Here is a 112,806-nt window from a genome sequence, read left to right on the forward strand (position 1 = left end):
CGGTGACGAAATAGCCGAGCGGCAGCGTGATGGTGTAGGCGAGCAGCGGGCCGATCACCGGCGTTGCGATGAGCTCGTTGTAGCGCCCGACGCCGCCGCGCCAGGGATGGGTGACGGGCGCCAGCATCACGAGGCCGGCGACGCGGGCCGGATGATCGAGCGCGATCCGCGCGCCGAGCGCGCCGCTCCAGGAATGCACGACGAAGACCGCACGCGCGATGCCGAGCTTTTGAAGCGCCTCGTCGATCATCCGCGCCTGGACCTCGGGCGTCGAATCCTGCCGCCGTGCGCGCGTGCTCCAGCCGTGGCCGGGACGGTCGATCAGGATGACGCGGTGGTCCCGGGCGAGGAGGTCGCCGAGCGGACGCCGCATCGCTTCGAGATTGGAGCTCGCGCCGTGCAGCATCACGATCGGCAGGCCGGCTTCGCGCGGACCGATGTCGACGACGTGAAGCACGGCGCCATCGACCTCGATCATGCGGCCCTGCGGCGGAAAGGCGCGCTGCACGGCGAGGACACCCGCCTGCGTGACCAGCGCCAGCAGAACCAGCGCCGTCACGACTGACATCACGATCATGGAGCGAATCCGGGCGATCCAGGGCACTTCACAATTACGAGCGTGGCGCGTGGCAGTTTCGCCCCGGGCCTTTCGGCACTTCCACAGAAATTAAGGGGCTGTGGATATGTCCACAATTGCCAAACAGGAAAAACAAATGGAATCAATGATATTGCCCTGCGACACGCAAGCTTCGGACCAGCTTCATGCGACCGTCATCGCGGCTTCCATATAATCGCCACGGTCGGTTCCGCCATTTAGGCGCGGGTGGGCGCCGATCCTCCTTGCAGCCTTCGGGGGATGCGGGACAGGCCGGCGGGAATTGTCCTGGTTTGAACCGGAGAATGTCGATGAACTTCAGATCGAATGACACTGCGATCGACGAAATCGTCGCGAGCTGCAACGGTGACCTGCGCGGTGCCGTGCGGGCGCTGCTCCTGATCAACGAGCATCTCGAGGCGGAGCTTGCCAAGGCCTACGCCGCGGCTGCGGATCGCGACCTCGCCGAGCGCGGCAGCAGCGTCCTGCACTAGTCCTGGCTCGTGCTGTCGTCGGCCTTTTCCTCGTCGGAGGCGGGCGCCGGACAGGCGCGAATCGTAGATTGGGCAAGCTTGGCATCGGCCCTGGACTTGTAGGGACCGTCGCCGAACCAGATATCGCCGATGATGATCGGATTGCTGGTCACGATGTCGCATTTGCCGGTGGCGCGATTGCCGACCACCCAGAACAGTCCGTCGGCAAAACTCATCGTTCCCGACGCGAGCAGCAAGCTACCCGCAAAGATCAAGCGCTTCATGGCTGTGCTCCTGCGATGCAGGTAAGCCAGTGGCGACGCCGGCAATAGACCTCGAAACGCCGCGCCTGCGATCTTGGTTAATCCGAAGACGCTGCGTTCCTTCAACAACTGATCGAGTTCGAGGCTAGATGTCGCGGCCTTCGACCTTTTCGGTCAGCGCCTTGACCTGATCGGGAATCTTCTCGAGGTGAGGATTGACGGCGAGTGCCTTGCGGTAGGCCTCGAGCGCACGCTTCTCGTCCCCGACCTCCTGCATGATCATACCGAGGCCGGCGAGCGCGCCGAAATGGCGGGGCTCGCGGATCAGCACCTCGCGGATGTCGGCGAGCGAGCGGCCGTAATCGTTCTGCATGTAATAGAGCGTGGCACGCCGGTTCCAGGCCTCGATGTAATCGGGCCTGAGCTTGATCACCGAATCCAGCAGCTTGATCGCGACGTCGATCTTTTGCGCGTCGACCGCGGTCTTGGCCCGCGACATCAAGAGCGAAGCGGTGTCGCTCGGGGTCTGCAGCCAGATCGCCCAGATTCGCGCCTCGACATGCTTGGCGCTGGCCTCGTCGGGCGCCGCCTTCAGCGCGCCGAACAGGAAATCGAGATTCTTGCTGCGGTCGACCTTGGGCAGCTTGGACGGGGCCTCCGGCAGTTTCTTCTGCTTGCCGGGCGGCTCAATCTGCTGCGCCAGGGCTGGAGCCAGCCCGGCGGTTCCCAGCGCGAGGGTCAGACACAGGGTATGCGCGAAACGGAATCTCACTGCCATGGCGAAAGTGTAAACGCGCAAAGCCGCCCTTGCAAAGCAAAGGCGGCGTCAAACTCGTGTGAGACCGTGGTCTTGCGGGGCGCGCGACAGGCGAGCGCGAGGGCAAGCTTAGCCCTGGCGAGCCTTGAAGCGGCGCTGCACCTTGTTGATCACATAGACCCGGCCCTTGCGGCGGACCAGGCGGTTGGCGCGATGGCGACCGCGCAGCGATTTCAGCGAGTTACGGACCTTCATGGCAGAATCCTGAACGTTCGAAAGGCCGTGTTCGGCACTACCGTTTCGGCACGCGCGAATGTGGCAAAATGAGAGCTTGCCCGCCGGCGGACCGACCGCCCGGGACGGGGCGGTTCTTAAGGCATGGCGGGAGGTCATGTCAATGTTAACCGCCCGGTTCCGAACCGGCAATTTCGCGAAAACAACCCCATGCACAGTAGAAGCGGCCGGATCGGCCCGATCTTCCTCATCAGAGGCCAGGCGCAGCAACGACTCTTGCGGCCTGCGGTTTTGCTTCCAGCAACGCCTTGCCAAATTCGTTATATCATATAATCAATTCGGCAACCCGTCGGGAGGAAACCAATGCCGAAGCTCAAGCTGCCCAATATCGACGATGTCGTCGCCATCGACATCCACACCCATGCCGAGGAGCCCTGCGGCTGCCATCCCGACGACGGCTATGACGACTTCCAGGCGCAGATGGCGGAATACTTCAAGTCGCCGAACAAGCATCCGCCGACCGTGCCGGAGACCGCGGCCTATTACCGCTCCAAGAACATCGCCGCGGTGATCTTCCCTGTCGATGCCGAGCGCGAGACCGGCTTCCGCCGCTACAACAATTACGAGATGCTGGAGGTCGCCTCCGAGCATCTCGACGTCCTCATTCCGTTCGTCTCGATCGATCCGCACAAAGGCAAGCTCGGGGCACGCGAGGCGCGCAAGCTGATCGAGGAATACGGCGTGCGCGGCTTCAAATTCCATCCGACCATGCAGGGCTTCTACGCCAACGACCGCATGGCCTATCCGCTCTATGAAGAGATCAACAATGGCGGCGCGATCGCGCTGTTCCACACCGGCCAGACCGGCGTCGGCTCGGGCATGCCCGGCGGCATGGGCATGCGGCTGAAATATTCCAACCCGATGTACATGGACGACGTCGCGGCCGATTTCCCCGACCTCAAGATCATCCTCGCCCACCCCTCCTTCCCCTGGCAGGAGGAGGCGCTGTCGGTCGCGACCCACAAGCCGAACGTCTACATCGATCTCTCCGGCTGGTCGCCGAAATATTTCCCGCCGATCCTGGTGCGCTACATCAACTCGATCCTGCAGGACAAGATGCTGTTCGGCTCGGACTGGCCGGTGATCACGCCGGACCGCTGGCTGTCGGATTTCGCCAAGATCGACATCCGCGACGAGATCCGGCCGAAGGTGCTGAAAGCGAACGCGCGGAAGCTGCTGGGGATCTAGGCTAAAGCGTAATGAGATCAGGTTGCCAACGGAGTCCCACCCCTCTCCCGCTTGCGGGAGCGGGTCGGGGAGAGCGTGTTTCAACACCGGGACAATCCCCTAGAGGAGGAAGCCCTCACCCGTCGCGCGAAACGATGCTTCGCATCGCCCGGGACGCGCCCCTCTCCCGCGAGCGGGAGAGGTGAACGAGACCCCAGACCTGCGCCGGGCCCCATCGACGAACACCTAAATCAGGCGTCAGAGAGGTGGCTGCCAACCGACCCCGCACCTGCAATGTCGTGATCTCGCCAATGTCGACGCGCTTCGTTCTCATAGGCGTTCCCTAATCGCAGCGTTGAAATTATCGTTGTTGCTGTCTGGATTTGATGTCGAGCAAGTTCAGCAGCGTTGCAGTCGCGATCATCGCCACGATGCCACCGAGACTAAGGGCTAACTGCATCGCAAGCCCGTCCGAGATGTCGTGCCTCGCCACATCGGCAGCGAACGACAGCAGGACGCCGAGACAATAGATTGGTAGCGAGTTCTGGCCACAGAGGATCGCACCGCGCATCACCGGCGTCATCGGCCCTGGCCATTTGCGAGGCATGAACCATGCCGCCAAGACCGCCATGGCCAAAAAATGCAGCAGTCTAAATGGATCGAGATTCGATTTGTCCAAGGGGTGCAGCTTCGGCAGCTGCGGAATTACTGCTTCCAGGGGCCTGATGTGCCAGCTCAAGACGACGATCAAGCTGAGCAGCAGATACAAGACTGAAACTGTAAGAGCTGTGCGTGACATCAAAAACGGCAGCACTCTCTCGCCCGCGATCGTCCACCAGGCGCCAAGTACAACCAGCAGCTGCCAGGCCAGCGGATTGAAGGCCCAGTGGCCGTTGGGCCATGCAGTGACGGTCCAGCCGAAGATATGCACCAGCGCATAGAGCGCCAGCGAGGCGCCAAGCGTCACGTTCGGCAGACGCAGCAGCAGCCACAGCAAGGGCGCGAACGAGAGATGAAAAAGCACGAAGATCGGCAACACGTCGGTATTGACCGGACGGTATTGCAGGATCGCCGTGCGCGCGAGCGTCGCGCCCGGATCGTCCAGTAGAATGCGCGTATTGCTCTCGTCAGCAAGGCGGCCTCCGCCTGCAACGTGAACCAGGATGGCGCAAGCGAGCGTGAGCAACAGAAATGCGACATAGATGTCCCAGCTTCGCCGCACCGTCCGGATGATCACTCCGGTCCAGCCCTCGCGGCGCCATGCCTTGCCGTAGGCCATCGCGCAGGTTACGCCGGAAATGAACATGAATGCTTCGGCGGCATCGCTGAAGCCGTAGTTCCGTAGCGTCAGCCAACTTCCGATGTTGTTGGGAACATGGTCAAGAAAGATGCACCACAGCGCGACGCCCCGACAGGCATCTATTCGCAGGTCGCGGCCCTGGCCTTTCAGCTCCGACAGTTCGCCGACAGCCAACCTCGGGATGGTAATTTGGTTGCGCATCCGGCTTTTCCCCCAAGCAGGCAAAATGGACCTGCCGCTGGAGGTACTGAGGTGAGTTGGTCACCTTCAAAGGCTGATTTTTTTTGCTGTCACCGGAGATGAATTTGCGCACCAGCATTGAGCTTTGCCGGCTTCGCACAATCAGTTGAGTCAAGCGATCCGCTATTGGACATTCGAGCGCTGCGGTCAATCCGGCAAAGTGTCCAAAACGGTCAATTCCTCGGCAGCCTTGTCGAGCAGCCCCCTGATGCGCTGATAGCTTCGCATGCCCAGGAGAGAATTGAGCGCCTTTTCGTCGACGTAATAGCGACGGTCCTGTCGATGAACGAGACCCCAACTTCGCAGGCGTTCCAGTCTGTGCAGGACTGTCGTGCGGGGCACACGCATGTACGCCGCAATCTTAGCGACGGAAAATGGCCTGTCTTCAAACTGACCAAGAGCTACGCACAACCCAATGAAGAAGATTTCCAAGCGGCTACCAAAAGGCTCACTTGCAGGAGCATAGGCTCCGTGCACGGTTCTCATGATGTCGATCATCAGGCGACAGAGCACCAACCGTTGTCGCGCGGCTCTGATCCCCTTCGAAGCAACTTCGCCAATCAGTCTTCCCATCGCCGCGGGCTTTCCGAGCTACGCCCGGGCTGCCTGCGCCGACCCCGGACGTCGGTTTCTCACTTTAAGGCCAAACTCATCGTATCGAAAAACTGTATCGGTCTGAAAGAGGTGCAAATTGCTTGCGAGCCGCCCATCGAAGCCGTCGTCTTCGATGCCTACGGTTCGCTCACCGAGAGGATGCGTTTCCGGGCGATGGCGAGATCACCACGCAGGTCTGGCGCATCAAGCAGCTCGAATACACCTGGCTGCGCTCGCTGATGCGGCGCTGGCGGCTTTTCGTCTCTGAGGCGGCAAGCCGGCCCGAAAACTGCAGCCCTAAAACTCCAGCTTGTCGCGTATCGCCTCGATCCCGGCCCTGGCGCAGGCTTCGTCAGCATCACCGCCAGGCGCCCCGGACACACCGACGGCCCCGACCAGCGAACCGCCCGCTTCGACAATCAATCCGCCACCTATGATCACCGTGCCGGGGAGATTGCGGATACCGGCCTGCATCATGCCAGGTTGGCTGACGGCATTCAGTTCGGTGGTGCTGGTCCTGAATGTTGCTGCGGTCCACGCCTTGCCCGAAGCCGTCGAAACGGTGTGAGCGCCTGCGAAACTGTCGCGAGGGATCACCTGTGTTCCCCCGAAACGATCGACGACCGCGACGGCGACCTGGTACCCGCGCGATCGGCAATCGCCAAGCGATGCCCGGGCCAGGTCAAGCGCCAGCTCGGGACTCAGGGATTTGTAGGTCGCGAGCGGCTCCTGCGCCATTGCCGGGTACGCGAGCATCAACGGGACGGTGGCCGCAAGCAGGGTTCGAGCGAGCATGGCTTCTCCGACGTGAGCAGGTCCGGCGCCGACTTTTGGCCTAGTTCAGCGCACCGTATGTCAGGTCGTCGAACAAGGTGACACTGTCGGCCTTGGTCCACAAGCCGATCATGCCGGCGTCCTTGATCGATTGGTCCTCGACCTCGAACATCGGCTTGCCGTCATACGTTACCTTGAACAACTTTCCCGCGAATTCGCACCGCAGGGAATGCCATTGGCCCGACGGCACCGATACCTTGACGCCATAGCCGCCTTTCCGGCCGACGATATCGAGCGCGCTGCGAACACCCTTGCTCGTCTTGTAGAGCACGACATTGTCTTCAAGCGCATTGGCCCGCACCACATAGTAATTGTCGGCATCCTTTGCACGCCAGACAATACCGGCCGCACGATCCTCGGAGCCTGCGATCGCCTTGAACTTGACCTCGACGAACCCGTCCACGATGCTGATGCCGTTCCTGAGCGCAACTGGAAACGTCGCCTGACCGGATTGTTTGAGGACGTTCGGCTTGCTGGGCGCCGTCAACTCCACTTCGACCGTCCATTTGGGCTGGCCACGGCCCGTCATCGTCAGAGTCCAGCCTTCGGGCGCTGCGCCGGCCGCTGCGTTGTCAAAGTTCACAGTTTCTGCCATCGCGTTTCCTCCCACCAACAACAGGAACAACGCCGCCCCCGAGAGCGCTGTGCTCATTTTTTGCATCTAAGCTTCCCGCCTGTATTGATCGTACAGTGTTGCAGCGTTGTCCCATTTGATCGCTTCCATGTAGATGTCGACATACTTCGCGGCAGCGGCGCCATAATCCATGTGATAGGCGTGCTCATACATATCGAGCACCAGCACGGGGCGTCCGGCGGCCAGCGTGGTCGTGTGGTCGGCGGCCCATTGATTGACCAGCCGCTTGTCGCGTGGCGAGTAGGAAAGTATCACCCAGCCGGAGCCGCCGCCTTCGGCCTTGCCCATGGCGGAGAACTCCGCGCGCCACCGCTCCATGCTGCCGAAATCGCGCGCGATGGCGTCGGCAAGTGCCGTGCTCGGCTTGCCGGCACCACCGAGCCCGTCGAAATAGATTTCGTGGAGGATCATCGAGTTTGACGCGACGAGTTCCTCGCGCTTCAGGCCATTGATGACGAAGTTCGGAGCTTTCGCGAAGTCGAGCTCGGCAAGCTGCGTTCCGATCGCGTTGAGTCGTTTTACGGCGCCGACATAGTTGTTCTCGTAGTGGCTCACGAGCACCTTCTCCGAGATGCCGGCAATGGATTTCGGGTCGAACGGCATCGGCTTGGCCTGGTGTGTCATTGGCAGGGCTCCTGTTGGCTGATTGACGTGCGCAAGGGCTTGCGTCCCCGTGAGTATTGCGGTCGATGCCGCAGCAGGCCCCACGCCCCTGACGAAGTCCCGGCGGTCGGGTATTCGTGGTCACGGAATCCTCCACGTCATCATCGTCCCCGACGTGCCCCGCGTGCTCGCCAGCTGCTGGTGCTCGCTGTCCTGTCGCGCGCGCAAATGGAGCGCGCGGCCCTCGTCGATACGGACATCGACGATGGGTCGGCGCGCTGGCGGCACCAATTGACGGGACAATTTCGCTGATGAGTTCGAGATGAAAGGAGACATGCAGCGTCCTTGGTGACCAGGACGCGATGCTTGGGCATGTCGCCTCGCGGGGAGATCGCAAATCCCCGTGCCGTGAATTAAGCGCTCTGCCGCCTGGCGTGTCAATCTGCCAGGCGAGGTCAACGGGGTGACGATTTCTTGAAGAGAGGTCCGACCTTGTCGCGCGCCGGGCCGCTTCGGTATTGTCGGTGCGCGCTGCAAATATCACGGAGGAGCGAGCCAATGAGCATCAAAGCCGTCGTCTTCGACGCCTACGGAACGCTCTACGACATCCAGTCGGTCGCAGACGTCACCGAGGATGCGTTTCCGGGCTATGGCGAGATCATCACTCAGGTCTGGCGCATCAAGCAGCTCGAATACACCTGGCTGCGCTCGCTGATGCGGCGCTACCGGGATTTTGACGCGGTCACCCGCGACTCGCTCGCCTATACGCTGCGCATGCTAGGGCTTGCCTACGAGAGCGAGGGCTTCGAGCGCGTGATCGAAAAATATCTACATCTCGATCTCTATCCGGATGCAACAGGCGCGCTTGCAGCCTTGAGGCCGCGAAAACTCGCCATCCTCTCCAACGGCAGTCCGGACATGCTGGACGGGCTGGTGCGCAACTCAGGGCTCGACGGCCTGCTCGATGCCACCATCAGCGTCGATGCGAAGAAGATCTTCAAGCCGAGCCCGGCGGCCTATGAGCTGATCGGGGAGGTGTTCGGCACCAAGACGGACGAAGTCCTGTTCGTGTCCTCCAATCCCTGGGACGTGGCGGGCGCGAAGTCGTTTGGGCTGAACGTCGCCTGGCTCGAACGGGTGACGCCCGAGGCGATGGCGCTGGCTTGCGTCGAGACCGAACTCGTGGCACCGCTGACAATGTTCAAGGCGATCCGCACCCAGATGGACGAGCTCGGCTTTGCGCCGGACCACCGCGTCCGCTCGCTCTCCGAGCTGCCAGCTATCATCTAGGGCAGGTACCGCCGCCCGCCCGAGAGACTGGAATGAGCCTGGAATCTGTTCGCGCCTTCTTCGCCGAGAAAGCCCCCGACGTCACCGTCATCGAATCCCCGATCAGCTCCGCGACGGTGGCGCTGGCGGCCGAAGCCTATGGGGTCGAGCCTGGACGGATCGCCAAGACGCTGTCGTTGCGGATCGGCGAGCGCGTGATCCTGATCGTCGCCGCGGGCACCTCGCGCATGGACAACAAGAAGGTGAAGGCGCAGTTCGGCGGCAAGCCGAAGATGCTGGGGCCGGAAGAAGTCGCCGACATCACCGGCCACGAGGTCGGCGGCGTCTGCCCGTTCGGGCTGAAGGCGCCGCTGCCGGTCTATTGCGACCTGTCGCTGAAAGCGTTCGACGTGGTGGTGCCGGCCGCAGGCTCGACCCACAGCGCGGTGCGCATCACGCCCGAGCGCATGGCGGAGTTGACCGCGGCCGAATGGGTCGATGTCTGCGAGCACAAATCCTAGAGCCGCCTAGTCGTCGTCATCGTAATAAGGCGGAGGCGGAGGCGCATTGTTATAGCGCGGGGGCGGGGCGACGCGGTTGCGCGGCACCGGCTGCTGCGCCTGGTTGCTCGACTGAAACACGGCGCGGCAACCGCTCGAAAGGCGGGGCGTGTTCTGCTGCAAGCAAGCCACAATACGGTTCCTGTCCGGAATCTGGTCGCTGCACAGGCGCCACACATCCGGTGTGCAGGCCATCTGCTGTTCCATGGTTCCGCGATATTCCTGGGCGGAGGCAGCGCTGTGGACGACGATGCCGCCGATCGCAAGCGCCACACTCAGCGCAATCCGCTCTGCTCGCATAGTTCCATCCCTTCCCGAGTCTCTCGAATTCTCATCAAACAATGAGACGCGGGCAGGTTCTGAACCAACAACAAAATGTGAAGGCAATGCGGAACCTACTCCACCTTGCCGATCTTCTTCACCGCCGCGATCAGCCGCGCGCTGTCGGCCGCCACGAATTCGGAGAAGGCCGGCGCGTCCTGATAGGCGACGAGACTGCCTGATGTCTCGAATGCCTTGAGCACGTCGGGGCTCGTCATCACCTGCGCCATCGCCTCGCGCAGCCGGCTGACGATCGGCGCGGGAAGAGAGCTCTGCGCAAAGAGGCCGGCCCAGATGTACATCTCGACGTCCTTGTAACCGAGCTCCTGGAAGGTCGGCACGTCCGGGAAACTCGCAACGCGCTGCGCGCCGCAATTACCGAGCACGCGCAGCTTGCCGTCGTCGACCTGCGGCTTCAGCGTGCCGGGCGCGGCCGCGATCGCCTGCACGGTGCCGCCGAGCAACGCGGTGAGCGCAGGACCGGCGCCGCGGAACGGCACGTGCAGCAGCTTGATGCCAGCGCTGTTTGCGAACATTTCCATCGCCACATGCAGCGTACCGTAGGGGCCGGACGAGCCGTAGGTGATCTGGCCCGGCCGCTTCTTCGCATCCTCGATGAAATCCTGCGCTGTCTTCCACGGTGCCGAGGCCGGCACCGCGAGTAGCGTCGGATCGGCCAGCACGCGCGCGATCGGCATGAACTGCGAGACCTCGTAGGCAACGGGACGATCGAACAGCCGGTCGGCCTCCGGCAGCACCGCGAGCGAGGACAGCGTCATCAGCAGCGTGTAGCCGTCGGGCTCGGCGCGTGCCGCGGCGGCATTGCCGACCGATCCGCCGCCGCCGCCGGCGCGATTGTCGACGATGACGGGCTTGCCGAGGATCCGCTCCAGCGCCATCGCTACGGGGCGCGCCGCGAGATCGGCCTGGCCGCCGGCCGGAAACGGCACGATCATGGTGATGTTGCGCACCGGATAGGCTTGCGCGAGGGCCCTGTCCGGTACAGCAGCCCGCAACAGCGGCATTGCCGCAACGGCGCGCAAAAGATCGCGTCGATCCATGTGCCTCCCCAGATTTTCTTTGTTTCTCCGGCCAGCCTAGCGTGGCGACCGGCAATAACAAGCCGTTAACCAGGCATTAACCATGTCCGACCGGGTGCGGAACGCATCGGCGGACCTGCGGGTTGCCCTTGCCGGGAGGGAGTGATGTGCAATCTTGGGACTATCGACGTCGCCCTGGACGAGATGCTGGTCAATCTCGCCGCGATCGTCTTGCGGCTTTCGGAACCGGACGCGACGCGAACACCGGAAGCGCGGCAGGCCCTGGCGAAGTCCGTCCATCAATACGCGGTTTGCGCGGCCCACTCGACCGACCCGCGTGTCCACGAGTTGAAGACGCGATTGGAGGGAACGCTGAAGCCGAATCTCCGCATCGTCGCGATCAACGGCGTGAAGGTGTCGTAGCCACACGCCGTCGTTGCGAGGATCCCTTGCGACCAAGCCATCCAGAATTCCCTCGGCGGTGACACTCTGGATTTGCTTCGCCGCGCTCGCAATGACGAGATAGTCGGGACCGCTCTCCCTACGCTCCCTTCACCTTCCCGCGCGGCCGCCGCTTGCAGGTGCCGGGCAGGTTGGCTGCGAGGAAATCGCCGAGCGCTTCGACGCGTGCGGGACGCGGGCCGCCGGGTGGCGTCACCAGGTGCACGGCGCCTTCGGCCTGCTTCCAGTCCTTCAGGATCACTTCGACGGCGCCGGAAGAGATGGCCTCGCCGACGATGAATTCGGGCAGCTCGGCGATGCCGAGGCCGGCGATCAATGACGGCATCACGGCTTCGCCGTTGTTGACGCGGAGCGGGCCGCCCGGACGCACGCTGGCCTGCTCGCCGGCCGAATTGGTGTAATGCCAGATGTTGGGCGTCGACATGTAGGCGTAGCTGAAGCATCTGTGCTCGGCGAGATGCATCGGATGCGTCGGCCGGCCGTGACGCTTCAGATAGGACGGCGCCGCCACCGTGAAGCGCGGCATGGTGAAGAGCCGGCGCGCGATCAGCGAGGAGTCCGGCAGCCGCGCGATCCGCACCGCCATGTCGAACCCTTCGCCGATCAGATCCACGGTCGCATCGCTTAAGTGCAGATCGACCGAGACTTCCGGATAGGCCTTGAAGAACTCCGGCAGCAGCGGCGCCACCGCCTTGATGCCGAACGTCATGGGCACGGCGAGCCGCACCAGGCCTCGCGGTGCGACCGATTGCGCGAGCGCCTCGTTCTCGGCCGCCTCGCCATCGGCAAGCAGGCGCGTCGCCCGGTCGGCGAGCTTGTGGCCGGCATCGGTCAACGCGAGCCGGCGCGAGGTGCGGTTGAACAGGCGGGCGCCGAGCCGCTCCTCCAGCCGGGTCACGGCTTTCGACACCGTCGCCTTGGACATCGTCAGCTCGCTCGCGGCCCCCGCAAACGACCGTAACTCCACGACTTTTGCGAAGATTGCGAGCGCCTCGAAATCGGGGAGTTTTGCCATCGATCAACCCGTCTCGGTGAATTTCAGGAAACAATGCGTTTCAACAGTTTCTATTTCTATACCACAGGCCGAGGCTTATCCAAGGCCAATCGCAAATCCACGGAATGGAGAAATCCAATGACCAAGAAGCTCTCAGGCAAGGTTGCCCTCGTCACCGGCGGCTCGCGCGGCATCGGCGCGGCATCCGCACGCGCTCTCGCCGATCAGGGCGCGGATGTCGCCATCAGCTATGTCGCTTCGCCGGACAAGGCGGAAGCCGTCGTCGCGGAATTGAAGGCCCGCGGTGTCAAGGCCCGTGCCTACAAGGCCGATCAAGCCTCGGCCAAGGAGGTCGATCAACTGGTCAGGAGCGTCGGCAACGATTTCGGCCGGTTGGACATCCTCGTCAACAATGCCGGCGTCGCCGTCGGTGGACTGATCGACGATCCTTCGACCGACACCGCCGCACTTGCACGCCAGGAAGACATCAACGTGCACGGCGTGGTCGCCGCGATCCGCGCGGCCTCGAAGCTGATGGGTGAAGGCGGCCGCATCGTTACGATCGGCTCCGGTATTGCCACGCGCGCCTCGTTCCCCGGCCTCGCCGACTACGCGGCAACCAAGGCTGCGATCGTCGGCTACACCAAGGGCGCTTCCCGCGACCTCGGACCGCGCGGCATCACGGTCAACGTGCTGCAGCCGGGTTCGATCAATACGGACATGAACCCGGACGACGACCGCGAATTCGCCGACGCACAGCGCAAGCAGCACGCTCTGCAACGCTTCGGCACTGCGGAAGAGATCGCGGCCGGCGTGGTCTTCCTCGCAAGCCCGGAAGCCTCCTTCGTCACCGGCACCGTGCTCAACATCGACGGCGGGTTTGGCGCCTGAACAAGGCGTCACGCGTCCAACCCAAGGAAGTACGCAAATGATCGAACTCAGACCTTTCGCAAAGCTCGGCGGCGCCGACCATGGCTGGCTCAAGGCCAAGCATCACTTCTCATTCGCAAGCCATTACGACCCGAACAACATGGGTCATGGCGCCTTGCGGGTGTGGAACGATGACGAGATCGCGCCGAACACCGGCTTTCCCGCCCACCCCCACGCCAACATGGAGATCATCACCTATGTGCGCGAGGGCGCGATCACGCACCAGGACAGCCTCGGCAACGAGGGCCGCACTGAAGCGGGCGACGTCCAGGTGATGAGCGCCGGCAGCGGCATCCGCCACTCCGAGTACAATCTCGAGCCGACCCAGACGCGGATCTTCCAGATCTGGATCGAGCCGACGCAACGCGGCGGACAGCCGACCTGGGGCTCGAAGCCTTTCCCCAAGGCCGACCGCTCCGGCAAGCTCGTCACCATCGCGAGCGGCTTCGAGAATGACACGGACGCATTGCCGATCCGCGCCGATGCGCGGGTGCTCGCCACCACGCTGAAGGCGGGCGAGAGCGCCGAGTACGCGCCGCAGAAGTCGCGGCATCTCTACCTCGTGCCCGCGGCGGGTGCCGTCGAGATCAACGGCGTGCGCGTCAACGCCCGCGACGGCGCGGCGATCCGCGACGAGGACCGGCTGAAGATCACGGCGCTCGAAGACTCCGAGCTCGTGCTCGTCGACGCGGCTTGACGATTCAAACGACCGATCATCTCACCAATCCCAACGGAGACCACCATGACCAAAGTTCTCGTCCTCTATTATTCCGCCTATGGCCACATCGAGGCGATGGCCAATGCCGTCGCCGAAGGCGCGCGCGAGGCGGGCGCCACCGTCGACATCAAGCGCGTGCCGGAGCTGGTGCCGGCCGAGGTCGCGAAAGCCTCCCACTACAAGCTCGACCAGGCCGCGCCCGTTGCCAAGATCGAGGATATCGCCAATTACGACGCGATCATCGTCGGTACCGGCACCCGCTTCGGCCGGATGGCCTCGCAGATGGCGAACTTCTTGGACCAGGCCGGCGGGCTATGGGCGAAGGGCGCGCTGCACGGCAAGGTCGGCGGCGCCTTCACCTCCAGCGCGACCCAGCATGGGGGCCAAGAGACGACGCTGTTCTCGATCATCACCAACTTGCTGCATTTCGGCATGGTCGTGGTGGGCATGAACTACGGCTTTGCCGGCCAGATGAAGCTCGACGAGGTCACGGGCGGCGCGCCCTACGGCGCCACCACGATCACCGGCGGCGACGGCAGCCGCCAGCCCAGCGCCAACGAGCTCGCCGGCGCGCGCTATCAGGGCCGGCAGATCGCGGAGACGGCCAAAAAGCTGCATGGCTGATGCGACACGGGCGGCATTCTCCTTCGGGACTGCCGCCCCACATGCATGAGCAGGATATTTGACCCGAAGCGAGACGAATGGCTTTCGAACTCTTGTTGATCGCGCAGATGATCCGCAAGCCCGCACAGGCGTTGGCACGGCGATGGTATTGCCGCAGCCTGTTCCGCGCTTCGCGCGGCCGGTTTCACTGCGCCGGGTGCACGGGATCGTGAGACGGCAATCGCCGTTACACTTGCGTGATGCCGGCGTGAGGCTGGACTAGCTCTGTCCTCATGGGGGGCGGCGCCGTCGACAGCCACCAGCCCTCGCCGGCAAACCAGCAGGTCTCGTCGGGAGCGCCCTCTCGCCGCAGCGACTGCACGCCCTCCCATCCTGTCGCGAACTCATCTGCCAATCGACGGGCGGCATCCGCATTCTGCAATCCCGCACAGCCGATGAACTGGGCGCGGCTGAGGAATTTCGCCGGCCAGATCGCGCCGTCATCCGGGCGGGTAATCATCAACATGCCGCCGGGCGTGCCTTCGGGCGCCAGCGGAAACACCAGCCGCCCGCCGGGTCGCAGCGCCTCGAGCCATTCCGCGGCCGGCTGCGCCGCGCCCGCGCAGACATAGATCACGTCGGCAGCCGGCAGATCGGAGGCGATACCCGAACGGTCGCGCACATCCGCATGGGCGACATCCTCTAGATTTTCGCGCGCAAGTCCCGCCAGGCGCTCGTCGATCTCATAGGCGTGGACGCGGCCGCGGGGTCCGACGAGATGCGCGAGGATCGCGGTGTAATAGCCGCTGCCCGCGCCGATCTGGATCACGGTCTCGCCCTCCCTGACGGCGCAGCCGGTGAGCCAATAAGCGTGTGCACTGGGCATGCCGATATTGAGGCCACGGACCGGATCCAGCGCGAGCAGCGCGTTCTGATAGAGAAAGGCCGGATCATCATCGGGCGTTACCACGTAAGGATGACCGCCGAAACAGATCGACCACGGCCCGGGCCCAACGAAAGGCTCGCGCCTGACGGTCCGAAAGGCCTCCTCGAGACGCGGATCCGTGGCTTTCGCCGCCGCACAGATCAACCGCGCGTAGAACGCGCGATATTTGGCCGAACGATCTTCCATGTCGCCTCCGGGAAATGAGGGCGAGGATAACACAACGTCTGCGACAATCCAATGGTCATGCAACCCGGAGTTATTGTCCGGTTTCAGCGTCCGCCCTTGTCCATCGCCCGCGCCGCAAGAGCGGCGAGCCTGGGGTGACGACGCAGGCCCTGGGCGGCGTGGTCGCGCCAGGCAAGAGGCAGCCCGCGCCAGGACAGCGCGACGCTGGCATCGGTCAGCGGCACCTGCTCGGCGCCAAGCCGGCGCTTGTAATCCTGATTGCCGATGCTGAGATCGAAGCGGCGCACGCCCTGAGCATGCAGCGCCGACATGGTGCGTTCGGCCACCAGCAGTCCGGGCGAGCAGCTCGACCAGGAATCGCCTGCGTGGCTGATGCGCAGCAGGAAATAGGTCGCTCCGTATCTCACGCCGAGCGTGGTGGCGACGATGGCTGCGTCGCATACCAGTGCCGAGATGACGGCATAGCCTTCTGCGACACCCTGGCGAGCAACCTCGCGATAGAAGCGGGCATGGGTGTCGTCGTTGAGAACGAAGCGCGAGCCGAGCTTGCGCATCCGTGCCTGCTGCTGGACGTCCATCACATCCAGCAGCTCGCGCGTCCGCGCGGGGTCCGTGGCAATCTCGAACCGCGCACCGGCGTGACGGCTGAAGACGCGCCAGCAGCGCGGCATCTGCATGCGCTTGATCGAGGCCCGATAGTCCTCATAGTCGTCGCCCATGAGCACGAGATTGCCGTTGACCGAGCACGATCCGGCGCGGCCGAGCGACACCAGCGGGTTCGGCTTGCCGCCGACCTGCGCCGGCATCTTCTTCAGGCGCAGCAGGTCGAAGCGGTCGGGCAAGGCGCGCAACGATTCGACCAGGGCCTTGCCGATCGCATCCATCGCTGCCGGATCCAGCGCCGCATCAAGCGCCAGGATGGGCGCGTTGTTGTCGGAGACGCCAAGGTCGGCGAACTCGACGATGCGGATACCGCGCCTGACATGACTGATCATCGGCACGAGCGCGATGTCCTTCCCCGTCGCGGCATCGGAGATCACGGCGATCAGCGGCTCGGCCTTGGCAAACGCTTCGTACCAGGCGCCGAGCCAGTAATCATGCTGGAAAGCCGTGCGATGGCCGGCATTCAGGCGCGATGCAGCCTGCCGCCACTCACGCAGGAAATCGACCGCGATTCCGACGTGCTGGACACGAGACCATCTGGCTGCTCGACGCTGAGAAACGTCATCCCCGGGACATATGATTACTGAGTGTTTCGAGATAGATTATGTTTTGTCGCAGGCTACAAGCGACGTTGCGGCTTATCGTTAAGCCGGTGCCACCACAGTTCCGCGACTGCGACAAGCTGTCAGTGTTGGGGTTCCGTCTGGTCGACGCACTGGAACCTGGCGAGAAAGTGCAGGCCCGCCACCGCCAAGGCGAACATGAACCAGATCGGATTCTGCCGTTCGAGCAGGAAGGTCTCGGTGGCGCCGTAGTAAAGGCCGAACAGCCAGACAGTCAGGAACAGCCTTGCCAGTGCACCGCTGCGATTGTGAGCCTGGGCCGTCTGGAAATTGTGGAGCGGCGCGAGCACGAAGACCAGGATCACCAGCGCCAGCCCCGGCAGGCCGATCGTGACCGCGAGGTCGAGATAGGAGTTGTGGCTGTGTGCCGCTGAGGTCGCCCACTCGGCGCCCTCGGCGGTCTGCCGCGCGGTGACGTCTTCCCAGAAGGCCGCGTAGCCGTGGCCAATGACCGGCTTTTCGGCGGCCGCCGCGAGCGCGAACTCCCAGATGGCGGAACGGCCGGTGAAGGTGGGATCGAGCGGAAGCAGCCGCGTCATCGCCCCGAGCGACGGGCTGAGCACGCTGCCCACCGTCAGCAGGTTCATCGCGATCAGCGGCACGAAGCAGATGAGCCGCTTGAGCCACAGGCTGCGCGTGACATAGACCAGCGCGGCCAGCGCGTAGATCGCAAGGCACAACACCGAGGAGGTCTTGCCGCCGGTGAAGATCAGGAAGATGCCGGCGAGCGCGGCGATCGCCGGCCCCATCACGAACGACCCGACGGCGGACAGGTAGATGCCGACATAAACCAGCACGGTCATCACCGGCGAAGCGACGTTCTTGTGGCCGAAGCTGCCGCGCCAGTCGCCGGCGAGCTGCGGCTCGGTGACGTCGAGCGCGGTGTGGATCGAATATTGCGGGGCGAGAACGACGCCGAGGTAGCACAGTGCAAGCAGCGCGAGTGCGACGGTGCCGAGGCACACATTGAAGCTGCGCTGCGTCGGCGGCAAGAGCGGCAGCAGAACGGCGAGCGCCGTCACGCTGGCCGCGAGCACGAAACGCTGCATCGAGACGCCGCGGCTCTCGGAGAAGACGATGTTGATCATCAGCCAGGCGACGAGACACACATGCAGCGGCCTCACCAGGCTCCTCAGCGCGGGCGCATCCGTGACCGCGACGAGCAGCACCGCAACCGCAGCCAGAAGCCCCCAGGCAACGTAGGTGAGTGCCATGCGTCCGCCGACGGCGGTGGCCGCGTCCTCGCTGCGCAGGTCGGGAAACGGATCGAGCGTCACCAGGATGAGAAGCAGGGCCGCAATCGCGACGAGACAGCGCGCCGCCCGCGCGGCATTCAGCCCGGCAAGGCCGTCGCGCAGGAGGCTGGCGAGCGATGGAGCCTCGACGTCAGTGGTGTCAGCGGCGCTGCGATCCATGGCTCAAGGCAGGGGGTGAAGCCGGCGGAAGCCTCACGTCGTACCTCATCCCCATTAACCAACCGTCAACCAGCACGCAGCTCTGCGGCCGAGCAGCTCTGTCGCGCCCCGTCGACATTTCTGCAGGCTCGATGCCGTCGGCTTAACGTTACTCGAGGAAACCGGCGCCGTGCAGGCCTTGTCCGCAACGATTTCCCGGCAATGCGAGTATCATCCGCCGCGAGGTTTCGATCGCTGGTTCCACCAGCTCGCCAGAATGCGACCCGGTTAACAGTTCATTAAAGACGAGCCGCCGCTTGATCACCGCCGAAGACATTCTCGAATTGCCGACCTCCTCTCGCGCCGCGACGCCGGCGCGTCTGCCGCTGCAGGTCGGCTCGACAACGGCGGTGTCCGTGGTCATTCCCGCCAAGAACGTTGCGGCCTATATCGGCGAAACGCTGGCCAGCGCGCTCGCACAGGACGAGGTGGGCGAGGTGATCGTCGTGGACGACGGCTCGACCGACGAGACCGTCGCGATCGTTCGCGCCATCCGTGACCCGCGGCTGCACCTGATGCGCAACGACGCCGCCGGGGTGTCGGCCGCGCGCAATCTCGGGGCGCGGCATGCGAGCGGCGAGTGGCTGCTTTTCCTCGACGCCGACGACCGCCTGCGCCCCGGCGCGGTGGCGGCCCTGCTCGCGGCAGCCCGCGGCGCGCCGCGCGCGGTCCTCGTCTATGGCGACTACAACACGATCGACAACGAGGGACGGCAGATCGGCCGGCGCGACCTGCTGAAAGGACGCCGCAAGCCCTCGGGCGACGTGCTGGCGCGACTCGCAGCCGGCAATTTCATCGTGAATGGCGGCATCGCGCTCGCACGCGCCGAGGCCTTCCGCGCCGTCGGCGGCTTCGATACCTCGCTGAGATATTGCGAGGACTGGCATTGCTGGTGCCGCCTTGCCGCAATCGGCGAGTTCGAGTTCGCACCGAAGCTGCTGCTCGACTACCGCCTGCACACCGCCAACACCATGAACGCGGCGGTGCGGACGCCGACGGATTTCTTTCCCGCGATCGCGCGTGTCTTCGACGACGGCCTGATCCTGGCGAGACTGCCCGCAGGCACGGCAGCCGGGCTGCGCCTTGCCGCGGAGATTCACCTCGTCACCTATTCGGCGATGCAAGCGGTCCGCTTCGGCCGGTATCGTGACGCCCTCGGCTATCTCGCGATGGTGGGCCGGCGCTCACTCAAGGCGCTGCCGGGCGCCGCGGCCAGGACAGCTCTCGCCCGCTTCGGCATCTAGCCCTTCTCTGCAGCGTCAGGATACGATCTTCGAGGCTTCATAGGGCTTCGGCTCGATGCCGAATGCCGCCAGCATGGAGCCGAACGCGACCAGCGCAGGATGCATGGCGACCACCGCCTTCGACGTCGCCAGCAGACGCGCCGCACGCAGCAGCGACAGCGGCAGCCGACCGAGCATCTGCGCGAACACCCGCGCCCGCGCCGCCACGCCCTGCGCGGCCTTGTACTGCACCCGATAATTGATCGCGCCGATTCGCAAGGCCCGTTTGGCGATCCAACTGAGTCTGGTGCGGTTCTGCGGCACGCTCTCGGTGATCACCGCCTCCGCCGTCCAATGAAACAGCATGCCGGCGTCGCGGCACCGCACGAAGAAATCGCAATCGCCGCCGCCGAGGAAGTTGAAGCGCAGATCGAACGCGGGCTTCTCGAATCGCTCGAACGCGGCGCGGGTGATCAGGCAATTGCCGCAGCCATAGATCAGCGGCACCGCGCCGCTGTAATCATAGGCCGGGCAGAAGGCGGGATGACGCGCGAGCCACGGCTTGCTGTCGTCGGCGAAGACCGGCAGCACCGGGCCGCCGACGATGTCGGCGCCGGTCGCCTCCGCGGTGCGGACCATCAGCTCGAGCCAGTCGCTCGACGCGATCTCGTCGTCGTCGATCATCAGGAAGCGGGTCGCGGCGGGAAACAGCGCCTGCGCCGTTTCGAACGCGGCGTTGATCGCCTGGCAATTGCCCTGCCGCTGCTCGACGAGGCAGATGCCCTGGAGCCTGCCGTCGGCAAGATACTCCGCAGCGACCGGCGCGCTCTCGCGCTTTGCAGCGTCGTTCTCGACCATGACGACGGCAAAGGAACGCGGGGTGCGCTGGCTCACGAGCGAGTCCAGCGTCAGCCGCAGATGCTGCGGGCGGCGGAAGCAGGGGATGCAGACGACGATGCCGACCGACAGGTCGATGACGCGGGAGCTCGCGACGATTTCCCGGTTGGGATCGCGCACGGCATCCGATATCCGGCTGGCGGACAGGTCTGTCGGGATCAGCGTCATGACGTTCTAGATGTCCGAGATTTATTGAAAAAGCCCTGCGTCAACCGCGGTCCGCGTTGTTCTGTCACGGCACATCACCGCGGGACAGATGCGTCCCAAATGAGCGGCCGGCCTGGAAGCATTAGGACGGCAGCAGTTGCAGATCAGCTCGCATACATGCACTTAACCGCTTTCGCGCGTTTCTTCCGCAAATCCTCGCGAGCATGATAGTGCAATTCGCAGTCCACTACGCCGCGAGCGGGCCAACTTGGAGGATGCTGTAGTTAACGACGATGCGCATTAACCCGTCCGTAAGCACCGCGACCGGTGAACCGGGGCGGCATCGGATTTGCTCTTCGGGCATGCGAGCGTTTTCCTGTAAATTTGAATAGAAACAAGCGCGGTCAGAAAATATGAACAAGCCTGCCACGATCGATTTCGCGACAGCCACGGCGATCGACGCGCCCGCGACCACCGCACACGCCCAGGCGCTGCATGATCTGGTCGCCGGCGAAGCCCGCGACAGCCTGTTCGCCGTTCACGACGTGCTGCGTCGCGAGCTGCCACAGGGCCGGCTCGCCGTCTATGAAGCCGGCGGCGGCTCGTGCAGCGTTCTGCCGCCGGAATTGCTGAGCCGCAGCAAGGTCACCGTCGTCGACATCGACGCGGACCAGGTCCGCAACAACACATACGCGGACGAGGCCATCCTCGGCGACGTGCAGACCTACAGCTTTGCAAGCCAAACCTTCGATCTCGTGATCTGCTACAACGTGATAGAGCATCTGCCCCATGTCGACGCCGCACTCCTGAACTTCCGCGATTCGCTCAAGCGCGGCGGGATGATCCTGGTCGGCGCGCCCAATCCGCGCTCGCTGTCCGGCGTCGTCACCAAATATTCGCCGCACTGGTTCCACGTCTGGTTCTACCGGCACATCCGCGGCATCAAGGACGCCGGCCTGCCGGCGAGCCGCCGTTCCCCACCTTCTTCCATCCGCTGGTGACGCTGCCGCGACTGGAAGCGTTCGCAGCCGCCAATGGGCTCGAGATGATCTACCGCCGAGAGGTCGAGAGTCCGCGTTATCCCGAGATGCGCCGGCGCAAGCCGCTGTTCGCGGCGCTCGTCGATGCCAGCGCCGCCGTGCTCAACGCCGTGCTCCCGCGCGGGACCGACGTCCGCCGCGGTGATTATCACGTCATCCTGCGGAAAACCTGACGACCATGCGCGCGCAGTCCGTTGCGGCAAGAGCGGAGCCTCGCGGCCTCGTTGCGCGCGGTAACGAACCGTTAATCTCTGAGGGACCTCGGCGTCACTGCGACTCGCCAGGTGGCGGCATGCGCTTAAACGCTTTGTTTGCCATTTCGGTGAATAGTCCCTCAATGAGTATGGTTAATTTTCCCTGTTGCGTTGATTGGGCACCTATATCCCGGGTGCGTGGCGTAAAGCGAAGAGTAGCCCCTCAGCCCGCGGCCGTTGGAATGAAAGCTGGGGACCATGCTGGACTATAACCAGCCGATCGATCGGGCCCGACCGGAGGCTCCGCAACAGAGGCCTCAGGCCGGCTACAGTGCGCTGGAGCTGGTCGACCTGCTTTGGCGGCGGAAGATCGCAATTGCGGCCGCTGCCCTGCTCGGCGCGATGCTCGCGGTCACGGTCGGCAAAAGCCTGACGCCACGCTACACCGCCACCGCCCAGCTCTATGTCGACCCGCGCGAGCTCCAGCTCGTCGATCGCGAGCTCACGCCTCGCGCGCAGGACGTCACCGGCATGTCCATGGTGGTGGAGAGCCAGGCGCGCCTGATCACCTCCAACAGCGTGCTGCTCCAGGTGATCCAGCAGGCGGGTCTCGACAAGGATCCCGAATTCGGCGGCGGCGACGGCAGGAGCCTGACGTCGTCGCTGCTCGGCCTGATCGGCCTTCAGCCCCGCGCGCCCTCCGCCGCCGAGACGAAGGAAGTTCAGCTCGCGGCGCTCGAGGCGCTGAATCGGCACATCACCATCCGCAAGACCGAGAAGAGCTTCATCGTCGACATCGAGGTCTGGTCGACCGATCCGGCAAAGGCGGCGATGCTCGCCAACACGCTGACCAACGCCTACCTCGCGGAGTCCCGCAACTCGCAGGCCTCGGCCGCACGCCGCGCGACCAGCGACCTCTCCAGCCGGCTAAAGGAGCTGCGCGAGCGGCTGCGCAATGCCGAGACCGCGCTTGCGACCTACAAGGCGCAGAACAATTTCGTCGGCACCCAGGACGCATTGATCAGCGACCAGCAGCTCTCCGCGAGCAACCAGCGGCTGTCCGCCGCGCGCGCCGCGACGATGGATGCGCAGGCCCGGCTCGACCAGATCGAGGCGAGCCGGCGCACGGCGGCGGATGCCGGCGCAATCCCCGAAGCGCTGCAATCGCCGACCATCGCCAACCTGCGCGCCCAATATGCCGAGGCCCGCAAGAAATATGCGGAGCAGGCCGGCGAGCTCGGCCCGCGCCATCCGGCGCTGCGCCAGACCGAGAAGCAGGTCGAGGATCTCAAGCGCACCATCGGCGAGGAGATCGACCGCTTCGCCCAGTCGGCCAAGAATGATTTGACGCGGGCGCGGGATTACGAGGCCTCGCTGAACCGGGCGCTGGAAGCGCAGAAGCGGCAGAGTGTGCAGCTCAGCCAGGCCGCCGTGCGCCTGCGCGAGCTCGAGCGCGAGGCCGATGCCAGTCGCGATGTCTATCAATCCTTCCTCAAGCGCTCGCGCGAAACCGAGGAGCAGGAGAGCCTGAACACCTCGGCCGCCCGCGTCATCGGTGAGGCCACGGTGCCGCAGCGGCGTTCGTTCCCGCCCGCCATGAGCCTGTTCGCCATCATCGGCTTCGTCTTCGGCGCCATCGCTGCATCGGGCTGGTTCGCCGCGGCCGAGCTGCAGTTCGCCGGCGCGCCAGCACCTGCACCCGCTCGCCGTGAGCGTACACCGGCGCCGCAAGCTCCAGAGCCGCCGCGGGCCAGCGAGATTGCGCAGCCGCAGCAGGCTGCGCGAGCTCCGGAGGTCGCGCAGGCTCCGCCGGAAGTTGCCGCACCACCGCTGCAACCTTCAATGATCGAAAGACCCCTGATCGAAAAGCCGCTGATCGCGCGCCTCCAGGAAGCCGACGTCATCCATACGCTCGGTGCCATTCTCGCCACCGGCGGCGGCGTCGACCTGACGCGGCTGGGCTGGCCGACGCTGCGTCCCGGCTTCCCCCTGACGAGCCTGCTCAACGCCTGGCGCGACATGCGCGCGGCGGTGGCCCGGCGCTCCGGCGGCAAGGCGCTGCCGGTGATCGCGTTGCTCGGTCCCGGCGAGACCACCGGACGCAGCGTGACCGCGCTGAATTTCGCGCTCGCAGCCGCGCGCGACGGCACCCGCGTGCTGATGATCGACGCCGACCATCTGGCGCATTCGCTCTCGAACAAGGTCAACCGTAACGGCAAAAGCGAGCCGAGCAGGCTCGGCTGGCTCTCGAACGGCAGCAAGACCGCGCGCGAGATCAAGACGGTGAACGGCATCTCGGTACTGCCCGCCGCCGAAGCCGATGCCGGCAAGGCAGCCGAAGCCATCCGCAAGGCGATCGCGCAGGCGCGCTCCGCCGGCGGCTACGACCTCGTGGTGCTCGACGGTCCCGTGACGCCGCTCGCGGCCGGCGGCCGCAAGCTGCTGGACGAGGTCGATGGGCTGGTGGCGGTGCTGCCGACCAGCATGGACATCAACGATGGCCTGGAAGAGATCCTGAGCACGCTCGGCCGCGCCGAGAGCAAGCTCGTCGGCGTCGTGCTCGACGAGCTCACCCCCGCAACCCAAGCGCGCCAGCGAGGCAGACAATATGCTTGAGCGCCGCGTCAATCCGGAGGGACGGGCCGCAACCGCCGACGTGCCGCGGATCACCGTCGGCGGCCTTCGCATGGCCGCGCTCGACCTGGAAGCCACCGCCGATTTCATGATCGAGGCGACCGATCCGCAGCGTCGTATCGGGCGTCCGCTGTACCTGACCTCGGCCAACGGCGAGGTGCTGGCGCGCTGCTCGACCGAGCCGCAGACCGAACGCCTGTTCCGCATCGCCGATCTGATCAACGCCGATGGCCAGCCGCTGGTGGCGGCCTCGAAACTGCAATCCTGGTTCCCGCTGCCCGAGCGTGTCGCGACCACCGACCTCTTCCATGTCGTCGCGCACAAGGCCGAAGCGGTCGGCCGCACCTTCTACATGTTCGGCGCCAGCGAGGCGGAGAACGCCGCCGCGGTCGCGAACGTCCGCAATCTGTATCCCAACTTGAAGATCATCGGGCGCAGCCACGGCTATTTGCGCGGGGAAGCTCTGCGCGCGAAGGTCGAGGAGATCAACGCACTCGCACCCGATTATCTCTGGGTCGCGCTAGGCGTGCCCAGCGAGCAGGCATTCGTCGAGGAGTTCACGCCGCTGCTCACCAATGTTGGCGTTATCAAGACATCCGGCGGGCTATTCAACTTTTTGTCGGGAAGCCGGTCCCGCGCGCCGCAATGGATGCAGAAATTCGGACTCGAATGGGCTTGGCGCACATGGCTCGAGCCACGCCGCCTGTTCTGGCGCTATTTGACCACCAACCCCCGCGCGCTCTATCTTCTCTTCAGCCGCAAACGGCCCTTCAATCGCTGAGAGAAGAGTAGCATACGACATGACCGATCGACCGACTGTCCTCGTCACAGGAGGCGCAGGCTATATTGGCTCGCATGCCTGCCGCGCACTGATCGCCGCCGGCTATCAGCCCGTCGTTTATGACAATCTCTCGACAGGTCACCGCAACTTCGTCGCCGGCCCGCTCGTGACCGGCGATCTGCTCGATGGCGCGGCGCTGGCGCGCGCCTTCGCCGAACACAAGGTCACCGCCGTGATGCACTTCGCGGCCGCCAGCCTCGTCGGCGAATCCATGACCGACCCGCAGAAATATTACGTCAACAACGTGCAGGGCACCTTGTCGCTGTTGCAGGCGATGCGCAACGCCGGCTGCCATCGCATCGTGTTCTCCTCGACCGGCGCCGTCTACGGCAATGCCGATTCCAAGGAGCTGCCGGAAGATTTCCCCTGCGCGCCGATCAACCCCTACGGCGCATCGAAGTGGATGATCGAGCGCATGCTCGCCGATTATCGCGCAGCCTACGACTTCGGTGCCTTCTGCCTGCGCTATTTCAATGCCAGCGGCGCCGATCCCGCCGGCGGCATCGGCGAGTTGCGCGACAACGAGACCCATCTCATTCCGCGCGCCATGATGGCGCTGCAGGGCCATGCCGAGTTCGCCGTGTTCGGCGACGATTACGACACGCCCGACGGCACCGCGATCCGCGACTACATCCATGTCACGGACCTTGCCGCCGCGCATGTCGCGGCGCTGAAGCTGCTGGAAACGGGACATGCCGGCGGCAGCTTCAACCTCGGCACCGGCGCGGGCTTCTCGGTGCGCCAGATCCTCGAGGCCATCAGGCAGGAGACCGGGAGCGAGGTGCCGCACACGGTCAAGCCGCGCCGGGCCGGCGACCCCACCTACCTGGTCGCCGATCCCTCCGCTGCGCGAAAGGTTCTGAACTTCGTGCCGCGTCACTCCGATCTGCCGACGGTGATCCGCACCGCCTGGGCGTGGCACCAGAAGGCCCATCCGCTCAGGGCTCGTTAAGCAACCGTGACATCCGTACCTTGCCTGCCGTGCCTCCAAGCGGCTAAAATGCACATTCGCTGCCGCCGTTGGCGTATCGCGACGGCCGCATTTTTGGGCATCACCGACGACGAGGTCGGGATGCATGGCTCCCGCCGGTTGCGCGAGCCGATTTTTCCTGATGTCAGGACCACAGTTGAATCTGCGTCACGGCCCGCCATCAGGCGCGGATTCGAAGGAGTTTCGATTCAATGCATCAGGCTGCACGCCTGGAGTTCGAGCGGGTGATGGATGAGTTCGTTCGCTGGCACGTCGTGCCCGAGGACGAGCGCTCGCCCGCGCCTGCCTGGTGGTGGGGGCCCGCCATGGCGGTGGTCGACGATCAGGAGCCGATGAGCAGCGCATGGTGTGCCGAGCTCGGGCTGAACGAGGGCACGAGCTTCGCCGACGGCGCGCGCACGATTCTGGCGCTGTTCGTCGAGCAGACGTCGCTGACAGGACCCCAGGATTTCCCGAGCATCGCCGAGGGCGCGGATCACGACGTCCGTGAGCTGCACCCGCAGCCGTCAGACGACAGCGCCTTTCAGCCGTAGCGCCGCAGCCGCGGTGGCGACCGGATCCGGCTCGGGCTGGAGCGGCGGCGCAACAGGCAGGGCCATCGGCCGCAGCAGCTCGGCCATCTGCTTCGCCGGCAGCGGCTTGGAGATCAGAAAGCCCTGCATCTCGTCGCAGCCGTGGCTGCGCAGGAACGCCTCCTGCTCGGCGTTCTCGACGCCTTCGGCGACGACCGTCATGCCGAGCGCCTTGCCCATGCTGATGATCGCCTGCGCGATCGCCTGGTCCTCCGAATCCTGCGGCAGGTCGCGCACGAAGGAACGATCGATCTTGATGGTGTCGATCGGGAAGTGCTTCATCAGCGACATCGACGAATAGCCGGTGCCGAAATCGTCGATGGCAAGGCGGATGCCGCGGCTCTGGATCGCGTCGAGCACCTTGAGCGCGCGTCCGACATTGCGCATCATCATGCTTTCGGTGACCTCGAGCTGGAGCAGAACCGGCGACATGCCGGAGGCCGCCAGGGCCTCGTCGACGTCCTGCAGCAAATGCTCGTCGGCGAACTGCCGGGGCGACAGGTTGACCGCCATCGACAGCGGCAACAGGCCACGGCGCTGCCAGGCCATCGCCTGCGCGCAGGCCTCCCTCAGGACCCAGCGGCCGATCGGCACGATCAGACCGGTTTCCTCGGCGAGCGGGATGAACTGAGCCGGGGAGATGTTGCCGAGATCAGGATGTGTCCAGCGCAGCAGCGCTTCCACGCCGGTGATCTGGCCGGTCTCCATGTCCACCTTGGGCTGGTAGTTCAGCGAGAACTGCTCCCGCTCCAGCGCCCGGCGCAGCGCGCTCTCCAGCGACAGCCGCTCGATCGACTGCGTCGTCACTTCCTTGGAGAAGAAGCGGTAGCCGTTCTTGCCGTCTTCCTTGGCGAGATACATCGCCATGTCGGCGTTCTTGGTCAGAGTCTGCGCGTCGGAGCCGTTGGCCGGGTACATCGCGATGCCGATCGACGCCGTGGTATGGCACTCGTGACCGGCGAGCTCCATGGGTTCGGCCAGAGCCGTGAGCAGCCCGGTTGCGATGCGCTGGACGTCGCCGATCTCGCCGCACTGGTCGAGGATGACCACGAATTCGTCGCCGCCGAGCCGCGCCACCACGTCGCTGGCCCGCAACGCGCTGCGCAAGCGGTTCGCCACTTCGAGCAGCAGCAGGTCGCCGGCCTCGTGGCCGAGTGAATCGTTGATGACCTTGAAGCGGTCGAGATCGATGAACAGCACCGCAAAGCGGTGATCGTGACGCTGCGCGGTGTCGATCGCCGCGCGCAGCAGCTCGTTGAAGGTCTCGCGGTTCGGCAGGTCGGTCAGGCTGTCGTGCGAGGCGAGATACTCGATCCGCTCGTCCGCCTGGTTCTTCTCGTCGGCCCGATCGAAATTCTCCATCGCGAAGGAGACGTTGTCGGCCAGGCGCTGCAACAGCTCGACGAACTCTTCCGTGAAGGCGCCGGGCTCGGTCGACATGTAGAGCATGACGCCGACGGCACGGTCATGCACGATGAGCGGGAACGCCGCGCCCGACCGCGCGCCGTCACCGCGCACGATGGGATGGAAGACACGGACGCGATCGTCGTTGAGGTAGTCGTTGCTGATGCAGGGCTGGCGCGTGCGGAACGCCGTGCCGCTCATGCCGCGCCCCTCGGGACGCTCGGGATCGATGGAAAGACGGAGGTTGCGCGTGGTGTTCGCGGACGGTCCGGCCGCCGCCACGATGTCGAGCTGGTCGCTGCCTTCAACCGCCAGCGCGATCGTCGTCGAGGTGAATTTCGCGCCGTTCGAGGCGGCGAGGCAGACGAGGTCGAACAGCTCGGCGCGCGACTTGGCCCGCATGATCGCCTCGTTGGTGGCGCTCAACGCGGCGAACATGCGCGTCAGGCGTTCCTTCTGCGCCTCGGTGCGGGCCTTCTCCTCGGCACGGTCGAAATTGTCGAGCGCGAACGAGACGTTCTCGGCAAGCCGCCCCAGCAGTTGAATGAGATCCTGCGTGAACGCGCCCTCGTCCGGCGAGAGGAACAGCAACACGCCGACAGCCTCGCCACCGTTGCTGAGCAAGGGGAAGCAGGCGCCTGATTTCGTGCCCTGCATGCGCGCGATCTGGTGCCAGTGCGCGGTGCGGATGTCGTTGAGAAACTCGTTGGCGACGCAGGGCGCCCGCGTACGGAAGGACGTGCCGGTGAGCCCCCGTCCTTCCGGATCATCGGCCGAGGTCGAGTAGCGCCATTCCTTCATCTGGTAGCAGCTCTCGCCCTTGCTCATGGCGATGTCGAGATAGTGCCCCGTCGCATCCACCATGGCGATGGTCGCCGAGGAGAAGGTGCCACCGAGCACCGCGGCCTCGCAGACCACCTCGAACAATTCGGCGCGGGTCTTCACCCGCATGATCGCCTCGTTGGTCGCGCTCAGCGCCTCGAGCATGCCCCTGAGACGATTACGCTGCATTTCGGCCTTGGCCTTCGCCTCGGCACGGTCGAAATTCTGCAGCGCAAAAGAGACGTTGGCCTGGAGCTTGCGGAGCAGCTCGACGAGTTCGGGCGTGAAGGCGGCACGCTCAGGGGAGTTGAACAGGAATACGCCCTCGACCCGGTCGCCGTTGAACAGCGGCAGCGCCGCGGAGGACGCGATCCCCTTGCGGCGGGCGCTGTCCTGCCAAGGCGCGATCCGGTCGTCGGCGAGCAGGTCGTTGCTGACGGCGGGCTGGCGCGTGCGGAACGCGGTGCCGGTCAGCCCGCGTCCTTCCGCCACCTGCTCCGAGGTCGAGAACTTGAAGGTACGAACCAGGTCGGCATTCGGTCCGTAGCTGGCGATCACGCGCAGCAGCTCGGCGCGCTGGTCGACCAGCGCGATGCTGGCCGAGGTGAACTTGGCGCCTTTGGCCGTCGCCTCGCAGACGAGGTCGAACAGCTCGGATCGCGACCGCGCGTGCAGGATCGCCTCGTTGGTGGCGCTGAGCGCCGCATACATGCGCGCCAGGCGCTCTTCTTCCGCCGCGATCCTGGCCTTCTCGGCCTCGCGGTCGAAATTCTCGATTGCGAACGAGACGTTCTCGGCCATGCGCAGCAGCAGCGCGACGATCTCCTCGTCCTTGGCCCAGGAGCGGCTGATGAAGAACAGGAGCACGCCAACGCTTTGGCCATGCTTGATCAGCGGCGCGACCACGCAGGCGGCCGCGCCGGTGTTGACGTTGGCCTGCTCCCACGGCGAGCCCCTGGTCCGGCTGGCGAGATCGTCCTCGACGATGGCTTTCTGCGTCCGGAACACCTCGCCGGAGATGCCCTTGCCGTAGGGATTGTCCGGGTCGACCGAATAGCGCGCCTGGGTGACGAGCTCGAGGTTCTGCCCGGTGGCCGCGACCGGCTTCATCCAGTGCGAGTCCGGCTCGCGCAGCAGCACGATGGTCGCCAGCGACTTGCCGCTATGCACGGAAGCGTCGCAGACGAGCTGGTAGAGCTCCAGCTCGTTCTTGGCCCGCAGGATCGCTTCATTGGTGGCGCTGATGGCGCCGAACATGCGGTTGAGCCGTCGTGTCGCCCGTTCGCTGGCCTGACGCGCGGTCTCGCGCGCGAAATTCTCCAGCGCGTAGGAGATGTTGGCCGACATGCGCTCGAACAGCGACACCATCTGCTCGTTCAGCGAGTTGGGCTCGCTCCGCGTCACGTAAAGCACGCCGACGCTGTTGCCGTTGCAAAGCAGCGGCAACGCCGCCGCCGCACCGATATGCGCCTTGGTGGCCCCCTCGCGCCATGCCAGCGAGCGCGGATCGTTCAGATAGTCGTTGCTGATGCACAGCTTCCGATCGCGAAATGCCTCGCCGCCGACCCCCGATCCTTCCGGCGTGCCGGCCTCGGTCGTGATAACGAGCGAGCGCAGCCGCTGGGTATCGTCGCCGCAGCCGGCCGCAAAGTGCAGCCGCCGGCCATCGGGGCCCACCAGGAAGACGGCCACGGCCAAAAAGTCCCCGCTCGAAAAGCCGGCGTCGCAGACCTTCTGGTACAGCTCGTCCGGCGATCTCGCATAGAGGATCGCTTCATTGATGGCGCTCAGCGCCGCAAAGGTGCGCGCGAGTGTCGTCGACACGTCTCAGCTCCCGGGCATTCCTGCCCATTTCTCTCGGTGCCTGTATGAGCTGCGATCGCCTAAGCGGTGGTTATTCCGCCGCGCGAACCGCCGATCAAAGTGAACGAGCTGCGAACGAGCGGCGCCAAACTCCCGAAAATACCGCAGCGCGGTGCGAATCTTCGACCAAGGCGTGTTCCGTTTACGAATTTGCAGCCCTGTGTTGGTTTACGGGACGTTGATATCGCTCCCGCGCTTTGAGACGATGGCGCCCAACAAGCAGCCTGCTAAGGGCATCAAGCCGGGGAAACGCCATGCCGCTCGTCAAGGCCGACCGCCTCACGCGCATCAGCGCCGCCCTGCTCCAGGCGGCCGGAGCTTCCGAGGAAGAGGCCGACGCCGTCGCGACCGGCTGCGTCAACGCCAATCTCGCCGGCCATGACTCCCACGGCGTGATCGCGATTCCCACCTATATCGACCGCATCAAGGCCGGCCACATCGTGCCAGGCGCGAAATGGACCATCGTTCAGGAATCCCCGACCACGACCGTGATCGACGGCCATTGGGGCTTTGGCTTCCACGTCAATGCCAAAGCGATGGCGCTGACGATCGAGAAGGCGAGGACCGCCAACGTCGCCGCCTGCACCGTGTTCCGGCAGAGCCATGTCGGCCGCCTGGCCGCCTATCCCCTGATGGCGATGCGCGAAGGCATGATCGGGATCGCGACGGCCGACTCCGGCCGCTCGCCGAAACACGTGGCCCCGTTCGGCGGCAAGGAGGCGCGGCTCGGCACCAACCCGGTCTCGATCGCGGTGCCGTCCGACCTCGAGGCCCCGTTCTACCTGGACATGGCGACCTCGGCGGTCGCGGCCGGCAAGATCCAGCTCGCGGTCGCGCGAGGCGAGGAAATTCCCACCGGCTGGATCATCGATGCCGAGGGACGGCACACCACCGATCCCACCCAATATCGCAAGGGCGGCGCGCTGCTGCCGCTCGGCGGCACCGAGGGCTACAAGGGCAGCGGCCTCGCCGCCATGGTCGAGGTGCTGTGCGGCCTGCTCACCGGCCTCGGCTTCGGTGTCGAACCGACGGGGCGGCACAATGACGGCTGCTTCATGGCCGTGTTCAACGTCGCCGCGTTCCGTCCGCTGCAGGAGTTCAAGCGCGAGGTCGCCGACTTCGCCCGCTATCTGAAATCGACCCCACCGTCGGAGGGCAGCGCGGGCGTCTACTATCCCGGCGAGATCGAGGGCGTGCGCGAGCAGCAGCGCCTGCGCAACGGCATCGAGATCGAGGATGCGACCTGGGACAAGCTGCGCACGCTGGCGCGCGAGTACCGGCTCGATACGGTCCTTGGCCTCGCCTGACGCTATCAGGAGAACAGCAGCATGAATCGGCAGATGGTACTGGTCGGCTTCCTCCAGGCGCAAAACTGCACCAACCTGCCGAGCTCGTGGCGGCATCCGGATTCGCGCTCGGACTCGATGTCGGCGGATTACTATCAGGAGATCGCAAAAATCCTCGAAGCCGGCAAATTCCACATGGCGTTCTTCGACGATCGCCTGGCTATGCCGGACCGCTACGGCAACGACCACGCCCATACCGTCGAATACGGCATCCGCTGCGTGAAGATGGACCCGCTGATCGTGCTGACCACGATGGGCATGGTCACCGAGAGGCTCGGCCTGGGCGCAACCTGCTCGACCACCTATTACGAGCCGTTCGACGTCGCCCGCCGTTTCGCGACGCTCGACTTGATGTCGGGCGGGCGCGCGGGGTGGAACGTCGTGACGTCGCTGAACGACGGCGAGGCGCTCAACATGGGGCGCGATTCTCATCCCGAACATGATTCCCGCTACGACCGCGCCGATGAGTTCATGGAGGTCGTGCTCGGCCATTGGGACACCTGGGAGGACGGCGCGCTGATCATGGACAAGAAAAGCGGCCGCTTTGCCGATCCCACCAAGGTGAAGCGGCTCGATCACACGGGGCCGGCCTTCAAGTCCCGCGGGCCGTTCACCGTGCCGCGCTCGCAACAGGGCCATCCCGTGATCATCCAGGCCGGTGCCTCCGGCCGCGGCCAGCGCTTTGCCGGGCGCTGGGGCGAGGTGATCTTCACCGCCGCGCGCAACCTCGCCGCGGCCAAGGAAGGTTATGCGGCCGTGCGCAACGAGGCTGCGAAAGCCGGCCGCGATCCCGACCAGATGTCTCTCTGCAACCTGACGACGCCGGTCTGCGCCGCGACCAGGGCTGAAGCCGAAGACAAGATGGCGCTGATCGACAAGCTGCCGCTCGAGATCGACGCGCTGTCGCTGCTCGCCGAGGCCCTCAATTACGACTTCGCATCCAAGGATCTGGACGAGCCGCTGACGACGGAAGAATTGATGAGCATGCAGGGTATCCTGGGCATCCGCGACGGCGTGCTGAAGAATTCGGGCAAAAGCAATCCGAGCGCGCGCGACTTCGTCACCTTCTCCGGCCGCGGCCAGGTGCATGACGCCATGGTCGGCGGTCCCAGGGAGATCGCCGACAAACTCGAAGAAATGTTCGTCGAGCGCGGCTGTGACGGCTTCGTCATCGCCGCGACCTACGTGCCCGGCTCCTACGCCGATTTCGTCCAGCACGTCGTGCCGGAATTGCAGCGGCGCGGACTGTTCCAGAAGGACTATCGCGGCAAGACGCTGCGGGAAAATCTCGGGCTCAAGCGACCGGCAGCCGGCGCCTGGAAGCTGCAGCCGCGCGATGCCGCGGAATAACGGGAGGATCCAACATGCGCTGGCTGAAATTCACCACCGCGGGTGAGACCTCCTGGGGGATCATCGAGGGCGATCAGGTCATCGCGGTCGATGGCGATCCGCTCGGTGAATGGCAGCGCAGCTCGCGCACGCATCCGCTTGGCGAGGTCAAGATCGAGCTGCCGCTGATCCCGCGCACCTTCTATTGCGTCGGCCTGAATTATCTGAAGCACCTGAAGGAAGCCGCCGACAAGCGCGGCGAGGTGCCGGCCGTGCCCGACCGCCCAGAGATCGGCTATCGCGCGCAGAACGCGCTGATCGCGCATGACGAGGACGTCGTGATCCCGTCCTTTGCGACGGACAAGATCCACTACGAAGGCGAGCTCGTCGTCGTCATCGGCAAGAAGGTGAAGCATCTCACCAAAGACAACGCGATGGATTGCGTGTTCGGCTACACCATCGGCAACGACGTCAGCGAACGCAGCTGGCAGAAGGCCGACCGGAGCCTGTGGCGTTCGAAGAACGCCGACACCTTCAAGCCGATGGGCCCGTGGATCGAGACCGAGGCCAATCTTGCCAGGATGGAGACCGTCGTTCGGGTCAACGGCAAGGAGACCAACCGCTTCTACACCAACGACATGATCTTCGGCGTGGTGCCGTTCCTGGTTGAGCTGACCAAGTATTTCACGCTATGGCCCGGCGACGTGATCTGGATGGGCACCGACGGCGCCTCGCCCGACATCAAGCATGGTGATATCGTGGAGATCGAGATCACGGGCGTTGGCACATTGCGCAACAGGTTTGTGCGGGAGGCGCGGTGATCCTCCTCCTGAGGAGCGCGTTTTCGCGCGTCTCGAAGGATGAAGGCCCGGCTGGTGGCCTCGCCCTTCGGCACGCCGCGCAAGCACGGCTCCTCAGAATGAGGGGATGGAGTTGCGCACGCCGCGATACGAAGGTGCCGTAGGGCGGGCAAAGCGATTTGTCTGCCGTAGCTCGAAGAGCGAAGGCGGAAAGTGTGTCCACCACCACATGCGCCCCGTATGAATGCGGTGCGCCCACAACGTCATTGCGAGCGCAGCGAAGCAATCCAGACTGCCTCTGCGGAAAGACTCTGGATTGCTTCGCTGCGCTCGCAATGACGGGGGAGCGTCACCCTATTCACAAGTTCTATCTCGGTTGCGGAAAGATCGCAGGCACGGCGCTGCGCGCCTCTGCCTCTAAGGCACTTCCCGTGTCTCAAAACGGCAGCGCCACGCTCGTTTTGATCTCCTTCAGCACCACGTTGCTGCGGACATAGCGGATTCCTGGAATGCGGAACATGAACTCGTCGAGGAAGCGGTTGTAGGCTGCCATGTCGTGCACGACGACGCGCAAATGGTAATCGGCATCGCCCGTGGTCGCAAAGCACTCCAGCACCTCGCGGCGCTTGGTCACCCGCGTAACGAACTCGTCCACGAACTTCGCATCGTGCCGCTCCAGCGAGACGTGGAGGATCGCCGACATCGTAAATCCCGCCTGCTCACGCGCGACCAGCGCCGCATAGCCCTGGATGACGCCGCTCTCCTCCAGCGCCCGCACCCGGCGCCAGCAGGCCGAGGTGGACATGCCGACCTCGTCGGCAAGTTGCTGGTTGGTGGCGCGACCATCCTTCTGAAGATGAGCGAGTATTCGCGTGTCCTGCTCTTCGATCATTGAAGCCTCCCGAACCGGATATCTCTACCAAATTTGGCGGCACTGCGCAAAATTCTACCGATCTTGTGATCCTGACGGGATAAACAGGTAAGACCTACCAGCCTCCCAGGCATAACCTTCCATCACAGGGGGATGCCGCGCGAGGCCGCCATGGACGCCATTCCATCACTCGACAGTTACGATCTCTCCGACCGCTACGATCGCGAGGAGGGCCGCGTCTTCCTCACGGGCACGCAGGCCATTGTCCGCATCGCGCTCGACCAGGCGAAGCGCGACCGGGCGAACGGGCTCAACACCGCCGGCTTCATCTCCGGCTATCGCGGCTCGCCCCTCGGCGGCGTCGATCTCGAGCTGTGGCGAATCCAGGAGCGGCTGAAGCGGGACCGCATCGAATTCCTTCCCGCCGTGAACGAGGACCTCGCTGCCACGGCGGTGCTCGGCTCGCAGCAGGTCGAAACGCAAGCCGACCGCGAGGTCGATGGCGTGTTCGGTCTCTGGTACGGCAAGGGCCCGGGCGTCGATCGCTCCGGCGATGCGCTCAAGCACGGCAATGCCTACGGCTCCTCGCCGCACGGCGGCGTGCTGGTGGTTGCCGGCGACGACCACGGCTGCGTGTCGTCCTCGATGCCGCACCAGTCCGACGTCGCCTTCATGAGCTGGTTCATGCCGACGCTGCACCCGGCTGACGTCGGCGAATATCTGGCGTTTGGCGAATATGGTTACGCGCTGAGCCGCTTCTCCGGCATGTGGGTCGGCTTCAAGGCGATCTCGGAAATCGTGGAATCTGGCGCATCCGTCGCGCTGCGGCCGCCGCGCGCCTTCCGTACGCCCGACTTCACGCCACCGCCGGGCGGCCTGCATTATCGCTGGCCCGATTTGCCGGGCGCGCAGATCGAGGAGCGCCTGGAGGCGAAGAAGCACGCGGTCTACGCCTTCGCCAAAGCCAACCCGATCGACCGTCACATCTACGACATCCCCGGCGCCACCTACGGCATCGTCACGACCGGCAAGGCGCATCTCGACTTGATGGAAGCGCTGCGGCTGATGGGCCTCGATGAAGCCGCCTGCCGCAGCATCGGCATCGACGTCTACAAGGTCGGCATGGTCTGGCCGCTGGCGCTGCACGACGCCATGGACTTCGTGAAAGGCAAGCGCGAGATCCTCGTCGTCGAGGAGAAGCGCGGCATCATCGAAAGCCAGTTCAAGGAATATTTTTACGACTATCCCGGCAGCAAGCCGGAGCGCATGGTGGGCAAGCACGACGAGCGAGGGGCACGGCTGATCTCCTGGATCGGCGAATTGTCGCCGCGGGCGCTCGCGAGCGTGCTGGCGCGGCGGCTCGATCCGATGTTTCCGGGCCTCAATCTCGCCGCCCGCGCTGCCGCCTTGATGCCGGAGGCTGCGCGCACGATCAACGTCCCGGGCGCGACGCGCACGCCCTATTTCTGCTCGGGATGCCCGCACAACACGTCGACGAAGGTGCCCGAGGGATCGAAGGCGCTGGCCGGCATCGGCTGCCATTTCATGGCGAGCTGGATGGACCGGGAGACCTCGTCGCTGATCCAGATGGGCGGCGAGGGCGTGAACTGGGCTGCTTCATCGCGTTTTACCGGCAAGCAGCACGTCTTTCAGAACCTTGGCGAGGGCACCTATTATCATTCGGGCTCGATGGCGATCCGGCAGGCGATCGCCGCCAAAGCCAACATCACCTACAAAATCCTGTTCAACGACGCCGTCGCGATGACCGGCGGCCAGCCGGTCGACGGTCCGGTCAGCGTCCTCGCCATCGCACACAGCGTTCGCGCCGAAGGCGTTGAGCGCATCGCGCTGGTGTCGGACGATGCCGCGCACTTCAGCCCGGCGGACCTGCCCAGCGGCGTGACCATTCACCCCCGCGAGGACATGGATGCCGTGCAACGCGAGCTGCGTGACGTCTGCGGCGTGTCCGTGCTGATCTACCAGCAGACCTGCGCCACCGAGAAGCGGCGCCGGCGAAAGCGCGGGCAGATGGCCGATCCAAAACGCTTCGCCTATATCAACGACCTCGTCTGCGAGGGCTGCGGCGACTGCTCGGTCGAATCCAACTGCCTCAGCGTCGAGCCGAAGGAGACGCCGTTCGGCCGCAAGCGGCAGATCAACCTGTCGGCCTGCAACAAGGATTTTTCCTGCCTCAACGGCTTCTGCCCCAGCTTTGTCACCGTCGAAGGCGCGACGCGGCGGAAGAAGAGCGCCAGCCAGATCGATGCGGCCGGCCAGGCCGCCACGCTTGCCCTGCCCGCGCCCGCCACACTTGATCGACCCTACGACCTGCTGGTGACGGGCGTTGGCGGCACCGGCGTGATCACGGTCGGCGCGCTGATCGGCATGGCCGCGCATCTGGAACGTCGCGGCGTCTCGGTGCTCGACTTTACCGGCTTCGCGCAGAAATTCGGCCCGGTGCTGAGCTATATCCGCCTGGCCGCGAGTCCTGAAGCGCTGCATCAGGTCCGCATCGACCAGGGCGCGGCCGATGCGCTGATCGGCTGCGACCTCGTCGTCAGCTCTTCGCCAAAAGCGTCCGGCACCTATCGCCGCGGCACGCGCGCCGCCGTCAACACCGCGGAGATGCCGACCGGCGACGTCGTCCGTTTCCGCGACGCCGATCTCGCCTCGCCAGCCCGCCTGCGCGCAATCCAGCAGGTCGTGGGCGACGGCAATCTCGACACGATCAACGCCAACGCGCTGGCCGAAGGGCTGCTCGGCGATGCCGTCTACGCCAACATCATCATGTTGGGCTTTGCCTGGCAGCACGGCCTCATCCCTGTTTCGCTGCCGGCCCTGCTTCGCGCGATCGAACTCAACGGCGTCGCGGTCGATCGGAACAAGCAGGCCTTTGCCTGGGGCCGGATCGCCGCTGCCGATCCGGAGTTCTTGCCGCAGTCGGACGAAGCGCCAAAGGCCGAGACACTCGACCAGCTGATCACAGGGCGTGCCGAGTTCCTCGCGGCCTATCAGAACGAAGCCTATGCCGCGCGCTATCGGACGATCGTCGCAAAGGTCCGCAATGTCGAAGCCGACCTGAACAGCGAGACACTGACCGAGGCCGTCGCCCGCGCGCTGTTCAAGCTGATGGCCTACAAGGACGAGTACGAGGTGGCGCGGCTGCACATGCAAAGCGGCTTTCTCGACGCCTTGGAGCGCGAGTTCGAGGATGGGTTCAGCGTCAAATATCATCTTGCCCCGCCGTTCCTCTCGTCAGGACTCGACGCCCGCGGCCGGCCGCGCAAGCGTGCCTTCGGCCAGTGGATCCAGATACCGCTCGCCATGCTGGCGCGGTTGAAGGTTTTGCGCGCGACGCCGTTCGATCCGTTCGGCTACACCGCCGAACGGCGCGCAGAGCGGGAGCTGATCGCCTGGTATGAAAGCCTGATCGAACGCATGCTCGGCAAGCTCGACGCGGCGCATCTGTCCGATCTCGTCGCGATCGCCAAGGGCCCGATGGAGATCCGCGGCTATGGCCCGGTGAAGGACGCCGCGATCGTGAAGGCGAAGGCCGAGATCGAGCGACTGCTCACCGAACTCGACACGCCATCCCCGGCGAGGATGCGGGCTCGCGGTTAAGGCCGCGCCGCCGGGACGGTGGCCAACGGGACGCCCTCTCGTCATGCGAGGAGCGCTTGCGACGATGCAATCCAGAATCTTTCCGCGGAGGGGATTCCGGATTGCTTCGCTTCGCTCGCAATGACGTAGAGTTGCCGGCGTCGCTCACGAATAGGGATTGATCAGCTTCTGCTGCTCGGCACTGTGATGCACGAGCATGTCGATGAAGGTCCTGACTTTCGCCGACAGATGGTGGCGGTGCGGATAGACCGCGTTCATGGACAGCTCGACCGTCCGATATTCCGGCAACAGGCGCACGAGGCGGCCGGCTTCGAGGTCGTCCTGGATGAGAAACCCCGCCATCAGGCAGACGGCAGCGCCCCCCAGCGCGACCTTCCGCAGTGCTTCTCCGCTGTTGGTGATGAAGCTGCCGGAAACGCGCACGGACGCCGCCGTACCCTTGCGATCGAGGAAGCGCCATTCATCGCCAAACGGGTAGTTCAGGTGACGACCGCAATTATGCGTGGTGAGTTCGTCGAGTTTCTGCACCCGGCCGTGCTTCTCGATGTAATCGTGGGAACAGCACAGCACGTGACGCCAGGTGGCGAGGCTCCGCACGATCAGGCTCGAATCCGGCGGCGGTGTCATGCGCAGGGCAACGTCATACCCTTCCTCGATGAGATCGACGTCGGCCTCGCCCATGCGCAGATCGATCTTGAGCTCCGGATAGGCCGACAGGAGCTTTGCGACCACCGGCGTCACGAACGGCACCATATGGGTCGCGACGTGAATGCGCAGCGTGCCGCGGGGCACCAACTGCAATTCGCCCGCGATGTCGTCGGCCTGTTCGATGTCGGCGAGGATCTGGACGCAGCGATCGTAATAGGCCTTGCCAATCTCGGTGAGGTTGACCTTGCGCGTGGTGCGGTGAAGCAGCCTCACCCCAAGCCGGTCTTCCAGCGCCTGGACGTGATTGCTCACCATGGTGGTCGACATGTTGAGCTTGCGGGCTGCTGCGGAGAAGCCACCGGTCTCGACCACCCGACTGAACACCTCGAGGCTGGTCAATCGATCCATGGCTTCCCCTGCATGAAGAGTACGCCTCAGCAGCAATCGCGCGACAGGGGCGGCAATCGCGCTGGGACAGTCGCGGCCCTGGCCCGGTAGACATGACGAAGCAGGCGACGACTCAGATTATCCACCTCTAATGGATAATCCTTCCAGAATTTAGCCAATTATCACCGGGGCCTGCAAGACCGATAGTCTCAGCGAGACGACAGGAGACCGCGATGTCCGAGATGCCCCGCACCCAGACCTTCCAGCAAGCAACTGAAATTGCTCGCGATTATACCAAGGCGCCGCCGACTGTCCCGGCTCGCAACAAGGTCCGGCGCGCGGCCCTGGTGCTCGCACTCCTCGCGGGCACGGCAACCATGGTCTACTACGGACACGACTACTGGACCTACGGCCGCTACCTCGAGACAACGGACGACGCCTATGTGAAGGCGGACTCCACGATCATCGCGCCAAAGGTCTCCGGCTACATCGCCAAGGTGCTGGTCGGCGACAACGAGAAGGTCAAGGCTGGCCAGCTCCTCGCCAGGATCGACGACCGCGACTTCAATGCGGCGCTCGACCAGGCGAGAGCCGACGTCGCCGCCGGGGAAGCCTCGGTGCGCAACATCGATGCCCAGCTCGAGCTGCAGCAGCCGGTGATCGAGCAAAGCACCGCCGACGTCGCCGCCACGGACGCCAATCTCAAATTCGCGCAAGAGGAGCGCGCCCGCTACGACGACCTCATGAAGTCGGGCTCCGGCACGATCCAGCGCGCACAGCAGACCGATGCGGCCCTGCGCGCCAGCAACGCGCAATTGCAGCACGCGAAATCGGGCCTCGTGGCCGCGCAGCGCAAGGTCGACGTGCTCACCACCCAGCGCGCCCAGGCCACGGCCCAGCTCGAGCGCGCCCGCGCAGTCGCGCAGCAGGCGGCGCTGAACCTGTCCTATACCGACATCACCGCGCCGGTGGACGGGACGGTCGGCGCCCGCAGCTTGCGCGTCGGCCAATACGTGCAGGCCGGCACGCAATTGATGGCGGTGGTGCCGCTCGATGCGGTCTATGTCGTCGCGAACTTCAAGGAGACGCAGCTGACACATGTGCGGCCGGGCCAGCCGGTCGAGCTGCACGTCGACAGTTTTCGTGATCGCACGCTGCACGGCCACGTCGACAGTCTGTCGCCGGCCAGCGGACTTGAATTCGCACTGCTGCCGCCCGACAATGCCACGGGCAATTTCACCAAGATCGTACAGCGCGTGCCGGTGAAGATCGTGCTCGACGATCACAGCCTCACCGGCCTGCTGCGGCCCGGCATGTCCGCGGTGCCGACCGTCGACACCAAGGCGACGGTGCTGGCCGAGCGCGAGACGGCCAAGCGCCTCGCCGACAACACGACGCGGCCGAACGGCAGCTGAAGGCAGGAAGGCTCCGGCGGGATTGTCAAATCCTGCCGGATGATCCTTCCAAGACTTCCTCGATTATCGATTTCGTCCGCCCAATACATCCTGTCTCCGCAATTGAGACGAGGCTTCCATGAGCACGCTCCAACCCACCCTCAATGCTGCATCCGCCGCCCACATCGCCGCCCCCGTCGCCCCCGCGGCACCGGCCGTTTCGGCAAAAACCTGGATCGCGGTGATCGGTGCAACGCTCGGCGCCTTCATGGCGGTGCTGAACATCCAGATCGTCAACGCCTCGCTCGCCGACATTCAGGGCGCGATCGGCGCCGGCATCGACGACGGCGGCTGGATCTCGACCTCCTATCTGATCGCCGAGATCGTGGTGATCCCGCTGTCCGGCTGGCTGGCGCAGGTGTTCTCGATCCGCATCTATCTGCTCACCAATGCGGTCCTGTTCCTGCTTCTGTCGGCGGCCTGCGCGCTGGCGCAGGATCTGCCCCAGATGATCGTGCTGCGCGCGGTGCAGGGTTTTACCGGCGGCGTGCTGATCCCGATGGCCTTCACGCTGATCATCACGCTGCTGCCGCGCGGCAAGCAGCCGGTCGGCCTTGCGCTGTTCGCGCTGTCGGCGACGTTCGCGCCGGCGATCGGGCCGACCATCGGCGGCTATCTCACCGAGAATTTCGGCTGGCAGTACATCTTCTACGTCAATCTCGTGCCCGGCGCGATCATGGTCGGCATGCTCTGGTACGCGCTCGAGGCCAGGCCGATGAAGCTTTCCCTGCTGCGCGAGGGCGACTGGGCCGGCATCATCACCATGGCGATCGGGCTCTCCGCGCTGCAGACCGTGCTGGAGGAAGGCAACAAGGACGACTGGCTCGGCTCGCCCTTCATCGTCAAGCTCAGCGTGATCGCGGCCGTGGCGCTGACCGCGTTCCTGATCGTCGAGCTCACCGTGAAGAAGCCGCTGCTCAATCTGCGGCTGCTGGTCCGTCGCAATTTCGGCTTCGGCATGCTGGCGAATTTCCTGCTCGGCATCGCGCTGTACGGCTCGGTGTTCATTTTGCCGCAATATCTCGCCCGCATCCAGGGCTACAATGCCGAGCAGATCGGCATGGTGCTGGCCTGGACCGGACTGCCACAACTGGTGCTGATCCCGCTGGTGCCGCGCCTGATGCAGAAGTTCGACGCGCGGATCATCATCGGCATCGGCTTCGTGCTGTTCGCGGCCTCGAACTTCATGAACATCTACATGACCAACGACTACGCCGCCGACCAGCTGCTGTGGCCCAACGTCGTTCGCGCCATCGGCCAGGCGCTGGTGATGGCGCCGTTGTCGGCGCTGGCAACTGCCGGCATCGAGGCGGAGAATGCAGGTTCCGCCTCCGGCCTGTTCAACATGATGCGCAATCTCGGCGGCGCCGTCGGCATCGCGCTGCTGCAGACCGTGCTGACCAAGCGCGAGCAATATCACTCCAACGTGCTGATGCAGTCGGTCTCGGTTTTCGAGGAGGCGACGCGGACGCGGCTGGAACAGCTGACGCAATATTTCGTCAATCACGGCATCCTCGACCGTGCTGACGCCTCGCATCGCGCCTATGTTGCGATCGGCCATATCGTGCAGAAGCAGGCCTATATCTTCGCCTTCAGCGATACCTTCTATCTGCTCGGCATGGCGCTGATCGTCGCCCTCATCGCCGTATTCTTCCTGAAGAAGCCCGGCCAGACTTCAGCTGGCGGAGCTCATTGATCCCAACCGAAGAAGCAAGGAGAACGACCATGAAGCCCCGCACAGGCCTCGGTGGCGTAGGCTGGCCATATTCGCCAGTCCCTTCGGCAGCAGCCCCTCACGCCGCGATCCGGGTGAGGGGCCAGGCAAAGTGCAGCCGCAACCCAAGTCCGACCGACTGGTAGAGCAGCCTAAACCGCCGTCGCCTTGGCGAACTCCACGTAGATCTCGCGCAGGCGCGTGGCCATCGGGCCCGGCTTGCCGTCGCCGATCTTCTTGCCGTCGACGGCGACCACCGGCTGCACGAAGGACGAGGCTGACGTGATGAACGCCTCCTTGGCGGCAAGCGCCTCGGCGACCGTGAAGGATCGCTCCTCGACGCGGAGCTGGCGCTCTTCGGCCAGTGCGATCACAGCCTTGCGGGTGCAGCCCGGCAGAATCGCGTTGGAGTTCTTGCGGGTGACGATGACGTCGTCCTTGGTGAGGATGAACGCCGAGGACGAGCCGCCTTCGGTGATGTAGCCATCCTGCAGCATCCAGGCTTCGCCGGCACCGGCTTCGGCCGCGGCCTGCTTCGCCAGCACCTGCGCCAGCAGCGCGACGCTCTTGATGTCGCGGCGCTCCCAGCGGATGTCAGGCACCGTGATCACGTTGATGCCGGTCTTTGCGACGGGGGCGTTGATGATGTCCTTCTCCGAGGTGAACATCACCAGGCTCGACTTGACGTCACCCTTGGGAAACGGGAAGTCGCGGCCCTTGTCGGCGCCGCGTGTGACCTGGAGGTAGACGAGGCCGTTCTCGACCTCGTTGCGCGCGATCAGCTCCTTCTGCAGCTCGGTGATGCGCTCGATCGTCTCGGGGAGCTTCAGCTTGATCTCGCCGACCGAGCGCTCCAGCCGGGCGAGGTGCGAGGCATTGTCGACCAGCTTGCCGTCCAGCACCGCCGAGACCTCGTAGATGCCGTCGGCGAACAGGAAGCCGCGATCAAGGACCGAGATCTTGGCTTCCGAGAGCGGGACGAATGAGCCGTTGACATAGGCGAGCGGGTCCAAGGCAGGTCTCCTGGGAGGGGAAGGGGAATTTGGGGACCGGTATAGGAGATTTGGCGGGCCCGATAAACCCTCGATCGGTCATTCCGGGGCATTCGCAAAGCGAATGAACCCGGAATCCATCTCACTCGCATACTGCCGCCCGATGGATTCCGGGCCCGCGCCAGGAGGCGCGTCCCGGAATGACAGAGGAGTTAATGCGACAAAATCTTCGACAAGAACTTCTGCGCGCGGTCGCTGCGCGGCTTGCCGAAGAAATCGTCCTTCGGGGCGTCCTCGACGATCTCGCCGCGGTCCATGAAGATGACACGGTTGGCGACCTTGCGGGCGAAGCCCATCTCGTGCGTGACGACCATCATGGTCATGCCTTCACGGGCGAGGTCGACCATGACGTCCAGCACCTCGCTGACCATCTCGGGGTCGAGCGCCGAGGTCGGCTCGTCGAACAGCATGACGATCGGATCCATCGCGAGCGCGCGCGCAATCGCAACGCGCTGCTGCTGGCCGCCGGAGAGCTGCGCCGGAAACTTCTGCGCCTGCTCCTTCAGGCCGACGCGCTCCAGGAGCTGCATGCCCTTGGTGACCGATTTGTCGTGCCCACGGCCCAGCACCTTCTCCTGCGCGAGGCAGAGATTGTCGATGATCTTGAGGTGCGGGAACAGCTCGAAGTGCTGGAACACCATGCCGACGCGCGAGCGCAGCTTCGGCAGATCGGTCTTGGGATCGTTGACCTTGGTGCCGTCGACCAGGATGTCGCCGCTCTGGAACGGCTCCAGCGCGTTGACGCATTTGATCAGCGTCGACTTGCCCGAGCCCGAGGGGCCGCAGACGACGACGACCTCGCCCTTGGTGACGCTGGTGGTACAGTCGGTCAGCACCTGGAAGGTCGGGCTGTACCATTTGTTGACGTGGCTGATTTCGATCATGACCGACATGCTCTAGCGAATGATGGCGATGCGCGCCTGCAGGCGGCGGACGCCGAAGGACGCGATACAGGAAATGGTGAAGTAGACGAGGGCTGCGAACAGATACATTTCGACCAGACGACCGTCGCGCTGCGCGACCTTGCTCGCCGCGCCGAGGAAGTCCGTGATCGACAGGACGTAGACCAGCGAGGTGTCCTGGAACAGCACGATGGTCTGCGTGATCAGGACCGGCAGCATGTTGCGGAACGCCTGCGGCAGCACGACGTAGCGCATGGTCTGGGCGTAGGTCAGCCCCAGCGCGCTGGCCGCGGCCGGCTGGCCGCGCGAAATCGACTGGATGCCGGCGCGCATGATCTCGGAGAAATACGCCGCCTCGAACATGATGAAGGTGACGAGCGAGGAGGCGAACGCGCCGACGCTGATCGGACGCGAGGCGCCGGTCAGCCACTGCCCGATATAGGGCACCAGGAAGTAGAACCAGAAGATCACCAGCACCAACGGCAGCGAGCGCATGAAGTCGACATAGAGGCCGGCGATGCGCCCGAGGGTCTTGAGACCGGACAGCCGCATCAGAGCGAGCGCCGTGCCGAAGACCAGGCCGCCAAGCGCTGCAAGCCCCGTCAGCGTCAGCGTGAAGGTCATGCCCTCGTAGAACAGATAGGGCAGCGCGCGGCGGATGACGTCGAAATCGAAATTCCCGAGCATGGCGCTATTTCCCCGTGATGTAGCCCGGGATCGCGACCCAGCGCTCGAGGAAGCGCATCGCGGTCACGACGACGGCATTGACGAGGAGATAGAGGATGGTCGCGGCCGTGAAGGCCTCGAACACCTGGAAAGAGAATTCCTGCATCGAGCGCGCTTGTCCCGTCAGCTCGATCAGGCCGATCGTGATGGCCACCGCCGTGTTCTTGATGGTATTGAGGAACTCGGAGGTCAGCGGCGGCAGGATGATGCGGAACGCCATCGGCAGCAGCACGTAGCGGTAACCCTGCACGGTGGTGAGCCCGAGCGCGGTCGCCGCCATCTTCTGCCCGCGCGGCAGCGAGGAGATGCCCGCCTGCAATTGCACCGCGACACGCGCCGACATGAACAGGCCGACGCCGATCGCCGCCGTCCAGAACGGGGCGTTCGGCAACTGCTTGAGCCACAGGCCAGCGGCCCTCGGCAGCAATTCCGGCAGCACGAAGAACCACAGGAAGAGCTGCACCAGCAGCGGCATGTTGCGGAAGAACTCGACCCAGCAGAAGCCGAACCAGTAGGCGCCCCGCGACGGCAGCGTGCGCATGACGCCGACGATCGAGCCGAAGATCAGCGCGATGATCCAGGCGAGCAGCGCCGTCTTGATGGTCAGCGCCAGTCCCGACAGCAGCATGTCGAGATAGGTGCCGGTCCCCATCGGGTTCGGCTCGAAGAAAATTCCCCAGTTCCAGTGGTAGTTCACGTGTCCCCCGCGCGAACGCGCCGCTCATACAGATTGTCCCGGCGCCTATGCAAATGTCCGGCCACTCTCCCTCAAGAGTGGCTGGAATTTCTTCCCTCTCCCCGCGTGCGGGGAATGGGTCAGGGTGAGGGGGGGCTCTCCACGAGGGAGGTGATAGTCGGACTCGTGGAGAGTCCCCCTCACCCGGAATTCAAGCTGCGCTGGAATTCCGGCCTCTCCCCGCGCGCGGGGAGAGGCAAGTAACATCTTACTTGTAATCGTCCGGGTTCGGCGAATCCGTCGGCTTGGCGAACTCGTTCTTCAGCTCGGCCGAGATCGGCGTGTTCAGGTTCAGACCCTTCGGCGGGATCTTCTGAGTGAACCACTTGGCGTAGATCTTCTCGCCCTCGCCGGAGGTGTAGAGCGCAGCGGTCGCAGCATCGACCACCTTCTTGAACGGTGCGTCGTCCTTGCGCAGCATGATGCCGTAGGGCTCGGGCTTGGAGAACGCGTCCTTGGAGATCGCGTAGTCATCCGGCGACTTCGAGCCGGCAACGAGGCTGGCGAGCAGGATGTCGTCCATGACGAAGGCGACCGCACGGTCGGTCTCGACCATCAGGAAGGCTTCGGCGTGGTCCTTGGCCGGGATGATGTTGGCGCCGAGGCCCTTCGCGACGTTGGCTTCGGTGAGCTGCTTGATGTTGGTGGTACCGGCGGTCGAGACCACCGTCTTGCCCTTGAGATCGTCGATCGACTTGATGCCACTCGACTTCTTGAAGACGTAGCGGCTCGCGGTCAGGAAGTGCGTGTTGGTGAAGGCGACCTGCTTCTGGCGCTCGGCATTGTTGGTGGTCGAGCCGCATTCGAGGTCGATGGTGCCGTTGGCCATCAGCGGGATACGAGTCGCGGAGGTCACCGGGTTGAGCTTGACCTCGAGCTTGTCGAGCTTGAGTTCCTTCTTCACGGCGTCGACGATCTTGTAACAGATGTCCATCGCGAACCCGATCGGCTTCTGGTTGTCGTCCAGATAGGAGAACGGGATCGAGGAGTCGCGGAAGCCCAGCGTGATGGCGCCGGTGTCCTTGATGTTCTTCAGCGTGCCGGTCAGCTCCTGGGCCCCGGCCTGGCTGACGGCGATGGTCGCGGCGAGCGCGAGCCCGATGTGACGGAAATCTTTCACTTTTTTCTTCCCCTTTCAGGATGATGCGGCCGGATGCAAGCACAAATCGGCCCGGATTAGAATGTGACTTTTGGCTGGATGGCGGCTCAGGTTAACGGCTCAGGCTGGCGGTTTTGGCAATTCCCCCAGATCCCAGAACAGCCCGGCCATCACCGTCAAGGCCTCTTCGGTCAAAGGCAGCAGGATGTGCTCATTGGGCGCATGCTGGGAGCAGCCGGGATAGGAATGCGGGACCCAGATCGTCGGCAGGCCCAGGATCTCGGAAAAGACGTCGTTGGGCAGCGAGCCGCCGAAATTCGGCAAAACCGCCGGCGGCTTGCCGGTGGTCGCCAGCACCGAATCCGCGGCCCATTTGATCCAGGGACTGTCGAAATCGGTGCGCGATGCAGCAAAGCTCTGGGCCGCCCGCACCTCGACCATCGGAAAGCCCTTGGCGACGAGATGCGCACGGATGGTGTCGATCAAGCCGTCGATCTTGGTGCCGACCACGAAACGCAGTTGCAGCACGGCATTGGCATGGCCGGGAATGGCGTTCGCCGGCTGCTCGATGTTGCCCGAGGACATCGCCAGCACCTCGAGCGTGTTCCAGGCGTAGAGCCGCTCGGCCGCCGACAGCCCTTCCTCGCCCCAGTTCTCGGCGAGCGCCGGCTCGTCAGCGGTCGGCACCACCTCGACGTCGGCAAGATAGCTGCGGATCTGGTTCGTGAGGCGCGGCGGCTTCAGCGCGTCGAGCTGGAGGCGGCCATGGCCGTCGACCAGCGTCGAGATCGCGTTGACCAGGATGGTCGCGGGGTTGGCGAGCACACCGCCCCAATTGCCGGAATGGTGGCCGCCATCGCGCAAATTCACGTCGAGATGAATGCGGATGCCGCCGCGACAGCCGAGAAACAGTGTCGGGCGATCTGCGGACAGGCGCGGCCCGTCTGAGGCCATGAACAAATCGGCCTGGAGCGCGTCGCGATTGAGGTCGCAGACCTTGCCGAGATCGGGCGAGCCGATCTCCTCGCCCATCTCGACGATGAATTTGGCGTTGAAGCCGAGCTTGCCGCCGCGAGCGGCGCGCACCGCACGGAGCGCCGCCATGTTGATGCTGTGCTGGCCCTTGTTGTCGGCCGTGCCGCGGCCATAGAGGCGCGTGCCCGAAAGCGTCGTGCGCCAGGGATCGCGGCCCTCGCGCCACTCGCCTTCCATGCCGTCGACGACGTCGCCATGGCCGTAGACCAGCACGGTCGGGGCGGACGCGCTCTCGTGATGCTCCGCGAACAGGAACGGCGCCTTTCCGCTAGGGGATTCGACGATGCGGCTGGTGAAGTCGAGCGCAGCGAAAGCCGGCTGCATCTCCTGTTCCAGATAGGCGCGCAGCTCCGCGCCGCGCGACGGATTCTGGCTCTCGGTCTTGTAGGCGACGCGACGGTCGAGCTCAGTGAGGAACGCACCGGATTTGAAGTCGTCGCGGGCTCGGGCGATGGCGTCGGCTCTGGTCATTGCTTTCATTTTCAAGGTTTCGACGCGGGCGAACGTAGCGGGCTACATAGGCCGTCGAAAGTGGCGGGGAGTTGGATAGTTCTTGTAGTTCTCTTGCGATTTCTTTCTTGCTCTCTCGAGATTGGCTTGCCAAGAGCGGGAGCGCCGCTGGTTTCGGCCTTGCCAAGCGCACGCGATATGCAAGAACTTCGCCAAATTGGGGCGCACATCTATCATTCGAAGAGCGCGCAGTACAGGGCGCCGAGGGACCAGCATGGCCAAAGAGATCAGGCTCAACGCCTTTGCGATGAATTGCGTCGCACACCAGTCACCGGGCCTGTGGACCCATCCGCGCGACCGCACCGCCGACTATCATCGCCTGCCCTACTGGATCGATCTGGCCAGGACCCTGGAACGTGGCCGCTTCGACGGATTGTTCCTGGCGGACGTGCTCGGCGTCTATGACGTCTATGGCAACAGCCCTGACGCAGCCTTGCGCAATGCAGCGCAGACGCCGTCGAACGAGCCGCTGCTGCTGCTGTCGGCAATGGCGGCGGTGACGAAAGACCTGGGGTTCGGCGTCACCAGCAATCTGTCATTCGAGCCGCCCTACCCGTTCGCGCGGCGGATGTCGACACTGGATCATCTCACCGAAGGGCGAATCGGCTGGAACGTCGTCACCGGCTATCTCGACAGCGCCGCGCGCGGCGCCGGCAAGGACAAGCAGACCGGGCACGATGACCGCTACGACATCGCCGACGAATATATGGAGGTCGTCTACAAGCTCTGGGAAGGCAGCTGGGAAGACGACGCCGTGCTGCGCGACCGGGCGCGAGGCATCTTCACCGATCCCGCAAAAGTCCATCGCGTCAATCATGAGGGTGCGAACTACCGCATCAACAACACCATTCACCTCAGCGAGCCGTCGCCGCAGCGCACGCCCGTGCTGTATCAGGCCGGCACCTCGCCACGCGGCCGGCAGTTCGCCGCCAAGCACGCCGAATGCGTGTTCATGTCCGGACCGTCGGCCAAGGTGATCGCGCCGCGGGTCTCCGCGATCCGGCAAGAAGCCGCCGCGCTCGGCCGCAACCCGGCCGAAATCCTGATGTTCTCGATGATGACGATCATCCTTGGAAGGACGGAAGCCGAGGCGAAGGAGAAACACGCCGACTATCGCCGCCATATCAGTCCCGAAGGGGCGCTGGCGCTGATGTCGGGTTGGACTGGCGTCGACTTCTCCGGCTACGACCTCGACCAGCAGGTGCGCCACGTCCAGAACGATGCCGGCCGCAGCGCGATGGACAACGTCACCCGCGCCGATCCTGATCGGGTCTGGACCGTGCGCGACGTCATCGAGCATGTCGGCATCGGCGGCGCCGGTCCCGTCGTGGTCGGCACGCCGGAGATGGTCGCGGACAAGATCGAGGACTGGTTCGAGAAGACCGACGTCGACGGTCTCAATGTGGCCTTCGCGGTCTCGCCCGGCGATTTCGAGGACATCGCCGACATGCTGGTGCCGGAACTGACCCGGCGCGGGCGGTACAAGAGCGAGTATGCCAAGGGCACGTTGCGGGAAAAACTGTTCGGCACCGGCCGCCCGCGGTTGGGTGCGCCACACCCGGCGGCGGGGTACCGGGTGGGGAAGAAGGGTTAGAAGCCCGGTGTCGTGCTGGCCAAGGCCAGGACGACGTTGGAGAGGGAGCGTGCTTCCTCCTCGTCATTGCGAGCGCAGCGAAGCAACCAGGCCGTCATCGCGGAGAGATTCTGGATTGCTTCGCTACGCTCCCAATGACGGTGGAGGCCGCCTACCTACACCTTCCCGTCCACCATAACCTCGATCAGCTTCGTCCCCGGCCGGCCAAACGCGGACGCCAGCGTCGCCTTCAGCTCGCGGGGATCGCCAATCTTGATCGCCTCGCAGCCGAGCGCCTTGGCTACGCCGGCAAAATCCACGGGCGGATCGACAAAATCCATGCCGACGTAATTGTCGTCGCCATGGAAGGCGAGCAGGCGTTGCTTGATGATGCGGTAGCCGCCATTGTTGGCGATGACGACGTTGAGCGGCAGCTTGTGATGCGCCGCAGTCCACAGCGACTGGATCGAATACATCGCGCTGCCGTCGCCTGAGAAGCAGACGACTGGACGATCCGGATTGGCAATGCTGACGCCGACCGAGGCCGGCAGGCCCCAGCCGATGCCGCCGGAGGCAAGACCGTGATAGCCGTAGCGGTCGCGATGCGGCCGCAGCGCCGTTACATGACGGCTGGAGGTGAGCCCTTCATCGACGAGGATCGCATGGTCGGGCATGGCCTCGACCATCTGCAGCACCAGGAAGTCCGGATCGATGGGGTTGCGGCCGGCGCTCTTGCCGATCTGCTCGACCAACGCGGCGCGCCGCGCGCTCCAGTTCTTCGGCCCGAGCTCGGCAAGGCGCTGTTTCGCGCGGCTCGCCAGCCTTGCGCCGCCCATCTCCTTCAGCACCGGGATCAACGCGCGCAGCGTTTCCTTCAGATCCGCCTTCAGCGCGATCTCCGCGCCATAGTTCTTGGCGATCTCCCAATCGACGAGGCCGATCTGCACGACGCCGAGACCGTCAGGCAGCGCGTCGATCTCGCTATAAACCGACATCCGCAAGGGATCGCCGCCCAGCGCGATCAGGAGATCGTAAGGCGCGAGCGTATCGCGCGCCGCCTTCTGCACGCGCGCCAGCGTGCCGAGGAAGCTCGGGCTCTCCGAGAGGAAGTGCGCACCATAAGGCGTCGAGGACTGATATGCCGCAGCGCCGAGCAGCTCGGCGAGCTCGGCCGCCTCCTTCAGCGCATCGCTCTTGACCACCTCGTCCATGGTGACGATCACGGGGCGCTCGGCCTTGAGCAGCCGCGCGGCAAACGCCTGCAGCGCTTCGTCCGATGGCTTTGTCCGCGCATCGATACGGGTGGAGCGGCCGAGATCGATCCCGGCCTCGCTGTTCAGGATATCGCCGGGAAGCGAGATGAACACCGGCCCGGTCGGCGGCGTCATCGCAACCTTGGCGGCACGGCGCACGATGCGCGGCAGATCCTCCAGCCGCGTCACCTCGACCGCCCATTTCACCAGCGGCTCGGCCATGCGCACCAGCGGGCCGTAGAGCACCGGCTCCATCAGGCCATGGCCCTGCTCCTGCTGGCCCGCGGTCAAGATCATCGGCGTGCCCGTGAACTGGGCGTTGTAGAGCGAGCCCATCGCGTTGCCGAGGCCGGGTGCGACATGGACGTTGCAGGCGACGAGCTTGCCGGAAGCGCGGCTGTAGCCGTCGGCGATCGCGACCACCAGGCTCTCCTGCATCGCCATCACATAGGTCAAGTCAGGATGGTCCTTCAGCGCGTGCATGATCGGCAATTCGGTGGTGCCGGGATTGCCGAACAGGTGCGTGATGCCCTCGTCCTTGAGCAGCGCGAGAAAGGCGGAGCGGCCGGTGATCTTGTTCTTCATGCTTCCTCCAGGAGCGGACGTTGCCGCAAGGACGGAAAGCATGATGGCCGAAGTCGCAGGAGGCGCGCAAGGAAGCGCGGTCATGGCTGCGTTGCGTGGTCGCGGAGCTACATCTCCTCCCGCCCCAGCTCGAAAGGATCCTCGCCGCTAGCGCGCTTCTTCTTTTTCGCGCGCTGCCACACCACGCCCGGAAAACCCTTCAGCGGCACCAGGGGCTCGCCGGTATAGGCCCATTCCTGCAGCTCCTCGATCGCAATGTGATACAGCGGCCGGCGGCCGGTGCGTTCCGTGAACAGCGCGCGAGGAATGTTGACCATGTGCGGCCCGCGCGGGCGCTCATACGCGATCGGCGTGCCGCAATGCGAGCAGAAGCTGCGCGCGGTCTTGGTGGCCTTGTCCTCGTAGCGGGTCAGCGCAGTCTTGCCCGAGGTGATGCGAAAGCGCTTCTTCCAGCTTCCGACATAGGTGGCGTAGGCCGCGCCATGGGCGCGCCGGCTACTGGCAGAGTGATCATGCCAGGCCCAGCGCGCCGGGACGTCGATCTCGAAGGTGACCTTGCCGCAGAGGCATTGGCCGGTGGCGGTTCCTGCGGCACCTGCGGCTTTGGCCATGATTGCTTTCTCCGTCGTCATTGCGAGCGCAGCGAAGCAATCCAGGCTGTCTCCGCGAAAAGATTCTGGATTGCTTCGCTGCGCTCGCAATGACGGAATTTGTGGTGCCGTCGGAGCCTGAACAATAGGCTCGTAGCCCGGATGAGCGAAGCGACATCCGGGAAAAGACTTGCTCTGGCAAAAGTCCCGGATATCGCTTCGCTCATCCGGGCTACGGCAGAGTCACGCCGGCGTCAGCTCGTCGTACACCGGGTAATCCGTATACCCCTTCTCCTCGCCGCCATAGAACGTTGCGCGGTTGTAGGGCGTGATCGGGTAATCGTGCTCCAGGCGCCGCGGCAGGTCCGGGTTGGAGATGAAGATGCGGCCGAAGGCGATGATGTCGGCGTGTCCCTCGGCGATCGCCGCGTTCGCGCTCTCGCCGGTAAAGCCGCCGGCGGTCATCAGCACGCCGCTGTAGAGCGGCCGGAACAGCACCATGGCGGAGGGCACGTTGTCCCAGTGGACATCGGCGCGGCCGGCGCCGCTGGAGCGCGGTTCGATCAAATGCAGATAGGCCAGACCCAGCTTGTCCAGCGCCTTCACGACGTACGTATAGAGCGGCATCGGATCGGGCTCGCCGGAATCGTTGGCGATACCGTGCGGTGACAGCCGCACGGCAACGCGGTTCGCCCCCCACACGTCGATCGCAGCCTGCGTGACCTCGAGCAGAAGCCGCGCCCGGTTCTCGATCGATCCGCCATATTGATCGCTGCGCTGGTTGCTGCGCGTTTGCAGGAACTGCTCGAGCAGATAGCCATTGGCACCGTGGATCTCGACACCGTCGAAGCCGGCGGCCAGCGCGTTCTTCGCGCCCTGCCGGAAGGCCTCGACGATGCCCTTGACCTCCTCCGTCTCCAGCGCGCGCGGCGTCTCGTAATCGGCGATCTTGCCGTCGGCAGTCATCGCCTTCATGCCTTCGGCCTTGATCGCAATCGCCGAGGCCGAGACCGGCAGCTCACCGCCATGGAAAGAGGAATGCGAGACGCGGCCGACATGCCAGAGCTGGAGGAAGATGATGCCGCCCTTGGCGTGCACGGCATCCGTCACCTTACGCCAGCCGGCGATCTGCGCGTCCGTATAGATGCCCGGCGTCGCCGGGTTGCCGCGGCCGTGGGAGAGCACCGGCGAGGCCTCGGCGATGATCAGGCCGCCCTTGGTCGCGCGCTGGCCGTAATATTCGGCGTTGAGCGGCCGCGGCGAAAAGCTCTCGCGCTCGGCCCGCATACGCGTCAACGGCGCCATCGCGACGCGATGGGCGAGCTTGTACGGACCGACCTGCAACGGTTGAAACAACGCCTCGAATTTCATGCGAACCCCGGATGCTATGAAAGGATGCGGATCATATAGCGACGGGCGGCCCCTCGAAAAGGTGCCGCCCGTGCAATAGCAGATATTCCCTGCCGCGGAACGCGGAAGGGAACAGATGTTACGCCGTCTTGATCCAGACCGCCTTCACGTTGAGATATTCCTCGACATGCTGCTTGCCGGACTCGCGGCCATAGCCGCTCATCTTGTAACCGCCGAACGGCACGGCCGGATCCATCGCCTGGTAACAATTCACCCACACCGAGCCGGCGCGCAGGCGCTTCGCCACCGCATGCGCCTTGGTGACGTCGCGCGTCCACAGGCCGGAGCCGAGGCCGAATGTGGTGTTGTTGGCGCGCTTGACCAGCTCGTCCATGTCCTTGAACGCGATCGCGGAGATGACGGGACCGAAGATCTCCTCCTGCGCGATCCGCATGTTGTCCTGGACACCGGCGAACACCGTCGGCGAGACGAAGAAGCCCTTCGACAATGCGCCTTCAGTGACGCGGCCGCCGCCGGCAAGCGCCTGCGCGCCTTCCTTCTGGCCGATGTCGAGATAGCCGGTGACGCGTTCGAGCTGCTGCTCGGAAACCAGCGGGCCGATCTGCACGTTGGGATCGAGGCCGTTGCCGACCTGCAGCTTCTTGCCGAACTCGGCGACGCGGCCGACGAACTCGTCGTAGATCGCCTGCTCGACGAACAGGCGCGTGCCGGCGCTGCAGATCTGCCCCGAATTGGCGAACACCGCCATCGCCGCGCCAGGCACGGCGGCATCGAGATCGGCATCGGCAAACACGATGTCCGGCGACTTGCCGCCGAGCTCGAGCGAGACGCGCTTGAGGTTGCCGGCCGAAGCGCGGATGATCGACTGGCCGGTGACATGCGAGCCGGTGAAGGCGACCTTGTCGACGTCGTGATGCGAGGCGAGCGCGGCGCCGGCGGTCTCGCCATAGCCGGGCACGACATTGACGACGCCGGGCGGAATGCCGGCTTCCATCGCGAGCTCGGCGATGCGCAGCGAGGTCAGCGGCGCCTCCTCGGCGGGCTTGAGCACCACGGTGCAGCCGGTCGCGACCGCAGGCCCGATCTTCCAGATCGTCGCGGAGAGCGGACCGTTCCAGGGAATGATGGCGCCGACGACGCCGACCGGCTCCTTCAGCGTGTAGGAGAAGATTTCGCCCGGCAGCGAGTTCTCGATGGTCTCGCCATGGATCGCCGTGGTCTGGCCGGCGTAGTAGCGCAGCATGCCTATGGCACGCAGGCGATAGGCGCGCGTGCGGCTGAGCGGCGCGCCCATGTCGAGCGTGTCGAGCTGCGACAATTCGTCGAAGTTCTTTTCGACGAGGTCGGCGAGCCTGAGCAGCAGGTTCTGCCGCTCGAACGGCTTGACCTTGCTCCAAGGCCCCTCGAAGGCGCGGCGGGCCGCGGCGACCGCACGGTCGATGTCTTCCTTGTCGCCCTCGGCGACCGTCGCGAGCAGTTCGCCGGTGGCTGGATTGCGGGTCTCGAAGCGCTTGCCGGAGGCCGCGTCGACCCACTTGCCGTCGATCAGCATCTGCTTGTAGGACCCGTTTGCGAACGGGTGGCGCGTGATCGGAATAGCCTGCGACACAGCCATGGCGGCACTCCCTGTCAGATCATTGATTGGGTTCGATCTCGCTGGGATCGTTAGGTCGAGCAGAATACAGCGGTGCCGGAAGGGCGTAAAGGCGGCGAGGAACGAACATCGTGTGCCCGGACAATGACGTGCCGCGCGCCGTGGACGAAAAGCGCATGCTGTGGGCGGCGGGCGATACCGTCGAGAACCGCCCGCCGCTGTCGCGCTGGCACCCGGATTATGCGGATGCGTTCGAGAGATTCGTGAAGGGGGAGTAGGCTTGCACGGTTCTCTCACTCCCTCGCCCCGTTCTTACGTGGAGAGGTGAAGCGCCCTACAGCGTCTCTTGCTTGTGCCCGCAATTCTTGCAGGCGAACTTGACGCGGGTCTGGCCTTTTTCCGCCTGCACCCGGTTCGGCGCGCCGCACCTGCCGCAGACGGCCTCGATGCGGGTCGCGCCCTGCTTGACGACGATGGTCTTCTTTTCCATCGATTCGCGGATCAGGCGCTCGGCCTCCTCACGCATGGATTGTTTCGACAAAGCTCGTCTCCGCCTCTGAAAGCGCGAGAGCCATATCGCACCTGTATTCAAATCACAATGCGCAAAGCCCGATCAGACCTCAACGATCACATAACTGTCCTCGACATGCACCGGAAACGTCTCGGCAACATAGGGGCCCTTCTGCAATTCCTCGCCGCGCTCCACCGCGACCGGATATGACCGGATCCTGACGCGCTTGGGATCGAACCAGGACTGGCCGTTGCGCATGTCGAACTCCCAGCCGTGCCAGGGACAGCGCAGCATCTCGCCGACGCGCGAGCGCTCGTAAACGCCCGGCTCGGGCGAGGTCAGCCGCGCCACGCAGGCCGCCTTCTCCAGCGGCGCTCCTTCATGCGGGCAGCGGTTCAGAAGCGCGAAGAACTCGCCGTTGACGTGGAACACCACGATGTCGCGGCCGGCGACAGCGACGACCTTGTTGCCGCCGGGCGGGATCTCCGAGGTGGTAGCGACGATGTGACGGGCCATACTGTCTCAGAATTTATAGACCGCACGCGCATTGGTGCTGAAGATCTTCCTTCGCTCCGCCTCGGTCAGCGGCGTCTTGAAGGCGAAGCGTGGGTCGTCGAAATCCCAGTGCGGATAGTCCGACGAGAACAGCAAGCGGTCGACGCCGACCCATTCGATCAGCGCGCGCAGGTGCCGCGCCGCGTCAGGCTCGTCGATCGGCTGGGTCGTGAACCAGAAATGCTCGCGGACATATTCGGACGGCTTGCGCTTGAGATGCGGCACCTCGCTGCGGAAGCGCTCGAAATGCTGGTCCATGCGCCACACCGCCGAGGGAATCCAGCCGAACCCGCCTTCGATGAAGACGATCTTCAGTCTTGGGAAGCGCTCGGGCACGCCTTCGATGACGAGGCTCGCAAGCTGCGCCGCGATGGTATGCGCGTTCGACTGATGCTCCTCGACATAATAAGACGGCCAGCCGCCACCGGTCGGCGCATGTCCGCCATAGCCGCCGACATGGATACCGAGCGGCAGGTCAAGCTCCTGGGCACGCTCGTAGATCGGCCAGTAACGTCGGCGGCCGAGCGGCTCGTTGGCGCGCGGCGAGACATTGATCTGGATGTACTCGCCGGTTTTCGCGCAGCGCTCGATCTCGGCAATCGCGAGATCCACCCCGTCCTGCCCGACCAGGATCGAGGCCTTCAGGCGCGGATCGCGATGCGACCAGAACGCCAGCTGCCAGTCGTTGATGGCGCACTGGATCGCAGCGCCGAATTCGAGGTTCTGCTGCGAGAAGATGAAGAGATCGAGCACCTGCAAAATGCCGAACTCGACGTCGAGGGGATCGAGATGCTGCTTCTGCATGAAGGCGAGATCGGAGCCGGGCGGCCCGCCGGTCGGCGGCCAGGCATCCCGCCGCGCGATCAGCGGCGAGGAGCGCGGATAGGGTGTGGTGAACAGGTACGGCGTGCGCAGATGGCTGCCATATTCCTTCAGATGCTGCTGCCACCGTTGCGGCAGGAATTCTTTGAGGTCGTCGACCGAGTGCAGGCTCGGATGCACGTCGCAGTCGACGATGCGCAGCTTTGATGCGGCAGGTTTCTCGTCGTCACGCAGCGGCCGGTCGATGACCTCACTCATGCGAACCTCCAAACTCTTTGTTTGCGCATGATCTGATCGGAAAGCCGGTGCCCACGTTTCCGGATCATGCGCTAGTTCAGTTTCAAACGCGGAAACGTCTCCAGCGGATTGTCGACGCACATCTTCGCGATCAAGCTCTTCGGCAGGTTCGGCGGGATCGGATCGTCTCCGTCGAACTGCCAGTGCGGATAGTCGGACGCGAACAGGAACATCTTTTCCGAGCCGATCTGGTCGATGATCTCCTCGACGCTTCTTGCATCGCCCGGCGCGTCGAACGGCTGCATGGTGACACGGAAATTTTCGCGGACGATCGACGCCGGCTCGCGCTCGACCCAGGGTACCTCGACGCGGACGCCGCGCCAGGTCTTGTTGGCGCGCCACATGAAGGCGGGCAGCCAGCTGACGCCCGACTCCATCAGCACGACCTTCAGATCAGGAAATTTGCCGAACACGCCCTCGTAGATCAGGCTGAGGATCTGCGCCTGAAATGCCTGCGCCTCGACGAAGTAATATTCGTAACGGTGCGACGGCCAGCCGGCCGAGCTCGGCGCCTGCCGATATTGCGTACCGGCGTGGATCGCGAGCGGCAGCTTGTACTTCTCCGCGAGCTGGTAGACCGGCCAGAAATGCCGCCGTCCCAGCAGCGTCTCGCCCTGCGCCAGCACCAGAATGGAGACGAAGCGGTGATCGCCGGCGCGGCGCTCGATCTCCTCGATCGCCAGATCCGGCGCCTGCATCGGCAGCACGATGGAGGCGCGCAGGCGCGGATCGCGCGACAGCCACTCGGCGGCGATCCAGTCGTTGATGGCCTTGCAGAAGTCCGCCGCCATGTAGGCGTCGAACACCGCCTGTGCGCCGTAGAGCACGTTCAGGATCGCGTGGCTGGAACCCAGCTGGTCAAACGCGCCCTTCTGCACCATGGCGAGATCGGAGCCCGGCTTGGTACCGTTGACCGGCCGCCAGTCGGCGCGACCCGAGAGCGGCATGCTCGGCGGATAGGAGGTGAGATCGAGCCCGTCGATGGCGCGGCTCACCACCTGCTCTTTCCAGTGGTCGCTGAGATAGGGAAGCAGCGTCGTGCGCGTGCCACCAACCGCCGGATGGATGTCGCAGTCGATCCGCGTCACGGCCATGCAGGGTTCCTCGGAGTTTCCTCGCACCGTCTTTATTGGCGGCGCTCTTCGCGCCGCCCGGACAGAGTGCGGCGGCCGCCGCCGCTGCGCAAGCCCGCACGCCCGCGCGATCCGTCATGGCTCGGTTGCGCAGACGCGATGCTGATCAGGCATGCGGTGGATGCTCGGCCGCCCACCGCGTCTCGCTGCAAGCCGCGGCGCAGTTCCAGGCGCCCTCGCCTCAAGCCGCCTTGGAAACCTCCATCAGCAGCCGCTCGGCCCTGGCATCCTCGATGCGGTTCACCAGCCGGCTGCTCTCGTGATTGTCGCGCACGGTCTTGGTCAGCGTGATGCAGGTCTGGATCAGCATCACGATGCCCATGGCGAGATAGCCCTTCATCCAGAGGTCGATCGGCAGGAAGAAGACGCCGACGGCGACGAGGAAGGCGGAGGCCGCGAAGGACACGTAGGTGAAGGTGACCCAGGCGCTGCTATGGGGCTGGCCGTTCTGGTTCATGACTGTCTCCTGTTGTTTCGAATGAAAAGGGGTGTCAGTTCAAGCCATAGGCGTGCGCTTGGACTTCAGCCGCGCAAGGACGTCGTCTGCGGTCGTCTTGAGCCGGGGGCCGAAGCCCTGCTCCGCGAGACGCTCGGCAGTAGCGAGGGGACCCGTGGCCGCGTCGAGCTCGACCAGTGCGTCGTCGCTGGCCTGGGCTTCCATCTGCCGCTCGCGCAGCCGCCTCAAGGTGCTCTCGGCTTCCGGCAGCGTGGCTTCGTAGGGACGCGCCACCTCGATGCCGCTGCGACGGAGCGAGCGCACCGCTTCCGAGGCACGGGCGAGGCGCCGGCCGCGATCGAGCTCGGTGATGCGGGCCTGCGCGTTGGTCACGTGCCGCTTCAACCGCGCGATCTCGGTCGCGAACAGCGCGCGTGCTGTCATCGCCGCATCGCGGTCGGCTTCGAGACCCGCGATGGCCTCTGCCGCTTCCTTGGCGAGATCCTCGCGGCCGCCATCGAGCGCGGCAACTGCGCGGGTCTCGAGGTCAGCGATGCGCGCGAGGGTCGCCTCGAGCTTGCGGCCCTCCTGCTGGTCCTGTGCAATCGCAAGCGCCAGCGTCCGTTTGCTGCGCTCCACCGCGGCGGCGGCATCGCGCATCTGCTGATCCAGGATCAGCAGGGCCGTTCGGTCCTCCCGCTCCTCGCCCGCGGCGGCCACGCTGCCGCGGAATAGTGTCACGACGGTCTTGAACATCTGCAGCTCCCTATTTATGAGCGTTGCTCACAGAGGATTTGTAGCAGAAAACTTGAACATCGTTCAACGAATGTTTGAGCGACGCTCAGGAATTTGATTAATAATGTCTAAAGCACTGGAACGTCGAGAGAAGTTGCGGGTCGACCTGATCCAGGCGGCCGAGCGGATGATCGCTAAGCGGGGATTGGCGGGCCTGAAAACCCGCGATTTGGCCCGCGAGATCGGCTGCGCCAATGGCGCGGTCTACAATCTCGTCACCGACGTGGACGAGTTGGTCCTGCGCGTCGGCTCGCGCACGCTGCGCCGGCTGGACGAGGCGCTCAGCGCGGCGGTACGCACGAACGATCCGTCGCCGCATGAGACGCTGGTCCGCATCGCCCTTGCCTATTGCGACTTCGCCGCCGAAAACCTCGAGCTCTGGCGCGCGCTGTTCGAGCACCGCATGGAGGCCGACAAGGCGCTTCCTGACTGGTCGATCGACGACCAGTTGCAGCCGTTCCGCCACATCTACCAGCCGCTGGGGGCGCTGCTTCCAAAGCGCAGTCCGGATGAGCTGAGCGTCACCGCGCGCAGCCTGTTCTCGGCCGTGCATGGCATGGTGGCGCTCGGGCTGGAGCAGAAGCTGGTCGCCGTTCCCCTGCCGGCGCTGCGCAAGGAGATCGCGGGCCTCGTCCGCGCGATGATCGACGGGCTGGTCGCGCGCGCAGAGTGAAAAGGATGGCGGCGGCTGACTAAAATTTCGCCTGTCGCATCGCAGGTGGCGCGCTTAGCCTTCGGCCGTCCCTCACCTCTCCCGGAGCCTCTCATGCCCCTCCTCATCCGCGGCGGCACCGTCATCAATCACGATCATTCGCGCCGCGCGGACGTGCTGATCGACGGCGAGATCATTGTCGCGGTAGGCCCGTCGATCGAGGCGCCCGCTGGCACCGAGATCGTCGATGCCGGCGGCGCCTACGTCATCCCGGGCGGGATCGATCCGCATACCCATCTCGAAATGCCGTTCATGGGCACGGTGACCGCCGACGATTTCGAATCGGGAACCAAGGCGGCACTGAGCGGCGGCACCACCATGGTGGTGGATTTCTGCCTGCCCGATCCGGGCCAGTCGATGCTCGCGGCCTATCAGGAGTGGCGGCACAAATCCGAGAAGGCCGCCAGCGACTACGGCTTCCACATGGCGGTGACGTCGTGGTCGAGGCAGATCCACGACGAGATGGAGACCGTGGTCAAAACCTACGGCATCAACACCTTCAAGCATTTCATGGCCTACAAGGGCGCGCTGATGGTGAACGACGACGAGCTCTACAACTCGTTCGCGCGCTGCGCCCATCTCGGCGCGATGCCCGTCGTCCATGCCGAGAACGGCGACGTCGTCGCCTTGATGCAGGAGGCGCTGATCGCGCGCGGCGTCACCGGTCCGGAGGGACACGCCTATTCGCGGCCGCCCGAGGTCGAGGGCGAAGCCACCAACCGCGCCATCATGATCGCCGACATGACGGGCACGCCGGTCTATATCGTGCACACCAGCTGCCGCGAGGCGCATGAGGCGATCGCGCGGGCACGCGCCGCCGGCAAGCGCGTCTACGGCGAGCCGTTGATCCAGCATCTGCTGCTCGACGAGCGCGAGTATCAGAACAAGGATTGGGATCATTCCGCGCAGCGCGTGATGTCGCCGCCGTTCCGCGACAAGCAGCATCAGGACAGCCTCTGGGCCGGCCTGCAGTCCGGCTCGCTGCAGGTGGTCGCGACCGATCACTGCGCCTTCACCACCGAACAGAAGCGGTTCGGGCTCGGCGATTTCAGGAAGATCCCCAACGGCACCGGCGGCCTCGAAGATCGCCTTGCGTTGCTCTGGACCACGGGCGTCGTCACGGGGCGGCTCACCAAGGAAGAATTCGTCGCGGTGACCTCCGCAAACATCGCCCGCATCCTCAACATCTATCCACGCAAGGGCGCGGTCACCGTCGGCTCGGATGCCGATGTCGTCGTGTGGGACCCCAAGGCGACGAAGACCATCACTGCCAGGCGGCAAATGAGCAAGATCGATTACAATGTTTTCGAAGGCTTTGCCTGCACCGGCGGGCCGGCCGTGACACTGTCGCGCGGCCGCGTCGTCTGGAAGGACGGCGATTTGCGAGCCGAAGCCGGGGACGGCCATTACGTCGCGCGGCCGGCATTTTCGCCGGTGCATGTTGCCAATTCCACCTGGAAGGAGCTGACCGCCCCGCGCGCGGTCGCACGCGGTGCGGTGACGCCCTAGCGCGTTCGGGCGCAAGGCATGTGACACCTCGAAGGGCGCCGATGGCACACGCCTTGCCTCTCGATGTCGGACAATTCTCTGACGGAGGCGGCGATGAGTGATGCACCCCACAATATGACCCGGCGCGACGCGGTGCTAGGCGGCCTCGCCGCTGGTATGGCAGCATTTGCTCCACGTCTCGCCTGGGCGCAGGGGCGAGCTGAGACACTGCTGGTGGTGCAGGAGCTCGGGCCGAACTCTCTGGACATGCAGGGCGTGGGCTCCAACCAGACGGTCAACGGCCTGTCCTGGAATTGCTACGACCGCCTGCTGACCTACGCCTCCAAGACGCTGCCCGACGGCACGGTCTCGTACGATCGCGAGAAGCTCGCGCCCGAGCTGGCCGAGAGCTGGGAGGTCGCCGCCGACGGCATGTCCTGCACCTTCAAGCTGCGCAAGGACGCAAAATTCCACGACGGCACGCCTGTTACCGCCAAGGACGTCAAATGGTCGTTCGACCGCGCCGTGAAGGTCGGCGGCTTCCCGACCTTCCAGATGTCGGCCGGCTCCCTGGAAAAGCCCGAGCAGTTCGCGGTGGTCGACGATCACACCTTCCGCATCGACTATGTCCGCAAGGACAAGATGCTGCTGTTCAACGTCGCCGTCGTCGTGCCCTTCATCATCAATTCCGAGCTGGCGAAGAAGAATGCGACGGCGGAAGATCCCTGGGCGCTCGCATGGCTGAAGAACAACGAGGCCGGCGGCGGCGCCTACAAGATCGAGAGCTGGAAGCCCGGCAGCGAGACCGTGCTGACGCGCTTCGATGACTGGAGGAGCGGACCGCTGCCGAAGGTCAAGCGCGTGATCGCGCGCGACGTCCCCTCCGCCGGCACCCGCCGCGCCATGCTGGAGCGGGGCGATGCGGATATCTCCAGCGGCTTTGCGCCGCGTGATTTCGAGCAGATCATCAAAGAGGGCAAGGTCAAGGTCTCGGGCGTGCCGATCCCGAACGCGCTTTGGTATGTCGCGCTCAACACGGCAAAGCCGCCGTTCGACAATGCCAAGCTGCGCCAGGCCATCGCCTGGGCGATGCCCTATGAGCAGATCCAGACCAGCGCCTTCTTCGGCCGCGCCGTTCCGATGTACGGCGGCTCGGCGGAGGTCTCAAATCCGGTCTGGCCGCAGCCGTTTCCCTATGTCACCGATCTCGACAAGGCGAAGGCTTTGCTGAAGGAAGCAGGATTCGAAGCCGGCCTGGAGACCACGCTGTCGCTGGACACGGGCACGGCCACCGTCGGCGAGCCGACCGCGATCCTGATCCAGGAGAGCCTCGCCAAGATCGGCATCAAGGCGGGAATCGAAAAAATCCCCGGCGCGAACTGGCGGACGACGCTGAACAAGAAGGAGCTGCCGCTCGCGCTCAACCGCTTCAGCGGCTGGCTCGACTATCCCGAATACTATTTCTACTGGAATTTCCACGGCAACAACTCGATCTTCAACATCTCCTCCTACCAGAACAAGGCGATGGACGCGCTGATCGACAAGGCGCGCTTCACCACGGATGCCGCGGAATACGACAGATGCGTGAAGGATTTCATCGCACTCTGCATGCGCGACGTTCCCGTCATTCCGCTCAATCAGCCGATCCACGACGTCGCCATGCAGAAGAACGTCAGCGGTTACGAATTCTGGTTTCACCGCGAACCGGACTATCGTCAATTTGCCAAGGGCTAGTTGCGACGGGCGATGCTGATTGCCGAAGAGGCGCGTGCCTGCGCGATCGGAAAACCGCGCTCCAGCCGCGCCGCACTCGCATGCAGCATCGCCGCATCGAGGCTGCCCTGCCGTGATCCCTCCAGAGCGCAGGCAAAGACCCGGTAGAACTGCGCGCCGTCGTAGGCGACCAGCAGCAGATCGACGCCGGCATTGATCGCCTCGACCACGGCCTTGCAGACGTCGTTCTGGTAGATCGCGCCCATCACGAGGTCGTCGGTCATCACCATGCCCTGGTAGCCCAACTTGCCGCGGATGATTCCTTGCACGACCTGCCTGGAATGCGACGCGGCGCGATCGGGATCGACGGCCGTGAGGGTCGATGCCGCGCCATCGCCCCCTGCGCAGCAGGACGATGACGATCAGGATGCTTGCGGCGACAAGTGCGATGTTTCCGCCGCCACGCAGCGGGAGCAGATAAGGATCGTTCTTGTTCGCGGCCGCGAATGCGGCAAGTGGCGCGGCAAGCCAGAGCAGGATGAGACCGAGGCGATTGAGGAATTGCATGATGCGTCACGCGGAGGGAGTGCCGAATGCTTCGCACCTATCAAAGCGATTTGCGATGTACGAGAGGCAAAAGCGCGCCTGCACGAAAACTGCAAAAAACTCCTGAAACCATGCAGACGAAGGCCCCGGCCTCTGCGCAAGCGCCGTGCAGAGTGCACGATGTCGATATTCACGAAAGGTCATTTGCGCATGACGAGCCTGGCTACGACGCCGACGACGGACATCGAACCGATCGGGCCCTCGACCATATCGGTCAAGCTCGCGATGGCGCTGGTGCTCGCCGCGCTCGCCGACTGGCTGTTCTATGGACAGCGGGCCGGGCTATCGCTGGTGATCTTTGCGGTCGCGATCGTCAGCGCCTCGGTCCTCGCCAACCACGCATCCCTGGACATCCGCCGCGCCGCGATCGGGGGCGCCGTCATCGTCCTTGGTCTCGTGCCTGTCAGCGAAGAGCTCAACACGCTTTCGTTCCTGATCCTCATTGCAGCAATGGTGATCGCCCTGCTGCTGGCAACCAATCCCGAAACGACTGGCCTTGCCGACCGAGCCCGCGCGCTGCGCAACTTCGTCCTGTTCGGCCCCTTCCGAGTCTTCCCCGAAGCGCTTCAGGTCTTCAACATGTCGGCGTTCACCCGCAGCATAGCGCTGTGGCTGATGCCGGTGGTGCTGGGCACCGTGTTCGTCGCGCTGTTCGCTGCCGCCAATCCCGTGATCGAGCAATGGGTCGCGCTGCTCAACCCGAAGATCATCCTCGACTATGTCAGCGTTCCGCGGGTGCTGTTCTGGATCATGATGCTGGCGCTGGTGTGGCCGTTCATCCATGTGCGCTGGCGGCGCAGGAAGATTGCCGTCGCCACCGAGGCCAATGCCGTGGAGCCACCCCCGCTTCCGCCCTTCGTGTCGCCGGAGTTTCTGGGGCCCTCCACCATCCTGCGCTCTCTGATCCTGTTCAACCTGCTGTTCGCAGCGCAGTCCATTCTCGACGGCCTCTATCTCTGGGGTCAGGTCGCGCTGCCCGACAACATGACTTATGCGGCCTACGCCCATCGCGGCGCCTATCCGCTGATCGCGACCGCCCTGCTCGCGGCCGCTTTCGTGCTGGTCGCGATGCGCCCCGGTGGCCCCGCCGAAAAATCCCGGGTGATCCGGCCGCTGGTCTATCTCTGGGTCGGGCAGAACGTGCTGCTTGTCGCTTCCTCCATCCTTCGCCTGGATCTCTATGTCGGCATCTACATGCTGACCTATTGGCGCATTGCGGCCTTCATCTGGATGGGACTGGTGGCGCTGGGACTGATCCTGATCGTCGCCCGCATCGCGCTCGACCGGTCCAACGGGTGGCTCGTCTGCGCCAACCTGATCGCATTAACGATCGTGCTGTACAGTGCCTCGCTGGTGAACTTCGATGCGTTCATTGCTGACTACAACCTGAAGCACAGCAGTGAAATGGGAGGGAACGGCGTGAAGATCGATGCCAATTACCTCCTCACGTTGGGCCCACAGGCGCTGCCTGCGATCGACAAGGTCATCGCGCTTCGCGGGGGTGATTACTGTCTTGCGGGCCGTCGAGATCGGCTAGTAGAAAGTCAGCGGCAGGACCTGGCGTGGCGTGCCTGGGGCTTTCGGAGCTGGAGGCTGCAGCGCCGGCTCGACGCGCAGGCCAAGGGCCAGCCCGGCAATCAGCCGGCGGGGTGAGCGGAGAATCTCTTGGCACATCGCATCCTCATCGTCGACGACGAGGGCCACATCCGCGAGGTCATCCGCGTCGCCCTGAAGAAGGCCGGCATGGACGTGATCGAGGCGCGCGACGGCAAGGAGGCGCTCGCCCGCTTTGCCGCCGACAGGCCCGATCTGATCGTGCTCGACATCGGCATGCCCGAATTCGACGGCCTCGACGTCTGCCGCGAGATCCGCAAAGGCTCGGACGTACCGATCCTGTTCCTGTCGGCGCGCGACGAGGAGATCGACCGCATCCTCGGCCTCGAGATCGGCGGCGACGACTACGTGACCAAGCCGTTCAGCCCGCGCGAGCTGGTGGCACGGGTCAACGTCATCCTGCGCCGCCTCAGCCCGCGCAATGGCGAGGCCAAGGCCGGGCCGGCCGCCCTGGTGCAAGGCGGCCTGCTGATCGATCCCGAGCAGCATGTCGCGATCTTCGCCGGCACGCCGCTGAAGCTCACCGCGATCGAGTTCGGCATCCTGCGCGCGTTCCTGACCCGGCCGACCTCGGTGTTCAACCGCGAGCAGCTGATGCGGGCGGCCTATCAGCTCAACATCCAGGTCTCCGACCGGACCATCGACAGCCACATCCGCAATATCCGCGCCAAGCTGGCGGCGCTCGCCTGCGACAACGTGATCGAGACCATCCACGGCGTCGGCTTCAAGCTCGGCCGCTGCGAGAAAGAGGCATGAGCGCGGCGCCCGACAAATGGCGGCCGTCGCTGGGGCTGGTGATCTTCGCGGTGCTGGCGACCGTCGCGGTGCTGCCGCTGGTCGGCCTGTTCTTCTTCCGCCTCTACGACAACCAGCTGATCCGCCAGACACAGGCCGAGCTGATCGCACAGAGCCGCGTGCTCGCGACGATCTATGCACAGGAGGTCACGGCACGGCTCGACGGTGGCCTCACACTCGGCGCCGAGGTGCCGCCGGGCGTGCTGCCCGACCCCGGCGACCAGGTCACGCCGATCCGCCCCGCGCTCGACCTCACGGCCGACGACCTGCTGCGGCGGCGGCCTGATGCGCTGCCCGCGTCCCGGCCGGCGCAAGCAGCCTATGTCGACATCGGCGCCAGGCTGACGCCGATCATCCGCGAGACCCAGAAGGTGACGCTGGCGGGCTTTCGCATCCTCGATCCGCAAGGCGTGGTGATCGCCGGGCGGCAGGAGGTCGGGCAGTCGCTCGCCCATGTCGAGGAAGTCGCGGACGCGCTCCGCGGGCAGTACCGGGCCACCTTGCGCAACCGCGTGCCGGACAAGCCGCCGCCGCCGATCTATTCCTTCAGCCGCGGCCTCGGCGTCCACGTGTTCTCGGCGATGCCGGTCATCGTCAACAACCGCGTTGCCGGAGTGATCTACACGACGCGGACGCCGAGCAACATCTTCGACCATCTCTACCAGGAGCGGGCCAAGTTCGTGCTGGCCGGGCTTGCCGTGATCCTCGGCACGATCCTGATCGGCCTGGTGTTCTCGCGCACCATCACGCTGCCGATGCGCGAATTGATCGACCGCGCCGCCAGAATCGGCCGCGGCGACCGCGACGCGTTCCACCCGCTCAAGCATTACGGCACGCGGGAGTTCGCCCAGCTGTCGCACAGCTTCCTCGGCATGGCCGAGCAGCTCGCAAGGCGCTCCGACTATATCGCGACGTTCTCAGCCCATCTCACCCACGAGCTTAAATCGCCGCTGACCTCGATCAAGGGCGCGGCCGAGCTGCTGCAGGATTCGGTTCAGGGCAAAGCCGGCAGCCTGACCCCGGCGGAGCAGAACACCTTCATCGCCAACATCCTGTCCGACACGCAGCGGCTAGAGGCGATGGTACAGCGGCTACGCGAGCTCGCCCGCGCCGAGAGCCTGCCGCAGAACGAGCGCACCGAGCTCGCGCCCGTGGTCGCCGATCTCAAAAGCCGCTTTCCGGCAAGCTCCATCGACGCCAGCGGCAGCCTGGACCGGGCGATCGGCATGTCCTCGGAGAAGGCGCTGATCGTGCTGTCACACCTCGCCGATAACGCGGTGCGGCACAAAGCCGGGACAATCAGGCTGGAGGCGGTCGACGCGCGGACGACCCTGCTTGTGACGGTGAGCAATGACGGCGAGCCAATCTCGGCGCCCAACCGCGACAGGATCTTCGATGCGTTCTTCACCACCCGCCGCGACCAGGGCGGGACCGGGATGGGGCTGGCAATCGCACGTGCGGTGATGGCGAGCCATGGCGGCTCGATCCGACTCAAGCCCACCGACCAAGGGGCCGCCTTCGAGCTTCAATTTCCTGTCGCCTAGATCGCGAACACCCATGCGACGACGATGGTGCCGATGGTGACGAGACCCGCGATGGTCCAGCCGGCGGCATATTCCAGCTCGGGATGACCAGTGGCCCGCATGATCTCTGCCGGATCGGCGGTATGCTTTTCTGCCATGACAGCCTCGCACGTGTTTCCCCGTGTCATTAGATAAGTCGCACCAGCCGCGATTAGGTTCCATCACGGAAATGCGAGGAATGACACAACAGCAGCTAGGCTTGTTCGCCGATCCTGATGGAGGCCCGACCGGCCTTCGCTATGCGGACGATTTCATCGATGGCGCCGCCGAGCAGGAGCTGATCGGCCGCATCGCAGCATTGCCGCTGCAGCGCTTCCAGTTCGGCGCGTTCGAGGGCAACCGGCGCGTGGCCTCCTTCGGCTACCGCTATGACTACGCGCTGCAACGGCTCACCGAGGCCGATCCGATCCCGGATTGGGTCGCGCCCACCGCGCGGCTGGTCGAGGCATGGGCGGGCCTTTCCGCGGGCAGCGTGCAGCAGGTACTGTGCACAGAATACGACGTCGGCGTCGGCATCGGCTGGCATCGCGACAAGCCGCATTTCGACAAGGTGCTCGGCCTGTCGCTCGGCTCGCCATGCAAATTTCGCTTCCGCCGCCGTAGCGGCAACAAGTGGGAGCGCCACACGCCGGCACAGCGCTACTCCATCACCTTCCGGACAATGAAGCGGCGGTAGGCGAGCCTTCCAAAACAAAAACTGCGAAAACAACCCCATGCACAGTAGAAACCGCTTTCCCGCTTGGGCCGGGATGGCGCAGCGCAACCGTTCGACACACCGGTGCAAAACCGCCGTTCCGCGCGGCCGGGCGCGAGGCTCGCGCCTTGCCTTCCGAATCCGGTTGCATGCTAGACTGGATGCCATCCACGGCAGGAGGGAAGCATGGCCGACAACAAGGCAAAGCGGGGCGGCGCCGATCGCGCCCTGATCGCGCTCACCGAGAAATACGAACTCGCCTACTGGTCGAAGAAGTTCAAGGTGACCCCGGCCAAGCTGAGATACGCCGTCAAGAAGGTCGGCCACTCCGCCAGGAAGGTCGAGGCGTACATCAAGCTCCAGAAGCACCGCGCGTCCGACAAGAGCCGGATCGCGCTCGGCGAGCCCTACGAGGTCCGCTACTGGTCGAAGAAATTCAAGATCACCCCGGCCAAGCTGAGGCTCGTGGTCGGGGCGGCCGGACATTCCTCCAGGAAGGTCGAGGCCTATCTTGCGGCCCAGAAGGCTGCGAAGAAGGCCAAAAAAACCGTCAAGAAGACCGTGAAGAGGACCGTCAAGCGGAAGAAAGCGGCTTGAGGCTCCGGGAGAAAGGGATGAGACCCGGTCCAGCGATCCTCGCCTGCGCCTTCGTCCTTGCCGGAGCATCGTCCGGCGCCGCCGCAGCCACGCCCGCAAAGGTCTCAGGCGCGACCGCGCTGGCGCTCGCAGGTGTAATCGCGCCGCTGTCGCCGGACCTGACCGGAGCCGAGAAGAAGGCGGTGGCGATGCTGTTCGCCGCCAATGCCGACATTCCCTACAAGAAGGCCATCGTGGTGACCGCGGACCGGATCGTTTGCCGCAGCGGCAATGTCGACATCACCATCCGCAATTGCGAGGTGACCTTCGGCAAGAAGGTGAAGACCGTGAACGGCTCCACCGCCAACGAGATCTTCGCCACCGAAGCGCTGGCGGGCGTGCCGCCCGACGGCGGGGCGGGATCGAACTTCGAGAGCCTCTCCGAGCTGAGCTGCACGATCGATCCCAACGCCATCAGGCGGAAAGACGGCAGCGGGGCGGATTGCACGTTCCAGCCGGGGAATTGATCGGGCCGGGCGCACGAGCCGCAGGCGCCGTGAAATCGCCTCAACGCCAGCCAAGTAATAAGGCGAATTGAGAAGACTGGCCCCGGAAGCGAGCGAATATAAGGCCCGCAAAGCCCGCATCATGATGAAGAATTACCTCGCATTTTTCCTGCTTTTGACCGCGACTGGCGCCTCCGCGCACGGGCCGCTGCCGGCGGTGCCGTCCGATCTTGTGCTGGCAGGCCTCACCGATTCCGACACCACCGCCGGCGGCACCGCGCGGCTGTGCGAGCAGGTCACGTTCTCGCGCGGCCTGCGCTACGGCGAGGCCGAAGCCAACGTGCTCGATGTCGCCACCAGCGCGACCAAGGCGGATACGCCGCGGCCGGTGCTGCTGTTCGTGACCGGCGACACCTTCACCGGCGATCGCGCCGCGCCGGAGCTGTCGCGCCAGATCCAGGACCAGGCCATGTGCTTTGCCGCGCGCAACGACATGATCGGGGTCCGCGTCAACTATCGCCTGGCACCATCGGCGACCTGGCCTGCCGGGGCGACCGACGTGGCGGCGGCGCTGTCCTGGATTCACGGCAATATCGACCTGTTCAACGGCGATGCCCGCGAGATCGTCGCGGTTGGCTATGGCGCCGGCGCCTTTCACGTCGCCACCCTGCTGGCGCATCCGGAACTGCAGACCGATCGCGCCGACGTCGCCGGCGTCGTGCTGGTGTCCGGTATCTACCGCGTCGGCAAGGACGCCAGCGACAGCGAGAAGGCCTATCTCGGTACCGACGCCACGCAATACGACAAGCGATCGGTCTTTCCCGGCATCCTCAATGTCGACGTCCCCATCGTGCTGGCCTGGGCCGCGGACGATTCCGCCGGCCTGGTGGCGCAGGGCGAGACCCTGAAGAAGACGCTCTGCGGCGCCGGCCACTGCCCGCGCAGCGCGCTGCTGCGCAGCCGCGACGGCATCGCCGCCGCGTTTGGCTTAGACGGTTCCGGCGACAGCCTTGCGGAACCGACGCTGCTGCTGGTGCATCAGCTCGAGGCGCGCGGGTTGCCGTAGGTTGCACTCGGCCATCCACCCTCACCTTTTGCTGGGCCACGGGTGGGCTGTCTCCGCGGCGGAATTGCCCAGGGTTGCGGAGTAGCCCAGCGTGGAGAGAGCCCTCACTCGCCGCGCTCTGCGACGCGTCGGCCTCTCCCGCAAGCGGGAGAGGCAGAGCAAGCCCGCGGACGATCCCGGTGAAATCCATATGCGATAGCCCTGCCTCCAGGGGAGGGTAAGAGCAAGTGCCACACGACCACTCGATCAGAAATCGATGCAGCGCGTCAACACGCCTGCCGCTTTCGTCGGCGTCACCAGTTGCGCTGCTTTGTAGCAAACGCCCCAGCCACACGATCGCCAAACGCTTGACGTAGATCAACTCGCCTCGGTGCGGATTGAGCCGACCTCGTTGGGGGCCAACGACAAGGGTTCGAACATGCGCGTCATCGGCAGGATGCTGTTCGTGTCCATGATTGCCGTCGCATCGCTCGGCGCGATGTCGCAGCAACAGCATTCAGAGCAAGTGCCAAGCGAGAACGAAATCCGGATCGGCAATGTCATGCCGTATTCGGGACCCCTGTCGGAATTCGGCGCGATCGGCCAGGCGGAAGCTGCCTATTTCGACATGGTCAACGCGCGCGGTGGCATCAACGGGCGCAAGATCCGCTTCATCACCCGCGACGACAATTCCGATCCGGCGGCCGCGCTTGAGCTGACGCGCAATCTGGTCGAGAAGGACGACGTGCATGTGATGTTCGGCTCGTTCGGCACGCCCGGCAATCTCGCCACGCGCTGGTACCTGAACGAGAAGAAGATCCCGCAGTTGTTCGTCGCCTCCGGGGACGAGGAGCTGAGCCAGGCCCGGGCGTTTCCGTGGACCATGGGCTGGCAGCCGTCGTTCCGGTCGGAGGGGCGCATCTACGCCAACTACATCCAGGCCTATTATCCCCTGAAGAAGATCGTCGTGCTCTGGCAGAACGACCAGTTCGGACGCCAGCTCTACAAGGGCATCCAGGAAGGCCTCGGTGACCTGAATCGCCACGTCCTCGTCGACATCGCCTTCGACATCAACGACGAGCATCTCGAAGGACACATCTCGATCCTCAAGCGCGCGGGCGCCGACATTTTCGTCTTTCTCGGCGTGCCGTCGAACGCGTCCAAGGTGATCAAGCTGGCGGCGTCGCTCAAATGGCGCCCGGTCTTCATCGTGAACGATGCCTCGGCCACGATCGCCAATGCGATGGCGCCGGCGGGCCTGGAGAATTCGGCCGGCGTGATCTCGGCGGCCTTCCTGAAGGATCCGAGCGATCCCGCCTGGAAAGACGATCCAGCCATGAAGGAATGGTTCACGTTCATGGACAGGTATCATCAGGTCGAGAGCACCAACAACAGCGCGGCGGTCTACGGCTACGCCGCGGCCGAGGCGCTGATGCAGGTGCTGAAGCAATGCGGCGACGATCTCTCGCGCGAGAACATCATGCGCCAGGCGGCCTCGCTCAGGGACTATCAGCCGTCGGTCGCCCTGCCCAACATCAGGATGAACACCTCGCCGGAGCGCTATCTGCCGATCAGGCAGATGCGGCTGGTGCAATTCGACGGCCGCTCGTGGCAGCCGTTTGGGGACGTGATCGAGACGGCGTTCACGGAAGGCGCGGCGCGGTGAGGTGACGTGCGTAGTGCTTTAGCCGCTTGTAGGAGAGCGGCGCTGTACCGTCTCGAAGAAGGAGGTGCGCTCCCTCCCCCGCTTGCGGGGAGGGTTGGGGAGAGGGTGCATCCGCAATCGAGAACCCCCAAGAGGACAGAACCCTCACTCGGCGCTTCGCGCCGACCTCTCCGGCAAGCGGGAGAGGCGATGCACCAGTCTCCTGGCCCACAGTCGGGCACACTCAGAACGAACCCGCCCCCTCACGCCGGCCTCAGCGAGGCCAGTGCGTTCTCCAGTAGTGAGCGCACGCGGGCGGCGTCGCCTGACTTCACCATCGCCGGGTCGAGATAGAGCTCGAGCCCCGGCGCGCGCTCGGTGATGATGCCGCTCTTTTCCGCCGCGGCGTCGTTCAGGGCGTCGACCGAATAGGGAATCACTTCGCGGCTGATGCCCTTCATCGTGATCGCGGGCAGGGCGTGGGCGCGGACGATGTCGCTGACGAGGGCGAAGGTCTCGTAGCTGAGCACGATGCCGCCGGGCTCGGCGATCGATTGCAGGCGCGCGGCAAGGTTCGCTTCGGCACCGATGATGGTGTAGTCCATGCGGTCGGTGCTGCCGAAATTGCCGACATTGCAATAGCCGGAATTGATGCCCATGCGCGAGCGGAACGGCTGCTCGATGCCGGACGCCCGCCATTTCGCATTGAGCTCGGCAAGGCGCTGCTGCATGCGCCAGGCCATCTGCAGACAGGCCTGCGCATCGGCGCGGTCGCCCCTGGTCTCGGGGTCGCCGAAGAAGATCAGCATGGCATCGCCGATGAACTTGTCGACGGTGCCGCCATATTCGAGGGCGATCGCCGACATCTCGGTGAAATATTCATTGAGGAGCTGGGTCAGCAATTCGGGCTGGAGCCGCTCCGCGGTCGCGGTGAAGTTCTGGATGTCGGAGAAGAAGATGGTGAGCTTCTTGCGCTCGGTGTGGATGGTGACGTCCTTCTGGCCGGAGAAGATGCTCTTGTAGACCTGCGGCGGGATGTAGCGCGAGATCTTCATCGACAGCGAGGCCAGGAAGTCGTTGGCGGATTCGAGCTCCTTGTTCATGGTCTTGATGCGGCGCGCCTGGCGGCGCTGCAGCGACAGGAACGACAGGCCGCTGCCGGCGGCGATCAGGAAATAAGCCAGCAGGAACTTGAACGAGAAGATGTTGGCGGCGATCGGCTGGGCGATGATCACCTCCTGGATGCCCCTGATATCCCCCACCTTCCAGTCCTTCTTCGGGCTCTCGGGATGGCTGTTGTGGCAGCTGACACAGGCCGGCCCCATGGTGACGGGCGCGATCAGGCGGACCTTGTCTGAGAACAGCGAGGTCTCGGTCTCCACCATCTTCTGCTCGGGGTCCTTGCGCAGCGCATCGAGCGAGTCCTTCTCGAACTTGTCGAGCTGGTGCGGGGCGCGGTTCTGGAACGGAAAGTCCGAGACGAAGCGGTAGGTGATGTTCTCCTGCTGGGCGCCGATCACCCGGCCGAGCTCGAGCGACAGCGTCGCCGGGATCGGGATCGCGCCGGGCACGGATTCGTAATTATGAACGACCCGGGTGGTGCCGTTCGGATTGGCCAGCACCCGCCCGACCACGTTGGTCGCGTAATAGCTGCGCACGCTGGTGATCACCGAATTGAGATCGGCGGCCTGCCGGCGCAGCGCGGTCTTGGAGAGCTCGGTCAGGTCCAGCCATACCGCGAGCGGCAAAGCGAGCAGCAGGAAAGCGATCGCGGCACCTGTCAGGACGCCGCTCTTGCGCTGTTCTTCGGTGATCTCTTGTTTCACCCTGTGGCTCCGTTGTGTGCGGTTTTGTCGCAAACCCCCGGGATTTGCGGCACGGCCCCCGGCGGCACAGAGCCAATAAAAGCAGGTCCGCGCAACCCCATTTTATGGTGGTCGCGCCAGGCGCCTTTTCGTTTCATGACGAATGTCTAAGATCGGCATGAACCTGCATTGATCTTCCGGAACCAGTGCCATGACCGAGACCATCCGCATCAAGCGCTTCCACGCGCGCCCCGTGATCGTGCCGATGAACCTGCCGCTCCTGACCTCGACCGGGGCGGTCGCCAGGGCGCCGCTGGTGCTGATCGACTGCGAGACCGACCAGGGCGCGGTGGGGCACGCCTACCTGTTCTCGATCACGCCCTCCGCCTTGAAGCCGCTGACCGCGATGGTCACGGAGATGTCGGAGCTCGTTGCCGGCGACGAGCTGCTGCCGTTCGAGATCGAGCGCAAGCTGAGCCAGCGCTTCACCTTGCTGGGCCTCGCCGGCCTGCAGCGGCTGGCGCAATCCGGCATCGACATGGCGGCCTGGGATGCGCTCGCCCGCACACGCGGCCTGCCGCTGGCGCGCCTGCTCGGCGGCACACCGAAACCGGTCAGGGCCTACAATTCGAAGGGCCTCGGCATCATGCCGGCGGGCGCCGCAGTTGAGGAGGCGCACAAGCTGCTGGCCGAGGGCTTTCATGCCGCAAAGATCCGCGTCGGCCGGCCCGAGGCGCGGGAGGACCTCGCCGTGGTGCGCGCGGTGCGCAAGGCCGTCGGCGACGAGGTGACGCTGATGTGCGACTACAACCAGGCGCTCACGGTCACCGAAGCGATCCGCCGCGGCGAGATGCTCGACGACGAGGGCCTCACCTGGATCGAGGAGCCGATCCGCCACGACGACTACGCCGGCTGCGCCCGCATCGCGGATGCGCTGTGCACGCCGGTCCAGGTCGGCGAGAATTTTGACGGCGCGTTTGCGATGCAGTCCGCGCTGTCGGCGGAAGCCTGCGACTACGTGATGCCCGACGTGCAGCGCATCGGCGGCGTCACCGGCTGGCTCCGCGCCGCTGCGCTCGCGCACGCTGCCGGCATCGAGATGTCGACGCACCTGTTCTCGGAAGTCAGCGCGCATCTGCTCTGCGTCACGCCGACGGCGCACTGGCTGGAATATGTCGACTGGGCCGACGCGGTGCTGGCGAGCCGGCTGACGATCAAGGACGGCTTTGCGATCCCGGGCGAGGAGCCGGGCAACGGGATCGCGTGGGACGAAGCGGCGGTGAAAAAGTATCTGGTGGGGTGATCACGGAGTGCGCCGCAAGGACGACGTCGTCCTGGCCTAGTGTGCAATTGCGCAAGGCCGCAACTCTTCACCACCGTCATTGCGAGGAGCCCTTGCGACGAAGCAATCCAGACCGCTACGGCGGAACGATTCTGGATTGCTTCCGCCTTCGCCGAGGCTTCGGCGGACGAGTCGCTGCGGGGAATCTGGCGCGATAGCATGGCCCGTAACACTACCAGACCTCCGCGCCCGGAATTTTCTTCCGCACCGCCATGCGCTGTATCCAGATGCAGCGGCGGACGGATCTGTTGGAGCGGCCGACGGCGGAGATCCCCTCGCCGGCCTGCAGCAGCGGCGCCACGCTCTGACGCAGTTCGCGGCAGCGCTGAAGCTCGGCCTGCCAGTCGATGATCGCGGCGTCGGCGCGCGACGCCATCAGCGCCAGCGCTGCGGCAAGACAGCTCGTCCGCATCGTTCCCCTCACTGCGATTCATCTCCGTCGCGCCGGTAGCCCCGATGGATGCACCGGACGATAACTCAACTTCGGGCGGGCGGCGAGAGCTTGCCTCGTGCGTGCCACGACAGCCGACAGCCTCGACTAACCCTTCCGTGATCTCGTGACTACCGCCGATCATGCAATCCTGAAAACGCGGGCGCTACCAGCAATGGTATGACGATCAGCATTCAAACAATCCTGCAAACGACCAGAGGTGAACATGACCCGGCCCGAAACGTCTCCAAGCACCATCAGGCCACCGCGATTTTCAGGACGTCGTCATGTTGCGGCGGTGACCGCGGCGCTGTTTCTCGCCGCAACGTTCTGGTCGGCCGGAGGGCGCGTGCTGCCGCAAACGACGCCGAGGCACGGGCCATCTTCGAAAGATTCATCGCGGCGCAGAATGCGCATGACGCGGACGCGGTGAAGGCCATGCTGCTGAACTCGCCCGGCACACTGCTGTTTGCCAGAGGCATCGAGACGCGCGGCCGCGATGACGTCGCCGCGCGCTTCAAGGGCTATTACGAGGGCACCTGGCACCTCGAGCCCGACATGTCGAAATTCCACGTCGCCGTGCTCTCGAACGAGGCCATGCAGATCCTCGTCCCGATCGTTTTCACGCGCGCGCTTCCGGGCGAGCCGCCGCAGCAGAATACGTTTCTGATCAGCCAGACCTATGTTCAGGACGCGACCGGCTGGCACGTCGCCTCGATCATGCCGGTCGCGAATACGGAACTGAGATAGAGGGGATTGGGCTTGCCGACCGTGGCTCGCGACTGCGAGCCGCCTGCGCCCGTTGGGCTCCGGCGTGGCATCCTTCTCTCTGCTATCGCGAGCGAAGGATGGTGGGCACGACAGGGATCGAACCTGTGACCCCTACCATGTCAAGGTAGTGCTCTCCCGCTGAGCTACGTGCCCTAGAGGTCATTTCATCGGTGGGGTCCCTATAACGGCTCAGGGGACCCAGCGCAAGGACGGAACGGCGCCGATTTAGGCCGCCAGCATCTTGTTCACTTCGCTGACCAATTCGCGCAGATGCACGGGCTTGGACAGCACCTTGGCGTTCTTGGGGGCGTCCGAATCCGAGTTCAAGGCCACCGCGGCAAAGCCGGTGATGAACATGATCTTGATGTCGGGGTCGAGTTCCGAGGCCCGGCGGGCGAGCTCGATGCCATCCATTTCCGGCATCACGATATCGGTCAGCAGCATCTCGAACGGCTCCTCCCGCAGCCGCTGATAGGCGGCCATGCCGTTGTCATGGGACGAGACCTGAAAACCGGCGTTTTCCAGCGCCTTGACCAGGAAACGGCGCATGTCGTTGTCGTCTTCGGCGAGCAGGATCTTTGGCATGGCAGGAAACGTCGAATCCCCAGAGGATATCAGCAGAGGTCACTTAGCCCGACAGAGGGTAAATTTGGGGTGAAAATCTTTACCATGGGCCGGCTGCGCTGCCTGCTCTTTGTGGACCCGAACGGGCTCCGAATCAATCGAGCCGGACGAGCCGGTCCCCACCCCGGAGCCCGCACGGTTAAGACCAGTTCCAGCGTCCATCACATCTTTTCGCTTGGCAGAATGGTTGCGATTCCGGACAATGACGACACATAAGAGCCGCTCGACCGGCCGAATCATTCGATCCGGGGCCATGCCGGATCGTGCGGCGCCACAGGGGGCGAAGCCTGAGCAAGGGACGAAGCCTGAGAAGATGACCCGGTTTGACGGCGAGATGTCGCCAGCGTTCGAGATCTTCGAGCCCGCCGAATGGCGCGCGCCTGTCATCTTCAACTCGCCCCATTCCGGCTCGACCTATCCGGACGAATTTCTGGCAGCGTCGCGGATCGACCTGCCGACGCTGCGGCGCTCGGAAGATTCGTTCATGGACGAGCTGATCGGCCACTTGAGCGCGCGCGGCTTTCCAACCGTGCGGGTCAACTTTCCGCGCTCCTATGTCGACGTCAACCGCGAGCCCTATGAGCTCGACCCCCGCATGTTCACCGGCCGCCTGCCGAGCTTTGCCAACACCCGCTCGATGCGGGTCGCCGGCGGCCTCGGCACCATTCCGCGCGTGGTCGGCGACGGCCAGGAGATCTATCGCGACCGCATCCTGGTCGACGACGCGCTGGGGCGGATCGAGACGCTGTACAAGCCCTATCATCGCGCGCTGCGCCGGCTGATCAACAAGGTGCACCAGATGTTCGGCACCGTGGTGCTGGTCGACTGCCATTCGATGCCGTCGGTCGGCGTCAGCAGGGACGAGCCGCGCCGGCCCGACGTCGTGATCGGCGACCGCTACGGCACCAGTTGCACGCCGCTGCTGCCCGACAGGGTCGAGGAGACCATGACGGGGCTCGGCTATTCGATCGGCCGCAACAAGCCCTATGCCGGCGGCTTCATCACCGAGCACTACGGCAACCCCGCGAGCGGCCTGCACGCGGTGCAGCTCGAGCTCAATCGCGCCATCTACATGGACGAGCGACGGCGCGAGCGCAGCCCGCGCTTTGCGAAAGTCGCCGCCGATTTCGCGGTGCTCGCCGACGTGCTGGCCACCACGATCCCGTTCGGAGATCTCGGCCCGTTCCAGGCCGCGGCGGAATAGACGACAGCTTTTCTTTTCGCGCGCTCGGCGCGCGCATCCGGCGCGAACGCATTTGCGCTTCGCCTTGTTGCGCGCTCTGAAACGAAAGCAGGGCCAAAGAAAAAAGGGCCGCTTCTGATGAAGAAGCGGCCCAAGTCTAGGGAGGAAACGCCCAAGGAGGGCAGCGGTAACGCAGAGCGCTACCGCACCGCAACAATATGCGGCCGCGTCGCACAAAGTGCAAGGGCTTTTGCGTCGATTCCCATGCACTACGCACATGGCTCAGTTGCTTTAAGAGAAACCTAGATTCAGTTCCTTTGATAAGGAATTTCAATGGGTTGATCATCATTTGCATACAAACAAGGCATGGTCGGAACCAAGTTTTCAACTCTGTGATCGATATTTGGCCAGCAAATGGCTCACTTGGGGCAGCCATGTCGGGTATTCAAAATACCGGGGTGCAAATCAAGACAGCGCTGCACGCGAGAGGCGAATTGAGCTACGCAGGAGCGAGCTTCACACTGACTTTCGTTTCGAGGAACTCACCGTGACGGTGATCGACTTCTCCGCCTTCATCGGACGGCTCGCCACCGCCGCCGGCGAAACCATCCTGCCGTTCTTCCGCACCTCGCTGTCGATCGACGACAAGAGCAAGACCAAGGATTTCGACCCCGTGACGGAGGCCGACCGCGCGGCTGAAGCGGTAATGCGGCGGCTGATCAAGGCGAGCTTCCCCCAGCACGGCATCGTCGGCGAGGAATTCGGCAATGAGCGCGAGGACGCCGACTATGTCTGGGTGCTCGACCCCATCGACGGCACGAAGTCGTTCATCGGAGGCTTCCCGATCTGGGGCACGCTGATCGCGCTGCTGCACAAGGGCACGCCGGTGTACGGCATGATGCACCAGCCCTTCATTGGCGAGCGCTTTTCCGGCGACAACGGCTCGGCCAATTACAAGGGCCCCTCCGGCGAGCGCCGGCTCCAGGTCCGCCGCTGCGCCTCGCTCGCGGAAGCCACGACCTACACCACCTCGCCGCTGCTCATGAACGAGCGCGACCGGGCCATCTTCGGCCGGATCGAGCAGGGCGCCCGGCTGTCGCGCTATGGCGGCGATTGCTACTCCTATTGCATGCTGGCGGCTGGCCATGTCGACCTCGTGGTCGAGACCGAGCTGAAGCCCTACGACATCGCGGCCCTGATCCCGATCGTGACCGGCGCCGGCGGCGTCGTCACCACCTGGGAAGGCAAGCCGGCCCAGGGCGGCGGCCGCATTGTTGCCGCGGGCGATGCCAGGGTTCACGAAGAAGCCTTGCGGCTGCTCAACCAATAACAAAGGCGAGCGTGCTGCTGCCGTCATTGGCATCGGCGCAGAATTTTCCCACAAAACCGATCAAGCTGATCGTGCCGTTCCCGGACGGCGGGCCCAACGAGAGCGCAGCGGGTGAGGGCTTTCGCCTCTCGGGGCATCACCCCGGCGGAGACACCCTCTCCCCAACCCTCTCCCCAACCCTCTCCCGCTTGCGGGAGAGGGAGCGCACCTCCGATGCAGAACGCGCTAGAGCGTTTCACATTTTGATTGAAGCATAACCGGCGCTGGCGAAGTAGTTGGCGCATTCGCGAGGCTGGATGTCTTGGACGAGGTGACCGATATGGCGCCAAGTCTCCTCGATTGAGCGCTTCTGAGCTTGCCGCATCCAGTGTTTGATCTTGGAGAAGGCCTGTTCGATTGGGTTGAGGTCGGGCGAGTATGGCGGCAGGTACCAGAGTCTGGCGCCAGCAGCCTTGATCATTTGCCTGACGGCTTTCGACTTATGGCTTCCGAGATTGTCGAGAATGACGATGTCGCCTTCACGCAGGGTTGGCAGGAGAATGTGCTTTACGTAACCACGGAAGCATTCACCGTTGATCGGGCCATCGAAGACGCAGGGTGCCGTGAGTTGGTCATGGCGGAGCGCGCCGAGGAATGTGAGGGTACGCCAGTGACCGTGCGGAGCGAAGCCGCGCAGGCGCGCCCCTTTGGGTCCCCAGCCTCGCAAAGGGGCCATGTTGGTCTTGATCCAGGTCTCATCGATGAAGACGAGCCGGCCCGGATCGAGCCCGGCCTGCCAGGCTCGCCAACGCAAGCGCCTACGAGAGACGTCGGCGCGAGCCTGTTCGAGGGCGAACAGTGTTTTTTTTGAACCGCAGCCCTTCCCGGCGCAGGAACAGCCAGACCGCATTGTGTGAGACCTTGACCCCACGGGCTGCCAGTTCCGCCTTCAGACCATGCAGCGTCAGGTGCGGCGTCTGAGTAATCCGCTCGACGATGAAGGCGCGGTGCGGATCAAGCACAGGCTTGCGGTGACCACCCATCTTGCCAGGCGCTACCGAGCCGGTCGTTCGATAACGCTGTGACCACTTCACAACTGACGAGACAGCAACGCCAAACCGTTCCGCCACAGATCGGCAGCTCTCACCTTTGGCAACAGCGGATACCGCACGCTTACGCAAATCGTTGGAAATTGGTCGGACCATCGGATGCTGGCCTCCAGCCCAGCCAGCATCTTGAATCATATTCGTCCCAGACCCGGAATCCCTTCCGATTCAATAAATCCGTGAACCGCTCTAAGCGTCCCCTCACACCGCCTCTGCCCGCAGATGCTCCACCAGCAGCTTCGCCGGCCTTGGCAGCGTCTTGAAGCTGCGCGCGCAGATCACGAGCTTGCGGTTGGCCCAGGCGTCGCGCAGGCGGATCATGGTGAGCGGCATCAGCCTGGCGCAGCGGCGCGCGGCGGATATCGGCACCAGCGCGATGCCGACATCGGCGGCGACCATCTGGCAGATCGCATCGAAATCGCGCATGCGTGCGCGGTAATGCGGGCGCATGCCGAGCCGGGCGGCGTGTTTCGAAATGTGCATCTGGAGCGCGGTGGCGCTGGTCAGCCCGACGAAGTCGCAAGCGCCCGTCTCCTGAAAATCGATCTGGCGACGGCCGGCGAACGGGCCGCGCCGCGATGTCACCAGCGTCAAATGATCCTCGCTGAACACGAAGCGCTCGATGTGGTCCGGCAGCGCATGCTCGGCGGCGAAACCGAGATCGGCGGCGCCCGCGGTGATCGCGGCCGCGATATCCGTGCTCTCGCGCTCCTCGATGTCGACGGCGACGTCGCGGTACTCGTGCAGGAATCCGGCCAGCGCCTTGGGCAGGTGCTCCGACAGGCCCGAGGTGTTGACGAGGAAATGCACGCTGGCGCGCACGCCGCTGGCAAAGCCCGCGAGATCGCCACGCATGGCGTCGATCTGGTGAATCACCAGCCGGGCATGGTCGAGCAGGCTCTCGCCGGCCGCCGTCAACTCGACGCCGCGGCGCCCGCGCTTGAGCAGCGCGACGCCGAGCGCATCCTCGAGTCCCTTGATGCGCGCGCTGGCCGAGGCGAGCGCCAGATGCGACCGCTCCGCGCCGCGCGTGATGCTGCGCTGGTCGGCGACCGCGATGAAGAGCTGGAGATCGACGAGATCGAAACGCATGGGCGGATTTCTCCCCAGCCTACGCAAGGCCCGAAGGCTGTCTCCGTAAGCTCCAGATTGTGCCTGATCGCGGCTTCGGTCAATGTGCCGGCATGATCGACCCGCTCCTCTTCATCATCGCCGCCGTGTTCCTGGTCGCCGGATTCGTCAAGGGCGTGATCGGGCTTGGGCTGCCGACCGTCTCCATGGGCCTGCTCGCGGTGAGCATGGCGCCGAGCCGCGCGATCGCCATCGTGATCGTGCCGGCCATCGTCACCAATATCTGGCAGACATTCGTCGGCCCCTACTTGCGCGACATCCTCAAGCGGCTGTGGCCGCTGATGATAGGCACCGTGATCGGCTGCTGGCTCAATGCCGGCGCGCTGACCGGTCCTCATGCGAGCTACGGCACGATCGTGCTCGGCGTGCTGCTCATCATCTATTCCGCGATCGGGCTGAACAAGTTCCACTTCCGCGTTGCGCCCAGGAACGAGAGATGGGTCGGCGGCGTGGTCGGCGTCATTACGGGCGTGATCTCGGCCTCGACCGGCGTGCAGGTGATCCCCTCGATGCCCTTCATGCAAGCGATCGGCATGGAGAAGGACGAATTGGTGCAGGCGCTCGGCGTGTTCTTCACCACCGCGACGCTGGCGCTCGCCTTCAACCTCACCGCCGGCGGATTGCTGACGCCGGCCAATGCCGTGCCCGGCGCCGTGGGCCTTGCCATGGCCTTTGCCGGCATGTTCATCGGCCAGTCGGTGCGGCAGCGGATGCCGGCGGAAGCGTTTCGCCGCTGGTTCCTGATCGCGATGATCCTGCTTGGCCTGTATCTCGCCGGCAGCGCGCTGGCGAAGGAGTTCGCGTAATTCGGACGATTTACCGGCTCTCCAGCATTGCGACGCGGATACCGAGATAGATGAAGAGGCCGCCGAGCGCGCGATTGACCCAGGCGATCGCGCCCTCGGAGGTCGGCAGGCGATGGGAGGCCTTGGCCGCAAAGGCCGCGAGCACCAGGCACCACAGCGTTCCCGTAAAGATGAAGATCAGCCCGAGCGTCAGGAAGGCGAGCGGCTTGTGGGGCGCGTCAGCTGCGACGAATTGCGGCAGGAAAGCCAGGAAGAACAGCGCGACCTTGGGATTGAGCGCGTTGGTGAAGACGCCCTGCAGGAACACCCGCCTCAGCGAACTCCGCTCCGGCTCGTCGGTGGCCAACGCCAGCGCCGGCCGCGACCACAGCATCAGGAGGCCTGTCACGACCAAATAGGCCGCGCCGACCAGCTTCAGGATCGAGAAAGCCGTCGAGGAGGCCATCAGCAGGGCCGAAAGGCCGATCGCCGCGCCCGCGACATGGAAAAAGCAGCCGCAACTGATACCGAAAGCGGCGGCGGCTCCGCCCCGCCAGCCCATCTGCATGCTGCGGCCGATCACGTAGACGCTATCGGGCCCGGGCGTGATGTTGAGCAGTATGCCGGACAGGACGAAGAGCCAGATTTCGTGAATGCCCACCATGCGAAATGCCCCCCGGTGCCGTCAAACCGGGCTTAATCGGTTCGCTCCGCCCCGTCCACCGCCGGGATTGCGCAGGATTTACGTCGAATTTGCAATGCGGTTGATACTTTCACACGGCCGCATCTGCTTTATAAAGGCAGGGTTCTTGAAATCCGCGATTCGAGGCGACTGCCACGCCGTGGCCGGTCCCCCTCCCTTGGAGCTCCGAGGATATGGAAAGACGTCTGGCAGCCATCGTCTGCGCCGATGTCGCCGGCTATTCGCGCATGATGGGCAGCGACGAAGCCGGCACCCATGCCGCCTTCAAGGCCCATCGCGCTGCGATTCACCCCATCATCCTCAATCACGGCGGCCGCGTCGTGAAGAACACCGGCGACGGCTTCCTGCTGGAGTTCGCCTCCATCGTCGGCGCCACCGAGGCGGCGATCGCGATGCAGACGCTGATGGCGGAGCGGAACCACCATCTGCCCGCCGATCGCGCCATGCAATTCCGGCTCGGCATCCACATGGGCGACGTCATCGCCGACGAGGACGAGGTCTTCGGTGACGATGTCAATATTGCCGTCCGCCTCGAATCGGTGGCGCGCCCCGGCGGCTTCGCCATCTCGGCCAAGGCCTACCGGGAGGCGTGCAAGCATCTCACCGTGCCGCTGACCGATGCCGGCAACCATCGCTTCAAGAACATCAAGGACGCGGTCGGGGTCTTTACCTGGATGCCCGAGGGCGCGCCCGCGCTCGCGCCGGAGCTTCGGGAGGCATGCGTCCTCTCGCAGCAGTACCGCACGGCGATCGTCGGCGTGCTGCCCTTCGCCAATCTCAGCGACGCCCAGGACGAATATTTCTCCGACGGCCTCACCGAGGATCTGATCCACGCGCTCTCGCTGCAATCCTTCTATCGCGTGCTGAGCCGCAACTCGACCTTCGCCTTCAAGGGCAAGAATCTGAGCACGCGCCTGATCGCGCGCGAGATCGACGCCACCTATCTGATCCAGGGCTCGGTGCGGCGCGCCGGCGCCAAGATCCGCGTCACCGCCGAGCTGATCGCGCCGGAGACCGGCGAGCAGCTCTGGACCGGGCGCTACGACCGCGACATCGGCGATTTGTTCGCGATGCAGGACGAGATCACCACCAACCTGTCCGCCGCCATCGCCACCGAGATCGTCCGGGCGGAAGCATCCGCGCCGGCGCGGCTCTCGACCGACGTCTCGGCCTGGGACCGCTTCCTCAAGGGACTGTCGCACTACTACCGGCAGACCAAGGAAGATCTGGCCGCCGCGGTCGACCTGTTCCGGGAGGCGATCCAGCTCGATCCCAAGCTGTCGATCGCGCATGCCTATCTCGCCACGATCCAGATCCAGAGCATCCAGTTCGGCTGGGTCAAGGGCACAAGGGAGATGTGGGCTGAGGCGATGAACCTCGCCGAGACCAGCGTCCGGCTCGACCCGCGCTCCTCCTTCGCGTTCTCGATCCTGTCCTGGGCCCATGCGATGGAGGGACATTACGAGGCCGCGATGGACGCCGCCAAACGGGCGGTCGCGCTCAACCCCTATGACCACGGCGCACGCGGCGTGCTCGGCATCTGCCATTTCGTCATCGGCGAGCATCGCGAGGCGATCGAGCTGTTCTCGATGGCGGCGCAGCGCGACAACAGCGACCCGCGCTACCAATGGGCCGCGCTGAACGCCTTCAGCCATTATCTCCTAAGACAATATGACGCGACCCTGTCGTGGGCCCGCGAGCAGCTCTACATCAACCCGAACCACATGCAGGCGCTGGCGATCCGCGCCGCGGCGCTGGCGCAACTCGGGCGGACCGACGAGGCCGACGAGGCCACCAAGGTGCTCATGACGAACTACCCGACCCTGAACGTTGACCGTCACCTGCGCAATTTTCACTGGAAGCGCCCGGAGAACCTCGCCCATTACCGCGAGGGACTGCTGAAGGCCGGCGTGCCGCTCGGCAAGCTGACCCTGGTCCAGAGCGACGTCAAACGCGCCGCCGAGTCCTGACGAGCCGCGACGGCCCCATCCTGCGCGGCAAGCTGCTCGCGTCCGCTGTTGTTGACAGGACAGTGAAATCAGCCACACTTCATCACACGCTGAAGTAGTATACTCTGCTGTCGGTTTGTTAGGACTTTGCGCGCTTGATCAGCGCGTCTTTTTTCGATTCGCTGTTTTCAGGATTTTGGGCCATGCATGACCGCGCTTCGAAGCCGCCCTTCGACCCCTCGATCCAGGTCTCGCCGAACAATCCCTGTCCATTCCTGCGCGGCCTCGTCGGCGAAGGCTTCGTCGACGGCGGCACCGTCCCGCTGCGGACGCTGTCGCAGACCATCGCGAATGCAAGCGGCGAGACGGGGCTCAAGAAGACCTCGGCCCGCATCGAGGTCCGCGGCGTCGCGCTGATCGCCAACGGCGCCTGTCACATCCTGCAAAGCATCTTCTGGGGCGCGCAGCTCAATGGCTTGCGCGGCGGCCCGCTCGACAAGCTCGGCGCCGGCTCGCGCATCCTCGGCGTCGACGGACACGTCAACGAGGACGAGATCGCGCGGCTCGCCAGCTTCGGCGGCACCTATACCGACCCCGATGGCGGCACAGAGACGGGGCTCGACGCCTCGCAAATCCAGACCTTCATGAAGGACAACCTCAAGCGCGCCGGCAGGCAAGCGCGCTGGTACTACCCGATCCTGATGAAGTTCGAATGGCCAGTTCTGCTCAAGATCATGGGCAAGGGTCAGGGTGATGACCGCTATCTCAGCGTGGCCGAGGTGAGGACATTGTTCAACGAGCGCAAGTTTCCCGACAGGATCACGCAGCGGATGGTGAGCCAGCCGGTCACCCCGCCGTCGCTGATCTTGCGCGCTGCCGGCGGACTCGTCGCCGCGCTCCTCGTCTTTGGCATCGTGGCGCTGCGCTTTCCGGATCAATTCCAGCCGATGCTGCCCGGCATGCTCGGCAACCTGGTGGCGCCGCCATTGCCTGCGCACGTCGAAGCGCGCGCCGCGTACTGGCTCGAGCAGAACTGGGCGCTGGAGGATCGGCACTGGTTTCATCACACCAGCCAGGGCACCGCGACCTTCCCGGTGCCCTATCGCTGGTTCATGGCGCTCGAGCAGCCGCGGCTTCATTTCTTCGCAATGCCCGGGATGCTGCATGACAGCGACCATCTGCAGCGCTTCGGCTTCATCCCGAGCCCGCCGACGATCAACGCCGACGACGCCACGCTGCGCCGGTTCGGCTATGCCAACGTCTACGACAAGACGAAGCCGGTGCCGGCGCGGCTCTGGGAGCCGCCGGTCAACTGGGGTGCCCAGGCCGAGAACGTTGGCGGCCTGCCCGTCGGCTTTGCACGCATGACCGGCGTACCCGATCCCGCGACGGGGCAGATCGGCGAGGACCGGATCGGCCTGACCTGCGCTGCCTGCCACACTGGCCAGATCCACTACAAGGGCATCGACATTCGTTTCGACGGCGGCCCGGCGATGACCGACCTCCGGAAGCTCGAGATCACGACCGGCCTGTCGATCGCCTACACGCTCTACGTCCCGGGCCGCTTCACGCGCTTCGCCGACCGCGTGCTCGGCCCCTCCGCCAGCGATGCGGACCGCGATGCGCTGAAGCAGAAGCTGAGCGCGATCGGCACGTTCCTGGTTGACTGGGAGAAGACCTACACCAAGACCATCGAGGGCAAGACGCGGTTCAACGAGAAGACCAAGCGGGACGAGCCGCAGCAGGACACGGAGGAAGGCTATGGCCGCCTCGACGCGCTCAACCGCATCGGCAACCAGGTCTTCTCCCAGGACATGGCGCTCAGCGGCCTCAGCGGCTTCGAGAAGAATCTGCACGCCAAGGACGCGCCGGTCAGCTTCCCGCCGATCTGGACCGTGCCCTGGCTCAAATACGCGCAATACGACGCGTCGATCGAACAGCCGCTGATCCGCAATTCCGGCGAAGCGCTGGGCGTGACCGCGCTGCTCAATTTGTCCGACAATACGCCCAGGGACACGCTGTTCCGCTCCTCGATGGACATCAAGAACCTGAACTGGATCGAGGATCTGCTGAAGGGGCAGGCGCCCTATCCGAAGAAGCAGCTCTCCGGGCTGACGTCGCCGAAATGGCCGTCGGACATCTTCGGCGATGATGCCTGGAAGATCGATGGCGACCGCGTCAAACGCGGCCGCAAGCTCTATGCGGAGATCTGCACCGAATGTCATCTCGGTCCGGTCAACGATCCCGTGTTCGACACCGAATTTCCGCAGCAAAGCATCTGGTCGTCGGCACGCTGGGAAACCATCGGCGACGACAAATTCCTGAACGAGGTCCAGAAAAGCGCCAAGGGCATGGGGACCGACCCCGCCCAGGCCAACGTGCTGGCGACGCGGACGGTTCAGGTGCCGGGCTTTCTCAAGCTCGATCCCACGCAGAACCTCAATGCCTGGTGGAGTTGCAATCTGCCGGATGTTTCGTCGACCGACATGCCCTACTCGCTCGGCCTGATGGTGCTCGTCGACATCGTCGCCCGCAAGGCGATGGACGATGCCAAGATCGAGCCGAAGGTCCAGCAGGCCTGGTGGGGCAAGCGCAAGAACTGCCCGAATCCCGGTCCGCAGCCGCCCGACAAGAAGGAGCCGGGGCCCTGGTATCGCGCGCGCCCGCTCAACGGCGTCTGGGCCACCGCACCGTACCTGCACAACGGATCGGTGCCGTCGCTCTACTGGATGCTGAGCCCCGCGGCCGAGCGCCCCAAATCGTTCTGCATGGGTGGTGGCCGCGACTACGATCCGAAGCAGGTGGGCTTTGCAGTTTCCGACGGCGAAAGCTGCAAGACCGGGCAGTCGCGCTTCTCGACGCGCGCGTCCGACGGCACCGAGATGTACGGCAACAGCAATGCCGGCCACTCCTTCGACGGCACGCCAGGCCCCGGCAAGGACGGCACCATCGGCCGCGTCCTCAAGGAGCAAGAGCGCTACGACCTGATCGAGTATCTGAAGACGCTGTGAGCTGGCTTTACCCGCTCTTGTCCGCCGAAGCAGCAGCGAAGGCGGATGCAGGAAGCGGTCAGGATACATCCACGCCGTCATTGCGACGCAGCGGTCGCGGTAGGGACGCTCATTGCTGGGCGCCCCCCGCACAGATCCGTACGTGCGGCTTTCCCGCATACGGCTCCCACCTCGGGTGAGTAGCGGTGAAGCGTGTTCGGGGCCAAGGATGGAGGATTTGTGGCTTGGGGAGCAAGTCGGAGGCAAGCCGCGCGACCCGCTGCCACGTGGTCCCGTCAATCTGGCTGCGGCGCCGAAGCATCCGCCTCCATTGTTCGGTGACGAAGTAGCGGAAGGCGCTGAGCGCTCGGCTGTTGGTCGGTACCGCGTGGTAGTTGAAGTACCCGGTAACGACCTGCCGCAGCCATTTGCCCTGTTCGAGCACCGACTGGTGCATACGCCGTCGCATTCCCTGCTTCACGGCTTGCAGTTTCGCCCGCATGCGGTCTTTGCGAGACTTGCGCCTGATCTGGAACTTGCCTTGCTTGGATCGGCTGCAGATGAAGGTGAAGCCGAGGAAGTTGAAGGTCTCCGGCTTGCCGAGCCCGCGCCGCCTGCGGTTGTCCTCCGCATGACGTCCGAACTCGATCAGCCGGGTTTTCTCAGGGTGCAGTGACAGCGCGAACTCCTGCAGCCGTTTGCGCAATTCTTCGAGGAAGTGCCGGGCCTCATTCTCATGCTCGAAGCCGACGATGAAGTCGTCAGCGTAGCGCACGATGATCATGTCACCCGCGGCCTCGCGCCGTCTGAAGCGTTCGGCCCACAGATCGAGGGCATAGTGCAGGTAGATGTTGGCAAGCAGCGGCGAGATCACCGCCCCTTGTGCCGTCCCCTGTTCGCTGACCCTGACCGTTCCTTCTTCGAGAACACCCGCCTTGAGCCATTTGCGGATCAGACGGATGATACGCTGGTCGCCGGTCCGATGTTCGACGAAGCGGATGAGCCATTCCTGGTCCACCATGTCGAAGAACGAGCGGATATCGGCGTCAACAATGAAGTTCACCCGCCGGCTCTCGATTCCGACCAGCAGCGCATCCATCGCATCGTGCGCGCTGCGCCCGGGCCGGAACCCATACGAGAACCCGAGGAAGTCCTCCTCGTAGATCGCGTTGAGCACCGTAGCGGTTGCCCGCTGAACGATCTTGTCCTCGAGGGACGCAATCGCCAGCGGTCGCTGCCGCCCATCCTGCTTCGGGATATGGACCCGCCGCGACGGCTGCGGCCGGTACGCTCCCCGGTGAACACGAGCATGCAGGTCCTCAAGATTGGCCTTGAGGTCTTGCTCGTAGTTCCGCCACATCATTCCGTCCACACCCGGCGCGGCATGCTTCTTCAGCGCGAAGAACTCCGCCTCGAGCAGTTCAGGCGTGATGTGGTGAAGCAGCGCAGTGAACCTCTCCTTCTTCCTTTCCCTTGCAGTTCGCCGTATGCGTTCCAACGCCTGTGTCACGCTTGTCCGGCTCGGCGTCCGGGGCGTGCTTTGCTGGTCCGCATTCCCCTTGGTCGCGGCCCTTCGCTCCACCAACTCCTCCGCGGATCGCTCCGCTTCGTTCGCAGGCTTCGACGCTACTACGGCCGCCTCCGACTTCCCGCATCCGTTCGTCATCGGCTTTGGCTCCTCGCCTTCCCGATGCGGACCTTGGGGGCATGTTGCCATCGGTCAGATGCGGGACCTCCCAGGTTCCGACGCGGTCCTTTGCTGCGTGATGGGGTCTTCGACCACGGCAGAGCGTCAGCGCCTCGCATAACGGCGCCGCACATGTTGCCTTCGACGTTGCTTACCGGCTCGGCCTCTGCGAGTTTCTGTCTTTCGCGGCTCAATAGCCCACCCCACAGCATCGTTGTGTACGCTTCGCAGCCGCCGTTGCCGACGGCCACGCAACACTCACTACCGGGCGCTCGCTACCGCTTACCCGGACCGGACTTCCACCGGTTGGACCACGCCAGCTTGCCTGGCGCACAAGCAATCCAGAATCTCTCCGCGGAGACAGTCTGGATTTGCTTCGTCGCAAGGGCTCCTCGCGATGACGGAGAATGGGGGCGCTCTCCGAGAGTCCGACTCTCACCGCCCCCGCGGGGACTCCCCCTCACCCCGACCCTCTCCCCGCAAGGCGAGGGAGCGCACCGCCCTCGCGGATAGACCTCACTTGAACAATGGCGTGCCCGGCACGAAGGCGTCGAAGGCGGCCCAGAACTGGGAGCGGTAGCGGTCCTGCTCCTGGAGGATCTCGTGCTTGGCGCCGGCGATCACGAGATGCGACCCGGCGCGCAAGTGATAGGCGAACTCCTCGATCGCCGCGGTCGAGACCACGGTGTCGTTGGAGGCCGCCAGCATCAGGATCGGCTGGCGGATCTCGGAGGGATAGTTCATGCCCTTGAAGGTCTGCATGGTACGGAAGGCGGTGTCGGCCCAGGCGACCGTGGGTGAGGCGAGCCCGAGCGTCGGATCCTCCTCCAGGATCGCGGCGTTGCGTGCATAGCGAACGGGATCGCTGGTCAGGGGATTGTTGATGAAGGGGTCGAGCCCGGTGATGCGATCGCTGCCGCCGGGAACATAGCGGCCGCCCATCCCCATCAGGCGCATCGTCCTCAGCAGCGCCCGCGCCGGAAACGCGGTGGTGCGTCCGGGCAGGTCGATCATCGGCGCCGACAGCACCATGCGGTCGAACCAGCGCTTGCCGGCATGCGCAACCCGCAGCAACACCGTGCCGCCCATGGAATGGGCAAGCGCGAAGAAGGGTGGCGGGCAATCCGGCAGCACCACCTGCTGCACGAAGGTTTCGACGTCGATCTCGAAATCGGAGAAATCGCGCACATAGCCCTTGCGCGGATCGCGCAGCCGCCGCGAGGAATGGCCCTGCCCGCGCCAGTCGATCATCGCCACCGCAAAGCCGCGGTCGCGCAGGTCGCGCACGGTCTCGAAATATTTCTCGATCTGCTCGCTGCGCCCGGTGAAGATGCAGACCGTGCCCTTGCGGCCCGCCGGAGGCGCCCAACGCGCAAAGCGCAGCTCGGCGCCATCGGGCGTCTTGATGGTGCCGCTGACGACGTTTTCGGGAACGGGGTTGGACGGGATCGAGAGCAGCGTCATGGTTCGGAGGGCTGGGCGCGAAGTGCTGCAAATCAAGGGCGGGAGCGCCGAAAAGGCGCTGTTGCCGCCCTCTTGAACGCCGTCTCACCCCACCCATATCACCTTCGTGCAGGCCGCTACCAGTGTTTCGGAACCGGAACATCAGGCTGCACACAGACTAAAGCCCGGCCCGATGGCGGGCGGGTTACCCAACAGTCGCTCAATGGAGGACTTGACCATGCGTACCTACGATCTCACCCCGTTCTATCGTTCCACCGTCGGCTTCGACCGTCTGTTCAACCTGCTCGACCAGGCCGGCTCTGACGGCAGCCCCGGCTATCCCCCCTACAATATCGAGCGCACCGGCGAGAACGCCTACCGCATCACTGTCGCGGTCTCGGGCTTCGCCAAGGACGAGCTCTCCATCGTCGCGAAGGAAAACACGCTGACGATCAAGGGCGAGAAGGTCGCCAACGAGAACTCGAAATCCGAAGTGCTCTATCGCGGCATCGCCGCGCGTGCCTTCGAGCGCGCCTTCCAGCTTGCCGACTTCGTGCAGGTGAAGGACGCCTCGCTCGAGAACGGCCTGCTTCACGTCGATCTCGTCCGCGAGATTCCCGAGGCCAAGAAGCCGCGCCAGATCGCGATCAACACCAGCGCCCCGAAGGCGCAAGTGATCGAGAACTCGGCCGCGCACGCCGCCTAAGCACGGCACGCCACTTCCAGGTTTGAGAAAACGCCCCGGTGCCCCGGGGCGTTTTTTTACTTGCGCCCACCGTGGTCGCGAAACGCCGCGAGTAGCCCCCCGGCTACGCCTCCGTCGCTATTTCGTACCGCCGCAGAATCCAGCGGCAGTTTTCGGTTGAAATGGAAATACAGGTTGGGCCGGCCGCTCTACGTTGCTCCCGCCGCGTAAGCTCGCGCACGCGTCCCGTACGAGCCCGGCCGGGACGCTTCTCACAGGTAAGTGACCGAGCGTAACGCCGCTGCCCCGCGCCCCGTCCTTTGGACATCGAACACCGAAACGAGACGGAGAACGATCATGACCCTTTGGCGCAGCCTTTTCCTCGCCGCGAGCCTGCTGGCGGCCCCTCTCAGCCTTGCCCACGCGCAGACACCGCAGACGGTGAAGGCGAAGAACGTCGTGCTGGTGCACGGCGCCTGGGCCGACGGCTCGAGCTGGTCGGAGGTGATCCCGATCCTCCAGGCCGCGGGCCTTCACGTGACAGCCGTGCAGAATCCGCTGTCGTCCCTCGCCGACTCCGTCGAGGCGACCAGGCGTGCGCTGGCCGAGCAGGATGGGCCGACCGTGCTGGTCGCGCATTCCTGGGGCGGCACCGTGATCAGCCAGGTCGGCACCGATCAGAAGGTCACCGGGCTCGTCTATGTCGCCGCACGCGCGCCCGACGCGAACGAAGATTTCGTCGGACTGTCAAAACAGTTTCCGACCGGCCCCGTGCGCGCCGGCATCGTCGAGCGCGACGGCTACACCAAGCTGTCGGAAGAGTCCTTCCTGAAATATTTCGCCAATGGCCTGAAGCCCGAGCAGGCCAAGGAGCTCTACGCCGTGCAATGGCCGACGGCAGCCTCGATCTTCGCCGGCCGCACCACGGAAGCGGCATGGCATAGCAAGCCGAGCTGGTACGCAGTGTCGAAGAACGACTACACCATCAATCCCGATCTCGAACGCTTCCTCGCCAAGCGCATGAACGCCACCACGGTCGAGCTCGACGCCGGCCACCTCTCGCTGGTGTCGCATCCGAAGGAGGTGGCGAATTTGATCCTGGAGGCGGCGGGGTATCCGCGGAGCTGAGGTGATGGCGGAAATGCAAAAGGCGCCTGACTGCTCAGGCGCCTTTTGTTTTGCCCAGCTCTCTCCGCGCGAAGGTGTGATGCGCACTGCCGCGTCAAACTCGCGTCGCGCTAATCCAGCCCCTGCGCGGCCGGCATCTCCTGCGTCGGGTGGATCGTCGGAGCAGGCTTGGGCTCGCCGACGGTTGGCGCGGCGGCTTGCGGCGCGGCCTCGGCGGGCTTTGCCTGCACGGCGGCGGTCTGCTGCGGAGCTTGCGCCTGTGCGGGCTGCTGCGCCACCGGCGCGACCGGCTTCACCGCCGCGACCGGCGTCTCGGCGCGCTGCGGAGCCGCCTTGGGCAGCGGCACGGTGCGCTTGGCAACATGCGGAATTGGAGCGGGCGGGCGCGGCGGGCCGCTGCGGATCATGGTCGGCGGCGGCAGCGCGGTCTGCGGGCCGTCAGAGCCGACCGCACGCTCCTCATGGGGCGGCGCCATGCCGTAGGCATCGGCCGCCGGCATGAAGCGGATGATCCGGCCGTCGCGGGCGTCGATCACCAGCCGGCCGTCGTCGCCGCGGCGGTCGACCACCGCGATGGTGTAGACGCTGCCACGCAACCGGGGGATGCCGAGCGGCAAGAAGCCGTTGTCACGCAGCACCGCGTAGACTTCGGTCGACGGCAGCAGTGCCGGGGCCGGGCCATGCTCGTCATAGCCGTAGCCATAGCGCGGCGGCGGTGGCGGCGCGGCGTCGGGCGGCGCATAGGGCCCCTCGAAATCCGACACCACGATCATCGCCCCTCCCGAAATACCGCTCGCGGGAACCTGCGCTTGAGCCGTGCCTGCGGCCAGCGCCAGCGCGGCAGCGGTGATACATCCTGTGAAAAACTTCATGGTGGAGACGCTCCTGTCAGGCCCCCGAACGGGGTGAGCTCTTTCGCTTCTTGCGGCGTGGTGCGCCCCCCGGAGGGCCGATCCGAAGCTTCAGCGGCGATTTCGGCGTCCGCAGGGCCGATTCAGGGCGCGTTTGCTTCAAAACCGGGGCCGCGCAACTTTTGGAAAGCGATTGATTGACTTATCGGGAATCGGGACTTCCGCACGCTTGTGTGGTAGACAAAAATTTGGCAAGGTGATGGTTAGGACAGGAAAGCTGTCTTAATTTGTTTGCGGTTCCGGCACAGGGATTGCAACGAAAGTCGGTGCTCTCGAGCACCAATAAGGCAACAGGCCAAGCCGTTCTCGGGGACGAAGAACGCGGAGGCCTGAATTTAAGAAAATGCGGCTCGCAACGGACGAGCGGTGACCCAGAGGCGGGTGCCGCGGAACGCCCAAGGTGCGCCGAAGAGAGCGGTGAGGCAGCTTGCCGCATGGAGAGGACAGGAACAATGAACGGGTCGCAATTCGAGCGCGCAAACATCGTGGCAGAAGAGCTGTCGGCGACGGTCGCCTCGAAAACGACCGATCCGATTCAGGAGCACAATTCGCGGCCCAAAGCCGAAGGTCTCTACGATCCGAGCCTGGAGAAGGACTCTTGCGGTGTCGGCTTCATCGCCAACATCAAGGGCAAGAAGTCGCGCGAGATCGTCTCGGACGCGCTCAGCATCCTCTGCAACCTCGAGCATCGTGGCGCCGTCGGTGCCGACCCGCGCGCCGGTGACGGCGCCGGCATCCTGGTGCAGATCCCGCACGCCTTCTTCAGCCGCAAGGCCAAGGAGCTCGGCTTCGCGCTGCCGGCGCCCGGGGAGTATGCCATCGGCGCGCTGTTCATGCCGCGCGACACGGCCTGGCGCAACGTCATCAAGAGCATCATCGCCGACCAGATCAAGGAAGAGGGCCTGACCCTGCTCGGCTGGCGCGACGTGCCGACCGACAATTCCTCGCTCGGCGTCACCGTGAAGCCGACCGAGCCCGCCTGCATGCAGGTGTTCATCGGCCGCAACGGCACCGCCAAGACCGAGGACGAGTTCGAGCGCCGGCTCTACATCCTGCGCAAGTCGATCTCGCAGGCGATCTACCAGCGCCGCGACCGCGGCCTCGCCGGCTATTACCCGTGCTCGATGTCCTGCCGCACCGTGATCTACAAGGGCATGTTCCTCGCCGACCAGCTCGGCAAGTACTATCCCGATCTGCACGAGGCGGACTTCGAGAGCGCGCTCGCGCTCGTTCACCAGCGCTTCTCCACCAACACCTTCCCGGCGTGGTCGCTGGCGCATCCCTACCGCATGATCGCGCATAACGGCGAGATCAACACGCTGCGCGGGAACGTCAACTGGATGGCGGCGCGCCAGGCTTCGGTCAGCTCCGAGCTCTACGGCAAGGACATCAACCGGCTCTGGCCCATCTCCTACGAAGGCCAGTCCGACACCGCCTGCTTCGACAACGCGCTGGAATTCCTGGTGCAGGGTGGCTACTCGCTGCCGCACGCGGTGATGATGATGATTCCGGAGGCGTGGGCCGGCAATCCGCTGATGGATGAGAAGCGCCGCGCCTTCTACGAATATCATGCCGCGCTGATGGAGCCGTGGGACGGCCCCGCCGCGATCGCCTTCACCGACGGCCGCCAGATCGGCGCCACGCTCGACCGCAACGGATTGCGGCCGGCGCGCTATCTCGTGACCAAGGACGACCGCATCGTGATGGCGTCCGAGATGGGCGTGCTGACGATCCCCGAGGACCAGATCATCACCAAGTGGCGCCTGCAGCCCGGCAAGATGCTGCTGGTCGACCTCGAGCAGGGCCGCCTGATCCCGGACGACGAGATCAAGGCCGAGCTCGCCAGGAGCCATCCCTACAAGGAGTGGCTCGAGCGGACCCAGATCGTGCTCGAAGAGCTGCCGAAGGTGCCGACCACAGGCGTGCGCTCGAACCTGTCGCTGCTCGACCGTCAGCAGGCGTTCGGCTACAGCCAGGAGGACATCACCATCCTGATGACGCCGATGGCGGCCACGGGCGAGGAGGCCGCGGGCTCGATGGGCAACGACACGCCGATCTCGGCGCTGTCGGCCAAGGCCAAGCCGCTGTTCACCTACTTCAAGCAGAACTTCGCGCAGGTCACCAACCCGCCGATCGACCCGATCCGCGAGGAGCTGGTGATGAGCCTCGTCTCCATCATTGGACCGCGGCCTAACCTGTTCGACCTGCAGGGCATGGCCACCACCAAGCGCCTGGAAGTGCGCCAGCCGATCCTGACCGACGCGGACCTCGAAAAGATCCGCTCGATCTCCGACGTCGCCGACTCCCACTTCAAGTCGCGCACGCTGGACACCACGTTCCACGCCGGTCTCGGCGCTGCCGGCATGGACCAGGTGCTGGACGAGCTCTGCGCGCGCGCCGAAAGCGCCGTGCGCGAGGGTGTCAACATCATCATCCTGTCCGACCGCATGGTCGGCACCGACCGCGTGCCGATCCCGTCACTGCTGGCCTGCGCCGCCGTGCATCATCATCTGATCCGCGTCGGACTGCGCACCTCGGTCGGTCTCGTCGTCGAATCGGGCGAGCCGCGCGAAGTGCATCACTTCGCCTGCCTCGCCGGCTACGGCGCCGAAGCGATCAACCCGTACCTGGCGTTCGAGACCATCATCGCGATGAAGGACCGCCTGCCCGGCTCGCTCGACGACTACGAGATCGTCAAGCGCTACATCAAGTCGATCGGCAAGGGCCTGCTCAAGGTGATGTCCAAGATGGGGATCTCGACCTACCAGTCCTATTGCGGCGCGCAGATCTTCGACGCTGTCGGCCTCAAGGCCGACTTCGTCTCGAAGTTCTTCGCCGGCACGCATACCCGCGTCGAGGGCGTCGGTCTCGCCGAGATCGCGGAAGAGGCCGTGCGCCGCCATGCCGACGCGTTCGGCGAGGCGCAGGTCTACAAGAGCGCGCTCGATGTCGGCGGCGAATATGCCTATCGCAGCCGCGGCGAGGACCATGCCTGGACCGCCGAATCGGTCTCGCTGCTGCAGCACGCCGCGCGCGGCAATTCGCAGGAGCGCTATCGCGCCTTCGCCAAGATCCTCAACGAGCAGTCGGAGCGCCTCTTGACGCTGCGCGGCCTGTTCCGGATCAAGAGCGCCGAGGAAGAGAAGCGCAAGCCGATCCCGATCGACCAGGTCGAGCCGGCCAAGGACATCGTCAAGCGTTTCGCCACCGGTGCGATGAGCTTCGGCTCGATCTCGCGCGAGGCGCACACCACGCTCGCGATCGCCATGAACCGGATCGGCGGCAAGTCGAACACCGGCGAAGGCGGCGAGGAAGCGGACCGCTTCAAGCCGATGCCGAACGGCGATTCCATGCGTTCGGCGATCAAGCAGGTCGCCTCGGGCCGCTTCGGCGTCACCACGGAGTATCTCGTCAACTCCGACATGATGCAGATCAAGATGGCGCAGGGTGCCAAGCCCGGCGAAGGCGGCCAGTTGCCCGGCCACAAGGTCGACGCGACCATCGCCAAGGTCCGGCACTCGACGCCGGGCGTCGGCCTGATCTCGCCGCCGCCGCACCACGACATCTACTCGATCGAGGATCTGGCGCAGCTCATCTACGACCTCAAGAACGTCAACCCGACGGGCGACGTTTCGGTCAAGCTGGTCTCCGAGATCGGCGTCGGCACGGTTGCGGCGGGCGTCGCCAAGGCGCGCGCCGACCATGTCACCATCGCAGGGTTCGAGGGCGGAACGGGCGCTTCGCCGCTGACCTCGATCAAGCACGCCGGCTCGCCCTGGGAGATCGGCCTCGCCGAGACCCATCAGACCCTGGTGCGCGAGCGGCTGCGCAGCCGCATCGTGGTCCAGGTCGACGGCGGCTTCCGCACCGGCCGTGACGTCGTGATCGGCGCGCTGCTCGGCGCCGACGAGTTCGGCTTCGCCACCGCCCCGTTGATTGCGGCCGGCTGCATCATGATGCGCAAGTGCCATCTCAACACCTGCCCCGTAGGCGTCGCCACCCAGGACCCCGTCCTGCGCAAGCGCTTCACCGGCCAGCCCGAGCACGTAATCAACTACTTCTTCTTCGTTGCGGAAGAAGTCCGCGAGATCATGGCTTCGCTCGGCTTCCGCACCTTCAACGAGATGGTCGGCCAGGTGCAGCTGCTCGACCAGACCCGCCTGGTCGCGCACTGGAAGGCCAAGGGGCTCGATTTCTCGAAGCTGTTCGTCAAGCAGAAGGAAGAGAAGGGCCAGAAGATCTATCACTCCGAGCGCCAGAACCATCATCTGGAGGCGGTGCTCGACCGCACGCTGATCGAGAAGGCGCAGCCCGCGCTCGACCGCGGCGCGCCGGTGAAGATCGAGGCCACGATCAACAGCACCAACCGCTCCGCTGGTGCGATGCTGTCGGGCGCGGTCGCCAAGATCTACGGCCATGCCGGCCTGCCGCACGACACCATCCATGTCAGCCTCAAGGGCACCGCCGGCCAGGCCTTCGGCGCCTGGCTCGCCCACGGCGTCACCTTCGAGCTCGAAGGTGAAGGCAACGACTATGTCGGCAAGGGCCTCTCGGGCGGCAAGATCATCGTCAAGCCGCCGCGCAACGGCGGCATCGTGCCGGAAGAGAGCATCATCGTCGGCAACACCGTGATGTACGGCGCGATCGAGGGTGAGTGCTACTTCCGCGGCATCGCCGGCGAGCGTTTTGCCGTGCGCAACTCGGGTGCCGTGGCGGTCGTCGAGGGCGCGGGCGATCATTGCTGCGAATACATGACGGGCGGCATCGTGGTCGTGCTCGGCAAGACCGGGCGCAACTTCGCGGCCGGCATGTCGGGCGGCATTGCCTACGTGCTCGACGAGGCCGGCGACTTCGACAAGCTGTGCAACATGGCGATGGTCGAGCTCGAGCCGGTGCTGTCGGAAGAGCTGATCAATGCCGGCACCTATAACCACTCCGGTGACCTCGAGGCGCACGGCCGGGTCGACGTGTTCAAGAACCTGCTCGCCTCCGACGTCGAGCGGCTGCACGTCCTGATCTCGCGCCACGCCAAGGCGACCGGCTCGAAGCGCGCCGCCGAGATCCTTGCCAGCTGGAAGGACTGGCTGCCCAAATTCCGCAAGGTGATGCCGGTCGAGTACCGGCGCGCGCTGCGCGAAATGGCCGCCAACGCGGACGCCGAGCCGAAAATCGCGATCGGGGCGTAACAGTAGAGCGCCCGTCATTGCGAGCGCAGCGAAGCAATCCAGACTTTCTCCTCAGCAACAGACTGGATTGCTTCGTGGCTACAGTGCAAAATTGCCTAGCAATTTTGTCACGAGCTCCTCGCAATGACGGTTGAAGAAGCAACAAACGAATTAAGCGGCAGGGACTTCGGGTTTAATGGGCAAGATCACGGGTTTTCTGGAAATCGAACGGCATGACCGCAAGTACACCCCGGTCGCCGAGCGCGTGAAGCATTACAACGAGTTCGTCGTCCCTTGAGCGAGAAGGAAGTGCGCGACCAGGCCGCGCGCTGCATGAACTGCGGCATTCCCTATTGCCACGGCACCGGCTCGGTCGCGCCCGGCACGCCCGGCTGCCCGGTCAACAACCAGATTCCCGACTGGAACGACCTCGTCTACCAGGGCAATTGGGAAGAGGCCTCGCGCAATCTGCACTCCACCAACAATTTCCCGGAGTTCACGGGCCGCATCTGCCCCGCGCCGTGCGAAGCGTCCTGCACGCTCAACATCGACGACAACCCCGTCACCATCAAGACCATCGAATGCGCGATCGTCGACCGCGCCTGGGACAATGGCTGGCTGAAGCCGGAAGTCGCCGCGGTGAAGACCGGCAAGAAGGTCGCCGTGATCGGCTCGGGTCCGGCCGGCATGGCCTGCGCGCAGCAGCTCGCGCGCGCCGGCCACGACGTGCATGTCTACGAGAAGTATGCCAAGGCCGGCGGCCTGCTGCGCTACGGCATCCCCGACTTCAAGATGGAGAAGGGCGTCATCGACCGCCGCGTCAAGCAGATGGAAGCCGAAGGCGTCACCTTCCACTACAACAGCCATGTCGGCGCCGAGGGCAATGTCGATCCGCGCGAGATGCTCAACGAGTACGACGCGCTGGCGCTGACCGGCGGCGCCGAAGCCCCGCGCGATCTGCCGATCCCCGGCCGCGATCTCCAGGGCATCCACTACGCCATGGACTTCCTGCCGCAGCAGAACCGCCGCGTCTCCAGCGAGCCGCTGAACGGCGTCCAGGAGATTCTGGCCGGCGGCAAGCATGTGGTCGTCATCGGCGGCGGCGACACCGGCTCGGACTGCATCGGCACCTCGCTGCGCCAGGGCGCGCTCTCGGTGACCCAGCTCGAGATCATGCCCGCCCCGCCCGAGCGCGAGAACAAGGGCCTGACCTGGCCGAACTGGCCGCTGAAGATGCGCACCTCCTCCAGCCAGGCCGAGGGCGCGATCCGCGAATACGCCGTGCTGACCCAGAGGTTCTCGGGCGAGAACGGGAAGGTCAAGAAGCTGCACTGCGTGCGTGTGGACGACAAGTTCAAGCCGATTGCCGGCACCGAGTTCGAGCTCGATGCCGAGCTCGTCCTGCTCGCGATGGGTTTTGTGCACCCGGTGCACGAGGGCCTCTTGAAGCTGCTCTCGGTCGAGCTCGACCCGCGCGGCAACGTCAAGGCCAACACGCTCGACTACCAGACCTCGCGCCCGAACGTGTTCACGGCCGGCGACATGCGCCGCGGCCAGTCGCTGGTGGTGTGGGCGATCCGCGAGGGCCGGCTGTGCGCCCGGTCGATCGATACGTTCCTGATGGGGAAGACGGATCTGCCGCGCTGAGTTTTTGCTCGGCCGCCAAATCAGCAAACGGTGTCCCGGGCGATCCAGCATTCGAGACGACGGATGAGCCGCGGCGTACTGGATGCCCCGGTCAAGCCGGGGCCTGACAGCGGAGTGGGTGGCGAGAGCGGCCCCACGACCCGCGCCGGTGCAGGCAAGCACTGCCTCGCCGCCCCGCTTAATTCTGCAGCCTCACGCCCACCATCACCACCGTGCCCTGCGAGCTCGATCCGGCCTGGTTCGAATCCAGGATGTCATGCCGCAGCGTGCCCTTGATCCAGAGGTTGCGGTTGAGCTTGTAGATCAGGTTGCCTTCGAGCGAGTAGGTTTTGTCGTTGCGACCCTGGTTCTGGTAGTCGTAGGTGCCATAGGTGAACTTGCCGATGGCGGTGAGCCAGCGGCGGAAGTCGTGGTCGACTTCGGCGGCGTAGGTGTGCACCAGCACGCCGGAGGAGCCGGGGACGGTGGTCTCGTTGATCTGCGTGTCGGTGAAGAATTTCACCGTGGTGAGGCCGCTCGCATTCCAGATCAGCGAGCCCGCGGTGAGGAAGCCGGAGAGCTGGCTGAGGCGCGGATCGACATAGTTGCGCGCGGAATAGCCGACCGAGATCTCGCCGGTGAGGATGCGCGAAAACTCGAAGGACGAGCCGACCCTGGCGTAGCCGCCGTTTGAGTCGCGCAGATAGCCGTTGCGGTCGGCGGCCTGGTCGTGGACGCGGGTGTCGCCCTGGATCTCGACGAACGGCTTCAGCCCCGGCTTCAGATCGTAGGAGAAGCGGCCGACGCCGCCATACTGGTTGAAGTCGCGGTCGTTGTTGCTGAACGTCGTGCCGTCGGTGAGCTTTGAATCGGTGTAGGCGGTGCGATCGACGGTGGCGCCGGCGGCGACCTCGAAGCGGTTGAAGGTCTGGTCGAAGCCGATCGTCGTGCCATAGGTGGCATAGACCGGATATTTCTGCAGGCCGGCCTGCACGTTGGGGCTGCCGGGATTGTCGGTGGCGAGCCGCAGGCGCAGCTGCGAGGCCAGCTTGAGATCGCGGTCGACGTCGAGGCGGCCGTCGACATGGCCGGTGAAGTCGGGGCGATCGATCTCGACCGGAGATGGCGAGGCAAACCCGTTGATCGTCGCCGGCATGTTGTTGGTGTAGCCCGAGAACGAGCCGCGAAGGTCCGCGATCAGCGCGTGGCGCTCCCAGTCGGACGCGACAAGAAGATCGGGCGCGACGACATAGACCGGCGATCCCACCGGCTTGTTCAGGCGCGCCGGGTTGGTGTCGTAGCCGGTGGAGAGCTCGAGCCCGCCCTTGATCAGGAAGCTGCCGGCGTAATCGCCGACCGCGCCGAACGCGTCGTCATCGGCCTTGAGGCGACGGCGCAGCGGCTGGCCGGGCACGTGGCCCGCCATCGCCGGGGCGACCGGCGTCTTGTGCGCATTCTCGGACGGCGGCGGCGCGATGCGCGGCGGACCCAGCGTCCTGACCGGCGTTGCCGACGGGGGCGGCGAGCCCGGGCCGAGCGGGCGCTTCGGCTTCGGCTGGCCGGGATAGAGCTTTGGCTGCTGCCGCTTGCGGTTCAACGAGTCGTAGCCCGAGCCGCTGGCGCCATTGGCGGCGGGCAGGCCATAGGTCGGCACCTGCCCGACGCGCGAGGTCGCCGGCGCCTGCGGGCTCTTGCGCGGATCGGCATTGGGATCTGGGAGCGTCGGCAGCGCGTCCGAGGGCGCCTGCGGCACGGCCGCCGTGCGGCGCGTCGGCAGCGTGTCGGGCGAGGCGAAGCCGCCGCGGTTGGGATTGAACAGGTCGGGCGTGATGCTCTGGGCCGCCGCCGGAACGGTGCCGAGGGCCGTCAGCGCGAGGCACGGCAAAGCGGCGCGCAGGAAATGCGCGCGTTTGCTCCGGCCCCTGCCTGGAGACGACCCCACGACGGAATAACTCCAACGAAATCAAATGCTTTCAAGACGGCCTCCGACCGGCTGGCGGGAACCCATCGTTAATGGACTTAAAACAATTATGGTTAATGACCGGTTGAGGGCACTAGGGCACTCGTCGCCTCGCTCGCCGCGGCGTGCTAAGCAGGCGCCAACGGGCCAACGCCCCTCCTCCCTGGACCTGGACATGCCGAAACCGCTGATGACCCAATCATCCGGCTCCATCCCTACCAGCGTCGAATCCGCGCTCCGCACACTTGAGACGGAGAGCGGCGGCATCAACGCCCTCGCCACCGCGCTGCGCGGCCCGCTGGGCGCGACCTTCGCCAAGGCGGTCGACCTGATCCGCAACGCCAAGGGCCGCGTCATCGTCACCGGGCTCGGCAAGTCCGGGCACATGGCGCGCAAGATCGCGGCGACGCTGGCCTCGACCGGCACGCCCGCCTTCTTCGTCCACACCGCGGAAGCCGCCCATGGCGACCTCGGCATGATCACCGCCGACGACGTCATCATGGCGCTGTCCTGGTCCGGCGAGCAGCCGGAGATGAAGACGCTCGTGAACTATTCGGCGCGCTTTGCGATCCCGATGATCGCGGTGACGTCGAACGCTGCGTCCTCCCTGGGACAGGCTGCCGACATCGTGATCGAGCTGCCCAAGGCACGCGAGGCCTGCCCGCACAATCTGGCGCCGACCACCTCGACCATGATGCAGGTGGCGATCGGCGATGCCATCGCGATCGCGCTGCTCGAAGGCCGCGGCTTCACCGCGCTGGAATTCGCGCATTTCCACCCCGGCGGCAAGCTGGGCGCGATGCTGAAATTCGTCCGCGACTACATGCGCACCGGCGCGGAGATCCCGGTCAAGCCTGAGGGCACCAGGATGTCGGACGCCGTGGTCGAGATGTCCGCGAAAGGGCTCGGCTGCGTCTGCATCGTCAACGACGCGGGCGAGGCCGTCGGCATCATCACCGACGGCGATCTGCGCCGCCACATGCGGCCCGATCTTCTGACGGCGACGGTCGACGAGATCATGACCACGCAGCCGAAATCCGTGCCGCCGTCGATGCTGGCGAGCGAGATGATCGAAGTGCTGAACACCCGCAAGATCACGACGCTGCTGGTGACCGAGGCGAACAAGGTGGTGGGGATCGTGCATCTGCACGATTTGCTGAGGGCGGGCGTGGCGTAAGGCGCGATCTCTCCACGACGTCATTCCGGGGCGCGCCTGCTTGGGCGTGAGCCCGGAATCCATTTCACTCCGAGGTCGCTGCCCGATTGAGTCCGGGCTCGCGCTTCGCGCGCCCCGGAACGACAGTGGAGGTGAGGCACGCCTCTCTCCTCCGTCATTGCGAGCGCAGCGGTCGCGGTAGGGACGCTCATTGCTGGGCGCCCCCCGCACAGATCCGTACGTGCGGCTTTCCCGCATACGGCTCCCACCTCGGGTGAGTAGCGGTGAAGCGTGTTCGGGGCCAAGGATGGAGGATTTGTGGCTTGGGGAGCAAGTCGGAGGCAAGCCGCGCGACCCGCTGCCACGTGGTCCCGTCAATCTGGCTGCGGCGCCGAAGCATCCGCCTCCATTGTTCGGTGACGAAGTAGCGGAAGGCGCTGAGCGCTCGGCTGTTGGTCGGTACCGCGTGGTAGTTGAAGTACCCGGTAACGACCTGCCGCAGCCATTTGCCCTGTTCGAGCACCGACTGGTGCATACGCCGTCGCATTCCCTGCTTCACGGCTTGCAGTTTCGCCCGCATGCGGTCTTTGCGAGACTTGCGCCTGATCTGGAACTTGCCTTGCTTGGATCGGCTGCAGATGAAGGTGAAGCCGAGGAAGTTGAAGGTCTCCGGCTTGCCGAGCCCGCGCCGCCTCCGGTTGTCCTCCGCATGACGTCCGAACTCGATCAGCCGGGTTTTCTCAGGGTGCAGTGACAGCGCGAACTCCTGCAGCCGTTTGCGCAATTCTTCGAGGAAGTGCCGGGCCTCATTCTCATGCTCGAAGCCGACGATGAAGTCGTCAGCGTAGCGCACGATGATCATGTCACCCGCGGCCTCGCGCCGTCTGAAGCGTTCGGCCCACAGATCGAGGGCATAGTGCAGGTAGATGTTGGCAAGCAGCGGCGAGATCACCGCCCCTTGTGCCGTCCCCTGTTCGCTGACCCTGACCGTTCCTTCTTCGAGAACACCCGCCTTGAGCCATTTGCGGATCAGACGGATGATACGCTGGTCGCCGGTCCGATGTTCGACGAAGCGGATGAGCCATTCCTGGTCCACCATGTCGAAGAACGAGCGGATATCGGCGTCAACAATGAAGTTCACCCGCCGGCTCTCGATTCCGACCAGCAGCGCATCCATCGCATCGTGCGCGCTGCGCCCGGGCCGGAACCCATACGAGAACCCGAGGAAGTCCTCCTCGTAGATCGCGTTGAGCACCGTAGCGGTTGCCCGCTGAACGATCTTGTCCTCAAGGGACGCAATCGCCAGCGGTCGCTGCCGCCCATCCTGCTTCGGGATATGGACCCGCCGCGACGGCTGCGGCCGGTACGCTCCCCGGTGAACACGAGCATGCAGGTCCTCAAGATTGGCCTTGAGGTCTTGCTCGTAGTCCCGCCACATCATTCCGTCCACACCCGGCGCGGCATGCTTCTTCAGCGCGAAGAACTCCGCCTCGAGCAGTTCAGGCGTGATGTGGTGAAGCAGCGCAGTGAACCTCTCCTTCTTCCTTTCCCTTGCAGTTCGCCGTATGCGTTCCAACGCCTGTGTCACGCTTGTCCGGCTCGGCGTCCGGGGCGTGCTTTGCTGGTCCGCATTCCCCTTGGTCGCGGCCCTTCGCTCCACCAACTCCTCCGCGGATCGCTCCGCTTCGTTCGCAGGCTTCGACGCTACTACGGCCGCCTCCGACTTCCCGCATCCGTTCGTCATCGGCTTTGGCTCCTCGCCTTCCCGATGCGGACCTTGGGGGCATGTTGCCATCGGTCAGATGCGGGACCTCCCAGGTTCCGACGCGGTCCTTTGCTGCGTGATGGGGTCTTCGACCACGGCAGAGCGTCAGCGCCTCGCATAACGGCGCCGCACATGTTGCCTTCGACGTTGCTTACCGGCTCGGCCTCTGCGAGTTTCTGTCTTTCGCGGCTCAATAGCCCACCCCACAGCATCGTTGTGTACGCTTCGCAGCCGCCGTTGCCGACGGCCACGCAACACTCACTACCGGGCGCTCGCTACCGCTTACCCGGACCGGACTTCCACCGGTTGGACCACGCCAGCTTGCCTGGCGCACAAGCAATCCAGAATCTCTCTGCGGAGACAGGCTGGATTGCTTCGTCGCAAGGGCTCCTCGCAATGACGGCGGTTAGAGCGCGGCCGGAAACCGCGCCGCCTTCTCCTCCAGCGGCAGTCGCAGCCCGTTCGCCAGGTACGACACCGTGCGATAGAAGCCGCACAGGAGCATGATCTCCAGGATCTGCGCCTCGACGTCATGCGCCGCGAGCGCGGCGAACTCTCCGTCGTCCAACGTCGCACGGTGGTGCAGCGCGTCCACCGCCGCAATCAGCGCCTGCTCGGCCGGCGACCAGCAGGGTGAGGCCGCATCGCCCTGCACGGTGGCACGGACCTCGTCCTCGCTAAGCTTTGCCAGCCCGCTGAAGATCGCAACATGCACGCCCCATTCATATGCGCATTTGTTGAGCGCGCAGGTGCGGTCGATGACGATCTCGCGGTCGCGGAGCGACAGCGGCCCGGGATCGAGCAGTCCGCCGGCGCGGAACTTGTCCCAGGCGCGGGTGTGGCCCGCCATCACCCGGAACAGCACCAGCGGCGGCGCGCCGCGCATGATGCGGTCGAACTGCGCCTGGATCTCCGGGGGATAAGGCGGGGTGAGCGGCGCGATGCGCGGCATGGCCCGGGACACTGCGGAAGACATGTGCCGTCTCCGTTGCTACAATTATCGTAGCAATACGCTACACTATTTGTAGCACGACGCAAGGGACCGCCGATGGCGAGCCAGGCCGGCTCAAAGACACGCAGCGTCCGCGGTTCGCGCACCGGGCGGCCGATCATGGCGCTGCTCGACCTGCTCGGCCGGCGCTGGGCCTTGCGAATATTATGGGAATTGCGCGAGGCGCCCCTCACCTCGCGCGCCCTGCGCACCGCCTGCGACGAGGCTTCGCCCACGGTGCTTCAAGCACGGCTGACCGAGCTACGCGAGGCGGGGTTCGTGGAGCTCGGCGACGGCGGCGGCTATGGGCTGACGGCGCTGGGGCGGGAGTTGTGCGAGATCGTCTTGCCGCTGCACCGGTTTGCGGAGAGGTGGAAGAGGTAGAGTTCGTAAGGCCGATGCGCGCTCCGATCTTCCTTCTCCCCTTGCGGGAGCGCCGCTGCGCGGCGAGCCACCCTCTCCCACAAGGGGCCACAACGGGAGAGGGGAAGAGTCTTTACGCCGCCGCGACCGTCAAATTCGCGCCGTCCACCTGCACCACCTTGACCCGCGTGCCCGCGGGCGTATCCGGGCCGGCAACGCGCCACACCGTATCATCGATACGCACCGTGCCGTTGCCGCCGATGATCGGTTTCTCCAGTGTGAACTCACGCCCGAGCAGCGCCTCGGTGCGCTTGTTGAGGAACGGGCTTGCGCTTTCATTGGGTTTCGGCCGGGCGAGGCGGCGCCAGACCGGGACGGCTGCCGCCGCGAACACCGCGAACATCACGAGCTGGATCTGCCAGGACAGAAGGACGGCGAACGAGATCAGGCCCACCAGCAAAGCAGCGAGCCCGAGCCAGAACAGGAAGACGCCTGGCGCGATCGTCTCCAGCGCCATCAGGATGAAGCCGAAGATCAGCCAATTCCAGGTGCCGAGCGATACGAACATGTCGGTCATGACACGACCTCTCCAGAGTGGCGCATGCCCTCGGCGCAAACACGTTCCGCGCTCGTGGCGAGGGAAAACCGGTACCCGCTTTGGACTAACGTGGCCCGCCGGGTCCGGGGCATGCGCGTAGCCCCCGTTACTGCTGCGGCACGGACGGCGGTGTCGGGCCGGACGACGGCACCGAGCCGGTCCGGCGCGCGGCTGCCGCCGCGGACGCCGCGCTTTCGCCGAACGTCGCCTTGGCGATCTCGCCGATGCCGGCGAGCGAGCCGAGCATGCTCGTCGCCTCCATCGGCAGCATGATGATCTTCTGGTTCGGCGCTTCGGCGAACTGGCCGAACGCCTTGATATATTTGTCGGCGATGAAATAGTTCAACGCGGCGACGTCGCCCTTGGAAATGGCTTCCGACACCGCCTGGGTCGCCTTGGCTTCGGCCTCGGCCAGACGCTCGCGCGCCTCGGCGTCGCGGAAGGCGGCCTCGCGGCGGCCTTCGGCCTGCAGGATCTGGCCCTGCTTGGCGCCCTCGGCGCGCAGGATCTCGGACTGGCGCTGGCCTTCGGCGGCGAGAATATCGGCCCGCTTGACGCGCTCCGCCTTCATCTGCCGGCCCATGGCCTCGACGAGGTCGGCCGGCGGCACGATGTCCTTGATCTCGATGCGGTTGACCTTGACGCCCCAGGGCGAGACCGCGGCGTCGACGACGCGCAAGAGGCGCTCGTTGATCTCGTCGCGGTGCGACAGCACCTGGTCGAGGTCCATCGAGCCCATCACCGAGCGGATGTTGGTCATGGTCAGGACCGTGATCGCCTGGTTGAGGTTTGCGACCTCGTAGCTCGCTTTCGCAGCATCGAACACCTGGAAGAAGGCAACGCCGTCCACCGTCACGGTGGCGTTGTCCTTGGTGATCACCTCCTGCTCGGGAATGTCGATCACCTGCTCCATCATGTTGATCTTGCGTCCGACGCGATCGAAATAGGGCACGATCAAATTGAGCCCAGGGCTCAGCGTCTGGGTGTATTTGCCGAAACGTTCGATGGTCCAGTCATAGCCCTGCGGCACCGTCTTCACGCCGGCGAGCAGCGTGACGATGACGAGCAAGACCAGAACAATCGCGAAAATGTCGAAACCGCTCATAACTCCTCCAAAGCGGAAAGGAAGCCTGCAAAAGGCCCTTTCCGGCGCTGTCATTGGTCGGGATCACCACCCTACCGGTTCAGCGGTCGCAATTCACGTCGGTATCGGTGCGATTCCACACAAGACGCACAGCAAGAGAGCGGTCACGATATGTATTTGCGACGGGATCTTGAAACCGCGCGGGCGCAGACCTACCGGCAGAAATTAACGAATTCAGGCGAGGTCCGATGTGGGCGGCTTCATTCGATCACGTCATTCGCAATTGCGAGCAGACCCGGGGAAAGCGTGACGCCGAGGGCCCTTGCCGCCTTCAGGTTGACCGCGAGCTCGAACTCGGTGGGGTTCTGGACCGGCAGATCGGCCGGCCGCGCGCCCTTGAGGATGCGGTCGATGTAGGAAGCCGCGCGGCGGAGCTGCTCGGCGCTGTCGGTGCTGTAGGACATCAGCCCGCCCTCCTCGACGAAGGTGTGACTCCAGAACACCGCCGGGACGCGCGCCTGCCCGATCGCCGCCAAGAGATGGGCGCGGTTGGCCATGGTGAAGAAGTCCGGCAGGATCAGCAGGCCGCCGTCCTGCCGCAGCGCCAGTGCCGCGATCGAAGCGGCGTCATGGACCGGCGCGGGCTCGACCGTGACGTGAAGCGTCCGCGCGGCGTCCTCGATCGTGCGCAGCATCAACGGCGCGAACGGCGCGGTGGCGGGATTGTAGACGACGAAGACTCGGGACACTTTCGGCGTGACCTGCGTCAGCATCTCGAGCCATTTGCCGGCCAGCGGGCCGTCGTAATCGGTGAAGCCGGTGATGTTGCCGCCGGGATGCGAAAGGTTCTGGACGAAGCCCTGGCTGACGGGATCGGTGACGACGGCGAACACGATCGGGATCATCGTCGTACGCCGGCGCAGCTCTTCGACCGAGGGCGTGCCGACCGCGAGCAGAATGTCCGGCTTGAGCGCGATCAACTCGTCGGCGAGGCTGGCGATCCGCGCCCGGTCGCCGGCGCCGCTGCGCCAATCGATCCTGAGATTGTCGTGCTCCTTCCAGCCGTGGGCCGCGAGCGCCTCGACCAGGATCGCGCTCCGCGTCTGCGCGATCGCATCATCGGCGGCGGTGACCGTGAGCACGCCGAGCCGGCGTGCCGCATTCGGTTGCTGTGCCAGCACCGATGACGGCAGCGCGGCGATGGTCCCAAGAAGCGCCAGGCAGTCGCGGCGATTCAAGGGAGACATCATTAAATCCAGCCCTGCAGCTCGCGCAGGACCAGGGTGCGGATCACGTCCATGCCAGGTTCGCTGTCGTTGAGGCAGGGGATTGCGGAAAACCGCTCGCCCCCATTGTGCTTGAAGATCTCGGCGTTCTCCTGCGCGATCTCCTCCAGCGTCTCCAGGCAGTCGGCGGAAAAGCCCGGCGTCACCACCGCGATGCGGCGCACGCCTTGCTTCGCGAGCCGCTCCATGGTCTTGTCGGTATAGGGCTGCAGCCACTCGTCATTGCCAAACCGCGACTGGAAGGTCAGCAGCAGTTTTGCCTCGTCCATCCCGAGGCGGCGGCGCAGCGCCGCGGTCGTGGCGATGCAGTGCTGCTGGTAGGGATCGCCCTTGTCGGCATAGGATTTCGGCATGCCGTGGAAGGAGGCGACGATCAGCTCGGGTTTGAACGAGAGGGTCGCCAGATGCGTCTCGATCGAGGTCGCAAGCGCCTCGATATAGGCGGCATCCTCGTAGTAAGGCGGCGTCACCCGCAGCGTCGGCTGGTTGCGAAGCTGCGCGAGCACGCGGAACACCTCGTCGCAGACGGTCGCCGAAGTCGAGGCGGAATATTGCGGATAAAGCGGCACGGCGAGGATGCGCTCGCAGCCCTTCGAAATCAGTGCGTCGATGCCCGCCTTGACCGAGGGATTGCCGTAGCGCATCGCCCAGTCGACGACGACATGGTCGCGGTCCGACAGCGCGGCCGCGAGCTTGTCACTTTGCGACCGCGTGATCGTCTTCAGCGGCGACTCGTTCTTCTCGGTGTTCCAGATCTTGCGGTAGTCGAGCGCCTTGGTGCGGGGACGGCTGCGCAGGATGATCCCGTTCAGCACCAGCTTCCAGATCAGGCCCTGGTCCTCGATGACGCGGGCGTCCGAGAGGAACTCCTTGAGGTAGACCCGGACGCCGGGCGCGTCGGCCGTATCGGGCGTGCCGAGATTGACCAGGAGCACGCCGACGCGCGGCAGGGCGGAT

94 protein-coding genes, 1 tRNA gene and 7 pseudogenes (2 of these 102 running past the window's edge) are annotated in these 112,806 nt (G+C 64.9%); 48 read left to right on the forward strand and 54 right to left on the reverse strand.

The features are described 5' to 3' along the window. A protein-coding gene (locus ACNJYB_RS35185) for an alpha/beta fold hydrolase (RefSeq protein WP_439371209.1) crosses the window boundary here: on the reverse strand, positions 1-577 show its 5' portion. Its footprint begins 380 nt before the window's first position; only the first 577 of its 957 coding nucleotides appear in the window; it begins with the start codon at positions 575-577; the stop codon falls past the left edge of the window. Positions 578-906: 329 nt separating this feature from the next. On the opposite strand from ACNJYB_RS35185, the gene ACNJYB_RS35190 reads away from it, so the two are divergent. After that, on the forward strand, positions 907-1,089 hold the full coding sequence (locus tag ACNJYB_RS35190; protein ID WP_439371211.1) for a hypothetical protein: 183 nt from the start codon (positions 907-909) through the stop codon (positions 1,087-1,089). On the opposite strand, the gene ACNJYB_RS35195 is transcribed toward ACNJYB_RS35190, so the two are convergent. From ACNJYB_RS35195 to ykgO, 3 genes are all read right to left on the reverse strand, one after another. Further along, positions 1,086-1,352 carry a hypothetical protein gene (locus ACNJYB_RS35195; RefSeq protein WP_439371213.1) on the reverse strand — a complete coding sequence of 89 codons (267 nt, stop codon included), beginning with the start codon at positions 1,350-1,352 and terminating at the stop codon, positions 1,086-1,088. The genes ACNJYB_RS35190 and ACNJYB_RS35195 overlap by 4 nt on opposite strands. A gap of 124 nt (positions 1,353-1,476) precedes the next feature. Continuing rightward, positions 1,477-2,109 carry a tetratricopeptide repeat protein gene (locus ACNJYB_RS35200; protein WP_439371214.1) on the reverse strand — a complete coding sequence of 211 codons (633 nt, stop codon included), beginning with the start codon at positions 2,107-2,109 and terminating at the stop codon, positions 1,477-1,479. A 108-nt stretch (positions 2,110-2,217) separates the two neighbouring features. After that, the gene (gene ykgO, locus ACNJYB_RS35205; protein WP_006611362.1) at positions 2,218-2,343 is read right to left on the reverse strand and encodes a type B 50S ribosomal protein L36; all 126 of its coding nucleotides are present in this window, start codon (positions 2,341-2,343) and stop codon (positions 2,218-2,220) included. A gap of 342 nt (positions 2,344-2,685) precedes the next feature. On the opposite strand from ykgO, the gene ACNJYB_RS35210 reads away from it, so the two are divergent. Then, the gene (locus tag ACNJYB_RS35210) at positions 2,686-3,570 is read left to right on the forward strand and encodes an amidohydrolase family protein (RefSeq protein WP_028180449.1); all 885 of its coding nucleotides are present in this window, start codon (positions 2,686-2,688) and stop codon (positions 3,568-3,570) included. 340 nt (positions 3,571-3,910) lie between these two features. Here ACNJYB_RS35210 and ACNJYB_RS35215 read toward each other — a convergent pair whose 3' ends face one another. Further along, positions 3,911-5,050, reverse strand: a complete 1,140-nt coding sequence (locus ACNJYB_RS35215; RefSeq protein WP_439371216.1) for an OpgC domain-containing protein — start codon at positions 5,048-5,050, stop codon at positions 3,911-3,913. 186 nt (positions 5,051-5,236) lie between these two features. After that, a complete protein-coding gene (locus tag ACNJYB_RS35220) occupies positions 5,237-5,662 on the reverse strand; it encodes a hypothetical protein (protein ID WP_439375807.1) in 426 nt (141 codons plus the stop codon). Between the two features lie 117 nt (positions 5,663-5,779). Here ACNJYB_RS35220 and ACNJYB_RS35225 point away from each other — a divergent pair. Further along, positions 5,780-5,943: pseudogene (locus tag ACNJYB_RS35225) on the forward strand (haloacid dehalogenase type II); the annotation flags it as partial. 37 nt (positions 5,944-5,980) lie between these two features. Here the strand turns inward: ACNJYB_RS35225 and ACNJYB_RS35230 are convergent. The 3 genes from ACNJYB_RS35230 to ACNJYB_RS35240 all read right to left on the reverse strand — a co-directional run bounded on the left by ACNJYB_RS35230 (position 5,981) and on the right by ACNJYB_RS35240 (position 7,775). Then, entirely contained in the window at positions 5,981-6,478 is a 498-nt protein-coding gene (locus ACNJYB_RS35230; RefSeq protein ID WP_439371218.1) for a GlcG/HbpS family heme-binding protein, read from the reverse strand. 40 nt (positions 6,479-6,518) lie between these two features. Continuing rightward, positions 6,519-7,112 carry a hypothetical protein gene (locus tag ACNJYB_RS35235; RefSeq protein WP_439371219.1) on the reverse strand — a complete coding sequence of 198 codons (594 nt, stop codon included), beginning with the start codon at positions 7,110-7,112 and terminating at the stop codon, positions 6,519-6,521. 66 nt (positions 7,113-7,178) lie between these two features. Continuing rightward, positions 7,179-7,775 (reverse strand): superoxide dismutase, encoded by a 597-nt coding sequence (locus ACNJYB_RS35240; RefSeq protein ID WP_439371221.1) that lies wholly within the window; start codon positions 7,773-7,775, stop codon positions 7,179-7,181. A 537-nt stretch (positions 7,776-8,312) separates the two neighbouring features. Between ACNJYB_RS35240 and ACNJYB_RS35245 the strand changes: the two genes are divergently transcribed. Then, a complete protein-coding gene (locus ACNJYB_RS35245) occupies positions 8,313-9,044 on the forward strand; it encodes a haloacid dehalogenase type II (protein WP_439371222.1) in 732 nt (243 codons plus the stop codon). Positions 9,045-9,076: 32 nt separating this feature from the next. After that, positions 9,077-9,544: a YbaK/EbsC family protein gene (locus ACNJYB_RS35250; RefSeq protein ID WP_439371223.1), complete on the forward strand. Its 468-nt coding sequence runs from the start codon at positions 9,077-9,079 to the stop codon at positions 9,542-9,544. Between the two features lie 6 nt (positions 9,545-9,550). Here the strand turns inward: ACNJYB_RS35250 and ACNJYB_RS35255 are convergent, their stop codons facing one another. Together ACNJYB_RS35255 and ACNJYB_RS35260 are read right to left on the reverse strand one after the other, a co-directional pair. Next, positions 9,551-9,883, reverse strand: a complete 333-nt coding sequence (locus ACNJYB_RS35255) for a hypothetical protein (protein ID WP_439371225.1) — start codon at positions 9,881-9,883, stop codon at positions 9,551-9,553. Positions 9,884-9,978: 95 nt separating this feature from the next. After that, positions 9,979-10,965, reverse strand: coding sequence for a tripartite tricarboxylate transporter substrate binding protein (locus ACNJYB_RS35260; RefSeq protein WP_439371226.1), 987 nt, complete (start codon positions 10,963-10,965; stop codon positions 9,979-9,981). A gap of 144 nt (positions 10,966-11,109) precedes the next feature. Between ACNJYB_RS35260 and ACNJYB_RS35265 the strand changes: the two genes are divergently transcribed. Then, positions 11,110-11,367 (forward strand): hypothetical protein, encoded by a 258-nt coding sequence (locus ACNJYB_RS35265; RefSeq protein WP_439371227.1) that lies wholly within the window; start codon positions 11,110-11,112, stop codon positions 11,365-11,367. A gap of 118 nt (positions 11,368-11,485) precedes the next feature. Here ACNJYB_RS35265 and ACNJYB_RS35270 read toward each other — a convergent pair whose 3' ends face one another. Further along, positions 11,486-12,421 (reverse strand): LysR family transcriptional regulator, encoded by a 936-nt coding sequence (locus ACNJYB_RS35270; RefSeq protein ID WP_439371228.1) that lies wholly within the window; start codon positions 12,419-12,421, stop codon positions 11,486-11,488. A 117-nt stretch (positions 12,422-12,538) separates the two neighbouring features. Between ACNJYB_RS35270 and ACNJYB_RS35275 the strand changes: the two genes are divergently transcribed. The 3 genes from ACNJYB_RS35275 to wrbA are packed head-to-tail and all read left to right on the forward strand — an operon-like array spanning position 12,539 to position 14,672. After that, complete coding sequence (locus ACNJYB_RS35275; RefSeq protein WP_439371230.1) at positions 12,539-13,291, forward strand: SDR family NAD(P)-dependent oxidoreductase; 753 nt, start codon at positions 12,539-12,541, stop codon at positions 13,289-13,291. Between the two features lie 37 nt (positions 13,292-13,328). Beyond that, positions 13,329-14,027 (forward strand): pirin family protein, encoded by a 699-nt coding sequence (locus tag ACNJYB_RS35280; RefSeq protein ID WP_439371232.1) that lies wholly within the window; start codon positions 13,329-13,331, stop codon positions 14,025-14,027. Between the two features lie 45 nt (positions 14,028-14,072). Then, a complete protein-coding gene (wrbA, locus tag ACNJYB_RS35285) occupies positions 14,073-14,672 on the forward strand; it encodes an NAD(P)H:quinone oxidoreductase (RefSeq protein ID WP_439371233.1) in 600 nt (199 codons plus the stop codon). Between the two features lie 226 nt (positions 14,673-14,898). On the opposite strand, the gene ACNJYB_RS35290 is transcribed toward wrbA, so the two are convergent. From ACNJYB_RS35290 to ACNJYB_RS35300, 3 genes and pseudogenes are all read right to left on the reverse strand, one after another. After that, positions 14,899-15,783, reverse strand: a complete 885-nt coding sequence (locus ACNJYB_RS35290) for a protein-L-isoaspartate O-methyltransferase family protein (RefSeq protein ID WP_439371235.1) — start codon at positions 15,781-15,783, stop codon at positions 14,899-14,901. A gap of 83 nt (positions 15,784-15,866) precedes the next feature. Continuing rightward, positions 15,867-17,011: pseudogene (locus ACNJYB_RS35295) on the reverse strand (GNAT family N-acetyltransferase). 120 nt (positions 17,012-17,131) lie between these two features. Continuing rightward, positions 17,132-18,484, reverse strand: coding sequence for an O-antigen ligase family protein (locus ACNJYB_RS35300; protein WP_439371237.1), 1,353 nt, complete (start codon positions 18,482-18,484; stop codon positions 17,132-17,134). Between the two features lie 296 nt (positions 18,485-18,780). On the opposite strand from ACNJYB_RS35300, the gene ACNJYB_RS35305 reads away from it, so the two are divergent. Further along, positions 18,781-19,767, forward strand: coding sequence for a glycosyltransferase (locus tag ACNJYB_RS35305; RefSeq protein WP_439371238.1), 987 nt, complete (start codon positions 18,781-18,783; stop codon positions 19,765-19,767). 15 nt (positions 19,768-19,782) lie between these two features. Here the strand turns inward: ACNJYB_RS35305 and ACNJYB_RS35310 are convergent, their stop codons facing one another. After that, the gene (locus tag ACNJYB_RS35310; RefSeq protein WP_439371240.1) at positions 19,783-20,811 is read right to left on the reverse strand and encodes a glycosyltransferase family 2 protein; all 1,029 of its coding nucleotides are present in this window, start codon (positions 20,809-20,811) and stop codon (positions 19,783-19,785) included. A 392-nt stretch (positions 20,812-21,203) separates the two neighbouring features. Between ACNJYB_RS35310 and ACNJYB_RS35315 the strand changes: the two are divergent. The 5 genes and pseudogenes from ACNJYB_RS35315 to ACNJYB_RS35335 all read left to right on the forward strand — a co-directional run bounded on the left by ACNJYB_RS35315 (position 21,204) and on the right by ACNJYB_RS35335 (position 27,023). Then, positions 21,204-22,003: pseudogene (locus tag ACNJYB_RS35315) on the forward strand (class I SAM-dependent methyltransferase). 279 nt (positions 22,004-22,282) lie between these two features. Continuing rightward, positions 22,283-24,640: an exopolysaccharide transport family protein gene (locus ACNJYB_RS35320; RefSeq protein WP_439371242.1), complete on the forward strand. Its 2,358-nt coding sequence runs from the start codon at positions 22,283-22,285 to the stop codon at positions 24,638-24,640. Next, positions 24,633-25,439, forward strand: coding sequence for a WecB/TagA/CpsF family glycosyltransferase (locus ACNJYB_RS35325; protein ID WP_439371243.1), 807 nt, complete (start codon positions 24,633-24,635; stop codon positions 25,437-25,439). The genes ACNJYB_RS35320 and ACNJYB_RS35325 overlap by 8 nt, the downstream gene beginning before the upstream one ends. Positions 25,440-25,458: 19 nt before the next feature. Then, positions 25,459-26,451 (forward strand): UDP-glucose 4-epimerase GalE, encoded by a 993-nt coding sequence (galE, locus tag ACNJYB_RS35330; protein WP_439371244.1) that lies wholly within the window; start codon positions 25,459-25,461, stop codon positions 26,449-26,451. 230 nt (positions 26,452-26,681) lie between these two features. Next, complete coding sequence (locus tag ACNJYB_RS35335; RefSeq protein WP_439371245.1) at positions 26,682-27,023, forward strand: hypothetical protein; 342 nt, start codon at positions 26,682-26,684, stop codon at positions 27,021-27,023. Here ACNJYB_RS35335 and ACNJYB_RS35340 read toward each other — a convergent pair. Further along, positions 26,997-31,112 carry a bifunctional diguanylate cyclase/phosphodiesterase gene (locus ACNJYB_RS35340; protein ID WP_439371246.1) on the reverse strand — a complete coding sequence of 1,372 codons (4,116 nt, stop codon included), beginning with the start codon at positions 31,110-31,112 and terminating at the stop codon, positions 26,997-26,999. The two genes, ACNJYB_RS35335 and ACNJYB_RS35340, sit on opposite strands and share 27 nt — an antisense overlap. A 293-nt stretch (positions 31,113-31,405) precedes the next feature. Here ACNJYB_RS35340 and ACNJYB_RS35345 point away from each other — a divergent pair, with 293 nt between their 5' ends. From ACNJYB_RS35345 to ACNJYB_RS35355, 3 genes are read left to right on the forward strand one after another with little or no spacing between them, the layout of a single operon-like run. Then, positions 31,406-32,458: an Ldh family oxidoreductase gene (locus ACNJYB_RS35345; protein WP_439371248.1), complete on the forward strand. Its 1,053-nt coding sequence runs from the start codon at positions 31,406-31,408 to the stop codon at positions 32,456-32,458. A gap of 21 nt (positions 32,459-32,479) precedes the next feature. Beyond that, the gene (locus ACNJYB_RS35350; RefSeq protein WP_439371249.1) at positions 32,480-33,847 is read left to right on the forward strand and encodes an LLM class flavin-dependent oxidoreductase; all 1,368 of its coding nucleotides are present in this window, start codon (positions 32,480-32,482) and stop codon (positions 33,845-33,847) included. A gap of 14 nt (positions 33,848-33,861) precedes the next feature. Continuing rightward, positions 33,862-34,647, forward strand: a complete 786-nt coding sequence (locus tag ACNJYB_RS35355) for a fumarylacetoacetate hydrolase family protein (RefSeq protein WP_439371251.1) — start codon at positions 33,862-33,864, stop codon at positions 34,645-34,647. Positions 34,648-35,062: 415 nt separating this feature from the next. Here the strand turns inward: ACNJYB_RS35355 and ACNJYB_RS35360 are convergent, their stop codons facing one another. Beyond that, positions 35,063-35,518, reverse strand: a complete 456-nt coding sequence (locus tag ACNJYB_RS35360) for an Lrp/AsnC family transcriptional regulator (RefSeq protein ID WP_439371253.1) — start codon at positions 35,516-35,518, stop codon at positions 35,063-35,065. 150 nt (positions 35,519-35,668) lie between these two features. On the opposite strand from ACNJYB_RS35360, the gene ACNJYB_RS35365 reads away from it, so the two are divergent. Next, complete coding sequence (locus ACNJYB_RS35365) at positions 35,669-39,118, forward strand: indolepyruvate ferredoxin oxidoreductase family protein (RefSeq protein ID WP_439371255.1); 3,450 nt, start codon at positions 35,669-35,671, stop codon at positions 39,116-39,118. Between the two features lie 144 nt (positions 39,119-39,262). On the opposite strand, the gene ACNJYB_RS35370 is transcribed toward ACNJYB_RS35365, so the two are convergent. Then, positions 39,263-40,174: a LysR family transcriptional regulator gene (locus ACNJYB_RS35370; RefSeq protein ID WP_439371256.1), complete on the reverse strand. Its 912-nt coding sequence runs from the start codon at positions 40,172-40,174 to the stop codon at positions 39,263-39,265. Positions 40,175-40,386: 212 nt separating this feature from the next. On the opposite strand from ACNJYB_RS35370, the gene ACNJYB_RS35375 reads away from it, so the two are divergent. Both ACNJYB_RS35375 and ACNJYB_RS35380 read left to right on the forward strand, forming a co-directional pair. Further along, entirely contained in the window at positions 40,387-41,568 is a 1,182-nt protein-coding gene (locus ACNJYB_RS35375; protein ID WP_439371258.1) for an HlyD family secretion protein, read from the forward strand. Positions 41,569-41,686: 118 nt separating this feature from the next. Further along, complete coding sequence (locus tag ACNJYB_RS35380; protein WP_439371259.1) at positions 41,687-43,303, forward strand: MDR family MFS transporter; 1,617 nt, start codon at positions 41,687-41,689, stop codon at positions 43,301-43,303. A 170-nt stretch (positions 43,304-43,473) separates the two neighbouring features. Here the strand turns inward: ACNJYB_RS35380 and ACNJYB_RS35385 are convergent, their stop codons facing one another. From ACNJYB_RS35385 to ACNJYB_RS35410, 6 genes are all read right to left on the reverse strand, one after another. Then, the gene (locus ACNJYB_RS35385) at positions 43,474-44,334 is read right to left on the reverse strand and encodes a D-amino-acid transaminase (RefSeq protein WP_439371261.1); all 861 of its coding nucleotides are present in this window, start codon (positions 44,332-44,334) and stop codon (positions 43,474-43,476) included. A gap of 191 nt (positions 44,335-44,525) precedes the next feature. After that, on the reverse strand, positions 44,526-45,257 hold the full coding sequence (locus ACNJYB_RS35390) for an amino acid ABC transporter ATP-binding protein (protein WP_439371262.1): 732 nt from the start codon (positions 45,255-45,257) through the stop codon (positions 44,526-44,528). Between the two features lie 12 nt (positions 45,258-45,269). After that, entirely contained in the window at positions 45,270-45,962 is a 693-nt protein-coding gene (locus ACNJYB_RS35395; protein WP_439371264.1) for an amino acid ABC transporter permease, read from the reverse strand. Positions 45,963-45,966: 4 nt separating this feature from the next. Beyond that, a complete protein-coding gene (locus ACNJYB_RS35400) occupies positions 45,967-46,698 on the reverse strand; it encodes an amino acid ABC transporter permease (protein WP_439371266.1) in 732 nt (243 codons plus the stop codon). 247 nt (positions 46,699-46,945) lie between these two features. Beyond that, positions 46,946-47,857, reverse strand: coding sequence for an amino acid ABC transporter substrate-binding protein (locus ACNJYB_RS35405; protein ID WP_439371267.1), 912 nt, complete (start codon positions 47,855-47,857; stop codon positions 46,946-46,948). Positions 47,858-47,956: 99 nt separating this feature from the next. Then, complete coding sequence (locus tag ACNJYB_RS35410; RefSeq protein ID WP_439371268.1) at positions 47,957-49,342, reverse strand: M20 family metallopeptidase; 1,386 nt, start codon at positions 49,340-49,342, stop codon at positions 47,957-47,959. Between the two features lie 253 nt (positions 49,343-49,595). Here ACNJYB_RS35410 and ACNJYB_RS35415 point away from each other — a divergent pair, with 253 nt between their 5' ends. After that, complete coding sequence (locus ACNJYB_RS35415; RefSeq protein ID WP_439371269.1) at positions 49,596-50,975, forward strand: LLM class flavin-dependent oxidoreductase; 1,380 nt, start codon at positions 49,596-49,598, stop codon at positions 50,973-50,975. Between the two features lie 155 nt (positions 50,976-51,130). Here the strand turns inward: ACNJYB_RS35415 and ACNJYB_RS35420 are convergent, their stop codons facing one another. The 4 genes from ACNJYB_RS35420 to ACNJYB_RS35435 all read right to left on the reverse strand — a co-directional run bounded on the left by ACNJYB_RS35420 (position 51,131) and on the right by ACNJYB_RS35435 (position 56,368). Continuing rightward, the gene (locus ACNJYB_RS35420; protein ID WP_439371270.1) at positions 51,131-52,792 is read right to left on the reverse strand and encodes a thiamine pyrophosphate-binding protein; all 1,662 of its coding nucleotides are present in this window, start codon (positions 52,790-52,792) and stop codon (positions 51,131-51,133) included. A 107-nt stretch (positions 52,793-52,899) separates the two neighbouring features. Beyond that, a complete protein-coding gene (locus ACNJYB_RS35425; protein WP_439371271.1) occupies positions 52,900-53,403 on the reverse strand; it encodes a GFA family protein in 504 nt (167 codons plus the stop codon). A 222-nt stretch (positions 53,404-53,625) separates the two neighbouring features. Further along, on the reverse strand, positions 53,626-54,753 hold the full coding sequence (locus ACNJYB_RS35430) for an alkene reductase (RefSeq protein WP_439371272.1): 1,128 nt from the start codon (positions 54,751-54,753) through the stop codon (positions 53,626-53,628). Positions 54,754-54,871: 118 nt separating this feature from the next. Further along, positions 54,872-56,368, reverse strand: coding sequence for an aldehyde dehydrogenase family protein (locus ACNJYB_RS35435; protein WP_439371273.1), 1,497 nt, complete (start codon positions 56,366-56,368; stop codon positions 54,872-54,874). Between the two features lie 107 nt (positions 56,369-56,475). On the opposite strand from ACNJYB_RS35435, the pseudogene ACNJYB_RS35440 reads away from it, so the two are divergent. Further along, positions 56,476-56,625, forward strand: a pseudogene (locus tag ACNJYB_RS35440) (short-chain dehydrogenase); the annotation flags it as partial. 56 nt (positions 56,626-56,681) lie between these two features. Here ACNJYB_RS35440 and ACNJYB_RS35445 read toward each other — a convergent pair. From ACNJYB_RS35445 to ACNJYB_RS35470, 6 genes are all read right to left on the reverse strand, one after another. Further along, a complete protein-coding gene (locus ACNJYB_RS35445) occupies positions 56,682-56,888 on the reverse strand; it encodes a hypothetical protein (protein ID WP_439371274.1) in 207 nt (68 codons plus the stop codon). 72 nt (positions 56,889-56,960) lie between these two features. Next, positions 56,961-57,374, reverse strand: a complete 414-nt coding sequence (locus ACNJYB_RS35450) for a Rieske (2Fe-2S) protein (protein WP_439371275.1) — start codon at positions 57,372-57,374, stop codon at positions 56,961-56,963. A 6-nt stretch (positions 57,375-57,380) separates the two neighbouring features. Then, positions 57,381-58,493, reverse strand: coding sequence for an amidohydrolase family protein (locus tag ACNJYB_RS35455; RefSeq protein ID WP_439371276.1), 1,113 nt, complete (start codon positions 58,491-58,493; stop codon positions 57,381-57,383). A 71-nt stretch (positions 58,494-58,564) separates the two neighbouring features. Beyond that, positions 58,565-59,626: an amidohydrolase family protein gene (locus ACNJYB_RS35460; protein WP_439371277.1), complete on the reverse strand. Its 1,062-nt coding sequence runs from the start codon at positions 59,624-59,626 to the stop codon at positions 58,565-58,567. A gap of 220 nt (positions 59,627-59,846) precedes the next feature. Then, the gene (locus tag ACNJYB_RS35465) at positions 59,847-60,122 is read right to left on the reverse strand and encodes a YiaA/YiaB family inner membrane protein (protein ID WP_439371278.1); all 276 of its coding nucleotides are present in this window, start codon (positions 60,120-60,122) and stop codon (positions 59,847-59,849) included. A 39-nt stretch (positions 60,123-60,161) separates the two neighbouring features. Further along, a complete protein-coding gene (locus ACNJYB_RS35470; RefSeq protein ID WP_439371279.1) occupies positions 60,162-60,857 on the reverse strand; it encodes a PspA/IM30 family protein in 696 nt (231 codons plus the stop codon). Positions 60,858-60,960: 103 nt separating this feature from the next. Between ACNJYB_RS35470 and ACNJYB_RS35475 the strand changes: the two genes are divergently transcribed. The 3 genes from ACNJYB_RS35475 (at position 60,961) to ACNJYB_RS35485 (ending at position 64,830) form a co-directional block, all read left to right on the forward strand. Further along, positions 60,961-61,569, forward strand: a complete 609-nt coding sequence (locus ACNJYB_RS35475; protein WP_439371280.1) for a TetR/AcrR family transcriptional regulator — start codon at positions 60,961-60,963, stop codon at positions 61,567-61,569. A gap of 93 nt (positions 61,570-61,662) precedes the next feature. Beyond that, entirely contained in the window at positions 61,663-63,117 is a 1,455-nt protein-coding gene (gene hydA, locus ACNJYB_RS35480) for a dihydropyrimidinase (RefSeq protein WP_439371281.1), read from the forward strand. A gap of 93 nt (positions 63,118-63,210) precedes the next feature. Then, positions 63,211-64,830, forward strand: a complete 1,620-nt coding sequence (locus ACNJYB_RS35485; protein WP_439371282.1) for an ABC transporter substrate-binding protein — start codon at positions 63,211-63,213, stop codon at positions 64,828-64,830. Here the strand turns inward: ACNJYB_RS35485 and ACNJYB_RS35490 are convergent. Continuing rightward, positions 64,827-65,189: pseudogene (locus ACNJYB_RS35490) on the reverse strand (glycoside hydrolase family 3 N-terminal domain-containing protein); the annotation flags it as partial. The gene ACNJYB_RS35485 and the pseudogene ACNJYB_RS35490 sit on opposite strands and share 4 nt — an antisense overlap. A gap of 376 nt (positions 65,190-65,565) precedes the next feature. Here ACNJYB_RS35490 and ACNJYB_RS35495 point away from each other — a divergent pair. The 3 genes from ACNJYB_RS35495 to ACNJYB_RS35505 are packed head-to-tail and all read left to right on the forward strand — an operon-like array spanning position 65,566 to position 69,368. Then, on the forward strand, positions 65,566-67,068 hold the full coding sequence (locus ACNJYB_RS35495; protein ID WP_439371283.1) for a DUF4153 domain-containing protein: 1,503 nt from the start codon (positions 65,566-65,568) through the stop codon (positions 67,066-67,068). 12 nt (positions 67,069-67,080) lie between these two features. Next, positions 67,081-67,785 (forward strand): response regulator transcription factor, encoded by a 705-nt coding sequence (locus ACNJYB_RS35500; protein WP_439371284.1) that lies wholly within the window; start codon positions 67,081-67,083, stop codon positions 67,783-67,785. Next, the gene (locus ACNJYB_RS35505) at positions 67,782-69,368 is read left to right on the forward strand and encodes an ATP-binding protein (RefSeq protein WP_439371285.1); all 1,587 of its coding nucleotides are present in this window, start codon (positions 67,782-67,784) and stop codon (positions 69,366-69,368) included. Before ACNJYB_RS35500 ends, ACNJYB_RS35505 begins: the two co-directional genes overlap by 4 nt. Here the strand turns inward: ACNJYB_RS35505 and ACNJYB_RS35510 are convergent. After that, entirely contained in the window at positions 69,365-69,505 is a 141-nt protein-coding gene (locus tag ACNJYB_RS35510) for a hypothetical protein (RefSeq protein ID WP_439371286.1), read from the reverse strand. The two genes, ACNJYB_RS35505 and ACNJYB_RS35510, sit on opposite strands and share 4 nt — an antisense overlap. Before the next feature lie 71 nt (positions 69,506-69,576). Between ACNJYB_RS35510 and ACNJYB_RS35515 the strand changes: the two genes are divergently transcribed. From ACNJYB_RS35515 to ACNJYB_RS35535, 5 genes are all read left to right on the forward strand, one after another. Then, positions 69,577-70,083, forward strand: coding sequence for an alpha-ketoglutarate-dependent dioxygenase AlkB (locus ACNJYB_RS35515; RefSeq protein WP_439371287.1), 507 nt, complete (start codon positions 69,577-69,579; stop codon positions 70,081-70,083). Between the two features lie 204 nt (positions 70,084-70,287). Then, entirely contained in the window at positions 70,288-70,698 is a 411-nt protein-coding gene (locus ACNJYB_RS35520) for a DUF3606 domain-containing protein (protein WP_439371288.1), read from the forward strand. A 17-nt stretch (positions 70,699-70,715) separates the two neighbouring features. Then, positions 70,716-71,204 (forward strand): hypothetical protein, encoded by a 489-nt coding sequence (locus tag ACNJYB_RS35525; protein ID WP_439371289.1) that lies wholly within the window; start codon positions 70,716-70,718, stop codon positions 71,202-71,204. Positions 71,205-71,328: 124 nt separating this feature from the next. Then, positions 71,329-72,249: an alpha/beta hydrolase gene (locus tag ACNJYB_RS35530; protein ID WP_439375721.1), complete on the forward strand. Its 921-nt coding sequence runs from the start codon at positions 71,329-71,331 to the stop codon at positions 72,247-72,249. A 418-nt stretch (positions 72,250-72,667) separates the two neighbouring features. Then, positions 72,668-73,894, forward strand: a complete 1,227-nt coding sequence (locus ACNJYB_RS35535) for an ABC transporter substrate-binding protein (RefSeq protein ID WP_439371290.1) — start codon at positions 72,668-72,670, stop codon at positions 73,892-73,894. A gap of 242 nt (positions 73,895-74,136) precedes the next feature. On the opposite strand, the gene ACNJYB_RS35540 is transcribed toward ACNJYB_RS35535, so the two are convergent. Continuing rightward, positions 74,137-75,699 carry an adenylate/guanylate cyclase domain-containing protein gene (locus ACNJYB_RS35540; RefSeq protein WP_439371291.1) on the reverse strand — a complete coding sequence of 521 codons (1,563 nt, stop codon included), beginning with the start codon at positions 75,697-75,699 and terminating at the stop codon, positions 74,137-74,139. A 190-nt stretch (positions 75,700-75,889) separates the two neighbouring features. Between ACNJYB_RS35540 and ACNJYB_RS35545 the strand changes: the two genes are divergently transcribed. After that, positions 75,890-76,981, forward strand: coding sequence for an enolase C-terminal domain-like protein (locus ACNJYB_RS35545; protein ID WP_439371292.1), 1,092 nt, complete (start codon positions 75,890-75,892; stop codon positions 76,979-76,981). A gap of 211 nt (positions 76,982-77,192) precedes the next feature. Here the strand turns inward: ACNJYB_RS35545 and ACNJYB_RS35550 are convergent, their stop codons facing one another. After that, complete coding sequence (locus tag ACNJYB_RS35550; RefSeq protein ID WP_439371293.1) at positions 77,193-77,432, reverse strand: hypothetical protein; 240 nt, start codon at positions 77,430-77,432, stop codon at positions 77,193-77,195. A 456-nt stretch (positions 77,433-77,888) separates the two neighbouring features. Between ACNJYB_RS35550 and ACNJYB_RS35555 the strand changes: the two genes are divergently transcribed. Beyond that, the gene (locus ACNJYB_RS35555; RefSeq protein WP_439371294.1) at positions 77,889-78,200 is read left to right on the forward strand and encodes a hypothetical protein; all 312 of its coding nucleotides are present in this window, start codon (positions 77,889-77,891) and stop codon (positions 78,198-78,200) included. Positions 78,201-78,299: 99 nt separating this feature from the next. On the opposite strand, the gene ACNJYB_RS35560 is transcribed toward ACNJYB_RS35555, so the two are convergent. After that, a tRNA-Val gene (locus tag ACNJYB_RS35560) sits at positions 78,300-78,374 on the reverse strand. A gap of 72 nt (positions 78,375-78,446) precedes the next feature. After that, positions 78,447-78,806, reverse strand: coding sequence for a cell cycle two-component system response regulator CpdR (gene cpdR, locus ACNJYB_RS35565; RefSeq protein WP_007597092.1), 360 nt, complete (start codon positions 78,804-78,806; stop codon positions 78,447-78,449). A 352-nt stretch (positions 78,807-79,158) separates the two neighbouring features. Between cpdR and ACNJYB_RS35570 the strand changes: the two genes are divergently transcribed. The 3 genes and pseudogenes from ACNJYB_RS35570 to ACNJYB_RS35580 form a co-directional block, all read left to right on the forward strand. Beyond that, a complete protein-coding gene (locus ACNJYB_RS35570) occupies positions 79,159-80,049 on the forward strand; it encodes an N-formylglutamate amidohydrolase (protein ID WP_439371295.1) in 891 nt (296 codons plus the stop codon). Positions 80,050-80,575: 526 nt separating this feature from the next. After that, entirely contained in the window at positions 80,576-81,358 is a 783-nt protein-coding gene (gene hisN / locus ACNJYB_RS35575) for a histidinol-phosphatase (protein WP_439371296.1), read from the forward strand. Next, a pseudogene (locus ACNJYB_RS35580) lies at positions 81,355-81,468 on the forward strand (tripartite tricarboxylate transporter substrate binding protein); the annotation flags it as partial. The gene hisN and the pseudogene ACNJYB_RS35580, both read left to right, overlap by 4 nt. A gap of 125 nt (positions 81,469-81,593) precedes the next feature. Here the strand turns inward: ACNJYB_RS35580 and ACNJYB_RS35585 are convergent. Both ACNJYB_RS35585 and ACNJYB_RS35590 read right to left on the reverse strand, forming a co-directional pair. Beyond that, positions 81,594-82,542, reverse strand: a protein-coding gene (locus ACNJYB_RS35585; protein ID WP_439368321.1) for an IS630 family transposase whose coding sequence is annotated in 2 segments (ribosomal slippage) — positions 81,594-82,205 and positions 82,207-82,542 — 948 coding nt in all. Because the reading frame shifts where the segments join, the coding sequence is not laid out codon by codon here. Between the two features lie 102 nt (positions 82,543-82,644). Next, on the reverse strand, positions 82,645-83,535 hold the full coding sequence (locus tag ACNJYB_RS35590; protein ID WP_439371297.1) for a LysR substrate-binding domain-containing protein: 891 nt from the start codon (positions 83,533-83,535) through the stop codon (positions 82,645-82,647). A 92-nt stretch (positions 83,536-83,627) separates the two neighbouring features. Here ACNJYB_RS35590 and ACNJYB_RS35595 point away from each other — a divergent pair, with 92 nt between their 5' ends. Continuing rightward, complete coding sequence (locus tag ACNJYB_RS35595) at positions 83,628-84,380, forward strand: sulfite exporter TauE/SafE family protein (RefSeq protein WP_439371299.1); 753 nt, start codon at positions 83,628-83,630, stop codon at positions 84,378-84,380. A gap of 10 nt (positions 84,381-84,390) precedes the next feature. On the opposite strand, the gene ACNJYB_RS35600 is transcribed toward ACNJYB_RS35595, so the two are convergent. Continuing rightward, positions 84,391-85,023 (reverse strand): LysE family translocator, encoded by a 633-nt coding sequence (locus ACNJYB_RS35600; RefSeq protein WP_439371300.1) that lies wholly within the window; start codon positions 85,021-85,023, stop codon positions 84,391-84,393. A 212-nt stretch (positions 85,024-85,235) separates the two neighbouring features. Between ACNJYB_RS35600 and ACNJYB_RS35605 the strand changes: the two genes are divergently transcribed. Then, positions 85,236-87,032 (forward strand): adenylate/guanylate cyclase domain-containing protein, encoded by a 1,797-nt coding sequence (locus tag ACNJYB_RS35605; RefSeq protein ID WP_439371302.1) that lies wholly within the window; start codon positions 85,236-85,238, stop codon positions 87,030-87,032. 182 nt (positions 87,033-87,214) lie between these two features. Then, positions 87,215-90,022, forward strand: coding sequence for a di-heme-cytochrome C peroxidase (locus ACNJYB_RS35610; protein ID WP_439371304.1), 2,808 nt, complete (start codon positions 87,215-87,217; stop codon positions 90,020-90,022). Positions 90,023-90,131: 109 nt separating this feature from the next. Here the strand turns inward: ACNJYB_RS35610 and ltrA (ACNJYB_RS35615) are convergent, their stop codons facing one another. Beyond that, positions 90,132-91,511, reverse strand: coding sequence for a group II intron reverse transcriptase/maturase (gene ltrA / locus ACNJYB_RS35615; protein ID WP_439368749.1), 1,380 nt, complete (start codon positions 91,509-91,511; stop codon positions 90,132-90,134). 693 nt (positions 91,512-92,204) lie between these two features. Then, positions 92,205-93,152, reverse strand: a complete 948-nt coding sequence (locus ACNJYB_RS35620) for an alpha/beta fold hydrolase (RefSeq protein WP_439371306.1) — start codon at positions 93,150-93,152, stop codon at positions 92,205-92,207. A 217-nt stretch (positions 93,153-93,369) separates the two neighbouring features. Here ACNJYB_RS35620 and ACNJYB_RS35625 point away from each other — a divergent pair, with 217 nt between their 5' ends. Together ACNJYB_RS35625 and ACNJYB_RS35630 are read left to right on the forward strand one after the other, a co-directional pair. Next, on the forward strand, positions 93,370-93,837 hold the full coding sequence (locus ACNJYB_RS35625; protein ID WP_439371308.1) for an Hsp20 family protein: 468 nt from the start codon (positions 93,370-93,372) through the stop codon (positions 93,835-93,837). Positions 93,838-94,173: 336 nt separating this feature from the next. After that, complete coding sequence (locus ACNJYB_RS35630) at positions 94,174-94,944, forward strand: alpha/beta fold hydrolase (protein ID WP_439371310.1); 771 nt, start codon at positions 94,174-94,176, stop codon at positions 94,942-94,944. Between the two features lie 110 nt (positions 94,945-95,054). Here ACNJYB_RS35630 and ACNJYB_RS35635 read toward each other — a convergent pair whose 3' ends face one another. After that, positions 95,055-95,816 carry a hypothetical protein gene (locus ACNJYB_RS35635; RefSeq protein ID WP_439371312.1) on the reverse strand — a complete coding sequence of 254 codons (762 nt, stop codon included), beginning with the start codon at positions 95,814-95,816 and terminating at the stop codon, positions 95,055-95,057. A 491-nt stretch (positions 95,817-96,307) separates the two neighbouring features. On the opposite strand from ACNJYB_RS35635, the gene gltB reads away from it, so the two are divergent. Together gltB and ACNJYB_RS35645 are read left to right on the forward strand one after the other, a co-directional pair. Further along, positions 96,308-101,041 (forward strand): glutamate synthase large subunit, encoded by a 4,734-nt coding sequence (gene gltB / locus ACNJYB_RS35640; protein ID WP_439371314.1) that lies wholly within the window; start codon positions 96,308-96,310, stop codon positions 101,039-101,041. A gap of 175 nt (positions 101,042-101,216) precedes the next feature. Further along, positions 101,217-102,667: pseudogene (locus ACNJYB_RS35645) on the forward strand (glutamate synthase subunit beta). Between the two features lie 178 nt (positions 102,668-102,845). Here ACNJYB_RS35645 and ACNJYB_RS35650 read toward each other — a convergent pair. Beyond that, positions 102,846-104,588 (reverse strand): outer membrane beta-barrel protein, encoded by a 1,743-nt coding sequence (locus ACNJYB_RS35650; protein WP_439371315.1) that lies wholly within the window; start codon positions 104,586-104,588, stop codon positions 102,846-102,848. 208 nt (positions 104,589-104,796) lie between these two features. On the opposite strand from ACNJYB_RS35650, the gene ACNJYB_RS35655 reads away from it, so the two are divergent. Continuing rightward, positions 104,797-105,783: a KpsF/GutQ family sugar-phosphate isomerase gene (locus ACNJYB_RS35655; protein ID WP_439375722.1), complete on the forward strand. Its 987-nt coding sequence runs from the start codon at positions 104,797-104,799 to the stop codon at positions 105,781-105,783. Between the two features lie 187 nt (positions 105,784-105,970). Here ACNJYB_RS35655 and ltrA (ACNJYB_RS35660) read toward each other — a convergent pair whose 3' ends face one another. Together ltrA (ACNJYB_RS35660) and ACNJYB_RS35665 are read right to left on the reverse strand one after the other, a co-directional pair. Next, on the reverse strand, positions 105,971-107,350 hold the full coding sequence (ltrA, locus tag ACNJYB_RS35660) for a group II intron reverse transcriptase/maturase (protein WP_439368145.1): 1,380 nt from the start codon (positions 107,348-107,350) through the stop codon (positions 105,971-105,973). Positions 107,351-107,933: 583 nt separating this feature from the next. Continuing rightward, the gene (locus tag ACNJYB_RS35665) at positions 107,934-108,503 is read right to left on the reverse strand and encodes a carboxymuconolactone decarboxylase family protein (protein ID WP_439371317.1); all 570 of its coding nucleotides are present in this window, start codon (positions 108,501-108,503) and stop codon (positions 107,934-107,936) included. A gap of 72 nt (positions 108,504-108,575) precedes the next feature. Between ACNJYB_RS35665 and ACNJYB_RS35670 the strand changes: the two genes are divergently transcribed. Next, on the forward strand, positions 108,576-108,902 hold the full coding sequence (locus tag ACNJYB_RS35670; RefSeq protein WP_439371318.1) for a winged helix-turn-helix transcriptional regulator: 327 nt from the start codon (positions 108,576-108,578) through the stop codon (positions 108,900-108,902). 112 nt (positions 108,903-109,014) lie between these two features. Here the strand turns inward: ACNJYB_RS35670 and ACNJYB_RS35675 are convergent, their stop codons facing one another. The 4 genes from ACNJYB_RS35675 to hemH all read right to left on the reverse strand — a co-directional run. Continuing rightward, positions 109,015-109,458, reverse strand: a complete 444-nt coding sequence (locus ACNJYB_RS35675; RefSeq protein WP_439371320.1) for an NfeD family protein — start codon at positions 109,456-109,458, stop codon at positions 109,015-109,017. A 127-nt stretch (positions 109,459-109,585) separates the two neighbouring features. Continuing rightward, positions 109,586-110,584, reverse strand: a complete 999-nt coding sequence (locus tag ACNJYB_RS35680; RefSeq protein ID WP_439371321.1) for an SPFH domain-containing protein — start codon at positions 110,582-110,584, stop codon at positions 109,586-109,588. Between the two features lie 239 nt (positions 110,585-110,823). After that, positions 110,824-111,801 carry an ABC transporter substrate-binding protein gene (locus tag ACNJYB_RS35685; RefSeq protein WP_439371323.1) on the reverse strand — a complete coding sequence of 326 codons (978 nt, stop codon included), beginning with the start codon at positions 111,799-111,801 and terminating at the stop codon, positions 110,824-110,826. Positions 111,802-111,812: 11 nt separating this feature from the next. Next, positions 111,813-112,806, reverse strand: the 3' portion of a protein-coding gene (gene hemH, locus ACNJYB_RS35690; RefSeq protein WP_439371324.1) for a ferrochelatase. 47 nt of this gene lie beyond the right edge of the window; only the last 994 of its 1,041 coding nucleotides appear in the window; the start codon falls outside the window, past its right edge; its stop codon occupies positions 111,813-111,815.

It is taken from the genome of Bradyrhizobium sp. SMVTL-02, assembly GCF_051853005.1.
In the GTDB taxonomy this organism is placed as follows: Bacteria; Pseudomonadota; Alphaproteobacteria; order Rhizobiales; family Xanthobacteraceae; genus Bradyrhizobium.

What these genes read in the sequence shown, in the direction of transcription:
- ACNJYB_RS35190 (WP_439371211.1), top strand. Translation starts at nt 907, where the DNA reads ATGAACTTCAGATCGAATGACACTGCGATCGACGAAATCGTCGCGAGC.
- ACNJYB_RS35195 (WP_439371213.1), bottom strand. Translation starts at nt 1,352, where the DNA reads ATGAAGCGCTTGATCTTTGCGGGTAGCTTGCTGCTCGCGTCGGGAACG.
- ACNJYB_RS35200 (WP_439371214.1), bottom strand. Translation starts at nt 2,109, where the DNA reads ATGGCAGTGAGATTCCGTTTCGCGCATACCCTGTGTCTGACCCTCGCG.
- ykgO (WP_006611362.1), bottom strand. Translation starts at nt 2,343, where the DNA reads ATGAAGGTCCGTAACTCGCTGAAATCGCTGCGCGGTCGCCATCGCGCC.
- ACNJYB_RS35210 (WP_028180449.1), top strand. Translation starts at nt 2,686, where the DNA reads ATGCCGAAGCTCAAGCTGCCCAATATCGACGATGTCGTCGCCATCGAC.
- ACNJYB_RS35215 (WP_439371216.1), bottom strand. Translation starts at nt 5,050, where the DNA reads ATGCGCAACCAAATTACCATCCCGAGGTTGGCTGTCGGCGAACTGTCG.
- ACNJYB_RS35220 (WP_439375807.1), bottom strand. Translation starts at nt 5,662, where the DNA reads ATGGGAAGACTGATTGGCGAAGTTGCTTCGAAGGGGATCAGAGCCGCG.
- ACNJYB_RS35230 (WP_439371218.1), bottom strand. Translation starts at nt 6,478, where the DNA reads ATGCTCGCTCGAACCCTGCTTGCGGCCACCGTCCCGTTGATGCTCGCG.
- ACNJYB_RS35235 (WP_439371219.1), bottom strand. Translation starts at nt 7,112, where the DNA reads ATGGCAGAAACTGTGAACTTTGACAACGCAGCGGCCGGCGCAGCGCCC.
- ACNJYB_RS35240 (WP_439371221.1), bottom strand. Translation starts at nt 7,775, where the DNA reads ATGACACACCAGGCCAAGCCGATGCCGTTCGACCCGAAATCCATTGCC.
- ACNJYB_RS35245 (WP_439371222.1), top strand. Translation starts at nt 8,313, where the DNA reads ATGAGCATCAAAGCCGTCGTCTTCGACGCCTACGGAACGCTCTACGAC.
- ACNJYB_RS35250 (WP_439371223.1), top strand. Translation starts at nt 9,077, where the DNA reads ATGAGCCTGGAATCTGTTCGCGCCTTCTTCGCCGAGAAAGCCCCCGAC.
- ACNJYB_RS35255 (WP_439371225.1), bottom strand. Translation starts at nt 9,883, where the DNA reads ATGCGAGCAGAGCGGATTGCGCTGAGTGTGGCGCTTGCGATCGGCGGC.
- ACNJYB_RS35260 (WP_439371226.1), bottom strand. Translation starts at nt 10,965, where the DNA reads ATGGATCGACGCGATCTTTTGCGCGCCGTTGCGGCAATGCCGCTGTTG.
- ACNJYB_RS35265 (WP_439371227.1), top strand. Translation starts at nt 11,110, where the DNA reads ATGTGCAATCTTGGGACTATCGACGTCGCCCTGGACGAGATGCTGGTC.
- ACNJYB_RS35270 (WP_439371228.1), bottom strand. Translation starts at nt 12,421, where the DNA reads ATGGCAAAACTCCCCGATTTCGAGGCGCTCGCAATCTTCGCAAAAGTC.
- ACNJYB_RS35275 (WP_439371230.1), top strand. Translation starts at nt 12,539, where the DNA reads ATGACCAAGAAGCTCTCAGGCAAGGTTGCCCTCGTCACCGGCGGCTCG.
- ACNJYB_RS35280 (WP_439371232.1), top strand. Translation starts at nt 13,329, where the DNA reads ATGATCGAACTCAGACCTTTCGCAAAGCTCGGCGGCGCCGACCATGGC.
- wrbA (WP_439371233.1), top strand. Translation starts at nt 14,073, where the DNA reads ATGACCAAAGTTCTCGTCCTCTATTATTCCGCCTATGGCCACATCGAG.
- ACNJYB_RS35290 (WP_439371235.1), bottom strand. Translation starts at nt 15,783, where the DNA reads ATGGAAGATCGTTCGGCCAAATATCGCGCGTTCTACGCGCGGTTGATC.
- ACNJYB_RS35300 (WP_439371237.1), bottom strand. Translation starts at nt 18,484, where the DNA reads ATGGATCGCAGCGCCGCTGACACCACTGACGTCGAGGCTCCATCGCTC.
- ACNJYB_RS35310 (WP_439371240.1), bottom strand. Translation starts at nt 20,811, where the DNA reads ATGACGCTGATCCCGACAGACCTGTCCGCCAGCCGGATATCGGATGCC.
- ACNJYB_RS35320 (WP_439371242.1), top strand. Translation starts at nt 22,283, where the DNA reads ATGCTGGACTATAACCAGCCGATCGATCGGGCCCGACCGGAGGCTCCG.
- ACNJYB_RS35325 (WP_439371243.1), top strand. Translation starts at nt 24,633, where the DNA reads ATGCTTGAGCGCCGCGTCAATCCGGAGGGACGGGCCGCAACCGCCGAC.
- galE (WP_439371244.1), top strand. Translation starts at nt 25,459, where the DNA reads ATGACCGATCGACCGACTGTCCTCGTCACAGGAGGCGCAGGCTATATT.
- ACNJYB_RS35335 (WP_439371245.1), top strand. Translation starts at nt 26,682, where the DNA reads ATGCATCAGGCTGCACGCCTGGAGTTCGAGCGGGTGATGGATGAGTTC.
- ACNJYB_RS35345 (WP_439371248.1), top strand. Translation starts at nt 31,406, where the DNA reads ATGCCGCTCGTCAAGGCCGACCGCCTCACGCGCATCAGCGCCGCCCTG.
- ACNJYB_RS35350 (WP_439371249.1), top strand. Translation starts at nt 32,480, where the DNA reads ATGAATCGGCAGATGGTACTGGTCGGCTTCCTCCAGGCGCAAAACTGC.
- ACNJYB_RS35355 (WP_439371251.1), top strand. Translation starts at nt 33,862, where the DNA reads ATGCGCTGGCTGAAATTCACCACCGCGGGTGAGACCTCCTGGGGGATC.
- ACNJYB_RS35360 (WP_439371253.1), bottom strand. Translation starts at nt 35,518, where the DNA reads ATGATCGAAGAGCAGGACACGCGAATACTCGCTCATCTTCAGAAGGAT.
- ACNJYB_RS35365 (WP_439371255.1), top strand. Translation starts at nt 35,669, where the DNA reads ATGGACGCCATTCCATCACTCGACAGTTACGATCTCTCCGACCGCTAC.
- ACNJYB_RS35370 (WP_439371256.1), bottom strand. Translation starts at nt 40,174, where the DNA reads ATGGATCGATTGACCAGCCTCGAGGTGTTCAGTCGGGTGGTCGAGACC.
- ACNJYB_RS35375 (WP_439371258.1), top strand. Translation starts at nt 40,387, where the DNA reads ATGTCCGAGATGCCCCGCACCCAGACCTTCCAGCAAGCAACTGAAATT.
- ACNJYB_RS35380 (WP_439371259.1), top strand. Translation starts at nt 41,687, where the DNA reads ATGAGCACGCTCCAACCCACCCTCAATGCTGCATCCGCCGCCCACATC.
- ACNJYB_RS35390 (WP_439371262.1), bottom strand. Translation starts at nt 45,257, where the DNA reads ATGATCGAAATCAGCCACGTCAACAAATGGTACAGCCCGACCTTCCAG.
- ACNJYB_RS35395 (WP_439371264.1), bottom strand. Translation starts at nt 45,962, where the DNA reads ATGCTCGGGAATTTCGATTTCGACGTCATCCGCCGCGCGCTGCCCTAT.
- ACNJYB_RS35410 (WP_439371268.1), bottom strand. Translation starts at nt 49,342, where the DNA reads ATGACCAGAGCCGACGCCATCGCCCGAGCCCGCGACGACTTCAAATCC.
- ACNJYB_RS35415 (WP_439371269.1), top strand. Translation starts at nt 49,596, where the DNA reads ATGGCCAAAGAGATCAGGCTCAACGCCTTTGCGATGAATTGCGTCGCA.
- ACNJYB_RS35420 (WP_439371270.1), bottom strand. Translation starts at nt 52,792, where the DNA reads ATGAAGAACAAGATCACCGGCCGCTCCGCCTTTCTCGCGCTGCTCAAG.
- ACNJYB_RS35425 (WP_439371271.1), bottom strand. Translation starts at nt 53,403, where the DNA reads ATGGCCAAAGCCGCAGGTGCCGCAGGAACCGCCACCGGCCAATGCCTC.
- ACNJYB_RS35430 (WP_439371272.1), bottom strand. Translation starts at nt 54,753, where the DNA reads ATGAAATTCGAGGCGTTGTTTCAACCGTTGCAGGTCGGTCCGTACAAG.
- ACNJYB_RS35435 (WP_439371273.1), bottom strand. Translation starts at nt 56,368, where the DNA reads ATGGCTGTGTCGCAGGCTATTCCGATCACGCGCCACCCGTTCGCAAAC.
- ACNJYB_RS35450 (WP_439371275.1), bottom strand. Translation starts at nt 57,374, where the DNA reads ATGGCCCGTCACATCGTCGCTACCACCTCGGAGATCCCGCCCGGCGGC.
- ACNJYB_RS35455 (WP_439371276.1), bottom strand. Translation starts at nt 58,493, where the DNA reads ATGAGTGAGGTCATCGACCGGCCGCTGCGTGACGACGAGAAACCTGCC.
- ACNJYB_RS35460 (WP_439371277.1), bottom strand. Translation starts at nt 59,626, where the DNA reads ATGGCCGTGACGCGGATCGACTGCGACATCCATCCGGCGGTTGGTGGC.
- ACNJYB_RS35465 (WP_439371278.1), bottom strand. Translation starts at nt 60,122, where the DNA reads ATGAACCAGAACGGCCAGCCCCATAGCAGCGCCTGGGTCACCTTCACC.
- ACNJYB_RS35470 (WP_439371279.1), bottom strand. Translation starts at nt 60,857, where the DNA reads ATGTTCAAGACCGTCGTGACACTATTCCGCGGCAGCGTGGCCGCCGCG.
- ACNJYB_RS35475 (WP_439371280.1), top strand. Translation starts at nt 60,961, where the DNA reads ATGTCTAAAGCACTGGAACGTCGAGAGAAGTTGCGGGTCGACCTGATC.
- hydA (WP_439371281.1), top strand. Translation starts at nt 61,663, where the DNA reads ATGCCCCTCCTCATCCGCGGCGGCACCGTCATCAATCACGATCATTCG.
- ACNJYB_RS35485 (WP_439371282.1), top strand. Translation starts at nt 63,211, where the DNA reads ATGAGTGATGCACCCCACAATATGACCCGGCGCGACGCGGTGCTAGGC.
- ACNJYB_RS35495 (WP_439371283.1), top strand. Translation starts at nt 65,566, where the DNA reads ATGACGAGCCTGGCTACGACGCCGACGACGGACATCGAACCGATCGGG.
- ACNJYB_RS35505 (WP_439371285.1), top strand. Translation starts at nt 67,782, where the DNA reads ATGAGCGCGGCGCCCGACAAATGGCGGCCGTCGCTGGGGCTGGTGATC.
- ACNJYB_RS35510 (WP_439371286.1), bottom strand. Translation starts at nt 69,505, where the DNA reads ATGGCAGAAAAGCATACCGCCGATCCGGCAGAGATCATGCGGGCCACT.
- ACNJYB_RS35515 (WP_439371287.1), top strand. Translation starts at nt 69,577, where the DNA reads ATGCGAGGAATGACACAACAGCAGCTAGGCTTGTTCGCCGATCCTGAT.
- ACNJYB_RS35520 (WP_439371288.1), top strand. Translation starts at nt 70,288, where the DNA reads ATGGCCGACAACAAGGCAAAGCGGGGCGGCGCCGATCGCGCCCTGATC.
- ACNJYB_RS35525 (WP_439371289.1), top strand. Translation starts at nt 70,716, where the DNA reads ATGAGACCCGGTCCAGCGATCCTCGCCTGCGCCTTCGTCCTTGCCGGA.
- ACNJYB_RS35530 (WP_439375721.1), top strand. Translation starts at nt 71,329, where the DNA reads ATGAAGAATTACCTCGCATTTTTCCTGCTTTTGACCGCGACTGGCGCC.
- ACNJYB_RS35535 (WP_439371290.1), top strand. Translation starts at nt 72,668, where the DNA reads ATGCGCGTCATCGGCAGGATGCTGTTCGTGTCCATGATTGCCGTCGCA.
- ACNJYB_RS35545 (WP_439371292.1), top strand. Translation starts at nt 75,890, where the DNA reads ATGACCGAGACCATCCGCATCAAGCGCTTCCACGCGCGCCCCGTGATC.
- ACNJYB_RS35550 (WP_439371293.1), bottom strand. Translation starts at nt 77,432, where the DNA reads ATGCGGACGAGCTGTCTTGCCGCAGCGCTGGCGCTGATGGCGTCGCGC.
- ACNJYB_RS35555 (WP_439371294.1), top strand. Translation starts at nt 77,889, where the DNA reads ATGCTGCTGAACTCGCCCGGCACACTGCTGTTTGCCAGAGGCATCGAG.
- cpdR (WP_007597092.1), bottom strand. Translation starts at nt 78,806, where the DNA reads ATGCCAAAGATCCTGCTCGCCGAAGACGACAACGACATGCGCCGTTTC.
- ACNJYB_RS35570 (WP_439371295.1), top strand. Translation starts at nt 79,159, where the DNA reads ATGACCCGGTTTGACGGCGAGATGTCGCCAGCGTTCGAGATCTTCGAG.
- ACNJYB_RS35590 (WP_439371297.1), bottom strand. Translation starts at nt 83,535, where the DNA reads ATGCGTTTCGATCTCGTCGATCTCCAGCTCTTCATCGCGGTCGCCGAC.
- ACNJYB_RS35595 (WP_439371299.1), top strand. Translation starts at nt 83,628, where the DNA reads ATGATCGACCCGCTCCTCTTCATCATCGCCGCCGTGTTCCTGGTCGCC.
- ACNJYB_RS35600 (WP_439371300.1), bottom strand. Translation starts at nt 85,023, where the DNA reads ATGGTGGGCATTCACGAAATCTGGCTCTTCGTCCTGTCCGGCATACTG.
- ACNJYB_RS35605 (WP_439371302.1), top strand. Translation starts at nt 85,236, where the DNA reads ATGGAAAGACGTCTGGCAGCCATCGTCTGCGCCGATGTCGCCGGCTAT.
- ACNJYB_RS35610 (WP_439371304.1), top strand. Translation starts at nt 87,215, where the DNA reads ATGCATGACCGCGCTTCGAAGCCGCCCTTCGACCCCTCGATCCAGGTC.
- ACNJYB_RS35620 (WP_439371306.1), bottom strand. Translation starts at nt 93,152, where the DNA reads ATGACGCTGCTCTCGATCCCGTCCAACCCCGTTCCCGAAAACGTCGTC.
- ACNJYB_RS35625 (WP_439371308.1), top strand. Translation starts at nt 93,370, where the DNA reads ATGCGTACCTACGATCTCACCCCGTTCTATCGTTCCACCGTCGGCTTC.
- ACNJYB_RS35630 (WP_439371310.1), top strand. Translation starts at nt 94,174, where the DNA reads ATGACCCTTTGGCGCAGCCTTTTCCTCGCCGCGAGCCTGCTGGCGGCC.
- ACNJYB_RS35635 (WP_439371312.1), bottom strand. Translation starts at nt 95,816, where the DNA reads ATGAAGTTTTTCACAGGATGTATCACCGCTGCCGCGCTGGCGCTGGCC.
- gltB (WP_439371314.1), top strand. Translation starts at nt 96,308, where the DNA reads ATGAACGGGTCGCAATTCGAGCGCGCAAACATCGTGGCAGAAGAGCTG.
- ACNJYB_RS35655 (WP_439375722.1), top strand. Translation starts at nt 104,797, where the DNA reads ATGACCCAATCATCCGGCTCCATCCCTACCAGCGTCGAATCCGCGCTC.
- ACNJYB_RS35665 (WP_439371317.1), bottom strand. Translation starts at nt 108,503, where the DNA reads ATGTCTTCCGCAGTGTCCCGGGCCATGCCGCGCATCGCGCCGCTCACC.
- ACNJYB_RS35670 (WP_439371318.1), top strand. Translation starts at nt 108,576, where the DNA reads ATGGCGAGCCAGGCCGGCTCAAAGACACGCAGCGTCCGCGGTTCGCGC.
- ACNJYB_RS35675 (WP_439371320.1), bottom strand. Translation starts at nt 109,458, where the DNA reads ATGACCGACATGTTCGTATCGCTCGGCACCTGGAATTGGCTGATCTTC.
- ACNJYB_RS35680 (WP_439371321.1), bottom strand. Translation starts at nt 110,584, where the DNA reads ATGAGCGGTTTCGACATTTTCGCGATTGTTCTGGTCTTGCTCGTCATC.